The sequence below is a fragment of the Bradyrhizobium sp. i1.15.2 genome, assembly GCF_040548425.1.
Classification (GTDB): domain Bacteria; phylum Pseudomonadota; class Alphaproteobacteria; order Rhizobiales; family Xanthobacteraceae; genus Bradyrhizobium; species Bradyrhizobium canariense.
Genome location: NZ_JBEPRQ010000012.1, coordinates 1 through 114533, shown reverse-complemented (window position 1 = coordinate 114533; position 114533 = coordinate 1). Strand labels below are relative to the sequence as shown.

Below are 114533 nucleotides of genomic sequence, written 5' to 3'. Positions count from 1 at the left end.
ACAAGGGGTTAATAAATATCAAGACTCCTTTTGATCTGTCTCTGTATACAAGGCTTATTTGGGAGCTTCAGCCGAAGACAATTCTAGAACTCGGTTCGTTTCAAGGTGGCAGCGGACTCTGGTTCGCTGATCAGATGTCGGCGCTTTGTGACGGTCCCGGTGAAGTCCACTCCTTTGATTTGCACACCAAATGCATCCACGAAAATGCAAAACATCCACTTCTTACCTTTCATCAGGTTGACCTTTCGGACGTTGAGACCTTCGATAAAGAGCTTCTGATGGGGCTACCTCATCCTTGGCTTGTGATCGACGATGCGCACGTGCAAGTATTTTCGATATTTTCTTACCTAAGCCAACTTCTAGTGCCGGGTGACTATTATGTAATTGAAGATGTTCCTATAAAAGCAAATAAACAGATCATCGATGGCTTGCACTTGGTCGAGCAATCCGGATTTTTAGTCGATACTTATTACACTGACGCGTTTGGGATGAACCTTACTTCTGCTCCAAATGCTTGGCTTCGGAAATCCTAAGTGTGAGTCGGCTTCTTCTAGAACGAAGGAGCAACGATAACGACTGTGGAGAGACGCTGAATGCCATGAGGCTACAGACGAGGGATATCCGGCAGGGATTTCGGTTCGGCGGGGCGGAGACATCTGTCCGGCAAAGTGCAGCCCGAGTACAGAGTCGAACCTCAATAAAAAACTTCTGCCAAGGCCAAAGCTTGGCGGAATCGGAGGATCGAAGGCGAGCATCCGTCTCTGCCTCGACGGCGTCGTCATGAAGCGCGGCTGGGCCGGCGAAGTCCGCAATGTATCGCTCCTTGTGGCTTCGGCGATCAATGCAGAGGAGTTCTGGAAAATCGACCGCATCTGTGAAGGCGCCGCGAAGGACAAATCCGGCTCGTCATCGTTTCTGCGCCAGCGGCCTCAAATGCGTGCAGCTAGTGATTTCCGGCGCCTGGCGAGGTCTTGCCGAGCGTCGCGGATTGTCTACGGGAGGCGCGCTATCACCGCAGCATTGGTGCACTCGCAATGTCCTCGGCCACGTGCCGTCGACTAGGCGTTCGCGAGCTGAGCCACATTCTCAAGGCTATTCATGCGCAAGAGAGGGCGTGCCGCGGCCGACGAGAAGGCCGGGACCGTCATCGCAGATCTGCGGGAAACCGTAACGCCAAAGCTGCCGATCTCGTCGACAGGCGGTCCACGAGACGCTCAGCTACTACGCCTTTTCGGGACGATGATTCGAAAGGAACAATCCCGCTCGCCCGCTCGAGCCCATCGTGAAGGACGTCCGGGGACGAACCCAAGTCATCGGTTCCTTTCCTGATGGCCAATCCTGTCTCAAGTTGGCGGCGGCACGGCTGCCGCACATTCCCGGAGCGCGTGGTCGACCAAATGCTGCGTGAACACGCGACCCGCTATATCAGCAGCAACTCTCTCAAACCGAAGTCGTCACCTGATAAAACGTGCGAAAGATTCTGGACAATGCCCGACTCATGCCCGCTCCTTACGCCCCAGAATCTCGTTTGTTCTGCCGATCGCGAATCGCCGACGAGAATGGAATCAGCCAATTGCGCCTTTTCGACGCGCCCAGGTGGCAGCGCTGCCAGCTCGCATTCAGCGCGTTGGTGACTGCGCCTTGATCCCCTCGCGGGCATGGGCGATCACCAGCTTGACACCGCGCAGGCGCGCCGCGCGAGCTTGCACGGGAACGAGTTCCAGAACGTCTCGGCCCCGGACGGCCTGATATCCATCCCGAGCGCGACGCGTCGGCCGTCGCTGTCAACACTCTCCGGGCTCGTACGCTTGAGCCGGCTTGGGCACGACGTGTAGTGGGTCGAGGCGTGACGTTTTTTTCGAGAGCCGGATGCGGGAAATCTGCCTGTCCGCTTCTGATTTGTGCCTCTGACCCGTCGCAAGGCTTTTGATGCGGCGACGACTAGCTTGAACACCATCAGCCTGGCGGTCGTTGACGACAATGATCCATTCGTCCGCACGGTTCGGTGCTGCATGGCCGCGAACACGCTTTCGATAGGGTTGGCAAAACGCCATCGGTCCACACATACACATAGCGTCGCGCCGACAGATCGCGCATTTGCCAGCGCTCATACTCGCCCCTGCCACGCGGCCGTTCAGCCGGGAGATGACCGGCGCCATCGGTTCGGCGCGTCCTTGCGCAGCAAGGCCGTCAGCGCCTCCAGGAAATCGCCGCTCGAGATGCCGCGCAGGTCCAGCACCGGCAAGAGCGCATCCAGGCTCCTGGTGCGCCGCGCCCACAGTGGCAGGATCGCCGAGCTGAAGCGGATCCGCTCGCCGTCACCGGCCACCCCGCGGTCCCGAATTCTCGTCCGCGCGACCTCGATGGGCCTGATGTCGGTCGCAATCGTTCGGGCCGGACCGTAACCATGCTGCACGACACGGGCCCGCCCCTCGGCAAGCTTCAAATCCTTCACCGTGGCAACAAACGACTCGACTTCGATCTCTACGGTCTGCGCCAGACGCTGCCGCGCACTGGCTCGCAGAATATTGGCCAGTGATGGTCGAAATATCCTCGGGCTGACGAAGCGCCACTCTTGCTAGTCTCGTTCATGGCGGATCGCTCTCCCGGAGAGGTTCTGGCGGGCGCGACACCCGCCTCGATGCGCCGCCTATCTCATCCCGTGATCACCCACTTTCCCGCATAGCTTGCTATCGCGGTTTCCACGTCTTTGGCGGCCCCAATCAAATGTCACATAGGGAGATCGTCAATCGCGAGCCCCCGAGCCAATGCTCGCTGCGTCGAGCCTCAAAACCAGCAGACGCCGCGCTGGAAGAACGCATCCGTGTAACTCATCATAAGAACATCCGTGCACTGTACTTTTCCACGAATCCGGCGGGCCGCCAGCTGAGCTTCGCTTGGCGTAAGCCCGGAATACCAAGATCCTGCGCTCGATTGATGTACCTCAACTCGGCTGCAACCTCCCCCGCGAATGCATGAAGAACGTACTGGTAGGCGCCCTTGAACTCTCGTGCGGCCTTCTCGTAGTGTTCAACAAACATTTCAGAGTTGAGCCGTTCACCCATGGCAAAACCGACGAGCTTCTGATCTATCTCCACCACCACGCCCTTTATAGGCAGGGATTCAAAGTGATGAAAAGCGATCTTAACGGCAGCGGTCTCTTCTGCTGCTGAACTTCGATCTGCATCTTGTTCGCTAAGCCATCTCTCTTGAAGCTCAATGCAAGCAGTCGCATCGTGTGCCTGCATCAACCGCACCGTCGGATTCAAATCGGCAAACCTCCTGATGAGGTTTCGGTTCCCTTCGAACTTCTTACCCTTCAACGTTATCAACTCCTCGACGTCGTAGTAGTAGTCGCTATTGTCTCGATCGAACACGATGGACATGCTTCCTGAAAGGTCATCTGAAAGGGTCCTAGGAATCCGCACCCATCGGTACGTCTGGAGCCCCGGAAGCGGCTCCAGCATGAGGTCCTCCGGATGTTCTCCTATCGGAGGAAAGAACTGCGGCTCACTGTCGGATTTGCGTTGATAAGATACGAGCAGGTGATCACGATACACACAGAATTGGTGGTTTTTGACGTCGGCCCAGCAGAGAATGTTTGTAAAGGTCATTTCGGAGCATTTGGGCGGATACTCCGCAAAGTAACGGTCGAAGGTGGTCTTGTGGACCATTGATATCGCTTGCATGGCGTCAAAGATGCTTTTCATGGTGATCCCGGCTCTCAACATGGCGCATTGTGGCGATGCGACCTCATTCACATTACCTCTCTACGATCACGGACATTGACTCGGTTTGAGGTTCGCGCGTTGGCTGGGTTAGAGGATTGACGAAAGGCCGGTCAGCTTCTGAACTACCTTTCACATGATGCCTAGCGCAAACCGAATTACGTGACGCAACCTGGGAACTTGGTTTGTCGCCAAGTATCTGGATGCTGGAAGCTGGATTGGCATTTGGCAGCATTGAGAGATGAAGGTATCGGCTCGCAGACACTTCTCGCAGCTGTAGTCCATCGCTGTTTCTTTGCGGCCGCTACATCTTATGGACCGCGTCCATGAGGATGCTGAACCCCAATTTCGGCCGCACGCGTTGGCACGACAACCGCGACTAATGAAGTCGACGCAGTCAACTCGAACGACGACCGATCTATATCGCTCTCTGATTCGCATGGGTAGAATAACGCCACAGGCTTTCGTACGACATCGCTGTTCGATGTTGTTTTCCTCGACCATAAAACAAGGTAGATCTTGGATCGTCCAACGAAAGGCATACTACTTGCCTCATAAGCGTAGTCGTCCTGATTCATGATCGAGGTCTCCCCTCATCCCGATGGACTGCGAGATGATGATCGCCTGTCCAATCGAATTCTTTATCGCCTTCGCACTGCTTCCGCATCACGATCCCGAAGCAATGAAGCTATTTAAACGGCGACGCCATAGCCAGCAACCTACCAACTCTGGCACTCAATACCGTTGGTGAGCCACTCTACTCGCTTCACGGGCCAGCAACTGTTGGTCCAGCTCTACGAGTTCATCGGCGCAGCGCGAATGACAGCCCCCGATCGCGCACGCGATGCCGCCCGGATGCCGTCCGCCGCTGGATGGCTCGCAGTGTCGTGGCAAGGACGCCGACCAGATCGCTGTCGTCGCGCGGCTGGACAGCCCGCGCCACGACAGGATGAACAGCACTCGCGCCACGAGAAGAACAATGAGTAAGAACTCACAGAGATTGGCGTTTATCTTAACTCTCCATCCGGGTGAGCTCTTGCACATGGGCAGCACATCTGCTGAGTGACAAGCATGCCGCCAGAAACGTCCACTCAGGCAAGACGAGTAGGATGATGCCGACGGCGCGATGCAATCCCGATCGACATGTTGGTGACGCCGACCGTTACCAGCGCTACTCACCGGCGTGTGGGGCGCGGGCGTACCCGACGACGCGACGAGATATCCAATGCACACTGCCGGCACGAAAACCGAAGCCGCCAAGACGGCGATATCGACATAACAAGGCCGCTCTCCCTCTTCGACTTAAGCCTTGGCCAGAAGTTGGGTGGATGGACTGGCCCCGTCCTTGGTCAGCACGCGGTCTTCACTAATCTCTCGTCTCAAGCGCGCTTCGGTAACTTTGATCGCAGGCTCCTTGACCGTGGGATCAGAGCTGGTCCCGGTTGTCTGAACAGACGCGTCGATAACTGGAGCCTCTGCCGGGGTTAGGCTGTCAGGCGGAGCGGCAGCGGGGTGAAGTAGGCTTGATCCGGCGTGGTGCCGTCAAGACTCGAACGGGGGCGCTCTGCTGTTATAAAAGTCGAGATATCGGCCGATCGAGCTGCGCGCCTCGCTGACGCTGTCATAGGCCCGCAGATACACCTCTTCATATTTGATGCTGCGCCAGAGCCGTTCGACAAACACGTTGTCCCGCCATGCGCCCTGGCCGTCCATGCTGATCGCGATGCCGTTGTCGGCGAGCACGCCGGGAAAAGTGCGGCGCGGCAATCAAGATGGAAGTGCGTCTCATCCAGATTGTCGCGCTATAGATAAACGCCTGTCCGGTGAACTGCGAGCCCTGGTCCGCGTTGAAGATGTCCGGCTTACCGTGACGAGCCACGGCATCTTCCAGCGTCTCGACGCAAAAGGCTGCTTCCATCGTGATCGACGACGCCACGACAGAACAGGACGGGTTGCCCAGCCCAGCACCGCGGCTAGATAGACGAAGCCGCGCGCCATCGGGATGTAGGTGATGTCCATCGCCCAGACCTGGTTCGGCCGCGTGATCTCCATGCCGCGCAGCAGGTATGGATGGATCTTGTGGCCGGGCTCCGGCCTGTTGGTGCGCGGACGGCGATCGAGCGCCTCTATCCCCATCCGCCGCATCAGCGTCTTCACATGCCGACGGCCCGTCGGCAGCCAGTAGGCCTCTCAGCATGCGCGAACCGGCGGGGGGAAACTCCAGATGCAGCCGGTCGAGACCGCCGCATGATCGCGAGATCGGCGTCCAGCACCGGGCGCGGCAGGTAATAAAATGTTGCCGCGGCTGATCTGCGAACTTCCGCCTGCCCGGTGATCGACAGATCGTGCTCACGGTCGATCATCGCTTTGCGCTCACCAATCCCGCCTTGGTGAGCGCTCCTTCCAAGAAACTATGCGCGGAGCTGCGCTCCCCCTTGGGGGATAGAAACAGAGCCGGGGTTAGATTGCCGACCGGAAGGGAGCGGCCGATACGATTTTGGTGGCACGTGACCCAGTTAAAAACCTGGTCCATGGCTTGTTGCGCACTTGAGAGTGGTGACGCCATCCGGCGATCCCGTTTAGGAATCTGACCAATAGCGCAGCCCAGCCCTTCCGCCGCCGTCAGCAGGAGGATTGGAGATGAACCCGAAAAGATCGAAGTCGAGGAACGGTGATAAGATGCCGATGGTGCACCCGAACGGGGCTGCCATCGACGTCGGAGCGACTATGCACATGGCTGCCGTGGGGGCAGATCACGCACCGGAGCCAGTCCGCAGCTTCGGTATCTTCACGGTCGATCTGCATCGGCTGGTCGACTGGTTTACGGAATGCGGCATCGAGACCGTCGTCATGGAATCGACCAGCGTCTACTGGATTCCGATTTTCGAGCTTCTCGATGCCCGGGGATTTGCCGTGTTTCTTGTCAACGCGCGCGATGCCAAGCACGTGCCAGGGCGCAAGACCGATGTCAGCGATGCGCAACGGCTGCAGCGGCTCCATTCGTTCGGGTTGCTGCGGGCCAGCTTTCGGGCCAAAGGGCAGATTGCTGAGCTGCGAGCCTACGTGCGTCAGCGCGAGCGTCGGCTGGAGTACGCGGCCTCACACATCCAGCATATGCAGAAGGCCTTGACGGAGATGAACCTTCAGCTGCACCACGTCGTCGCCGACATCACCGGCGCGACCGGCCTGCGTATCATACGCACGATCCTTGCCGGCGAGCGCGATCCTGAGGCGCTGGCGTGCTTGCGCCATTACAGTTGCCACTCCAGCGCCGAGACGATCGCGAAGACGCTCACCGGAAGCTACCGCGCCGAGCATCTGTTTGCGCTTGAGCAGGCACTTGCGCTTTACGACGCCTACCACGAGAAGACATCTGCCTGCGACGCCCGGATCGAAGCCGTGTTGAAGGAACTGATCGTCCATCGCGGTCATGGCCATGGACCAGCGCCGCGGGCCTCGCGGCGTCGGAATCGAACCGATCAGGCGAACGCTCTAGGTTTCGACGTCCGCGAGGCGCTGCTCGCGTTGCTCGGAACGGACATAACCACGCTCGACGGCCTCGGTCCTTTCCTCTCGCTGAAGCTGATCGCTGAATGCGAAGACGACCTCTCCTCGTGGCCAAGTGCAAAGCATTTTACCTCCTGGCTGGGACTGGCGCCTAGCAACAAGGTCTCCGGCGGCAAAATGCTCTCGCCCGAACGCGCCGATCCGGCGGCCGGGCGGCGGCACTTCTGCGCCTTGCTGCCGTGACCGTGGGTCGTACAGACACCGCGCTCGGCGCCTTTTATAGACGGCTCTCAGCGCGCATCCGCAAGGCCAAGGCCGTGACCCCCCACGGCCCGCAAGATCGCAGTTCTGTTCTACAATGCTGTGCGATACGGAATGGACTATGTCCATCCCGGGGCCTCGTCCTACGAGACGCGTTACCAGACGCGAGTCGTCAACAATTTGCGTCGGCGTGCCAAGGCATTCGGCTTTGTTCTCCAGCCCTTGGAGCCGAAACTCGGTGCTGCCGTTTCTTGGCAATCGTTCTCCAGCGTCAGCTCCCCGATCTTGGCATGCAGCGACTTCACATCGATCGCAGGCGTGGCCGGCGCAGCGCCGCCAGGTCCAAAAACTCCGGAAGCGCCACCCTCCAGCTGCGCCTTCCACGCCGTAATCTGATTGGGGTGGACGTCGAACTGCTCGGCAAGCTGAGCTATCGTTCGGTCGCCCTTGACGGCGGCAAGCGCCACCTTCGCCTTGAAGGCCGGTGTGTGGTGCCGGCGCGCTCGTCTGCTCATCGTCGCTCCTGATTCGCAGGCACCAGCGTGCCCGCTGTCAGGCAGAAACTCCACTTATCGACCTGTTCAAATTTGCGGAGCCGGCTCTATCGGCTCGCGCTTGCGGTCACGGCAAGTCTCCTGGGCTGACCTTGGCCGACCTTTTTTGCCCTCTCGCTGCTTTGGGACTTGCCCGGGTTACCAAGCTCGCCATAATATCGTCGCGTCACGCCCACGGAGGCGTCCCCTCGCTAAGCCCAAGCCGGCGCGAAGTCGGGATTCACAAAGCGGATGTCTTTCGGCACGGCCGCTATCACTCTGCGACCGTCGCCATCGAGATCGAGCTTCAGCGCATCCGGATTGGCCTTGGCTTTCGGTGCGCGAGGCCCACGGGATTGCGGCGACGCCGTGCTGGTCGAGCAGCCATTTCAGGGCTACCCGCACCGCGCTTGGATTGTACTTCTTACCAATCTTTCATCAGCTTCTCGTTGTTTTCCTCGCGGCCATCGGCCAACTGCCAATAGGCCACCAGCGGAATGGCTTTGGAGTCGAGATAAGTTTTCACCTCGACTGCTCGGGCATCACACGATACTCGAGCTGATTGCAGGCCATCCGGGCCTTGATGTCCTCGAGCGTAGTCTTCAGCAGCGCCATGTTAAAATTGGCGGCTCCGATGGCGCGGCTTCGCCCCTCCTCCTTTCAATCAGTCTCGCATGCTGCCGGGAAATTCAAGCTGCGCGACGGCCAAGCACCAAATAGAGATCCAGGAGGTCCAGCCTGAGCTTCTTCAGGCTCCGATCCCCGGCGCGCGGTGGATTGCGTCGGTCCCGATTCTCATACCAGCCTTTTGTCGTGGGTTTAGAAATGATCCATCGAGACTCCTGATGCGATATTGGCTCGACCAGGACTCCGCGACGAGTCCTCGTCCACTCAGGCCGGTGGCATGCGGGCGCAGCGGGCCCATCTATTCACCGAGATCGCGGAAGCGCTAAGCGGGCGCCGCACTGCGGAACCCGCCCTAGTAACTGGAGGTCGGAACACGAATATCTCCAGCACGCAACCTAATTGCAGTACTCAAATCCAAGACGGGCCCAATATCTCCCTGATCAGAGAAACCCACCATTGCCGCTAGCATTTAACTACATTCGTGTGGTGCGGCTGGAACAAATACTCCTCGCGGGTGATTTCGTAATATTGCCAGACTTTCCCGTTCCACCAGCGGTCGTCGATATAGTGCAGCCCCATCTTCTTGGTTGCCCGCTCCGATCGCGTATTCCCATGCTTAATGAGGGCAACAATCTTTTCCTTGGTCGAGTTTTGCAAGGCGTGCGTGACGGCAAAGCGTGCGGCCTCGAGACTTAGACCTCGCCCTCTTCCGTATTCGGAAAGTGAAGTCGCGATTTCGAGATTGTTGGTATCCCCAAAGTCGCGCAGGCCACAGCGACCGATAAAAATCTGACCACTTTTGGCCTTTTCGTAGAGCATCCAGACGCCGAAGCCGTTCTTGCGCCACTGGTCCAAAGCCACATCGATCCAGTTGCGCACATCTTCAGTGGTTTGGGGCTTGTTGTTAAAGATCACATGCTGGACCAGCGGATCGTTGTGGAGCTTGAACAATTCCGGCTCGTGTTCCTGTCGTACGGGGGTGAGGATCAAACGTTCGGTCTGATATGCGATCATCAAGTTCTCCCAATCGGAGCGCCTGTCTGGGATCACAGGCAAAGCTGCTTCTCATTGAAACAAGGGACCGCCCATGGATGTCTCGAGCGGGCATGTGTCAGGTGGCGATACACTGAGGGCATGACGCCACCCATAGGACGGGATTCATCTCGACCGGAACGGAGCCTTGCTATGTCGGCATCAAAGATGCCCAACTCGAAGCCAGCTCGCGGACGCTTGACTCCGCAATCTTGGAAGCAAGGCACGATCTGGTCCGATATCAATTAGCGGACCTAGACCCGCCCAACTCGATCTGCTGGCTCATGACATCTCCCCTACCGGCAATGAATGCAGCGCTTCACGCAACGCGTTTGCAATTGATCTATCGGGTCTGAGACCGACACATTATCAGGCGCACAGATGCAGGCACCTACCAAGGTTGAGAGTGCGCTCAATCAGCCGAGTTACGTGATCGAGCCACACCCGACTCGTGGGGTAGTGTCGAGGATGGGCGCGGTAGCTTGGCGCCCTTTGGCCAAACGCCCCGTCTCCCATCCCCGCTCATCAGTAAGGTCGAGGACTGGCGCGCCGGCAGGCCTTTCGACCGCGCCACGTTTCCAGCCCCTCCACGTCGCATGGCGCCTGACCTTCTTCTCTACCCAGTCTTTGATGAAGCTGAAGCACTCGCTGGAATGAGCGCCCGCACCAGCGCCGTCCGATTTTTGAGCTTGGGCGTGTAATGCGGCCGCATCGCTCCGCTTAGACCGCGGAGATAGCGGAACTCAAAACCTAGGAACCCGAAGCACTCACCGCGCTCAAGGTCCACTGTGCGGCTCTTTTCATCATTGATTTCAACCTGCAGCTTGCCGAACTCCTCCCGAAGCCGCTTGTCCACAGCCCTGATCAGCCAGTCATGACGTTTGTAGGCGTCGATCAAGATCACCAGATCGTCAGCGAACCTCGCATATTCGATGTAGGTGTACTTGCCATTTCGCGTGACCTCCCGCGCCTGCTCCAGCATCTTGTCCACCTCATTGAGGTACAGGTTGCTGAGTGGAACGCCCTTCTTGCCAGAAGCCTTCAACATAACCTTCAGAAGGTGCATGACGTCCGCGTCGTCGATCCGTCGCGCCACTTTCGCCAACAACCGGTCGTGCCGAACATTGCCAAAGTACTTGGAGAAATCTGCATCAACCACATCGGCATAGCCCCGGCATAAATGCCGGTGCACTTCCTTGACCGCGTCCACCGCCCCGCGAGCGGGCCGGTAGCCGTAGGCATTGTCCTCGAAGTCAGCCTCGAAGATGGGTTCGATCACGATCTTGGCGGCAGTCTGACACACGATCACGAATGGTTGGAATGCCGAATGGACGCTCGACACCATTCGCTTTCGGGATCATCACCCGCCGCACCGGATCAGGTCGGTACGTCTTCGAGACCAGTTCCGCGCGCAAGCCCGCCAACCATGCCTCCACGCCCTGCTCCTCGATGCGAGCAAACGTCATCCCATCCACACCCGGTGCACCCGCATTGATGCGCGCGTGGTCTAGGATGTCCTCGGACAGATCTTGTCGTAGAGCAGATAGAAGCGGAAGGTGGGCTCCGCCTTCGCTTTGCAGTAGAGCTTTCTCTGAAGGCTCCGGATCTTATCAGGCGTTGTCAGGATCATCACCAATCACCTTCACCTCACCATCTTCAAAAGCGCACCAGAAGTCGGGGCCCGTTGCTCCACCGGCATTACCCGGCATCAACGCTCCTACTGCCCCGTCCGACTCCCACCGTGACCACCGCCTGATGCGATGTTGAGGCCGCTACCCTCGTCCGCGACGGGTCTCCCCCTGTAACTACGAACCACCCTTCCGACGTGCCGTGCCCACTACCCCGGCGGATCGCATGGGTGCGCATGTCGATTGCTTCCCCACGCGTGCGGCCTTCCCCAAATGACCGGAGGGTCGGCATCCGCATTAGAACTTTCGAGGCCCTCGGGCTTCACTTTGTTACGGCCCATCGGATCGCTCAGCAGCCCAAGGCCGCCTTTGTCGCAGAGCTCCGACCCAACCAGTTACCCGGTCGTGCCGCCTGCCAGCTTCCGGACCAATCGACAATTATCCGGGTGAGACCCTCCCTCACTGATAGTTCGTGCCCTCGGGGCGCACGGTCATTCGCGTCGGTAGCAGCGGCAAAGTCGCTGGCTTGTTCTTAAGAGGCTTGAGATGAGCGCCTATCTTTCTGCATTTTTTGCTGACAAGGGCGTTGTTCGTCCTAGCGCTGCACCGGTATCGGGCTCGGTGATATCGCGTCAGGACAATCCGCTGGGCGTAGCGATTCGCGGTCGCCAGCCAAGTATATGCACACAGTCACAGCGCCTCATGAGCGTTATGGCTGCCCCGACCGATCACGGCTTGCGCTTGCGCGGTGTCTCCAGGACATAAGTAGCGAGCGCCGCGAGATCTGCTTCATTCGCGGCTAACGCTTCAAGTGCGCGGCTGCCGCGCTTAGTCGCGATCAGTTTGATGAGACACTCCGTCGCCGCGAAAGCGGGCGTCATGGCGTGAACGAACGAAGGTGTTTCGGTCCCAACGGTGATCACAATTTTGGAGAGCTTCGCGATCGGAGATAGCTCGCTGTCTGTTAACGCGACTAACTTCGCACCCCGCGCAACTGCGAACTCGGCGGCCTGCATTGTGTAGCGCGTGTACGGACTAACTGTTACCGCCAGTAAAACATCTGCTGGACCGACAGACCGGAGCGCGTCATTTGCCGTGCCCCCCATTCCATCGATCAATATTGTGGGCGAGCCCAGCAATGAGCCGGAATAGTGCATCAGATAGGCTGCAGGAAAACTTGAGCGGAGGCCGAGACAAAAAATGTGTCGCGCCTCCACGAGGAGATCGGCAGCTGCTGCCAGCGCCGCAATAGCAGGGGGCCGCACTAGGTCCCCTAGACGGGCACGCAAGGCATGGATCGTATCGTAGATGAGGGCGGCATCGCCCTGGTCGTTTCGTCGTGCCAGTGATTCCTCTGCATGCCCCGCGAACCCTTTCGGCCGTTCCCTGATAGTCTCCGCGAATATCTCCTTCAATCTGTCGAAACCATCGAAACCGAGCCGCTGTGCAAGCCGCGTTAGTGTTGCCGAAGACACTCCTGCGCGGCGCGCCTGCTCCCTCATCGACAGGAGTGCGACATCGGTCGGATGTTCTAGCAACCAACGTGCGGCGACCTTCATTTGCCGCGGCAACAGCTCGTACCTGTACTTGATGGCTCTTGCGACGGATACATCCATTGCAATGGCTCCTGTGGTCAGCCGATAAGCGGCAAACAAAAAAAGGCCGAATCCATGTGACCTGCAGAGTGGCAGCGCAGGGCTCAGCTACGGAACGGTCAGGTCGCGATTGGAGATGCCGAAATACCGCGTGTGCGCAACATCGAGGATGCGATTGACCAAGCTCGAGAAGCTGAGCCCGCCGGTGGTCGCCGCCTGGACGTAAGCGCTGCGCATACCGAGTGCCGCCATGGAGTTGATCTCCAGCACAAAAGGCTGGCCGGAGCGGTCGATGCGGAGGTCAACGCGGGCATAATCCCGGCACAGGCACGCACGGAATGTCGAAACCGAAATAGCCCGCAGCACCCTCGCGAGCTTGCTCTCGATTCGCGCCGGGCAAATCCTCCGCGGCGCGGCGACGGCCAAATGCGCCTTGTCTTCCCAAGTCATAAGGCGTGTTTCGCGGTCGCCGAAGTCGAGCTCCACGAAAGGCAACACCTCGGGCTCTCCATTTCCCAGCAGCGCGACCCAGATTTCCCGCCCCTCGATGTATTCTTCCACAAGCGCATCCTGCCCATAATTCGCGACAATCTCTTCTACGGCGTGCCTCAATCGAGCGGGCTCATGTATGAGCTGCAATCCGAAGCTGGTGGATTCGTGACGGGGCTTCACTACTACTGGGAATCGGAGATCCCCGGGACTCTGGGTACCGCGACCCATCACTCGAAAGTTCGGCGTTGGTACGCCGCGATCGCGGATAAGCCTCTTGCTGATAGCCTTGTCAAGCGCCAGCCCATGCCCTAGCGGGCTCGATCCCGTGTACGGGACGCCGGCCATCTCGAGCATGGCCGGAATGTGGGTGTAACGGCACTCGCCCTGAATTCCATACGCCATGTTGAAGACGATTCCGGAGGGGCGGGCTTCCGGATCCGGCGGCATGAACCGCTCGAGCATTGCAAGTAGTCCTTTATCGCCCTCGCACAGCAGCGTGTCATGGCCGCCCTCTTCCAGTGCCGCCACCACGCTTTCGACCGCCTCGCGGTCGTATATCTCTGGACAAGACTGACCAAATCGGTTGATCACGCCAGTACGATTATGATTCCACACGACGGCTACCCGCATGAGCTACTCCTTGGGTCTTTGCCCGGACTTTCGGATTGGTCGACTAAGGCGAACGGCTCCTGACCAGCGCCTCGCCGGTGCCACCGGCCCAGCACCGACTTTGCTCCCTCGAATAGGCGGCAACCGAGATACTTGTGCCCAGACCGGCCCAAAAACGTCCAGCACCTTCGCGCCAAGGCGGAGCCGAAAGAACACGATCACCAGCGCAACGCCGCGCGGCGGGGCAAAGAGCAACACGTTCAACCAATCCCTCTTAAGCACTGTCTCCGCTGAGACAATGTTATCTCTGCACATCTCGCTCAACGGAGCACCGCCAGGCCATGCTGAAGATCGGCTCGCTTCAATTCAGGGGCTGCGTTCGATGGTCCGCGAACGGACGAGCAACACAATTTTTCCATGGACTTTGCACACACATGCATAGGCTCGGCACACAAATGCAGAGTGTCCGGGGCGCGTCCCTCCCCCGCGTCGATCGTCCCACGGACACGCAGGATTTCCGGCCCCACTCTGTGCCGAGCGGGAAACCCGTCGCGACTGCGTGGCGCCTCTCGCACGGAAGCGGTGAGGCCATTGTGCTCCGCGCGGTATGAATCGGTCATCAAGGTTGGGCCCTTCGATCTCATTCTTCCGGCAATTCGTCTAACCAGCAAGCGCCCTCGACGTGAGGCCGGGAAAAGATCTTGCCGATCCTTTCGGGAGTCTTGTTTTGATGATATCGCATATACACACGGCCATCGGCTCCAAGGTCGAGGATCTCGATTTTCCCTGTGTAATGGGACATGATGTATTTGAATGTCTTTTGGATGCCACTGAGACGTTGATTGATGCCGCGCGTAATCTCTAGTCCGCGGCACAGTGAAACCTGAAAATGCGATGCCCCTTTCACGGGCCTGCCCTGAAAGAGATAATAAGGGCGGACCCCTACTTGGTGACACTTGGCGAAGGTTGCCGCCAAGATCTCTGGATCATCGTTGACTTTCGCGAGAAGTACGGACTGATTGAGGAACTGCACGCCCTGTGCGCGCAAAAAGCGAATGTTGCGCTCCGCATTGACCGAGATTTCCGCGACGTGATCAAAGTGTGTGACAATCACAGCGGTCTTACCCGCTTCATGGATCCGCTGGAATAAGGCCCGTAGAGAGGGATCCTCAAACCGGTTGGGCTTAAAGGCGAGCATTTTTGTACCGAATCGAATTGACTCCAAATGTTGGATCGGCAGCAGGTGATCAAGAACTTCGTTAAGCTTGACGGTGCTGAGCACGAAGGGGTCGCCTCCCGATAGCAGCACGTTCGTCATCTCAGGATGGCCGCTAATATATTGCGCAAGCCGAGCTAAATCGGGTCCGATTTCACCGGAGTCCTTGCCGACAATACGTTTGCGAAAACAGTAACGGCAATATGAAGCGCAACGGTCGGTTAGCAGCACCAACCCAGTTTGCGGATACTTGTGCTGAAGTCCGCGCAGGACCGTGTTGTCGTGTTCGCCGCTCGTATCCAAGGTGCCAGGACTCTGGAACTCCTCGAGTGAGGGCTCCACAACGTGCTTCAGCTGATCGTAGTGACCACTGTTGGTGATCTGTTCGCGATAAAATTTTGTGACATGATAACGCGTGATGTTGTTGGCTTGCAGCTCAGCCTTGGTAATGACACGCGCACCCTCGATGAATTTCATGACCACGGTTTTGGGTCTCGAGTTCGATTTGCTCGGCGTTGATTGACGCGGCCGAACGCGAGGTGCCCCCGAAATCGCCAGCGCATTCGCGGCGTTGCTCAAGCTCTGGTCGTCGTAGCCGCCCGCGATCACCTCTTGATCCCGCTCTGCCTGCGTATCGAACAACTCGTGAATGCAGCGGTCCTGCAGATAGGCCACTTCCATGGCGTTCCCCTCCACCAGGAGACGGCGGCGATCCCGCGGCGACAAAAGCGGCGCCGACCAGACCTGCTGCTCAGCGGCGCTCGCCGTAGTGCTCAGCACATACTGCAAATAACTCGCCAACCGCTCGACCGTGCTCCTCTCGAACAGCGACGTCGCGGAGATCAGCTTTCCGCGAATCGCCCCGCCGATATCAGCAAGGTCTCCCGCGAGATCATGTTGCGCGATACAGTCGCCAAGGCCGACGGAGCATGCGCTGTTATCGCTGGGCGTGCCGATCACCAGATCTTTTTGACGCGGCAATCGGTCCAACACCGAGGCCGAGCCCGCCAGGAGCACCGCAAACAACGTCGTCCTATAATGTCGGCTCAGCGCCTTTAGCTGGGCGGTCATCGCCTCGTCCAGCGCCAACTCGACGAAGCTACCTCTGTAGTCCTGCTGGCCCGGACGCGGCCGGTCCATCGGGGGCGCCAGCACCTTTGGCGCTCCCGCCAAGGTCCAGAGCCAGTATTCCGACTGACGGTCTTTTTGCATGGTGGTCGGCAGCATATGCTCGTCCGCCGCTAGACTCACCAGCCGTCCGCGGATCACCGGTCCAGCTTCCAGCTCGAACATGACCCGCGTTTCATGGCGCAACAGCTCTGAAAGCGTCGCATCCGCATTCACTGCCGGTGTCAGATTGTCCCGTTTCAGCGGCAGGCTGACATGCCCCGCTCCGATCTGCTGGAACGGCTTGCCGTCATCCACATCAAAGGTGGTGCGCAGCACCGCATGACGCGCCACTCGCTGTTCCGAGCCCAGCTGCAGGGCAGCCTCTTGCAATGCGCGGCGAAGCCGCCGCCGGATCTGGATGTGACAGGGCTGGCTGCCGCCCTCCAAACGCGACAGGAAAAGCTGCTGGGCGAATGACTGCGACACCAAGCACGGACGCGCCGAAGCCTGAATCGGCGGCGCCCTACTCAACAGTGTAGCGTCTGTGGCATTGATTTGGATCAATCGAGCAAGTTTCATCTGAACTCTTCGGCCGGCGAGCGCTAGGATCAGAACGGACGGTTCAATGTGTCCCAGCAATCGGCGTGCCACAAAGGAAGTGGGACGAGCCTTTGCTAAAGGAGCGCAAAACTCATGTCCCTTCGCACCGCAACGGCTGAATACTTGCGCTCAGCGTGTCGTATCCCGAACGTAGCCGTCCTAAACCTGACACGATCCGCTCGGCGATCTCCTCGCCGCACGATGCTACGGTACTGGAGTTTGGATAGCGTGTAAAAACCCGACCGACCTGATTCGCGGTAGTGTCCTGAGTCACAACTTCGAGGCATTTGATTCTTGTTAAGGTTGCACGCTGTGCCATAGCTTCGGGACAAGAGCGATGGAGCATTCGATGCCACGGCAACTTGCATCTCTGGTCCTAAGCGATGAGGAACGGGCTGAGCTGAAAGGCCATGGCGGCCCGCCGCAAGACGTGCCCGTCAACACTCAACCCGGACCATCGTAGGTCGTGAACTGGCAAGCGGCCAAGCTCTGCCACATGGTCTGATGATGGAGAACTGCAAGGGCCGATCATAGATGCGCGCTTCACCGAGGCCAACGGTACGGCGGAGCGAACGACAGCGCTCGACAAGATCGAGGGCACAGTGCCAGGCCGGGCGGCAGCGTGGCCGCCGACAAGAACCATGACATCGCCGACTTTCTCGCGGCTTGCCGCAAACGCGGCTGCACGCCGCATCTCTCGCAGAACGACACCAACCGAGGCTCCGCGATCGACGCGCGCACGGGGCCGAACTCTGCGACAACACAGACTTGATTGCAGGCAAGTTTCTCCTGGTGATGTGCCGAATTTCGGCTCTACGCATCCTACATTAGGGGGAACTCTGGTTCTCAAATCGTATCATGCATAACCCCAGAAATCCCACGCTCTCTCAGAGTTCTCAAAACCGAGCGCCCTCAAGGGCCCAATTCGATGCATCCGGCTGCCTTGAACTTCGTGATCATCTCGCGGGACCTTGGCCAGGGAACGCCTCCGGGCGATCGAGCGCTTAAGCCGGCCCTTATCGCAGCTGCCCCGAGTCTGCTCAGGCCGATTCTCGCTCGGAAAAGTGCATCACGCACCTGAGCCGAAGGCCGTGCTCCCGGAACGCATCGAAGCCATTTCTTGCAACAGTCGCTCGCCGTCTGCCATTCGCGGTCTCGGCGCCATTAAGAACGAAATTCAGTGTCTGAACATACAGCGCAGGCGCTTGCGCGTGAGGATCGTCGCTTCCCAGCTCGAATCGATCACCTTTGTGCCGAACGTCCTACGTTGGCAGATTCCAAGCCGTCGAGCTCTCGGGCCGGAAATCTTGGACCAGCAGTTCTCGAAGAACAGGACCGGCTGCTGAAAGAGGACATCCTTGGCCAAGTTCCGGGCGGGGCCGAATCTCGTCGGAGCTAATGAACACGGTCGCTGGTCGGCTAGCGCCTTTTTTTTTAATAGCCTGCTGCAACTATTGCGACATCGAGATCAACGGTCTCTGATGCCGATCGTCGGATTCGCGACATGCTGTCGGGCCTACAACGCGTCTGCTTGCGCAAATCGTTTTTATGAATCAACCCGTCGCACTTGGCACGAGCCTTGAAGAGGAATGTCATCCAGCATCGTATGCTTAAACAGTCTTAGGAATGGCCATCGATCCTCTCGGTTCACATATGTGTCGGGTGAACGCCGCTATCCGCCTCACGCGCTCACACGATTCCGCTATGGTAGTTCATACTTCGGGACCAGGCTCCCGCCGGCACCCACTGCCCCGATCGATCGGTTCGGCGGCCGGCTGCCTGCCTCTCCTTGCGCTTAACCCGCGCGAAAGCGGAAGTGCTGGCGACGGAGCTGTTCTCATCGGTCGGCGAGGCTTAGATCCGGGCTCAACAACAGGTCCAAGCGGAAGCGCGCTGCGCGTGAGTCCGCATCCGAAGGCGATCGCGATTCAGGGCGGTAAGAGAACCGTCTCGGTGAAACAAAACCTTATTGCTCTGCCGAGGCAAGCCGGACAAGCTTGATTTCCATGGACACAGTAGACGAAAGAAGACCGCGGCAGAGATTTACGAGATGGGCGGCTGGTCATCACCTCGCTTTCGAGCTCAGGGAAACCGCGAAACTCGCGTTGCCGATTGTACTGACGCAGCTTGGGCAGATGGCGATGATGACGACTAATCTTGCGTTCATCGGGCGCATGGGCCCTGAGGCGGTCGCCGCGGTAGCGTTGGCCAGCAGGGTCTATCTCGTTAGCTTCACGTTCGGCGCGGGCCTGCTGGCAGCGATCGCACCATTAGCTGCGCAGGCGTTCGGGGCGGATGATCTACCGGTGGCACGACGCTCGCTGCGCATGGGGCTATGGGCCGCACTGTTGCTATCGGTCCCGATTGTGGCGTTTGCGGTGCGCGGAGAGCAAATCCTGCTCACCATTGGCCAGTCGCCAAAGGCGGCGCGGCTCGCCCAGCAATATCTGTTCGGATTGGCTTGCGGCATCGCGCCGGCGTTGTTGTTTCAGGCCCTCCGTAATTTTTTGGGCGCGGTCAACCGGCCGGAGCCGATCTTGTGGATCACGCTGGCGGCCGCCCCCATCAACGCCCTGCTGGTTTATCTGCTGATTTACGGGAAGCTCGGCTTGCCGCGGCTGGAGCTGTTCGGGGCGGGTCTTGCGACCACCCTGGTGAACTGCGGGACGTTTTTGGCCGGTTTGTGGTTCGCCACAATGCGTCGCCCTTTGGGTGAGTACCACGTGCTTGCACATCTCTGGCGTTTCGATTGGCCCCTAATGCGGCAGCTGATCGTGATCGGGATGCCGATCTCTATCGCCTACTTGATCGGCTACGGAGTATTCTCTGCCGCAGCGCTCCTGGCCGGCCTGATCGGCACCAGGGCACTTGCCGCTCATCAGATCGCGCTTCAAGTCGCCGCGACGTTGGCCATGATCCCGTTCGGCATCAGCATGGCCGCGGCCGTTCGCGTTGGCCACGCAGTCGGCCGCAACGACGGTCCCGGCATCAAGCGGGCGGGTCTGGTCGCGATACTGCTCGGTGTCCTGATTGCTACGATGCTGACACTTGCGGTGATTCCCGCGCGTTTTCAAATCGCCAAGTTGTTTCTGAGCGAACCCGCTGGCGATGGCGACACGACGATCAGACTAGCTGCAAAACTCCTTTTGGTCGTCGCGAGCCTGTCCATCAGTGATGCCGTACAGAACGTTGCGGCGGGCGGGCTGCGCGGACTGAACGACACGCGGATGCCGCTTCTGTTCGCCTGCATTTCCTATTGGGTGATCGGATTTTCTCTCAGCTACGTGCTTGGCTTGAAGATCGGACTTGGCGCCACTGGTATCTGGATTGGCTTATCAATTGGGACGACGGTCTACGCCGGGTTCCTCGTCCTGCGTTTCCAGCTGCTCGCAGACAGGCTTGCCCTCCAGAGCCGACACCTGATCGCGTAACGCACGAGTTTGGAAGTCACGCTCGGCATTGCGCCCCTGACTGCTGCCCGATCGCTTGCCAGATGGTGGATCGTCGCCATCCTTCGACACGAAGTTCATCATGCTGGCGCATGCCTCGATCAGCGAGCCATCGACCGACAAGATGCTCAGTCGACAAGAGCCCAAGCAGCTGTGGCAGGGTTGCGCACGGCGACTAAGAACTTGGCGGCGAAGTCGCCGATCCCGATTCTTGCAGGACGTGGTGGCATCCCACACCGGATCGTCGTTCGACAGACAGACGAACCAGAACAGATTTTAGTCGGTAACCGCCAATCTGAGGCCGTTCGGGTGAGAGCCTCGATCCGAGATCGGCCCGCCATGCGCTATCCGCTCGAGAGTTCGTGTGTGCCGGGCGTCCGGATCAACGTCGTTCACCTTCGTCTGTAGAAACGTAGCAATGGTGGCCCAGTCCGGCCGCCGCCGTGGCTGCCCGCGAAGAGCGCATTTTTCTCCTAATGGTTCGTGGCCGGATCGCCCCGTCGACGGTGTGGGAGCCGATCTCGATCCGAGCCGTCGCTCAGGGAGCGCTCGAAAGCGATGTTCCCGACAAGCCGAACGATGAGCAGATCGAATTCGCCTTTCCCGAATGACCCGATGTCCATATCGTCATGAAGAACTACGCCACCCACAAAAAACCTAAAAGCGTGACTCGCCCGTCGGCCACATCATCACATCATGTCCACTTCACGACGACTTTCGCGTAATGGATCAATCAGGTCGAGGTTCGCTGAACTCACCAAAAAATAGATCCAGCGAGCTGTTCACACCTCGGTCAGGCAGCTCGAGGCCGACGTCCGCACCTTCATCGACCTGCACAGAAACTCCGAAGGCCTTCAAATGGACCAAAGCCGCAGACCAGATTTTGGCTTCCGTCAATCGCTTCTGCCACAAAGCCCAGGAGACTTGGTGTGGCGAACTTTAGATTCACGAGACTAGTCTTAGTGACTCAGAAGCCGCAGGGGTTGTGGCGACTCACCTTTTTGAGAAGATTTCGACTTTCAGCAAGCGAGGGCTGGGATGAGTCTTCGGGTGATGGACAGGCGCTGCTGCATTTCATCGGCGAAGGGTGTTTGGTCGGACGAGCGGGTTTGGCCAAGGTAAGCGAAATGGTTTGCCGACCAAGCTCGGTTCGATCATTGACCATACGAACTTCCCCATGCAAGCGTCGCAGTTAATTGGTCTCTCGCACCAATATTGCGGTCAGGTCGGTAAGCGGGCCAACTGCCAAGTTGCTGTATCGCTGTCGGTTGCAATCAGCATGCGAATCTGCCGGTGGCCCACCGGCTGTATCTTCCAAAAGGATTTGGGCGAATAATCAGACAGGTCGGCGCAAGGCCGCTGTTCCCAAGGAGGTTGGCTTCAAGACCAAACCAGCGATCGCGCTTGAGCCACAGCCTTCGGCCCGTGAGGCTGGCCTACCGGGCGGTGCCGTGTTGCTGGATGCTAGCTGTGGCAAGAATAGCGAGCTGCGCAGCAAAATTACCAAGCTGGGGCTGACGCTACGCAGCCCAGAATTCTGTCGATGACCACGGTGTGGGCGCCCGGCAACGGCCCGCTGGCGGCGAAGAACTGGACCGGTGGCGGCCGGCCGCCGAAGCTGATGCGGCGCGACGGTATGCATCGGCCGCTCTCGGTCAAAGAACTCGGCCTCGGCCTACCTACGCCGGCATGGAGAACTCACATGGCGCGGATCACCTGTCTCTCATTTTGTTCTCTTGTGCGTTCGTGTCGCGCATCGTGATTACTGGCTTTACAACCGCCGACCCCAACAAAACCTCCTGATCGGCTGACCCGACAACGAGCAGGAGCCGACCAAATATTGGCTCTCGAAACTCGCGCAAGAACCCGTTTTTGTTCTGAGCTCGTGGCGAGGCTTTCATAGCGATGCCACGATGTGCATCGCAGCTTACGGATTCATGATCTCCGAAGGGGAGGTTTCTCCGCGCTGTTCACGCAACTTGCCCTACCGCCCTGAGAATCGGCTCTTGCGGCCTGAGCGGCACTTTCCAAATTCGATTGCAACGGTGCGCAGACGGTTGATCGCTGCTCTCATCCAAACACTGCCACGATCGTCGTGCCTTGGCCCGACAATCGTATCCGAGGCATTTGTGATGCAGTGAAACTACTAGAACGGGTCGGTGCGCACTGCGTGGTAGTGCGCTAGGGATCAGTATGCGTGAATGAACAAGATTCATCGAGTTTACTCGGGTTGAGCCGATGAGCGGCCATAAAGGTCGTCACGTGTTCGCGGGGTGCGGTGCCACCGAGCCCCGCACTTGCGCGATAGTTACCCAAGGCAAGGAGTCAAAGCATGTGTGGGATCTGCGGATGGATTGACTTCCATCGTGACCTAGGAGGTCCCGACGCCCGGCGGGAGCTTGCCGATATGACAGCCACCATGGCCTACCGCGGTCCGGACGACGAGGGGACCTGGATCGACGGGCCCGCGGCGCTGGGACACCGCCGCCTAGCGATCATCGACATTCAGGGCGGTCGTCAGCCGATGACGCTCCTGGAGGACGGCCGGCCCGCGTTGGTGCTCGTGTACAGCGGCGAGGTTTACAACTACCGCGAGCTGCGTCGACGTCTCGCCAACCTGGGACATCGGTTCGATACGAGCAGTGACACCGAGGTGGTGCTGCACGCCCACCGCGAGTGGGGCCACCATGATCCCAGCAGCGCCGTGAGCGAACTCAACGGGATGTTCGCCTACGCACTCTGGGACACCGTAAAGCGCGAATTGCTTCTCATACGCGACCGGCTCGGCATCAAGCCGCTTTACTACTACCCCACCGAGCACGGGGTGTTGTTCGGCTCTGAGCCAAAGGCGATCCTCGCGAATGGTCTCGCGGAACGGGCCATGGACGCCGAGGGGCTTCGTCGCACCGTATGCTCCGTCGCCGATCCGGGCAATACCGTGTTCCGCGGCATGCGTGAGGTACGGCCCGGCCACATCGTCCGCGTGACCCGCGACGGCATCCAGCAGATGAGCTACTGGCAGCTCACTGACAGCGGGCACACCGACGACGTGCCTACCACCGTTCGGCGCGTCCGCGAGCTGCTCGAGGACACGATCCAGCGGCAGCTCATCGCCGACGTGCCGCTGTGCACGCTCTTGTCGGGTGGGCTTGACTCCTCGGCCATGACCGCACTGGCCGCGCGCTTCAGCGGCGAACGGATCCGGTCCTTCGCCCTCGACTTCATCGGCTACACCGAAAACTTTACCCCCAGCCCGATGTGCCCCACACCCGACGGGCCGTACGTGCAGGAGGTCGCGAAGTTCGCTGATACCGACCACACGGACATCACATTATCCGCGGACGAGCTCATGGACCCTGGTGTGCGGTCCGGCATCCTCCACGCTCGTGACCTGCCGTTCACCCTCGGCAACGTCGACAGCTCGCTCTATCTGCTGTTCCGGGCGATCCGGCAACACTCGACGGTGGCCCTGTCCGGGGAGTCAGCCGACGAGCTTTTCGGCGGCTACTCGGGGTTCCACGACCCCGCGTACGTTCAGGCCGACACATTTCCCTGGTTCTGCAGCATCGATATCGCCCGGCAGTCTCTAGACCCCGGCCTTGTGGAGAAGCTCGATTTCCCTGGCTACCTCGACGAGCAGTACCGCAGGGCACTTTCGGAAGTACCCGCCCTGACCGGGCCGGCCTCGGCCGATCCGCACGAGCGTCGCATGCGCGAGGTCAGTTACCTCTTTCTCACGCGCTACCTGCCGAGGCTGCTCGACCGCAAAGACCGGCTGAGCATGGCTTTGGGTCTCGAGGTGCGGGTCCCCTACTGCGACCACCGCCTCGTTGAGTACGTGTTCGGCACTCCATGGGCCCACAAGACTTTCGACAGGCGCGAGAAGAGCCTGCTGCGGGCCGCGACCGCGGACCTGCTGCCGGCGTCGGTGGTGCAGCGAGTTAAGAGCGTGTACCCGCCTATCCAAGATCCCACCTACGACAGAATGCTGCGCACCCATTTCACTGCGCTGCTGAATGACCGCAATGCCGCAGTGGCACCACTGCTGTCCGTCGACGGCTCCCGCGCCTTGCTCAACGCGACCGACAACATTAGGTGGGTGGAGCATATCCTGACCATCCAGGATTTTCTGACAGACTACAACGTGAGCCTCACGGTCTGAGGCGGCGGAACACGCACATTCCCCTCGGATGTCTCCCACGGTTCCGGAATGATCTCGCCCTATGGAGCGACAAACTGGATGAGAGGCGCATTGCGTCGCCAGAAATGTTCGTGAATGCTGAGTTGTTGCCTCACGTAAATTGCTCCCCAATGGCAAGGGAGCGCAGGGACAACGATGAGGCGATTGAGTTTGGCGACGCGCAAGGAACTGAAGTCTGCTTTGGCGCGGCGCTACAGGATGTCGAGCCGTATTGCCTCGTGGAGGAATGTTGCCGAAGACGCGATCGTTGCCTCTTTATTTTGCTTCCAAGAAGTCGGACGGTCGGTACAGGGGAGGCTGGCCGGGGTTGCGCGGGTGCGCCGAACCGAGGATTGCCCGATATCGCCTCAGAGCAGGCGCATCGCACGCTTTGGATGGAAGCCCGTCACAACCACAAACTCGTCGAGAATTCGCGCCTTCTCCGCATGGCTTGCCTCTCTGTAGCGATTCCCCACAGCCGCCGTCAGTTCTCTTCGAGACGCCATGCTCGGTTGCCTCATTATCATCGCCCCCGCAGTAACCATCCCACTGGGGAGCAAATTACGTGAAACGCGGCCCAGCATTCAGGAACATTTCAGGCGGCGCAATGCGGCACGGAGTTTGTCGGGTTGATTGTCGCGGCGCGTCAATCAGCAGCGATATTGGCGGCTCTGGCGTATGAGGCCGGCCGCCCCGGACCTCGTTTTCGTCCGATAGCCTCGCGCCGGCGGTAGCTCTCGACATTCGTCTCGAAGATGCTGGCGTGATGGACCAAGCGATCGACAGCGGCAAGACGTGCCCGCCGGCGCCAGCGATCGAAGTGCAACCCAGGGTTGCAAACGCTGCGGAAGGCAGTCCGTTCAGAACCAAGAGATTTGACGTTTCTGATTAAGCGGAGGCTGCTCAGCAGCGAAAGGCGACGGTGCGGACCGCTGCGACGAGGCCTTTTTCCGTAACAGAGGAGCACGCCGGTAGGAACAGCCTGTGAAGGCCTCGCGAAAACTAGCGAGCCATCGATCTTCTGCCTCCAAACGATCAAGGAAACTACCCGCCACCGATCACCGCGTCATCTTCATTGGCCCGTGCGTTTCGTATTGTCGAGCAGCTCGAAAAGCCCTCTCTGGATCGCCGCCCGATCTTCGATTTCGAAGGCAAGTCAAACCACGCTTAGTAGATTGATATATTCCAAAAAAAGGGCCACTCCGAAGAGTGGCCCACCAAGTCAGGGAGGAAACGCCCTCAACGGGCCTCTGGGATCAGGCCGCAGCCTGTTCGATCGGTGAGAATGGCAGGCCGAGACTCTCGGCCACGGCCCTATAAGTTAGCCGCCCGCGGTGGACATTGAGGCCTGCGCGCAAATGCGGATTTTCGAGCACGGCGGAAAATCCCTTGTTGGCGAGAGCCAAACCAAATGGCAGCGTGGCGTTATTCAGGGCCTGACTCGAGGTCAGCGGCACAGCTCCCGGCATATTGGCCACACAGTAATGAATGATGCCATCTACCTCGTAAGTTGGATCAGCGTGGGTCGTCGGACGAGATGTCTCGAAGCATCCGCCCTGATCGATCGCTACGTCGACCATCGCGGAGCCTTTGTGCATAGACCTCAGCATGCCGCGGCTGACAAGTTTCGGCGCGCTTGCGCCGGGCACGAGAACGGCGCCGATGACGACGTCTGCCGCGAATACCTCCTCTTCAACCGAGTCTATCGTCGAGAATCTGGTACGAACTCGCCCTTCGAACAGTTCGTCCAGCTCGCGAAGCCGGGGAATGGAACGGTCGAGGATAGTGACCTCGGCCCCCAAGCCCGCCGCCATCCTTGCAGCGTGACTTCCGACAACGCCCCCTCCGATCACCACGATGCGAGCCGGTTGCACGCCGGGCACCCCCCCAATCAGCAGTCCCCGTCCACCAGCGTAGCGCTTCAGCGCCGCACCTGCTGCTTCGATCGCAAGTCTCCCCGCAACCTCGCTCATTGGCGCAAGCAGAGGAAGTCCACCGCGCCCGTCAGTCACGGTTTCATAGGCAATTGCGGTGCAACCAGACTTGATAAGGCCTTTAGCCTGCTCAGGATCCGGAGCCAGATGAAGATAGGTGAAGAGGATTTGGCCTTCTCGCAGCTGTGTCCATTCGGACGGCTGCGGTTCCTTCACCTTGACGATCATTTCACTCGACGCGAACACCTCGCGAGCAGAGGCCGCAATCGCCGCGCCAGCCTTTCGGTAATTATCATCTGTCGCGCCAATCCCGGCACCGGCGTTCGTCTCGACCAAAACGCTGTGGCCAGTGGCCACGTATTCGCGGACGGCCCCAGGCGTCAGCCCAACGCGGTACTCGTGCGTCTTGATTTCCTTGGGAACACCGACCTTCATTTGCAATCTCCTTGGTGAGTGGCTCTTTGTAATCGGAAGAGCGGTACAAACCTGCAACTCGGAAGTCTAAATAGCGCAGTAATCCGGCGATCTTTGGACCAACTTGCAGGATTTCGAACCAACGCCGGACATAATGCTCGACCCGATTTTTGCGAATACCGCTGATGAGAGTTCATCAACGATGGATCGTGTTTTTCAGAAGTTCGCTGAGCGATTGACCGAAAGCTCACACCCAAATGAAGCTCAACAGAGCATGGCCGATGTCGCCGCTGCGCTGAAATTGTCGTGCTTCGCCTATCTTACGCTTCCGCGTGGGCCAGACCGTGTCCCCAACCTGATCTCGACATATCCATCCTCCTGGACGGCGCTTTACTTGCAGCGCGGTTACGAGTCCGTCGATCCGGTGGTACGTCGGGCGATCCAGACGTCTAAGCCCTTCCGATGGGGACTTGCATTCCAACCACGAAATCAGTCCGATTCAGAACGCACGCTGTTCGAAGAAGCCGCCAAATTTGGGATTCGCTGCGGATTTACATTCCCAATCCACGATGACCATGGCGCGATCGCCGCGTTGAGCTTTGCTACCGACGAGCATCGAACGAGTTTTGAGCGCTCGTTACTCGAGCACGCCCAGAGCTTGCGGCTCATCGCAAGCTTTTTCCATGCACATGCAAAGCGCTTTTGGACGATTGATCGAATGGTCGCTGGGGTGTTGCTGTCTCCTCGCGAGCATGAATGTCTCGAATGGTCCGCGCGCGGCAAATCAGCCGGGGAGATCGGGATCATTCTCGGCATCGCTGAACGAACGGCCGGATTTCACCTGGACAACGCACGTGCGAAGCTCGGTGTTAGCTCGCTTCGCCAAGCCATCGTGCTGCTAACCGAATCAAAATCTCGAAAATAAAGCGGCCTGCCCGCCATGAACACCTGTGCAACTGCACAGGTACGCTTGCCTACGGCTCTCTGCTTAGTTGCCGAAACAAAGCAGGGAGACAAGGATGATGCAGCTTATCACGCCGGAGCACTACGGCGACTTCGTTCACGATCTCGCCGAGATGCACCGGCTGCTCTGTCGCGTATTCAAACAACGGCTGGACTGGAGCGTCGAGATCAGCGGCGACATGGAGATCGACGAGTTTGATGTCCTTCGACCGGTGCATCTACTAAACCGCTCTCCTGCCGGGCGTATTCAGGGTTGCGTTCGGCTTCTGCCATCGACCGGCTCAACCATGCTGAGAGACGCCTTCTCCGTCCTTCTCGACGGGCAACCGGCGCCACGAAGCCTCAGGTCTGGGAGAGCAGCCGATTTGGGCTCGATATTTCTCGCGACGCGCCGAAAGCGAGTGGCGGACTTGCTGCCGCCACCTACGAACTCTTTGCGGGCATGATTGAGTTCGGCCTTTCCATTGAATTGACCGAAATCGTCACCGTCACCGACGCGCGGATGGAGCGCATTCTTCGGCGCGCAGGATGGCCACTTCGCCCCATTGGAAAAGCTCGTCCTCTCGGAAACACCATAGCGATAGCCGATTCTTAGAGGTATCGATCGATGCCTTGGAGCGTATCCGCAAGATAGGGCGCATCGCGGGGCCGGTGCTATGGGCTCCGGTCATCCGAGCGGTCGCGTAGGCCTTTCGAAGAATCGCTCCCGATCGGGATCTCCGCTTGAGCGTGAAAAATGCACAATCTCTTTCGATCAAGACCTTCCCTTCAGGCCAGCAAAGCGCTTGAACTGAAGCATCTGAGATCGGCCGTTGCCGCGGCCGATTGCGGCAGCTTTCGTGGAGCCGCGGAGCTACTGAGCTCGCAACAGTCGAGCATCAGCCGGAGAATTGGCGAGATAGAACACCCCTTGGGTATTAACCTTTTTGAGCGGTATAGTGGAGGTGCGCCCAACCCGAGCCGGCTGCGACGTTCTTCGGATGGCGCGGACTATACTGGAAGAATTCGACGCGCTCATCGCAACCGCGAGATCCGTTCAAAACAACGAAACCGGCCGGCTGAGTGTCGGCTTCGGCACTGCGCTTTCGCCAGGCAGTCTGCAAGCCTCACTGCTCGAGTTCAAACAGGCCGTCCCGCAGATCGAAGTGGTGACAGTCGAACGATCACGGACTCGCCTGGCAGCGGCACTTCGCAACGGCGTTCTCGACGTCCTGATCGCCACAGGGAACTTGCCGTTGCTCGACAACAAAGCAAGATCGTTATGGAGCGAGCGTGTTCTTGTCGCCTTACCTCATGATCATAACCTCGCCGCGCGCGACATTGTCTACTGGACCGACCTACGCGGAGAGACGGTGCTGCTGAGCCATGACGATGCCGGAAACGAGTTGGAAGACCTGTTGATTTCCAAGCTCGCGTCACGCGGGGATCGTCCCAGAATCGAGCGGCATGACGTCAGTCGCGGAATGATCAAGGGTCTGATCAGCACGAACACAGGAATCAGCCTCGTGCTAGAATCCGACACGGTCATCAACGATGCAGACCTCGTCTACCGCGAGCTGCGCGACGACGCCGGTCCGAGCCGCTTCGAGTTTTTGGTATGCTGGCGAGCCGACAATGAAAATCCTGCCCTGGCCGCTTTCCTGAAGTTCCTCTCCAAACCCTATCCCTCACCTCCGCTCGGACGCTGACGCGCCCGCCGAGCCTTCCGGAAGCTCCTGTCGGCGGCCATGAACCGCTCCAACATGGGTGCGATAAGCTTGGCAGGATCCCCGACCGGTTGTCCTGTCTCTTTTGCGAGGATATCGGCGTAGGCCACGAGATCCCGGTGGATGCTCGCCGGCAGTTCGTGCGTGACCTTAACCGGCTTGTCGTCTTCGATGGCTCCGAGCTTCAATTTCGGCATGGCCCTCATCCTCTGTATGGCTCGAGCACCAAGTCGCGGTTTACAATCACGCGCACCGGAAATCCCGGGCGGATCGTCAGGGTCGGTTGGATGTTGAGATTGCGACGGACCTCCTGCTGGCCCGTCTGATTGATCGAATCGCCTGCCCCCCGACGGAGCGCGGCGACGAGGTCGCTGTTGGCGTTACCGGTATCCGCGCTGGAATTCACCTCGGTGCCCACAGCAACCAGGGTCGAAAGCGCAGCCGCTCCCAACAGCTCCCTCCAATGAGTGTCGACCTGGTCCTCAAGGCCGGAGTAGCCCGCCGCATCGGCACCGGGCTGGCGCTCCAGCACGATCGATCGTCCATTCGGCATGATGAGCCGCGTCCAGACCAGGAGCACGCGCGACTGTCCGAACGCGACCTGGCTGTCGTAAGTACCGATGAGCCTTGCTCCCCGCGGGATAAGGCGAGCCCGCCCCGTGGGACTATCATACACCGATTCCGTCACCTGCGCCGTGATCTGGCCTGGCAGATCGGAGCGGATTCCCGTGATGAGGGCAGCTGGAATAACGGTGCCAGCTTGAACCACAAAAGGCGAGGCCGGATTTGCCAAACGGTCGAAGCTCGTTGTGCGCTTATCGACAGGTGTATTGACGAAAGCGAGTTTTCGTTCCTGCGCGTTCTGGGCGAAGGCCTCATCGGAGGAGCTCGACGCCGTTGAAGGCGCCTCTCCGGGCGATGTCACGACTGCCGGGGGCCGGACATTGGTGCTGGCAAAGACCTTACTGATGCGCGCCGCCTCCGATTCCTGATTGACCCGCTGCTGTTCGGCATCAATCCCAAGGGCGCTCGATGAGGACGAGCCTTGGGCCGCAACGATTGGCCGGCCAAGATCGCCCGGCAAAGGCGGTCCAAGCCGTGACCGTGGCACGTCCTTGGGGAGCGCGGCATAGTCTTTGGGTAACGTCGTGACCTCATCGTCGACGTTGTGGTGGTCGGTCGAGTAAAGCTCTTCCGGAGTAAGGCGCTTGCGATCTCTTGCCCTGCAGGGCCCAGAACGCGGCACCGCAGATCATAACGAGCGCCAAAGCGCTGCCTCCTGCAAGCACTTTGCGGGACAGGCGCGCAACCTGCGGCGGCGCCGCGCGGAGCCGCAAGCGTTCCCCCACCTCTTCCGACGTTGCGGGCCGAGGAGCATCTTCGCCTCTTGCATTCCCCTGATCGGTATCGGTCACGAGGACCTCCCGTCGGTTCGCACGATCCGGACCTTCTGCTGGTGTTCCCCGCCCAATCTCAGTTCGGCGGCTGAGAACAGACGGTCGACGATCAGCACGTTTCCAAAAGCGCGATAATTCACGAGTTCGGTGTCGCCCTCGGGCCCGATGACGAAGAGTGGCGGCATTTCGCCCTGACCGACACCGGCCGAGAATTCGATATAAACCTTCCGGCCGTCATCATAGACATTGACGGGACGCCACGGCGGAGTGTCGCCTTCGATGCTGTAACGATAGCGGCGCTGTGTCAGATCCGGAATGATGGGAATGGGCGGCAGACTTTTGCTACGCGAAGCTCTCTCCTCGGGATAAAACCACGCCACCGATGGCATATAGGGCTTCTCGCGGGAGCGAAGCACGATCAGGTAGGTGCGTTGTCGGTGTTGATGACGAGATTGGTCTGGATCGCAGGGCGGGTCGGCTTCACCATGATGTGGACACGGCGGGTATCGCCATTGCCACTTTCGGTGTCACCAACGACCCAGCGAACCGTATCTCCGGCGGCGATCGGCCCGGGGCCGATCAGCTGCTCGCCAGGCTGCAGCGCAATATCAGTGATCTGCCCGGGCGCGGCGTAGATCTGGTAAAGCGCGCCCGGACTGAAGGAGAATACCTGCACAGCATTGAAGTAGCCGGCCTTTCGGGGCTGCACCCGTGCCGCATCGTTTGCCGTTTTTCGATCCGCTCGATGGGCTCTTTGGCTTCCGCATTTTTCCCGCCTCGCGCTGGCCGCCAGGCGGGCGGAACTTGCAGCGGGCGTGGACGATCCTCGGCAAGCGGCGGCAGGTCTGGCAGCGACGGGACGTCGCTATCATAGCTGATCTGCAAAGGCTTGAAGACGGTGCAGCCGCCGAGGACAGACACAGAGATCAGAAGAGCGAGCCCCAGGCTTGGCCGGGCTCTCTTTAGAACGAATACAAGACCTGACACCATGGCTAGCCGAGCTCCTTCGACCAATTGATTGCGTTGACATAGATGCCCAAGGGGTTCTTCCGCAGGCGATCGAGATCGCGCGGCACGTCCACAATGATGGTGAGGATCGCGCTCGACCGCTCGGTCGTGGCAAGCTGACCGTTGTCATAGCGGCGCTCGATCCAGGCTAAGCGAAAACTCTCGGGCGAGGCCCTGATGACGCTCGAGACCTCGATGGCAACTTGTGTTTTTCCGAGCTTGTCGAAGGGATTGTTGGTGCGGGCATAGTCATTGAGCGCGGCAGCGCCGCGATCGGTGACAAAATCGTAGGCGCGCAGCCAGTTCTGGCGCAGCACAATGGCGTCCAGCGTCAGGCCGCGTACATGTTCGATGAACCGGGCCAGGTGAAACGCGATTTGCGGATCGGTCGGTTGATAAGTGGCATTCGCGGGCGCAACAGTTTTCGCTTCGCCCAGCTGGTCAACTTCCACGACCCATGGCGTGACGGTCCCTTGGGCGGACTGCCAGACCAGGGCGCCGGCAAAGCCGGCAGATAGAAACAGACAGGCAAAGGCCATGAGGCGCCAGTTCCTGGCCTGGACGCGCGCTGAGCCAATGCGGTCATCCCAGACTTGCGCGGCGCGCTGATAGGGCGTGACCGGTTCCGGCGTACGCCCATAGTGGACAGCCGATCGTTTGAACATGGTTTGAACCTCAAGATGTAACTGAGATTGGTATTTCAGAAAGACGCGTCAGCGGTCCTCTTGCGAGAGATCGACCGACCCACCACTGCCACCGTGCTCGCCTGAGCGAACTGCCTGCGTCGCAGCTGATGCTCCATGACTGATCGTCTGGGCGCGCTTCATGCGGCGAACTCATGAAGGTGGACTTTCAGACGAGGAAGAACTATTGCCAGCACCACCACTGGTACCACCATCTCCGGCAAAACGAGCGGCGAGGGAGCGCAATGGGCTTGCCGCAGTCGAGGCACCCGCCTCCGTCGCACCCGACAGTCCACCTCCGCCAAAGGCGCCGCTCGTAAAAACTCTCGCCCCGTTGGCGGCACCAGCCGCCGCAGTGCCGGCCAACGCAGCGCCGGCTGAGGCAAGTCCGGCTCCGGCCGCCACGACACCACCGGCCGCAAGGCCAGCACCAATGGCTGAGCCCGCACCGAGCTGGGGCCCGCCGGAGACGATGCCGTTGGCGATACCAGGGCCGAAGATGCCGAGGCCCAACAAGGACAGAGCGCCCAACACGAAAGCCATCGCATTCTCGATTGTGGGCTGGCTGCCGCCAAAGCCGGCTGTGAACTGCGAGAACAAGGTCGAGCCAATGCCGACGATCACGGCAAGAACCAAGACCTTTACGCCTGAAGAGATGACGTTTCCCAGGACCCACTCCGCCGCAAAGGCTGTCTTTCCGAACAGGCCAAAGGGGATCAGCACAAACCCTGCAAGTGTCAGCTTGAACTCGATCAGAGTGACGAAGAGCTGGATTGCCAGAATGAAGAAGGCGAGCAGCACGATAATCCAGGCGAACAGCAGAACCGCGATCTGGACAAAGTTTTCGAAGAAGCTGACGTAACCCATCAGGGAGGAGATCGAGTCCAGGATCGGTCGCCCGGCATCCAGCCCAACTTGCGCAATGCGATCTGGCCTTAAATAATCTGCTGATGAAAGACTCGTGCCTGAGGCCCTAAGGCCTAAAGACGCAAAGCTTTCGAAGACGATGCGCGCGAGGCTGTTCCAATTGCCGATCAAACAGGGTTTTCTTGACCAGACGGGCAATAATGTCCTCTTCAGTCCCCAACGACCAGAACAGGCTCGCAAGCGTCAGGTCGATCGCCGCAAGCGTGGTCGCGAGATATCCGACTTCGCCGCCCAAGAGACCAAATCCGGAGTCGATATATCGGGTAAAAGTTTCCAGGAATTGGTCGATGACACCGGTGCTGCCCATCGGTTACTCACTTTGCGTAGGAACGGTGGGGTAGCGCGAAGGCAAGCGGCTATTATCCTTTGGCGGCACGGGTGATGACGGCCTAGCGCTTGGCGGCTCTCTGTCCGAACGTTGTGAAAAACTGTCCTTTTGGTTGAGGAATTGCCGGCGCTGCTTGGCCCAGATCTTCTGGCATTCAAGAACAGCGTCCCGCTGCTCGTAGGTGACGGCGCGGCAACGCTCGAGCTTGGCCGCCACGGGATTTTCCACGTGATCTAGCTCGGCACGCGACTGGTCTGTTTCGGTTTCGTTGCCACGGAGCTGGATGGCGCAGGCGGCAACGACAAGGACAGCGAGCGCCAAGGCGATCGCGGCAGGCAGCCGTTCAAATCTAGTGGTCATTAATGGAACATCTGCACGGTTGTGGGTTGATAGGCTTGGCCTTGCTGAAGGAAGCGCCGGAGCTGCTCCCTGCCCTGATCTTGGGCCGCGGCACGTTGGATTGACTCAAGGGATTGCGAGCGCCCTTGGGCTGCGACGGCGGCCGTCAGATCGGCAAGCTGCTGCGCCTGAAGTGCGATCAGCTGATTGCCGGCCTGGCTTGCCTGCAACGCGCCTGTTGCCCCCTGGCTGGCGGTCAGAAGCGCCGACAATTGCGTGCGGTTGGTGTCGAGATTGCCGACAACGGTAGCCTGGACCCGCATGGCATCTTGGAAACCGGCCACCGAATTTTGCCAGCGCGCTTGGGCGTTACCGATCAGCATCTGGCCGGACATGCTCGCCGATGAGGGGGCGTACGTGGTTGCGAATGCGCTGTCGATTTGCTGGACCTGGTAGCCAATTCTCTGCGCCTGAGCGAGAAGCTGCTGGGTGCGCTGGATCGATTGCTCGAGCTGTTGCAAGGACGAGTACGGCAGATTTGCGAGATTCTTGGCCTGATTGACCAGCATCTGCGCCTGGTTCTGGAGCGAAGTGATCTGGTTGTTGATATGCTGCAATTCGCGCGCAGCCGTCAGCAAATTCTGCGCATAATTGTTCGGATCGAACACGACCAACTGCGCAGCGGCTTGCCGAGCCGCCCCGGAAACAGCAATGGCGATCAAGCTCGCCGCGAGGGAAACGGAGCCGCCTCATGAGGAGCCTCCGTTCCTGGCAAGCCGCGGAATGAGATCGCAGGCCCAACCAAGGTCGCGCGCCTGCAGCCAACCCGTGACGAATTCCTCCCTTCCCTTCTCGGCCATTGTCCGCTAGATGAGCGCCTGGTCGGCTTTGGAAGAAGCGGCCCTAAAGGCGAGCGCGATCTCGCCAAGACCGAGTTCGAACAGCCGATTACCGCAGCGGGACTGGCAGTAGTAATCACGCTTGGGGGTCGGCGCGGGCGAGGATCTCGATCTGGCGGTCGTTCAGTCCAAAGCGCCGATAGATGGCGGTGATTTGTGGCTCGATGGCGCGGTCGTTCGGCAGCAGAATTCGGGTTAGACAGCTCTCGATGACGGCGGGCGCGATTTCCGACCCGCCGATGTCGGCAAGCGACTGGGTCGCGAAAATGACGGAGGCGTTCTTCTTGCGCAGAGTCTTGAGCCATTCGCGAAGCTTGCCGGCAAACCCGGCATCATCGAGCGCGAGCCAGCCCTCGTCGATAATAAGCAGCGTCGGACGGCCATCGAAACGATCCTCAAGGCTGTGGGATAGGTAGGCGAGCACTGCCGACGCGACGGGCGTCCCGATCAATCCGTCGGTCTCGAAGACCTGCACGGATGAATCCCCAAGCCGCTCACCTTCGCCATCCAGGAGCCGCTGATATGGCCCACCTAAGCAATAAGGGTGTAGCGCGCGCTTTAAGGCATTGGATTGGAGAAGAACGGAAAGTCCCGTGAGCGTACGCTCTTCAAGGGGAGCCGAGGCGAGTGACGTCAGGGCCGACCAAACGTGATCCTTGGTTTCGGGGCTGACATCGATCCGTTCACGGGCGAGAAGCGAGGCAATCTATTCCGAGGCCCAGGCGCGCTCTGCGATATCATCGATGCGCGCAAGAGGCTGGAGAGCGACAAACTCACTGGTTTCGCTCCCAATCGCGCCGCCGAGATCATGCCAGTCTCCTCCCATGGCGATGCTGGCTGCTCGGATCGACCCGCCGAAATCGAAGGCAAAGATCTGCGCATCGTCATAGCGGCGGAACTGCAGCGCCATGAGCGCGAGCAGGACCGATTTTCCGGCTCCCGTCGGCCCGACAACCAGCGTGTGCCCTACATCTCCAACATGCAGTGAAAACCGGAACGGTGTCGATCCCTCGGTCTTGCCAAAGAAAAGCGGCGGCGCTTTGAAGTGGTGGTCCCTCACCTCACCGGCCCATACGGCCGAAAGCGGGATCATATGGCGAGGTTCAAGGTGGAAAGCGGCGGCTGACGGACGTTGGCGTAAGTTTGTCCCGGCAGGCTGCCGAGCCAGGCTTCCACTGCATTGACTGTCTCCACCATGCAGGTGAAGTCCCGCCCCTGGATCGCTTTCTCGACGAGCCGCAGTTTTTCGTCGACGGCGCCGCCATCCCTGTCCCAGACCGTGACTGTCGCTGTGACAAAGGCCTTACCGATCTGATCCGAGCCCAGTTCCTGAAGCGCGCTATCTGCATCAATCGCCTTGTTGTGAGCATCACTATCGAGAAGACTTGAAGCCTCGTTCGTCATCACCTCTTTCAGGATCGCGGCGATCGACTTCCGCTTGGCGAACCATTGCCGTCGGATCCGGGTCAGGACCCTTAAAGCATCCGCCTTGTCGAGCATGATGGCCCGGGTCGACCAGCGATATGGAAACGGCAACCGATTGAGGTCGTCGAGAATCCCGGGGGTGGTCGCGGTCGGAAAGCCCACGACCGTCAGAACGCGCAAATGCGCCTCCCCCAAGATCGGCTCGAGCCCACCCGTGAGTGGCTGATCGGCAAGTAGCGCGTCGAGATACATGGGGATCTCAGGGACACGCACCCGATGCCGCCTGGTCGAGATCGTCGAGTGCAGGTAGGTCAGTGTTGCCTCATCATCGAGCCAGCTGCATTCCGGCATAAAGCCTTCCACAAGCTGCAAGACGCGGTTGGTCCGGTCGATGAAGCCGCCCAACACCTCTCGTGCATCTACCACGCCCGTGCGATGACTGCCCTCGTACAGGAGCCGCTCAGCCATGGCGGCCCCCTCCGCTGGCGGCAAATAAAGGAGAGTCAGGTAATACTTGATTCAAAATGAGCGCCTGTCTCTTCAAATTGCGCTTTCCGCTCCGCGTCGACCAGGCTTGACGCCGCATCCGGAAAAGTACTCGCAGGGTAAGCCCCGGCCGAATGACGCTGAGCCTCGACGAAAATCGCCCAGCCAGAACCTAGCCGTCGGAGCGCATTGTTCAGCCGCCCAGCAATGGCGACGAGTTCAGCCGGAACGGCACTATCGAGATCTGGTCCACGGAACCTTGCCTTCCGCTGAAACGAGCCATCCTTGTTGAGAATGATGCCCTCATCCACCAGAGCCGCCCAAGGCAGTAGCGGCAAGGCGCGTGTTTGAACGGCGATATTCCGCAAGATTCATCATATGCAACTCTAGGAGCTGAGGTGGCTTGGAATGCGCACGTGCCGGCTTACGACTTCCACGAAATCGGGATCGCGTTTTGCGGCCCGGACGGCGGCCATGTGGCGGACGAACCAGAAAAGAAGGCCGGCAACCCACAGGCGCAGCCCAAGATCGAGTGCAGCCGCTAACGTGCCGTTGGCGATCGCCACGGCGCGCGGCGCACCGCCCATCAGGATCGGCTCGGTGAGCGCACGATGCACGGGCGCAATAAAGCCTGCGACAGGCGCCTCCATCAGATCACCACGCCACCGCCGAAGGAGAAGAAAGGCAGAAAGAAGCTTGATGCCGCAAAGGCAATGGACAGACCGAACACGATCTGAACCAGCCGACGAAAGCCACCAGACGTGTCGCCAAATGCGTGCGATAGCCCGGTCACGATGATAATGATGACGGCGATAATCTTGGCGACGGGACCCTCGACCGATTGCAAAATCTGATTGAGCGGCTGCTCCCACAGCATGTTTGAGCCAGCGGCCCAAGCCGGGACACTGCTCAGCCAAAGGGTCACAATGGCCGTGGCCGGAATGCTGGCGCGGCGGCGGAGAGATGAAGGCATCGTCATGACTGGTCTCCAATTGCAGATAGGATGTAATCACCTGATGCTCCTAAGCCGGTGACGCGGGCGAGCTCGCTCAAGCGGCGTTCGGCGCCGCGGCCGCTGAGCACCGCGATCAGGTTGTTTCGGCGACAAGCGGCCGCGGGACTGTGACGACAGCTTCCTGGACCCGTTGCTCGAGCCGGCGTAGCGCCCCGAGCGCCGTTCCGGCATGGATCGTGCCGATTCCGCCCGGATGTCCTGTGCCCAAGCCTTGAGCAAATCGAGCGCTTCGGCTCCGCGCACCTCACCAATGGGAATACGATCGGGCGCAGACGGAGCGACGAACGGACCAGGTTGGAGAGCGAGATCAAGCCGTCCTTCGTGCGGAGCGCCACGAGGTTTGGCGCCAAGCACTGAAGCTCGCGCGTATCTTCGATGAGAACGACCCGATCAGTCGTTTTAGCGACCTCGGCGAGAAGGGCATTGGTCAGTGTCGTCTTGCCGGTCGAGGTGCCGCCGGCGACCAGAATGTTCTTGCGCGCGCGAACTGCATCCCTCAATGCACCGGCCTGATCCGGCGTCATGATGCCGACAGCGACGTAATCCGCGAGGCTAAACACGGCAACCGTCGACTTTCGGATCGCGAATGTTGGCGCGGCAACGACCGGCGGCAGCAGCCCCTCGAACAGCTCCCCGTCTCGGGCAGCTCGGCAGAAATCCTTGGGCTCACCGGATGAACTCGGCACCAACGTAGTGAGCCACCAGGCGGATAATTCGCTCTCCATCAGAGGAGGATATATTCTCGCCAGTATCCGTAAGGCCGCTCGACAGTCGGTCGATACACAATCGCCTATGGGGATTGAGCATCACCTCGATGATTGCCGGATCTTCCAAATATCCTGCGATGGCGGGCCTCAGCGCGGTACGCAGCATACGCGCTCCGTGCAAGTTCGCTTCTGAATCAAAAGGAATGGATCGCCACGATTGCCGCACGCTGCTGAGGCCGCTTCGGCGCCTCATCTAGAGGCAACTAAAAGGCAGGTCCTATATTACCGCAACAAAAGGAATATGCCGTTCGTAGCCTAGCGTAGAAGAAGAAGTATTTGAAAAGAGCTGGCTTGACGCGCCGACGCCGAGGCGAGAAATCAGCAATGACCAATGATCCAGCATTTACTATTTTTACGCCTCTCGCGATAGCGATGTTTTGCTCAGGCTCCGTCGCTTCTCCTGAAGCACTGTCGTTCGCCCACGTGGGCACGATTGAGATCCCGCATTTTTTGAGGAATCTCAACTCGGGGATAATGAACCCGCCAGCCCAGCCGGCGGGCTGCCGCAAACACCAATCCGAAAGGCTGGTCTGGTACACCACCCCGAGTGGCGCGCCCCCTGCAGGATCATTTCTTCCAAATCAGGACGGCCGACTACTGCGCGACAATTGCCAACGCAAAATGCAGGAGAAGAGTGATTTGTAGTCCGCAATTGCAGCGGGTTCTGGAAATCTCAACACCTTTAGCTGGCGCTCCCGAACAGGATTGAACGGCGACTTTTGCTGACCCGCAGCATTACGTTGGCGACGGTATTGGCCGTCGCCGGCCTAGCTGAGCTCGCACATCTACTTGAGCTGCGCGTGTAGTAAGTCATGATCGAGTTCCCCTTCCCACCAGGATACAAACACCGCGGCAATGCCGTTCCCGATGATGTTCGTAAGCGCGCGCACCTCGCTCATGAACTTATCGATCGAGAATACGATCGCAATGCCCGGCACAAGCTCGGGACTGACCACCGTCAACGTTGCGGCGAGGGTGACGAAACCAGCACCAGTAACACCGCTTGCGCCCTTCGAGGTGAGCATCGCCACAACCAGTATGGTGAGCTGCTGGCCGAAGTTGAGATCGACCCCGAGCGCCTGTGCGATGAACAAGGTCGCCAACGTCATGTAAATGTTGGTCCCATCCAAATTGAAAGAGTATCCGGTCGGCACCACTAGGCCCACCACCGGCTTGGAACAGCCCAGCCGTTCGAGTTTTTCCATCAACTGCGGCAGCGCGCTTTCGGACGACGACGTTCCGAGTACGATCAGCAGCTCATCCTTAATGTAGACGATGAACTTTAGGATCGAAAAGCCGACCAAGCGCGCGATCAGGCCAAGCACAATAATCACGAAGAGCCCGGCCGTCACATAGAACAGCGCAACTAGTTCGATGAGTTTACCGAGCGCGGAGGGGCCGAATTCGCCGATGGTGTAGGCCATCGCGCCGAACGCTCCGATCGGCGCGGCCTTCATCACGATCCTAATGACGCCAAACACCGCGTGCGCAGCATCGTCAACCAAACCGCGCATCCGCTCACCCCGCTCGCCAAGCGCCATCAGCGAGAATCCGAATAGGATGGCAAACAGCAGCACCTGTAGCACGTCGCCTCGCGCCAGGGCGCCAACCACGCTATCAGGAATGATATTGAGGAGGAAATCGACCGCCTTCTGCCCTTCCGCCCTTTTGACGTAATTGGCTACCGCCGCGGCATCAGCCCTGGGAGCGAGCCCATGACCGGCCTGAACTAGATTGCCCATTACGAGACCCAAGACGAGCGCGAAAGTTGACACGATCTCGAAGTAAAGCAGCGCCTTGATGCCGACTCGGCCGACCTTTCGTGCATCCTGAACATGCGCAATTCCGGACACAACAGTGCAGAAGATGATCGGCGCAATCACCATTTTGATCAGCTTGATGAAACCGTCACCGAGGGCTTTGACCCAGCTGCTCGTGCCCACAGCAGGCCACAACCAGCCAACGAGAATGCCAATCAGGATCGCTATGAGTACCTGGACGTAAAGAACTTTGTACCAGGGGCCCGATGGCTGGGACAGGGCGGCGGCTTTGACAGAGCGGCGCTGGCGGCGATGGTACATCACGCTCGCCCCAGCGCCGTGGTAGCAAAGAGTGGTGTCAATGAAGGTACAGCTTCGCTCAGTGTTCCTTCGGTGCGGGGCGCAGGGGACTCTGACTGCTCCAGATGGACCCGTTCATTGCCGCGGATTGGCGCCTCTCCCGAATCAGCTTGCCGTCTAAGAGGAACGAGGTTCTGAATCGCTTCTGAGAGCAGCGATAGAATCTTGAGAAAGCTTCCTTGAGAGCTGGAAAGCATCGGCGTCACCACCCATTTCTATCTTTTTTGGTTGTTCGAAGATGCCATCCAGCAGCTTCTAAGACGCCAACCTTAGCAGCGGCGACCATTCTTCACTTCGACAGGCACTCTCGCCGCTATCGCGCCGGAGCGCGACGAATCTTGAGAAAACATTCGCCATAAAGAACTCGTGGTGGTGCGGCCTCGCCTGCGTTCACCGGCTCGCTCCTCCTGCCCTCAATTCATCGAATGCCGCGACATTCCCAATAGGCATCGATTTCGATCGCAAAACCACGAGGCCGAAAAGAAATGCCAAGCAAAACTGATCATGCTGCCTCCGTTCGCGATCTCGGTTCCGGTCTTTCGGGAGCCGTGTTTTCCGCCGCTGAACAGCACTCCTCGTATGAGAGCTTCTCACTCCTGTAGCTCGCCAAGGCCTGGAGAGAGCCCTTCACGACGTCCCGTTTCGCACGATCCGAGGCAGGCGCTGCATCCAGCCACTTCAGCGCCAACTCGACCAGTTCGATCGCGCGATCCCTTTTACCGGTCTCGTAATAGTACCGAGCGACCGCCCCGTAAGACAGGAACTTCGCGCCCTCGCTACCTTGGGGCGGATTCGCCGCCAGGATGTGTTCGGAGAGGTCCTTGCCCATGGCAAAGCGCTCGGCATCTGGGAAACCGGAGTAGTCTTTCGCGGGGTCGAACAGTTGGCGGATGGCCACGCTCATCCAAACCACCGATTTCTTGTCGATCGCTTCGCGAACCAACTGGCGCAATACCGGCAGGCCGGCCCCCATGTCACGAATGTTGTGAAGCAACAATTCCGCATAAAGCCCACGGAAGATGACCTCGTCCGGCATCAAAGCGAGTGCCTCCTCAACCGCTGAAAGGGCTGCCGCCCAATTCTTACTCTTCATGGCGGACTCAAGTCTGGCAAAGATCGGCTCCACCAGCGCTCGCTTCTGCGATAGTTCGCGCTTTCTGCGTCGACCCGTATTTATCCTCTCCGCATCGAGGGCTTTTGCTTCGTCGCTCACTGCCCAGGAGCCGTTCAGAACTTTGGGCAACACGTTATCGAGTTGCGTCGGATGGCCGACAAAGGCCAAGCGGCCGTCACGGTCGACCACGTATGACGTGGGAATCCCGACAGAAAAGCTGGGATCCATCCAAAGCTTGCTCATGTCGCCCGCGTAGTCGAATGCGATCGCGTAGTTCAGATTCGGCACGCTCTTCGTCAACCAAGCGTCCAGGCTGGCTCGCGCCTCATCTGCCGTCGAAGCTTGTTCGTGAGCCGCGATGCCCACCACCTCAACTCCATTGTTCCTGTATTTGTCTTGCAGGATCACAAAATTCGTCATCGAGGCGATACATGTTCCGGACCACGTCGCCCAAAACTCGACGATGTATACTTTCCCAGGCTCGAACTTTGTAACCGGCTGGCCACGTAGCCAGTCCTCAACTTTGATCAAGGGCGCTCGCGAACCGACGCTTAGCACATTTCTCGCACCGACTTGACTTGCGCTCTCGGTCATACTGGTCATTGCTCGAACTCGCTTTACCTGGCTCTGCCGAGAAAAATAGCAAGTCGCATGCCACCCAGCGCTCATTGATATTACGCATTTTTCGTATCGTTCCTGTCGACCTCGCGACGCATGTCGCATATCCGACCAGCTGTCTGGAGCATCTCGGCCAATCAGTCGGCCGGACGTTCTTGACGCACCTATAGACCGACGGAGCGGGAAGCCAGGCAGCGCAAGGCCGAGTTCACCACTCCACATCCTGATCGGTTTCCAGGATGACCATTCCGGTGCTCGGGAACACGACGTGAACTGACCTGCTTTGGTCCGTCGACTTGCGCTCGAGGGCGATCTGAGATTTCCAGTTCAACTCTTTGAGCCAAGGGGCGATGAACCAGACCAGGGCGGCCAGCAGCAGCACACATTGATACTAAACGCCGTCTGATACGCGATTGAGGGGTAGTGTCCGTCCTTTTCCGGCCATTGCTCGAGAATTAACCCCGTCCCATACTGGACCAGGAAAGCCCACCCGAAATGCAGAACGTTGAGCAGGCTGTTTGCGCGAGCGATCAATTCGGCCGGAAGCTAATCTCCGGTGATCGCGTAGCTGAGGGCGATTGCTGATCCCACCACCGCCACAATGATCCATGACGGTAGCGACACGAAAGATGGATGCAAGATCAGCGCGAGTTCGGCTGCAATGAAGACAGCAGCTATGATCGCGAGCAACGTTTCAATGTTCTTGCCATGCCGGCGCACCGAATCGGCGACCGCACCGAGCAGCAATGCGCCAATGCTTAGGGCTACCGCCATGACGAGCAATTGTGTGACAAGGCTTGTTCGATCTAACTTTTCCACATCGCTCAGCCAAGACGCTGCCCACAAGGACTGCAGAGCCCATGCGGATCCGATGCATGTTGAAGAAATCGGCGTAATTCTCCAGAACCCCATCCGTTCGGACGGTCTTCAGGCTGACTATCTCTCGAGGGCTCTTCGTAGCTGCGTGCTGCTCTCGAAAAATAGATCACAGCGGCTGTGGTGGCACTGGATGCGGCAAGCACCTCAAATAGACCGCGCCAGCCTTCCAGTTACCAATGCCGCGGCTGGTGCGGTTGCCGTCACCGCGCCCTGTGCACCCAGAAACAGTGACCGATGCGTATGGCGGACTTCCACTACTTGCGCCCATGAGCCATACATTCAATGGTCTGCGCGCTTCCACTTTGTGTCGCCCCGGCACGAACTGAGTTCGACCGGCCGGTCTCCTTGGCATCGGTTCTCGGCCGGTCGAGATGCGCGTGACTAGAGCTCTAGGCTGCCCTCAGCCGATCTCGACGGGCTCGCCGCCCGACCGCTTGGCGACTTCGGCCGAAACTTGCCACATATCCTGGAGATCGCGGGCATGGATGCCTATGTGGCTTTGGCTAAAACCCTGCCGCTCCCCACGATTAAGCGCCCCGTATGGGCTTTGATCGCGCAGTTACTGAGCCAACGCCTGTGTTCGGAGCGCTGCAAGGACCATGCGGGACACGGCCGCGGAACCGCTAGATGAGCCCCCTGGGGTGCGAAGCGGATCAAACGGGTTCGTGGTGGGTCCGGGGTGCGACATGCCGAGCTCGGTGGTCACTGTCTTTCCAAGCACAATAGCGCCGGCGGCCTGAGTGCTTGCCCAATTGATGATGTAGTTTCTTAGATCATTCGTCCTGCCCCCGGTAATGGCACGTCCAACTGAGTTGCGGCGCGACGACCAGATTGGAAGAGCCGTACAAAGCTGCAACTTAGAACGAAGGACGCAGCAATCCGGCGGTCTTCGGTGCCCTCTTGCAGGATTTCAAACAGACGGAGTTCGCGCACTTGGTAGCGATGATATCACAGCGTGAGCGCGAGCAACTCGGCTGACGCTATACGCCTCAGCCCAACGATGCAGGCTCTTGCGATGAATCGATCGAAGACGAAATCGATCGCCTTCTTCGTTGTTTTGCCCCATTCGCAGCGATGCTCGTTCCGGTAATGCAAGGAGCGCCTACCAGGGAGGCCCGTGGGTTCATCCACGATGGATCGAATTTTCCAACGATTTGCCGAGCAATTGACCGAAAGCACGCATCGAGACGCAGCTCAGCAGAGCATGGCCGAGGTCGCCGCTGCGCTCGAACTGTCGTGCTTCGCATATCTCGCTCTTGCCCGTAGGCCAGGCAGTGCTCCCAACCTGATCTCGACATATCCACCCTCCTGGACCGCCATCTATCTGCAGCGCGGCTACGAATCCGTCGATCCGGTGGTACGTCGGGCAGTGCGTCATCCTAAGCCCTTCCGATGGGGACTTGGATTCGAAGCGCGAAGTCGGTCGGAGGCAGAACGAGCTCTATTCGAAGAAGCCGCCAAATTCGGGATTCGCTGCGGATTTACATTCCCTATTCACGATGACCAGGGCGCAATGGCCGCGCTGAGCTTCGCAAGCGACGATCGCCGAACTGGTTTCGAGCGCTCGCTGGTCGAGCACGCCCAGAGCCTGCGGTTAATCGCAACATTTTTCCATGCACATGCAAAACGCTTCTGGACGGTAGATCGCATGGTCGGTGGGGTGGTGCTGTCTCCTCGCGAGTACCAGTGTCTCGAATGGTCCGCGCGTGGCAAATCTGCTTGCGACATCGGGATTATTCTCGGCATCTCCGAGCGAACCGCGGGATTTCACCTGGATAACGCGCGCGCGAAGCTCGGCGTCAGCTCGCTTCGTCAAGCGATCGTGCTGTTGACGGAGTCAAAATCTCGAAAATAGATCGACCGCGAGCTGCAAGCACCTGTGCAACTCCACAGGATGTGCTTTCCTGCCTTCTCTGCTTGCTTGCCTGAAGCAAGGCAGGGAGGCAAGAATGATGCAGCTCATTATGCCGGGGTATTACGGCGAATTCATCGACGATCTCGCCGAGATGCACCGGCTCCGGTATCGCGTTTTCAAACAGCGCCTGGATTGGAACGTCGAGGTCAGTGGCGAGATGGAAGTCGACGAGTTTGATGTCCTTCGACCAGTGCACCTCCTGAATCGCTCGAACGCTGGACGTCTTCAGGGTTGCGTACGACTTCTGCCTTCGACCGGCCCAACGATGCTGAGAGACACCTTCCCGATCCTTCTGGACGGGCAGCCCGCGCCCCGAAGCGACAGGATTTGGGAGAGCAGTCGCTTCGCGCTCGATGTTCCTCCTGATGCGCCGAAGGCAGGTGGTGGACTTGCTGCCGCTACTTACGAACTGTTTGCGGGCATGATTGAATTCGGCCTTTCGCTTCAACTGACTGAAATCGTTACCGTCACTGACGCCCGGATGGAACGCATTCTTCGGCGCGCGGGCTGGCCGCTTCGCAAGATCGGAAAAGCTCGTCCTCTCGGAGACACCAGGGCCATTGCTGGATACCTGGAGGTCGCGCCCGATGCGTTGCATCGCATCCGCAAAGCGGGACACATCTCAGGTCCGGTGCTCTGGGCTCCAGTCGTCCGAGCGGCCGCCTAGAATCTGGAACCAAGGACAATCCGGGGCATCGCTGCGCTTTGGAGCGGAAAGCCCATCTGCTTAAGACTTACGATGCACAAACCACGTAGATCAACATCCTCCCTTCAAGCCAGCAAGGCAATCGAACTGAAGCACCTGCAATCGCTCGTGGCTGCGGCTGATTGTGGCAGCCTCCGTCAAGCGGCGGAATTGCTGAGAACCCAACAATCGAGTCTCAGCCGAAGAATCAGCGAGATCGAATATCACCTGGGAATTGCGGTTTTTGAGCGCTTTAGCGGTGGTGTGCGCCCCACGCAGGCAGGCCGCAGTGTTCTTCGCCTGGCAAGGACAATTCTGGAGGAGTTCGATGCTCTCATCGCGACCGCGAGGGCTGTACGGAACAGCGAGGCTGGCCGGCTGAGTGTGGGGCTCTGCACCTCACTTTCCATTGGCAACCTGCAGACGTCCTTGCTGGATTTCAAGCAAAGATTCCCGCAAATCGAGCTTGTGACGATCGAGAAATCACGAACACGCCTCGCGACTGCACTTCGCAACGGCGTTCTCGATATCCTGATCGTCACAGGGAACCTGCCGTTACTCGACAACCGAGTGATGCCGCTGTGGAGCGAACGTGTTCTGGTCGCCTTACCTCATGATCATCCCCTCACCGCGCGCGACACAGTCTATTGGACTGACCTGCGCGGCGAGACGGTCCTGCTGAGCCATTACGATCCGGGAAAAGAGTTTGAAGATCTTCTGATTTCCAAGCTCGTGTCGCCTGAGGACCGTCCTAAACTCGAGCGCCACGACGTCAGCCGCGGTATCATCAAGAGCCTGATCAGGATGAACACAGGAATCAGCCTGGCGCTGGAATCCGACATGGGCATCAACTATGCAGGCCTCGTCTACCGCGAATTGCGCGATGGAGCCGGTCCGAGCCGATTTGACTTTTCGGCATACTGGCGAGACGACAATGAAAACCCTGCGCTGGCTGCCTTCTTGAACTTGCTTTCCGAGCGCTATCCCTCGCCTCCGCTCGGATGTTGACGGGCCCGCCGAGCCTTCCGAAAACTTCTATCCGCCGCCATGAACCGCGCCAGCATGGGAGCGATAAGTTTGGCCGGCTCCCCGATCGGCTGTCCGCTCTCTTGTGCGAGGATTTCGGCGTACGCTACGAGATCCCTGTGCACGCTCGCCGGGAGTTCATGCGTAATCTTGATCGGCTTATCGTCTTCGAGCGCTCCAAGTTTAAGTTTAGCCATCGTAGTTCACCCTCTATACGGTTCGAGCACCAGATCGCGATTAACGATCACCCGCACCGGAAATCCCGGACGAATCGTCAAGGTCGGCTGGATGTTGAGATTGCGACGGACCACCTGCTGGCCCGTCTGGTTCATCGAGTCCCCCGCCCCGCGGCGGAGCGCAGTGATGAGGTCGCTGTTGGTGCTACCCGTATCCGATCCGGAATTCACCTCGGTGCCGACGGCGAGCAGCGTCGAAAGCGCAGCCGCCCCCAACAGCTCCTTCCAATGGTTGTCGACCTCATCCTCAAGCCCAGAATAGCCCGCGGCATCTGCGCCCGGCTGCCGCTCCAGCACGATCGACCGTCCATTTGGCATGATGAGGCGCGTCCACACCAGGAGCACGCGCGATTGGCCAAATGCGACTTGGCTATCATACGTCCCGATCAACCGGGCTCCTTGCGGGATAAGGCGAGTTCGCCCGGTAGGAGAATCGTATACCGCTTCTGTGATTTGGGCCGTGATCTGCCCAGGCAGGTCGGACCGAATCCCCGTGATAAGAGCAGCCGGAATGACCGTTCCCGCCTGGACCACAAAGGGAGAGACCGGTCTTGCCAGGCGATCGGGACTGGTGGTTCGACGGTCAACGGAAGCACTGACGAACGCAAGTTTTCGATCCTGGCCATTCTGGGCAAATGCTTCGTCGGATGATGGCGCTGCATTTGATGGGGCTTCGCTTGCCGGTGTGACAGGGGCCTGTGCGCGGACGTTCGTGCTGGCAAACACCTTGCTGGTGCGTGCCGCCTCGCTCTCCTGATTGACGCGCTGCTGTTCAGCGTCAACCCCGAGCGGGCTGGACGTCGATGAGCCCTGTGCTGCGACGATCGGCCGGCCAAGATCGCCTGGTAAAGGCGGTCCAAGGCGCGGCACCTCCTTCGGGATCTCAGCATAATCCTTCGGCAAGGTTGCAAGCTGATCGGCGACATTGTGGTGGTCGGTCGCGTAAAGCTCCTCGGCCGCCGGCGTGCGCGATCGCTTCTCCTGCAGAGCCCAGAAGACCGCACCAGAGATGAGCACCAGCACAAGGGCGCTGCCACCCGCAAGCACCTTGCGCGATAGGCGCGTAACTTGCGGCCGATCTGGCCGGAGCCGAAGGGTTTCGGCGATGTTTTCCGGCGGTTTGACCCGCGGAGGGTCCTTGGGTGTGTCATTCGGCTGGCCGGTCTCTGTCACAGCGACCTCCCGTCGGTTCGGACGATCCTGACCTTCTGCTGGTGCTCCTCACCCAGCCTCAGTTCCGCGGCCGCAAACAGCCGGTCGACGATCAGCACATTGCGGTAAGCGCGATAGTTGACGAGCTCGGTCTTGCCGTCAGGCCCGATCACGAACAGCGGCGGCATCTCGCCCTGACCGATGCCGGGTGAAAACTCGATGTAGACCTTGCGCCCATCGTCATAGGCATTGACAGGACGCCAGGGTGGGCTGTCTCCTTCGATGGCGTAGCGGTAACGGCGCTGTGCCTGGTCCGGGATGACGGGTTTGGGCAGCAGAGCTCGACCACGCGCGGTCCGATCCTCGGGATAGAACCATGCGACCTGTGGCATGTAGGGCTTTTCCCGGGAGCGGAGCTCGATGAGGTAAGTGCGCCGATCCGTGTTGACCACGAGATTGGTCTCGATCGCCGGACGTGTCGGCTTGACCATGATGTGGACGCGTCGCGTGTCGCCGCTGCCGCTTTCCGTGTCGCCGACCACCCAGCGCACTGTATCACCCGCGGCAACTGGTCCCGACCCGATCAGCTGCTCACCGGGCTCCAGCGCAATGTCCGTGATCTGTCCCGGCGCAGCATAGATTTGATAGAGAGCGCCCGGACTGTACGAAAACACCTGCACCGCATTGAAGTAGCCTGCCTTGCGCGGCTGCACACGTGCGGCGTCATTTGCGGTCTCAATCCGCTCGACGGGCTCTTTGGCTTCCGCGTTCTTGCCGCCGCGTGCCGCCTTCCAGGCCGGTGGAACATGCAGCGGCCGCGGCCGATCGTCGGCAAGCGCCGGCAGATCTGGAGCCGGCGGGACATCGCTATCGTAACTGATTTGCGGCGGCTTGAACGTGGTGCACCCGCCAAGGGTGGACACACCAATAATAAGAGCCAGAGCCAGGCTCGGGCGGCCCCTCTGTGACGCAATAACGAGACCTGACGGCATGACTAGCCCAGCTCCTTCGACCAGTTGATGGCATTCACGTAGATGCCAAGGGGATTTTTGCGTAGGCGATCGAGATCGCGAGGCATCTCCACGATGATCGTGAGGATCGCGCTCCACCGCTCGGTTGCGGCAAGCTGACCGTTGTCGTAGCGGCGTTCGACCCAAGCGAGGCGAAAGCTCTCAGGGGATGCCCGAATGACGCTCGAGACCTCGATCGCAATTTGCGTCTTGCCGAGCTTGGCGAATGGATCGTTGTTGCGGGCGTAGTCATTCAGTGCGGCCGCACCGCGATCGGTTGTAAAGTCGTAGGCGCGGAGCCAGTTTTCGCGAAGGACGATGGCGTCCATCGGCAGGCCGCGCACATGCTCGATGAAGCGCGCCAGGTGAAAGGCTACTTGCGGATCGGTCGGTTGATAGCTGGCGTTTGCCGGAGCAACCGCTTTTGCTTCCCCCAATTGATCGACCTCGACCACCCAGGGCGTGATCGTCCCATGCGCCGATTGCCAGACCAGGGTGCCGGCGAAACCAGCGGATAAGAAGAGGCAGCCAAAGGCCATCAGGCGCCAGTTCTTGGCCTGCACGCGCGCAGACCCAATGCGATCATCCCAGATTTGAGCTGCGCGTTGATAGGGGGTGACGGCTTCTGGCGTGCGGCCATAGTGAACGGCCGATCGTTTGAACATTGCTGGACCTCAAGTGACGGGTGAGAAAGCGGAATTTTCGATCAGAAGAGTCAGTGGTCACGTTGGGAGAGGTCGACAGATCCGCCGCCGCCGCCGTGATCAGCCGAACGAATCGCGTGGGTTGCCGCTGATGCGCCATGGCTGATCGTCTGCGCTCTCTTCATGCGCCGAACCCAAGCCGGCGCACTGTCGGGAGGTCTCGAGGCGTCCCCTTCTCCCTTACCCGCGTCGCTCGCCGCTCCACCAAGCCCAGCTGCGACCGAGCGCAAGGGACTAGCAGCCTTGGACGCGCTCGCCTCGGAGCCGGACTGACTCCCCGCCCGAAACACGCCCATGGTGCCGCTTGCAATCGCACTTCCACCTCGTAGCGAGCCTCCAATCGCGCCGCCGGCGAGACCGGCAGCGCCGGCCGCAAGGCCAGCGCCAGCCGCGACGACTCCACCGGCGGCAAGTCCCGTCCCAACGGCGCTGCCTGCGCCGAGCTGCGGACCTCCGGAGACGATGCCGTTGGCAATCCCGGGTCCGAAAATGCCAAGGCCCAACAAGGCGAGCGCGCCGAGCACCAGCGCCATCGCGTTCTCGATACTCGGCTGGTTGCCACCGAAACCTACCGTGAACTGCGAGAATAAGGTCGATCCAATGCCGACGATGACGGCGAGGACCAAAACCTTGAAGCCGGAGGAGATGACGTTGCCCAGCACCCGTTCGGCCGCAAAGGCGGTCTTGCCGAACAGACCGAACGGGATCAGGACAAAACCTGCAAGCGTCGTCAGCTTGAACTCGATCAGCGTGACGAAGAGCTGGATGGCGAGAATAAAGAAGGCCAGCAGCACCACGATCCAGGCGAACAGCAGGACCGCGATCTGGACGAAATTCTCAAAAAAGCTGACATAGCCCATCAGCCCCGAGATCGAGTCCAGGATCGGGCGGCCGGCATCGAGCCCCACCTGCGCGATGCGGCCTGGCCGCAAAAAATCGGCCGATGACAGACTCGTGCCCGAGGCTTTGAGGCCGAGACCAGCAAAGCTCTCGAAGACGATGCGGGCGAGGCTGCTCCAGCTGCCGATCAGATAGGCAAAGACACCGACAAACAAGGTTTTCTTGACGAGCCGGGCAACAATATCTTCATCAGTCCCCCAGGACCAGAACAGCCCCGCGAGCGTGAGGTCGATGGCAGCCAAGGTGGTGGCGAGATAGCCGACTTCGCCCCCGACCAGACCGAATCCGGAATCAATATAGCGGGTGAAGGTTTCCAGGAACTGGTCGATGACGGAGGTGCCGCCCATTGCTCACTCGCTTTGGCTTGGAATGGAGGGTGAGAGAGAGGGGACGCGGCTTTCGTCCTTGCGCGGCGGCGCGGAGGAAAATGGCGCCGTTCCCCGGCCACTATCCAAAGGGTCTACCGATCCGCTTTTCCCCAAGAACTGGCTGCGCCGTTCCGCCCAGATCCTCTGGCATTCGAGCAGAGCCTCTCTCTGCTCGTAGGTGACGGTGCGGCATTGCTCGAGCTTTGCCGCCGTCGGATCGGGCTTCGCGGCGGGCGAGGCGGAAGATTGGGTCCCGCTTTCGTCGCCGCGCAGGCGAACGGCGCAGGCGGCGACGACCAGGACCGTGAGGCTAACTGCCACCGCCATCGGCAGCCGTTCAAATCTGTTCTTTATCATCAGTGGAACATCTGCACGGTTGTCGGTTGATAGCCCTGACCTTGGGTCAGAAAGCGCCGCAGCTGCTCCCTCCCCTGATCCTGGGCACTTGCTCTTTGCGCGGCTTCGAGCGTTTGCGCGCGACCTTGCGCGGCCATGGTCGCGGTGAGATCAGCAAGCTGCTGCGCTTGCAGCGCAAGGAGCTGGTTGCCGGCTTGGCTTGCCTGCAGCGCGCCCGACGCGCCCTGGCTCGCCGTGACCAGGGCCGACATCTGGGTCCGGTTGGTGTCGAGATTGCCGACGACGGTTGCCTGCACCCGCATGGCGTCCTGCAGGCCGGCAACCGCATTCTGCCAGCGTGTTTGGGCGTTGGCGACGAGGAGCCCATTGGACATGCTTGCGGATGCCGGCGCATAAGTCGTTGAGAACGCGCGATCGATCTGCTGGACTTCGTAGGTAATGCGCTGCGCTTGGCTGAGCAGCTGCTGCGTGCGCTGAATCGACTGTTCGAGCTGCTGCAAGGACGAGTACGGCAGGCTCGCCAGGTTCTTCGCCTGATTGATCAACATCTGCGCTTGGTTTTGCAGCGAGGTGATCTGGTTGTTGATCTGCTGCAGCTCGCGCGCCGCCGTGAGCACATTCTGCACATAGTTGTTGGGATCGAACACGATCCACTGTGCCTTCCCTTCGCGGGGCGCTTGGGCCAGGCTAATTGCGATGATACTTGCTGCCAAAAGCGGACGAAGACGGCTCATGACAAGCCTCCTTCCTTTGCGAGCTGCGGAATGAGATTGCAGGCCCAGCCGAGGTCGCGCGCCTTGAGCCAGCCGGTGACGAACTCGTCTCGTCCGTGCTCGGCTAGCACCCGCTCGATGAGGGCCTGATCGGTTGTGGACGACGCGGCCACAAAGGCCAGCGCGATTTCGCCAAGACCAAGCTCGAACAGCCGGTTGCCGCGGCGCGACTGGCAGTAGTAGTCGCGCTTTGGCGTCGCGCGGGCCAGGATCTCGATCTGCCGGTCATTCAGTCCAAAGCGCCGGTAGACGCCTAAGATTTGCGGCTCGATAGCGCGGTCATTGGGAAGCAGGATCCGGGTCGGACAGCTCTCGATGATGGCCGGCGCAATTGCGGAGCCGTCGATATCGGCCAGCGACTGGGTTGCAAACACGACGGAGGCGTTCTTCTTGCGCAGCGTCTTCAGCCATTCGCGGAGCTTGCCGGCAAAATCGGCATCGTCGAGCGCAAGCCAGCCCTCATCGATGATGAGCAGGGTCGGACGGCCGTCGAAGCGATCCTCAATCCGGTGGAACAAATAGGAGAGAACCGCCGGCGCGACACCGGTCCCGATCAACCCGTCGGTCTCAAACACCTGGAGGGAGCCCTCTCCCAGCCGCTCGCCTTCCGCATCGAGCAACCGCTCAAACGGACCGCCGAGGCAATAGGGTTGCAGCGCGCGCTTCAAGGCATTGGACTGGAGAAGAACGGAGAGGCCTGTCAGCGTCCGTTCCCCAACTGGCGCCGAGCCGAGCGAGGTCAAGGCCGACCAGACATGATCCTTGGTCTCGGGCGTGACCTCGATGCGCTCGCGCGCGAGGATCGATGCGATCCAATCGGCAGCCCAGCCCCGCTCCGCGACATCGTCGATGCGCGCAAGCGGCTGGAGCGCCACGAATTCTGCCGAGTCTCCACCGACCGCGCCGCCGAGATCATGCCAGTCGCCACCCATGGCGATCGCCGCCGCACGGATCGACCCACCGAAATCAAAGGCAAAGATCTGCGCTTTCGGATATCGCCGGAACTGCAGCGCCATGAGCGCGAGCAGCACCGACTTCCCGGCGCCGGTCGGTCCAACGATCAGAGTGTGTCCGACATCGCCGACATGGAGCGAGAAGCGGAAAGGCGTCGATCCTTCCGTCTTGCCGAAGAACAATGGAGGCGCCTTCAAATGATGGTCCCTCACCTCTCCCGCCCAGACCGCCGAGAGCGGGATCATGTGGGCGAGATTTAGCGTCGACACCGGCGGCTGGCGCACGTTTGCATAGACCTGTCCCGGCAGGCTGCCGAGCCAGGCCTCAACGGCATTCACTGTCTCGGTCATGGAGGTAAAGTCCCGGCCCTGGATCACCTTTTCAACGAGGCGTAGCTTTTCGTCGGCCGCGTGCGGATCCCTGTCCCAGACCGTGACGGTTGCCGTCACAAAGGCCTCTCCAATTTGATCCGAGCCGAGCTCCTGGAGCGCGTGATCTGCATCCAAAGCCTTGTTGTGGGCATCGGTGTCCAGAAGCGTGGACGCCTCGTTGGTCATCACCTCCTTCAGGATCGCGGCAATCGACTTGCGCTTGGCAAACCATTGCCGCCTGATCCTGGTCAGGAGTTTTGTTGCATCCGCCTTGTCGAGCATGATCGCTCGCGTGGACCAGCGGTACGGGAATGCGAGGCGGTTCAGATCATCGAGGATCCCAGGCGTCGTCGCCGTGGGAAACCCGACAACCGTCAGGACACGCACATGCGCGTCACCCAGCATCGGCTCAAGCCCGCCCGTCAGCGGCTGATCGGCAAGCAGCGCATCGAGATACATCGGGATTTCCGGCACCCGAACACGATGCCGCTTGGTCGACACCGTCGAGTGCAGGTAGGTGAGCGTTGCCTCGTCATCGAGCCAGCCGCATTCCGGCATAAAGCCCTCGACGAGCTGCAGCACGCGGTTGGTCCTGTCGAAGAAGCCACTCAGCACCTCGCGCGCATCCGCTCCCGCGCTGCGATGGCTGCCCTCGTACAGGAGACGCTCTGCCACAGCTGTACTCTCTGCAGGCGGCAGATAAAGGAAGGTCAGGTAGTAGCTCGATTCATAATGGCTGCCGGCCTCCTCGAATTGCGCTTTGCGCTCCGCATCCACCAAGGCGGATGCGACATCCGGGAAGGTGTCGGGCGGATAGCGCCCTGCCGAATGCCGTTGCGCCTCTACGAAAACCGCCCAGCCCGATCCGAGACGCCGGAGCGCATTGTTCAGGCGGCTTGCGACGGCAACAAGCTCAGCCGGCACGGAACTGTCGAGATCCGGCCCCCTGAACCGCGCCGTCCGCTGAAGCGAGCCGTCCTTGTTCAATACAATTCCCTCGTCGACCAGAGCAGCCCAGGGCAGGAAATCAGCAAGGCGCGTGTTTGAATGGCGGTATTCGGCAAGATTCATCATGGGACTACTCTCAAGCGCTGAGGTGACCGGGAACACGAACGTGCCGGCGCACGACTTCGACGAATTCCGGATCGCGTTTTGCGGCCCAGACCGCGGCCATGTGGCCGATGAAGGCCAGCAGAAGGCCGGCCAGCCACAAGCGCAGACCGAGGCCGAGTGCTGCGGCCAATGTGCCGTTGACAATGGCAACCGATCGCGGTGCCCCGCCCATCAAGATCGGCTCGGTCAGCGCACGGTGCACAGGGGCGACAAAGCCCGGGACTGCCTCATCCATCAGATCACCACCCCGCCGCCGAACGAGAAGAACGACAGGAAGAAGCTCGAGGCGGCAAATGCGATCGACAGACCGAACACGATCTGGATCAGCCGCCGGAAGCCGCCCGACGTGTCGCCGAATGCGAGCGAGAGACCTGTCACGATGATGATGATGACCGCGATGATCTTGGCCACGGGTCCTTCGACCGATTGCAGGATCTGATTGAGCGGCTGCTCCCAGGGCATGTTCGAGCCGGCGGCCCAGGCCGGCACGCTGGCCAGGTACAGACAAGCGAATGCCGCAACCGATGTGAGACTTCGCCCGAGAGAGGATGGTGCGTTCATGATTGATCTCCGATTTTCGACAGGCTGTAGTCGCCTGATGGTCCAAGCCCGGTGACAGAAGCGAGTTCGCTCAAACGCCGTTCGGCACCACGGCCAGAGAGCACGGCGATGACGTTGATGGTCTCGGCAATCAGCGCGCGCGGGACCGTGACGACGGCCTCCTGGATCAGCTGCTCGAGCCGGCGGAGCGCGCCAAGCGCGGTGCCGGCGTGGATCGTGCCGATTCCGCCCGGATGTCCCGTCCCCCAGGCCTTGAGCAGGTCGAGCGCCTCGGCCCCGCGCACCTCGCCGACCGGGATACGATCGGGGCGCAGGCGAAGTGACGAGCGCACAAGTTCGGACAGCGAGACGACGCCATCCTTGGTCCGCAGCGCCACGAGGTTCGGCGCCGTGCACTGAAGCTCCCGGGTATCTTCAATGAGAACGACGCGATCCGAACCTTTGGCCACCTCCGCCAGAAGCGCGTTCGTCAGCGTCGTCTTGCCGGTTGAGGTGCCGCCGGCGACCAGGATGTTCTTTCGCGCGGCAACCGCATCACGAAGCGCGTTCGCCTGCGCCGAGTCCATGATGCCGGCAGCGACATAGTCGTCCAGGCCGAAGACAGCGACCGCGGGTTTGCGGATCGCGAAGGCGGGCGCTGCCACCACCGGCGGCAGCAGGCCTTCGAAGCGTTCCCCGGTTTCCGGCAGCTCAGCCGAGATTCGGGGCGAGCCGGCGTGAACCTCAGCGCCCACATAGTGCGCGACGAGCCGGACAATTCGCTCGCCGTCGGCAGCCGACAGACTCTCGCCGGTATCGGTAAGGCCGCTCGACAGCCGGTCGATCCACAGCCGGCCATCAGGGTTCAGCATCACCTCAACGATCGACGGATCTTCCAGAAAGCCCGCGATGGCAGGCCCCAGCGCGGTGCGGAGCATGCGCGCTCCGCGCAACTCGGCTTCCGAATCAAATGAATGGATCGCCACGACGCCCCCCAGTTGAGTGAGGCAGCTAGCGTCTAGCCACCTCACATGAGGACAACTAGAAAAAGCAGAACCAGCGCGAAAGCAACAATGAGACCATGTCAATCGTAGTCTGGCGTAGAAGAAGAAAGATTAGGGACGATCGCTTTTGACGCACCGAACATCATCACCCGGGACATCTGCCCAGCGACAGGCCGGCTTCACCACTCCGCATGATCGTCCGCCTCCAGGATGGCGAGCTCGGCTGGTCGAATAACGGCCTCAACCGAATTCCAGCCTCCCGCCGGTTGACGTGTGACCGAAGTGCCAACCGTCCGTTTCCGGCGCTCGAGCCACGGGACGGCGGCGAACCAGACCAGCGCTGCCACCTGTAGCAAAACGTTCACACCGAACGCGGTCTGATAGGCCGTTAAAGGATAGTGCCCCGCCACCAGAGGCCATTGCTCCAGAATCAGGCCCGTCCCGTACTGCACGACGAAAGCCCAGCCAAACTGCAGGAGATTCAGACCGCCATTGGCGCGCGCAACCAGTTCGGCCGGGAAATAATCCGCTATCATGGCGTAGGTGAGAGCAGTCGCTGATCCGGCCACCGACACTACGCACCACGGCAAGAGTGATGGCCAGGGCGGATGCAGGACCAGCACAAGCTCCGCCACAATCAACATCGCCGCGACCAAACCAAACAGGGCCTCGATCTTCTTAGCCCGGCGGCGCACCCAGTTGGCAAGGACGCCCAAGACCACAGCGCCGAGACTCAGAGCGACCGCCATCACGAACAATTCGTTGACGAGTGTCGTTCGATCCAGCCGCTCCACATCGGAAAGCCAGGGCGCCGCCCATAAGGATTGCAGTGCCCAAGCGGACCCGATGCAGGTCGCCGATAAGGGCGCCATTCTCCAGAACCGCGCATCCGAATAGACGGTTTTCAGAGTGGCGGGCGTCCTGGAGCGCTGTGGCCCAGTGGTTCGTTCGGGAACCACGAGATAGATCAAGATGGCAGCAAGCGCGCTTGCGGCGGCCAGCACGCCGAATAGACCCCGCCATCCGATCCAGTCCAGGAGCGCCTCCGCAGGTGCTGTTGCAGTGACGGCGCCCAATGAGCCCAGCATGATCATGTAGCCATTGATGAGCGCCATGCGTTCTCTTGGAAACCAGAGGACAATGATTTTCAGCCCGGACATCAGGGCTGCTGCGCTCCCAAGTCCGACAATCGCGCGAGCAAAAAGAAGCGACAGGAATCCCGTCGATAGCCCAAAGAGCGCGGCCCCCCCTGCAGCAACAGCCAAGAGCACACTCTGGACCCGGCGCGGCCCAAAGCGATCAAGCAGCATGCCGACCGGAATCTGGGCCGCCATAACCACCAGGAAATAGATTGACGTGAGCAGCCCGACATCGGCAGCGCCAAGCCCGAGATCAGAGGCGAGGCGCCCAGCAATGAGCGTATTGATGGTCCGGAACAGGTAGGAAAGGTAGTACCCGGCCGCGAAGGGAAGAAACACGCACGCGATGAGCCGCCAGAAGGGACAAGACTCAGCGCGCTTTGCGGGCGATGTTTTCGCGCTCATTCGCTTCGGCGCGTTTCTGCCGGCCCGCTTAGTCCCCTCAACAAAAGGAGTTCGGCAGGTTTCGAAAGTTCGGATTGCTGCCGCCCTCCTCGGCGGCAGCACTCGGCCCGGAGTTTCCATCCGCCGCGACTGCGGACAGACCTTCCTTTCTCGGCTGTTCTTCTGCCGGGCGTTGTGATGCACCTCCATGAGCTTCACTGGCAGGTCGACTGCGCCTGCCCAGCTGATCGATCGTCTCCTGGATCAATGGCTGACCGAGCCGTACCCGCCGTTCGACCTGCTCCGCCAATACCTTGAAACGCTGCTGCCCGAGCAGGTACGCCTCCCGCTGCCCGGGTGGCAGCATGGGCGGCGTCACGGTGAGGTGATAGCGCGCATGCAGGGCTACCGTCTCGCCGATGATCGCGATCTCGCGCTCGAGCCTGGCCATCTGGCCACTTATCCGGACCAGAGCCTCATGAACGAGCCCCTCGATGGGTGGTGCAGGATTCAGGAATCGTTCAAGCGCCGCCTCGACGACCATGCTCTTGCCGAGTCCCGGGCGTTCGGTCGCAACTTCAAGCCGCTGAAACATGCTCTCGGAGAGCTGAACGGTGACCTTCTTGGTTCGCTCTCCTTCGTTCGGGCTCGGCTGCGCATCGCTGTCGGATTGATTCACGATCGAGCTGGGCTGGCCTCCAGGCTCTCCATCGATTTGCATTTCTGTCACTCCCCGATTGGCGACCGCGACCTGCCGCGCACCCCGGTACGCGCGGCGTCGATTTCGGAATCGAAACGGCTGAATCGCCCCCAGCGATGATTGGACTTGACACAAGGGCCAATCGGAACGTCACTTCAACCGCACCGACATCTGTGTCGTAGTCTGGCGTAGCCAAAGAAAGACAAGGCGGTCTCAAGAAGAGCTGGATCTGTCAGTCTGTGTCATTCGCGGGCAGCTAACGGCCTGTTGGGGGGCCCCGGAGCTTTGAGTGGCGCGCCCATCGCTTGCGGGCTTCATGGCGTGCTGCCGATTTGCGGGTCGGCTTATCTGACCCAGCGCCGCATACTGCCACAAGCTGCCAGCGCGCATTTGAGGCGCGCGTACTGATTACTCGGGCGTCTCAGAGGCGTGCATGTCGATGCTCACCTCTTTCAGGACCGTGGATCCGCTTGCGAGCCGCCGTCCGAGCGCCTCAACAAAGCGATCGTAACGTTCCGCGCCCTTGGCGCGCGCGGCGGGCGTCGAATGCTCGGGGAGCGCGGGCGTTGAGGTCAGCCAGAAGCGGATGAAGAGCGCGATGGTCTCAAGCGTGATGCCATCATTGCGCTCCAGGCGTTCGAGCACGCGCGCGATGCGGTCCAGACGCTTGGCGATCGTCGCCTCGCGCCGATCGGAATCATCCGGAGAAAGAAAGGCGGAGATCGCGGCCTCGGCGACCAGGGACTTGGGCTGCCCCCGGCGTTGTGCGAAGGTCTCAAGGGTTTTGAAGGTTTCCGGATCGAGATAGATACTGAGCTGAATCTTTTTCACGCTGCCCCGATCATAGGTCCATCCCATCGTCTGCGTCGAGGCTCACGGTCCGCGCGACGCCCTGCATGGAGCGGCTCAGAGCTTGTGCCTGGACGGCATCGGCATCGCCTTCATCGAGGTCGGCGTCGAACTCATGTTCGCCGAGCGGCGCCTTGATCTCGATCTCCTCATGTTCCGGCAATTCCGGCTCGCGACGCAAACCACCGTTGGCCTGGTCGCTCCTGCGCTTGCGTCTGGTCAGTAGCTCGACTGATGGCGGAATTGGAGCGCCGGCCGACCAGTCATCCGGTCTTGCGGGCAAGGTACGCGGTTCGAAGCGCGGCGGCTTCAACACACGTCGCTGGAACTGCGGATCCTCATAGTAGCGGACTTTGGTGGCGCGCACCGGGTGCACCCCGGAAATCATCACGATCGCGTCTTTAGGCGAGAGTTGCATGACCTCGCCTGGCGTCAGCAGCGGCCGCGAGGTCTCCTGACGGCTGACCATGAGGTGTCCAAGCCACGGGCTCAATCGGTGCCCGGCATAGTTCTTCATGGCGCGCAATTCGGTCGCGGTTCCGAGCGCGTCGGAGACGCGCTTGGCGGTACGCTCATCATTGGTCGAGAAGGCGATCCGGACGTGGCAATTGTCGAGGATGGCATGGTTCGGCCCATAAGCGCGTTCGAGCTGATTGAGGCTCTGGGTGATCAGAAAGCTGCGGATGCCGTAGCCTGCCATGAAGGCGAGCTGGCTCTCGAAGAAGTCGAGCCGGCCGAGTGCTGCAAACTCATCCAGCATGAGAAGGAGTTTCCGCCGGCGCCGGTCTGGATCCAGGCTTTCGGTCAACCGCCGCCCGATCTGGTTGAGGATGAGCCGCATCAAGGGTTTGGTACGAACGATGTCGGATGGAGGCACGACGAGATAGAGTGAGACGGGCTCGGCGCCGTCGACGAGATCGCAGATCCGCCAATCGCTTCGCGCGGTGATCTTGGCAACCACCGGATCGCGATAGAGTCCCAGGAAGCTCATCGCGGTCGAGAGCACGCCGGAGCGCTCGTTCTCGCTCTTGTTGAGAAGCTCGCGCGCGGCCGAGGCGACAACGGGATGAGCGCTACCTCCAAGATGCGGGGTTGCGAGCATTGCGTTGAGCGTAGCGTCGATCGGGCGGGAGGGATCGGACAGGAAATTGGCGACGCCTGCGAGGGTCTTGTCGCCCTCGGCGTACAGGACATGCAGGATTGCGCCGACCAGGAGAGAGTGGCTGGTCTTTTCCCAGTGGTTGCGGCGTTCGAGTGCCCCTTCCGGGTCAACAAGGATATCGGCGATATTTTGGGCATCTCGCACCTCGCAATCACCACGACGGATCTCGAGAAGTGGGTTGTAGGCAGCGCTGGCCGGATTGGTCGGGTCGAATAGGAGCACTGGCCCAAATCGCGCGCGCCAGCCGGAAGTCAACTGGAAGTTCTCGCCCTTGATGTCATGAACGATGGTGGACGCCGGCCAGGTCAGAAGGGTCGGTATGACGAGGCCCACGCCCTTGCCCGAGCGCGTCGGAGCAAAGCAGAGCACATGCTCCGGTCCGTCATGCCGTAGATAACGCCCCTCAAAACGTCCGAGCACGACGCCATCAGGCCCCAAGAGTCCCGCGCGCCTGACCTCGCGCGAATCGGCCCAGCGCGCTGAGCCGTAGGTGGTGACGTCCCTCGCCTCATGGGCCCGGAACACCGAGAGCATCATTGCCAGCGCGATTGCCGCAATTCCTCCGCTTGCGGCGATGGCGCCGCCCTCAAGGAAGATCACGGGCGCGTAAGCATCGAATTTGAACCACCAGGCGAAGAAGGCAGCCGGCTGATAGATCGGCCAACCCCCGAGACTGAACCAGGCGGGTCCAAGCTGCGGCTGGAAGGCGAGCCGCCAAGCCGTCCATTCGGTCGCCGCCCACAGAAAGGCGAGCACGACCAGACAGACCAGGATAACCTGATGCCAAATGATCTTTGTCGCGGACATTGTGGAGATCTGGACGGCATCCATGAGCCGAGCGCAACCACAGCGCCGGGATGTCGCAGTCCCGCGCACAAAACTGTAGCGTTCGGCGGGTCGGGGTGAAACGTGTTCGGAGCTGCCCTCTGGCGAGCGACTGGGAGGACACAAGTCCAGACCAGGAGCCAAGATGCGTGATCGAGCGGTTAGAGTCTGCAAGAACGTCATTCTGTTTGCACGATGTCGATCTTGGTGTCCTCGCTGGATGCGACGACGGCTCTCACTCTGGCGGAGGAGAAGAAGCGGCTCCAGCCGACGTTCCTGGTGCGTGCTTTGTGCTCCAGCAGGAGTTCCAAAAATGGCCTGCATCTTGCTTCGACGATCGCAGATGAAACCGGACTTGTGAAGGCGACCACCCAACCCAAAGCGCATGACTTGCAGCACGGAGACAAATGGAATGAACGATGCAATGGCCAACCTGTTTTTTTGGCCGGGGCGAGCGAAGGCGAGGTGGCGAACCCGGTTCGGGATAAAAATCTGAATCGTCTTGCTGCCAAGGAGCGCGCGTTGAGGAAAGGCTGGATCGTGCTCAAGCGGAAGGTGAGAGATCCGGCTTGTGGTGGGCAGGTCGAGGTCTTCCGCGTGACCGACGCCGGCAGAGCGCGCCTGGAGGAGCTTGGTGCTCGCGATGGTGCCGTCGAGCGCTTCAAAGCGATGTTAAACTGAGCGATTGGCCGCCAGATCACGGATCCCCGCAGAGATCGACGGATCAAAGCGAAAGTCCGCGCTTCCGACCAAAGCTCCAGTCCACCCCTCCGGGACCAGCAATACCGTTCACCTGGCGACCCAGTTCGTGCTCTAGCTTGGGTACCCAGGGCACGAGCTGAAAGCCGAGGCCGTTGTCGATCATGGCAAAGCGGCCCGACGCAAGTGACAACCTTCGGCGATAGATTCCCGAAACGGGTTCGCCTGCCTCCGCAGGCAAGTGCGCCAGCCCCGTCTCGGAGGCCAAACGCCGGCCTACCCCCTCGAGTTCGCGGCGGCGGAGTGTCTCGATCAAGTTGCGGCCGAGCATCACCTTGTCTCCCGCCCGGCGTGCCAGCCCCTGTCCTGCCAGCACGTCGATGCGCCGATCAAGCGCATGGCGCACCTCGGCACCAAAACCGGCGCGCGAGAAATCGGCAGATTGGCGCGCCACAAGCTGCCGGTCGAGCCACGTCGCGCCATCCGCTGCGACCTGCTGGTCAATGGCAAGTTCGGAGCGTACGGCGAGCGCGATCCGTGTTCGGCCACGCGCGTCCTCGAACCGCCGGAGCTCCACAATCCCACCGATCGGGCCATCGCCGGCCGCCTCGATCTCCGAAAGCTTCAGGTGATGCACGCGACCGTCGACACCGTCGACGATGGCAAACGCTGAGCCCTTCAGCTCGTCATCGTGGCCGCGTGCGAGGAGACGACCGACAATGAGCTCGCCGTGGCGTTCGGCTTCAAGCGCCCAGGATGATGGTGGGCGCGCGGCGCCGTCTTTCGCGAGGCTCTTGTGAAACCGCTTGATGATATCGCCGCGCTCGCCCAGGTTACGCAAACGGGGTTCCAGGTCCCCGGGGAGTACCCAGCGTGCAGGCCCCGCAGGCTCCGTCAAGCCGAGCCGCTCGAGCGTCCGCATCCGCCCGATTCGTATCTCCCGTAACGGATCGCGCCCTCCATCCCGGTCTGGCCTCAAATCAATCACTCCGTCCGCCGCGCCAGCTTCCCGAGCCAGCGCCCGGTCAAGCCTGGTCCAGCGTTCGGCCGTCACCTCCGCTTCAAGGATTTGGCGGATCTCGAGCTCCGACCGCGGGCCAAGCTCGCGCGTGACGAGATCGCCAGCGCGGGCGCGCAAGCCGGTTGCGATATAGTCGCGGCTGATGACGAGGTCTTCTCCATTATCGGCGCGGCCGCGTACGAGAATATGGATGTGCGAATGCTCGGTGTTCCAATGATCGACCGCAACCCAATCAAGGCCAGTACCGAGGTCGCGAGAGGCCTGATCCATGAGCTCACGCGTGAAGCTACGCAAACTGGCGAGTTCGCCCGCATCGTCGGGCGAGACGATGAACCGAAAATGATGCCGGTCGCTTTCACACCGCTCGGCGAAGGCACGTCCGTCTGCAGCATCTCCCCCCGCATCAAAGAGTTGGCCGGGCGCCCCATCGCGGGTGACCCCATCCCGCTGGAGGTAGCCGATGTGAGCCCGCAGCGCGCCCGGCGAACGCATCCGGCGCACGACCCGCGCCTTGACCATGGCGGTTCGCGCGCGGTTGTTGAGGAGCCGCGTCGCTGCAAGGCTCGCTGCGCGACCGCGCCCAAACCTGCTGCCACCGCTGCGGCTGCCCCGCGAGAGACCGCCGGCCTTCTGAGCAGCCTTGAGCGCCTGCGCCAAGAACGGCTTTGTCCGGGGCGCGCGCGTCGAACGGATGCGGCCTGGGCGGATGCGGAAATCGTCGTGACCGGTCATCGTGCCCGCTGCAACCTGTCGAAAACCGAGCAACAACGTGGTGTTACCGCAAATCGCAAGTTGCGTCGCCCATTCGCAATGTTTTCCGGGTCATTGAAATCGATGCGGTTTCGCCCACAACCGACCGGCCGCACCTTGCGGCTTTTATCCTGCCATCCGCGGTCGCTCACTCCCGGCTCTCTGCCGACCCCTCTCGACGTTGCGACCAGCTTCGACATCATGCGAGATCATCGGGACCGCACCTCGTCTGATCGCCGCACAAACAGCCCCGTCGCATGAGGGACGAGTGCAGTCTTACCCGCCTTAGGCGCTGCTTTCGACGACTTCATTGTGCGGACGCTAGATGCCGAGTTGCCGTCAGGGGATAAGCTCTCGGACCACTCAACAAGGACTGGCGCTTGCTGCCACGCGGTGAAGCGTCTGGCACCCGAACCGCTGCTGTTGCGCCGCTCAATGCCGATCAATGGTGCGAGTCTAGCGATGTAGATTTGTGTTTCATCCGGAAGCGGTCGACCAGTGGCCAGGTGCTCCTCGTACCGTTTTGGTCCCGCATTGTAGGCCGCGAGAAACCCTCCCGATCCGAAACGATCGAGCATCTCGCGAAGGTACGCTGCCCCAGCCATAATGTTGTCGTGAGGATCAAACGGATCGATACCGAGTTCGTAACGAACGCTCAGCTCGACCCAGGTCGCGGGCATGATTTGCATCAACCCGAGCGCTCCCCGAGGCGATATGGCCTGCGCATTCCCGCCGCTTTCGCCCTGCATGACAGCACGAATCCAACGCTCCGGGATCGCGAACCGATGCGAGGCTTCGGTCGCGAACGCGGCGTATGCAAGGCTAGGAAGCAGGTTTGAGGAGCGCGCAGCTTGTGCGCGCGATCCAGCCTCCGCTCTGCTGGCCGATGGCGCCGCGAACGTCATGAGAATTCCCAGAGAGCAAGCAGCGGCTCCCGATAGCAATGTGCGGGCAGCCGCCAAGGACAAAGCCCTTCCCGGCCGGCCCTGAGGCAGCGCGAGACTGCCGCGAGGCGCGCCGATTGCCGGCAATTTGGCCGGGATGAAGCAATGATGTTCCGATCGGCCGATTAGAGAAACCGCAAGCCAGTGGAGCAAATCCGGCATATGTCAGTCCTCCCTGGTCCACACCGGTACCGCTTGCCCGATGACGGCCGATGTCGGGAGCGGTCCGAAATATCGGCCGTCAAAGGACTCCGCCGACTGCCAGTTCATGAGAAAGACCTCGTCCTCAGCGACGACCCGGCAACCCTGCCAGGCCGGCAACGGCCTGCCACGGCGGTCGCGCTCGCGTGCCTGGCCCATTTCGATCCCGTCGACGACGATTGTGAGTCCCGTTCTGCAGACGGTTTGTCCGGGCAACGCCAGCACGCGCTTGAGCATCGGAAGGCCGCTCGGCAAATAGCCATTGAAGTCGAGGAAGCTCGCAAGCGGCTCTGGTGGCCGGACAGCCACGAGCTCGGTGATGCGCAAACGTGCGGTCCCTTGCAAACGGTAGAGGCCGATCGGCACACTTTCGGAAGCGTTCCAGATGTACGACAGTGAGGTGTCGGTGACCGGCCAAAGCGCGAGCGTTGTGGCCCCACACATTGCAAGGACGATCCTTAGCAGCCGCATCAGAACACCATCCTGCGCCGGCGGAGCCACGCCTGGTGGCGCGCACGCGTATAAGGTCGTGGCGTTTCGTTGACGGAAAGCCGGTTGTGGACGTGATGCCAATACTCGGGGGCTGCATCGGCAGGATCGATGCCGAGTGACTCCACGGCGTCGATCAACTGAAGAACGCGCTCGACCTTTCGCCAGCCAGCTAGCCGCAGCAGGCTTTCGCCGCCGGGGCTGACCCAAGGCACGGTCGAATACCGCTGCCCCGGCGTGATCACGCGCAGAATGTCGATGCGAGACAGGATGGTTCCGAAGTCATTGGACGTCCAGCGCACGAACGCAAAGATGCTGCCCGGGACAAAGGAGAGAATGCGCCTGTGATGGTCAATGACCTTTTCCGATACAGGCTTGCCGAACCGGATTCGGTTCTCGATCCGCTTCTCGAGCCACAAGAGTTCAACAGTTGTGAGGTCGCTCACCTGGCAACTCCATAGTCATGAGAGGAATCTTGGACATGCCAACGGGTGCGCCGTCGCCAGCGCATCGACATCAGAGCCTTTGTTTCGGCAGAATGGTCGTGATGAAGCGTCGATGATCGGCGTTGTCGAAGCGATGCAGCGCTCCTGCTGCCGCCAAGGATCGCCGCCGAGTGGCTCCAATTCGTTACAAGGAATCCAAAGGATTCCAGGTTAACCGGGGTAGTGGCCGATGCCCCCTCGCCGGCCGTGCTGCTGCGAAGATGCTCCGCAACGACCCGCGAACGGAACGCGCGGTGCGTTCCGGCTGTGGACGTTGGAGGCGAATGATGGAATTCTATGCTGGTCTTGATGTGTCGCTGGAGGCGACCAACATTTGTGCGGTGGATGGCGATAGCAACGTCGGCAGGGAGGCGAAGCTCGAGACCGATCCGGATGCGATCGAGCTGCTCCTGGCCGAATGGGGCATTCACTTGAAACGTGTCGATCTCGGGGCCTTCTCCTCCAGCGCCTGGCTGTTCACGGCGCTTGCCGACAAGGGCCTGCCCGTGATCTGCATCGAGACCCGGCACGCCAAGGCGGCGCTGAACGCGATACTGAACAAGACCCACCGCAACGACGCCGAAGGCGTTACGCAGATGATGCGGGCCGGCTGGTTCCGCGCGGTTCTTGTCAAGTCGGAGAGCGCACAGACGTTGCGGGCGCTGCTGGTCGGGCGCAAGACGATGCGCGGCAAAATGCTGGATATGGAGAACATGATCCGCGGCCTGTTGTGCCCGCTCGGCCTCAAAGTCGGCGAGATCTCGGTCGGCCGTTTTGACGCGCGGGTGCGCGATCTCGTGGCCGGGAAGAAGGAATTGGAAGCGATCGTCGCGCCGCTGTTGGACGCCCGCAATGCGATGCGGCTGCAGTTGGCAAAACTGTACCGCATGGTCCTGACGGCGGCGCGCAGCGACAGCGCCGGGCGACGGATGATGATCGGGCCCGGTGTCGGCGCGCTCGTGGCGCTGACGTTTCGCGCGACCATTGATAATCCGGCGCGATTCAAGAAGTCGACCAATGTCGGCGCCCATTTCGGGCTGACGCCACGGCGCTATCAGTCGGGCCAGGCCGACCGGATCGGCAGCATCTCCAAATGCAGCGATGAGCTGACGCGGGCGATGCCGCACGAGGCTGCGATTGCGATCCTCACGCGCATTCCAAAGAATTTTAAGCTGCGGCTGTGGGGCCTGCGGCTGGCCAGGAAGAAGGGTCTGAAGCGCGCGGCGACGGCAGTGGCCGTGCTGCTGCACAAGATCGGGATCGGTGGCTCGACCTCCCAGTTTGGCGCCAGCGGCAAGCGCGGCCGGGTCGCTGCGGCGGCTTAAGGGCCTCCTCGACCCGGCCGCTTCCACGCGCGCCTTCGCGTTCCGCCACGTCGGAGCGGCGTCTCCCGAGGGGACGGGGATGTCGGCTAGATCGCGACCTTTCTGAGCGGCGGCTTCATGCACACCTTTGAATCTATCAAGCACGGCGCTGGTTGGCCTGACCGCCCATTCTCCAAATTCCGGCATGTGGTGGTCTTGCCAACCACGGACGTTAGCGAGTCCTCCTCGACGAGCGAGCTGCCGCAAGGGAATGCAACGAGCGTAATGCAGTAATAACGATGCTAGCAATCGCGTGGCGCTGCGGGCGATCGCGTCCGAGCGGGTGCTTTGCCGGCAACAATCGCATTGCAGGAAAATTTTGCGCATGACAGAGTAAGCGCATGAGGCATCCTCGCTGCACGCGCCGCCGACTTGTTCACAAGGTACTGATTCACAACAGGAAGTTAGTGTCAGTATGTTAGTAAAGTTACGGGAGCAGGAAGTCTTGGCGCCGCAAAACCTTAGCTCCGATTCCGGTCCTCGATAGCACGAGCATCGCGTCCCCGATGGCACGAGGGTTCTGGTCCCTGATAGCACGAGCGAATTCACAGCTTATCCCCAGCAGGAACGACGAGGCCACGCTTGCGCAGTCGCTTGCTCGACGGGCCAATTGGGACTGGTGCGAAATTCAATCGCTCTTCGCCATTCGGATGATGCGTGATGATGAGCCGATAGCCCGGCAATGTCTGACGACGGACGATCTGACGCAGGTCGTAGGCAAAGTGTTTAAGCGGCGATAGGCTCCCGGACTTCGCATGCAAGTGCACGAGATCGAAGCTCCAACCGCCATTCTGACGGCCGCCGTGCTTGCGGACGAGCCGATAGAGCCAGCGCTCCAATCCACCGGTCAGATCGAAATAGGCGCGGTCAATCGTCAGCACGAGCGCTTCATCGAGAACGCCCGTGTAGAACCAATCGGGCAGGATCAGCTCAATTCCACGGGCATGCCCGTGCAGATCGGCTGTCTCTTTCCATTCGTTGATCCAGGAGAAGCGATGCCGCCGCCGTTCGCTCGGCTGCCGGATCGATGTCATCACAGTGGTCGATTGCAGCCGGTCGAGCGCAGCCTTCAGGCGGTCATAGTCGCGCACGCTGGTGCCGCGGCCGACGAAGGTCAGGATCTCGTAAGGGGTCGCTGCCATCAGTCGGGACGTTTTCAGGCCGGCATCACGGGCTTCGACAATCTGCGAGGCAGCCCAGATCAGAACGTCCGCATCCCAGATCGTCGCCATGCCATGTTCCGGCACGGCTTCGACACGAATGGTGACGGCGCCTGCGCGGAAGCCGATGGGAACATGGCGCTTCGATTTTGCTAGCGAAAAGAAGGGATAGGCCATCAGGTCTTGCGCGTCCCGTGGCGCCAGATCGCCCGGGAGGGCGCGAAACAGATCGAGTTGGCCGCGCTCTGATCGCCGCCTCCTGCTTGCAGTGGAGTTGCTGTCCGGCATGGGTCAGCGCCGCTCCTTGCCTGCATACGGAATCGGTGTGTGCCGTTTCGCGGGCAGGACAGTGCCTGTGCCGGGATCGCTGGTGGACGTTTTGGCGCCGCGGTCAGCCCACGCCTTCAGGTCCTCGAGCGCATACACAACGCGACCGCCGAGCTTGCGGTAGGTCGGGCCTGTCCCATAGGTGCGGTGCTTTTCGAGGGTTCGGCCGGAGAGTCCAAGAAAGCGCGCCGCTTCGGGCGTGCGCAGGTATCGCGGCGGCAGGCCGGCGTTCGGATCGGGCATTTGCAAGGCTCCGTGGTCGTCTGGAGCGCGGCCGGCTCGGGCCGCGCGTCGACGGTCACGATGGCGCAGTAGGAGTGCTTATGGGGATGCCGAAGATCGAGATATGATTTTCGGCACCCCTGGTCTACTTCTTGCGAGATGAGGGACGTAGCAACGCGCGATAGCCGCCGCGCATTAGAGCCAAGCCAGCTTGCACCAGGCGAATGGTGCGGCTACGCAATTCGTGGGTTTTCCAGGCGCGTTCAGGGATTCGTTTTCGGCCGAACAGCACCTCGGCGATGACGCGATATGAAGCACCATCCATGCGTCCATCGAGCGCTCGCAACACCAAGACGAGTCGTTCGCGCCGCTGCGCCGAAAGCTGATGAAAGGGAGGTCCTGGCGGACGGCCGTTGATTGCGCGCCACAACCGCTGTGAGGCGTGGGCGCGGATCTCAAAGTCCGCATCGAGCGGCAGTTCGGCCGCATATGAGACGCCAAACTGCGGCGCCTCTTTCAGCCAGAGATGATGTTGTGCTCCTTGAATGCGCAACACAGCATGCCAGCCGTCAGATGCCTGTCTGATGGTGCCCGACGAAAGCTCGGCAAGTGGTAGACCCGCGCCGACCGCTTTTGAGCTGGCCGCGCTCTGAACGACCGGCACCACCGTCGGCAACGCCTCAGGTGCCCAGAAGATTGTCTGTTGGTAAAAGGACCCCTGCGGGTCATGAGCGAAAGCAGACGCCCCATCTCCTTCTGAATTCGGAAGTCATCTGCGATCGATTTTCACGATAGGAAGCTCGATAGTTGGGGCTGCGCCGCAGTGACTCCCAGGCGAAATCCGCCATCTCGCCCGACTTGATAGCTTGTTGATACGCCCGGGGTGAGCGCCAGTCGAACTCAGACATTGCTATGATTCCCTGCCGTAGGTGGATTGCGGCGCAATGTCTATGAAGCTTGGGGTTGTCGGGCAAGTCACCAATTGTGCATCGCGTGATGCATGCAGGCGATCACGCGTCAGCGGAGAACACTGTTCTCGAGTGCGAACTCACTATGACAGATTTTGCTATTTAGTGGCGCCGCCGCGAAGCAAGTCACGGTAGCCGTGGTCTGCCATCCATTTTGCGCGGGCCAGATGACTATCAAATGCATTGCGGGCGCGCGCCGCTTCGCGATCCGGGTCGATATGCAATACGATCCGGGTTACCTCTTTCCAATCCGCGCCATCGGCTTCGGCGTCAAGAAGTCGCCAATACGTCACCAGATGCTGCTCGTCATAGGTCGTCAGCACCGGCTGATCCGGCGCGACATCCGCGACATCGGGATCTAACGGTGGCTTCGCCATGTAGGTTTATGCGCGCACTTCGCTGATCTGCATTGTAGCCAACTTAGCGGAATAGTTTGGTTATAGCCAGTGGTTTGATTGTCTGCCTAATGGCTGTTTGGGCGCATGAAAGCTCGTGCGCTCGTGGCATGGAATGTGCGCCGGATCCGCGTGGATCGCGGCATTCCGCAAGAGCAACTGGCCTACGATGCCGGGATTGACCGCTCATATATGAGCGGCCTTGAGCGGCAATCTGAGAATCCGACAATTGATCTTCTCGACCGACTCGCCGAGACGCTGGGTGTTCATTTATCTGAATTCTTTATTCAGCCACCCAGGGGAGCGGCGACACCCCAGACATTACCTAAAGGCCGCCGGTCAGCGCGTCTACGTTCCCAAAAACAATAGCTTGAGTGAGTTCAACCCATGTGGACACGCGCCACGGAAGGGCGCGTCTTAAACAAGTGAAAATCAACTCGACAAAGCCGATGCAGCTGCAACTTTGGTCAATCGGCGTTTCTCCAAGAGTGAACCCCGCCCGAGGCTGTCGGGCGGGGCGATGACGACCCTCACTCTCCGTTCTTGCGGGGCCGCGACCAGAGCAACGTGTAGCCTTCGCCGCCTTCGTCATCGAACAGGTTCGCGTAGATCGGTGAGTTGAAGGAGGGATCGTCGAGCTTGAGCGAGAGATAGTCGCGGCCCTCCTCGGAGCGCTTCGACCAGGCTGCCCCGATCTCCGCGCGGCCCACGTAGATGCGGTGGCTGGGCGCGTTGTCGCTGGAGCGGTTGGTTTCGGCGACGATGCGGACCCCCTTGGTCTGAAGGCTCAGGGTGACGATCTCGCCGTGAAACTCGTTACCGACCTTCTTGAACGAACCGATATTAGCCATGTTACTTCTCCTATTTGTGTTTCGAGCCCGCGACCACCGCGGCCTCGATGGCGATCTGGAAGCCGAAGACGATCGGCGACGCACCCGCTCGCGGGCCGGAGCGCAGCGGAGGACGCCGTTGTGGCGACTTTCTTGTCTCGCGAGGAATGGGCGAAGCCCAGGGGAAGAAAGTCGCATCAACGGCGTTGCGGCTCAGACGATCGAGGCGCAGCCGGTCTTCGGCTAGATCAAGCCATCAAAGAGGCCACGTGGTCCGCGTGCTGAACCGCAAGCTTAAGGAGAAGATTGGCAAACCTCGGTTGGGCTGAACAAGAGGTTGGTACGGTTCGGCGCAGGAAGAGAAACAATCTGCCGCAAAGGGCGGTATCGTCCCGGAAGGAATGACCAAGCGTGGCGTGCCGTTCCACCGCAGTCATGTGGGCCGCGCGGAGATCGGGGCAGTCTGGTCGAAGCGCTCCGAGGAGGGTCGCGACTATCTCTCGCTCAAGCTCGACTACCCTCCTTCAACGTGCCGCCCTGTGCGACCTTGCTCGACCGGTGATGCCGACGACGCGTCATTGCTCATGCGTGGCGGCTGTAAGAACTGGGTCGAGGCATATTCTCCACCACCCCGCCCGACTCCAACGGGCGGAGCTCCGCAAACAAGGTCAAGCGCGTCCATGCCGTGCCGCCGATGCAAACCGCACCTCCGCAAGCGAAGGCCTCGCGCCAAGTCAGCGAAGGCACCCCGATCTGCGACAGGGCAAACACCACATGATAGCCAGCGATTGCCGCAGGGACGGCGAATGCGGTTGCGATCGCGACGCGGAAGGTCAAGGACCGACTCACGGCGACGGCGACCTGACCAGCGGCAAGCGTCAGCGTGCCAGAAGCAATTCCGATAAGCGGTGCGCCGAAGACGCCCGCGCCATCACGAAACGCCAACATCCCGACACCGAGTGCGACGAAAAACGGCAACGCATACACAGCGAGCGCGAAGATCGCCCAGCAGAACAAGCCGATGCCGAGTGTGTTGAGAACAAGCCCAAGGGCGAGCATGGTGGTAGCTCCATGTGCATAGATCTAGCAGTCGCGCCTTCCACCACCACCACAGCGCAGTTTCGGAGGTAAAATCGAAACGAGGCGGAGTTGCGGCGTGCAACTCCGCCTCGTTGTCTCGATATCGAGAACGACGGCGCTCATGCACCGCCGAACTTCCAGACGGGGATGCCGAGCCGCTTTGCCTTGTCAGCGAGATTGTCCTGAATTCCCGTGCCCGGGAAATGCATAACGCCGATCGGCAGAAGCTCGAGCAAGGCATCGTTGCGCTTGAACGGCGCCGCCTTGGCGTGTTTCGTCCAATCGGGCTTGAAGGCGATCTGTGGCACCTTGCGATTGGTCGCCCATTTGGAGGCGATCAGTTCAGCGCCTTTCGGGGAGCCGCCATGGAGGAGGACCATGTCGGGGTGCTTGGCATGAACCTTGTCGAGGCGATCCCAGATGAGGTGGTGGTCATTAAAGTCGAGCCCACCGGTGAGTGCAATTTTCGGTCCTGGCGGCAACATGACCTCCGTCTCGGAACGACGCTTGGCGGCGATAAAGTCGCGGGAGTCGATCATTGCCGCGGTGAGCGTTCGGTGATTGACCAGTGAACCCGACCGCGGGCGCCAGGACGAGCCGGTATGGACCTCAAATCGCTCGATGGCCTGGTCACGGAAGAGCTCCAGGCAGTTGCGCCGCTCGATCAGGGTGATGCCCTCGGCCGTCAGGCGCTCGAGTTCGACCGATCGCACTTCCGAGCCGTTCTGCTCGCGTTGGCTCTTATGCTGTGCTTGTTCGTTGTGATCGAGCTGCCGTTCGATGCGATCGAGGGCCCGGTGGAATAGGTTGACGGTCGACCAGAGCAGATCGTCAAGGTCCGGCTCAATTCGCGTGTCGTTTAAGGTCGCAACCAGGGCGTCAAACATATCGACCACGGCGCCCGCGATCATCTTGCCCTCCGGAAGCGGCCGTGGATCGGGCTGGTCGTCGAAGGGACGATAGCCGAAGAGCTGTAGTTCGGTGAGGACGTGGTCGGTCGGAGAAGAGGCGTGCGGCCATTCGATGTCGTCATGGTCGGTCATGGGAAGAGATCCTTTGCCGGATCGGCCGCGACCATCGCGGCCTTCGTGGCGATCCTCTGACGGCAGGCGGAACGGGACAGAACCCGAAAGGGCCGAAGCGGCAGCGGAGGATGGCGGAGGCCGGCTATTTTGCTTCGCGATGCAAAGCGCGCGGCCAACCGTATGATGTGTCTGCACATCGCTGGCGCGCGGCGGAAAATAGCCGGACGCAGCCATTGCCGGCCCGGGCCGCTTGCCGTCCGATCGCCCTCTGGAAGGCCGTGGTCGCGTCCTCTTCCGCACGGGCCTCGCCTATGACCGGCCTATCAAAGTCGATCGAAGCCCGGGAGCTATTCCGCGGCTAACGTCGAGAAATGCAGGAACCTCACGACATCCTCTGGTGCGAGCTGAAGCCGCAACGCTGCTCGGAGCGCCTCCAGCCCAAAGATGTGCAGATCTTCGTTGAAGTCGCCCAGCCGGGGCGATAGCGGAATCGCTTCAATGCCGGCGTCTGCTGCGCGCTGGCTGAGAGTCGCCTGCACCGCATCGCCGGCTGCATCGACATCGCGGGCGATGTACAGGCGGCGCAGGCTCGACGGGAGCATCATGGCTGAGAGGTGATTGGCCGAGAGTGCAGCGGCCATAGGCATGCTCGGCAGCAGGCAGCGCAACGACAGCATGGTTTCGATACCCTCGCCGGCAGCGAGCACGTCATCCACCACGCCGAAGCGAACGGCATTGCCGAGAAGGTCGCCCATGGCGCGTCGTGGGGTATCGATCGGAGCCTTGCCGAGACGCACACGGTCAAAGCCATCCGGGTCGAGCCAAGTCCGGTGCACGCCGGTGATCCGACCATCGAGATCCGTGACGCCGGCGATCATCGCCGGCCAGGGTTCGGTCGGCAAATGTTCATCCGGCCGATAATAGCAGCGTGGGTGGAAGCGCAGGCTGCCACCATGGTGGATGCGGGCTATTCCGCGACGCTGCAAGTACGTCTCGGCCACCGTCCCTCCAATCGGGCTGGACATCGCAAAGAGCCGACGAGCCGCCTCTTGTGATCCGGTCGGCGCCGGCGAACGAACGGGTTTTGCGCTCAGTTGCTGCTCAGAACGAGGAAGCTTGAGAAAGCGCCTTGCCTCCTTGGCGACGTCACGAAAGTCTCGCAAGGCCAGACTTTCGCGAACGATGTCGAGGAGATCGCCGTGTTCTCCGGTTGCGGCATCCGTCCACTTGCCCGCCGGCCCCTTCGGCGATTCCTGGAGCCGCACGAACAGTGAGCGGCCCGGGGTGTTGTGCACATCGCCGACCACCCAGTACCGCCCCGCCCGCTTGCCATTGGAGAGATAATGTCGGCACACCGCCTCCGCTTCGCGCGCGAGGCGGCCTGCCAGTTCGGAAGCATCGCGGGACATCAAGCCGCCTCCCGCTCACCGATGCGCGCAACCGGATAGGCGTCGAGCACCTTCGACAAGATCTCGACGCCGCTCGCGTCCGTGGGCACGAACATGCGCAGCTTCCAGGAAATGATCTCGCCGAAGAGGCCGTAAGCCCGCAAGCGATCGCGCATCGTGTCGTTGAAGCCCGAGCGTTCGATGCGGTGTGCGCCCATCATCCGGACACGGCGAAGCTGGAGCCCCTCCGCAAGCTCAAGAACGGTCCGCCCCTCCATGAGCGCGGCAAAGGCAGCTTCCGGCGTCAACGCCAGCGCGCCAGCCGCAAGGACATTCGCGACCCAGGTAGCGGAGACCTTGCGGCCGACGATCCGCTCGCCCGCATCGGTCTGGAGCCGATAGACCGGGGTCGATTCGTTCGGCAGCCGCTTCCAGATCGAGAGCAACAGGCCCGCCACGACATGGATCGTGCGGTCCGTGAACTCGGGTACCTCGGTAAGCTCTGCCGCCCAGGCGACTGAAAAGCGTTCATGATCAATTTCCACCCAACGGCTCTCTGCCATGGCGGTCAAGGCGACGCTGTGCTGCCCCATCGGCCGGATCAAGCGGACGCGCCGCTCGATCTCGCCATCGTCGAGCATCGCGCTCGCTGCCGGAACCTGCACGGCGGCCCGTCCCGAGCGCTCATTGATCAGCAGGACGGCACGAAAATCGGAAAGACGACCAAGAGCGTCATCCAGGCTCACAGGATGATTGCGCTGGCGCTGGGTGATCGTAAGAAGCCGGGTTTCGGCACCAGTGCCGGGATGAATGTAAATCGTACGCGGTTCCAGCCCGACGTCATAGCTGCCCGACGCGACCGCGCCTTCGATCCGAGCCGTCAGCAGCTGCTCGAAGACGGTGAACAGGATGTTCTGAAGATCGATCGTGAGCGCCAGCAACCTGTTCAGGAAAGTCGTGATCGGCGGCAGGTCATTCCTGAGCCCATTAGCATCCGAGAGCTTCAGGCCGGTCGCATCCTCGAACCTCTCGAGCGAGCAGCCCGCGACCTTGCCTCGCGCGAGCGACGTATAGAGCTGACGCAACGCATCGCGGCCGTACTGGCTTTCGAGATTGTCCTCGGGCCGGAACAGGCCCTGTCCTCCGGTCTGGCGCTGGGGGATCGCGGCGTCCGCCTTCCAGCCGGGCTCGAGCAAATAGTGGACCCGCAGCCGGAGATTCCGGGCAGAGAGTTCCGCATGGTAGCTCCTCCCCGTCCCGCCCGTGTCGGAGAACACGAGGATGCGCTTGCCTTCGTCCATGAAGGCGGACGTCTCAGCGAGATTGGCCGAAGCTGCTCGGTTTTCGACCACCAGCCGCCCGCCCTTGCGAACGATGCGACGCGAGCGGCCGCTCACCTCGGCGACCATAGCGGTCCCGAAGCGCTGGACGACCTGGTCCAGAGCCTCAGGCAGAGGCGGCAGCGAGGCGCGCTTCTCGATCAGCCGGTCGCGGCGAGCGACGGCCTCCCGGCTCTTGATCGGTTGGCCTTCGCGATAGACGGGCCCGGAGCAGAGATTCCCCTCCTGGTCAGTGAAAGGCTCGTAGAGGTGGACCGGAAAGGAATGGGCGAGATAGTTGAGGACATACTCGCGTGGAGTAATGTCGACCTGGACGTCGCCCCAGTCCCCCGTCGAAATCTCGGCGAGCCGACGCTCCATCAATGTCTCGCCGGTCGAGACGATCTGGATGACGGCGGCATGGCCGGCGTCGAGATCGCGCTCGATCGAGCGGATCAGTGACGGCGTCTTCATTGAGGTCAGGAGGTGGCCAAAGAAGCGCTGCTTGGCGCTCTCGAAAGCCGATCGCGCGGCCGATTTAGCCTGGCCATTCAGCGTACCGCTCTCGCCCGTGATGTTTGCGGCCCGCATCGCGGCGTCGAGATTGTTATGGATAACGCTGAACGCGCCGGCGTAGGCGTCATAGATGTGAACCTGTTCGGGCGTGAGCTTGTGCTCAATGAGCTCGTAGGCGACGCCCTCGTAAGATAGAGCCCTCGCCGCGTAGAGACCGAGCACCTTGAGGTCACGAGCCAGCACCTCCATGGCCGCGACGTCGCCCTCCTCGAGAGCCTCGACGAACTCGGCGCGGATGGCGAACGGAAAATCGTCGCCGCCCGATAGGCCCGGCCGCTGGGCGTAGGCGAGATTGTGGACCGGCGTGGCACCGGTTGCGGAAACGTATACGACGCGGGCATGCGGCAACGCGTGCTGGAGCCTGAGCCCCGCACGCCCGTGCTGGGAGGCCGCCCCCGGACGATTGCAAGCAATCGCGTTGAGGTCACCGCGCTCACCCTTCTGGCCTGCCGCGTTCTGCATCGCGTGGCTCTCGTCGAAGACGATCACTCCGTCGAAGTCGAAGCCCGACCAATCGACGATCTGCCGCACGCGCGAAAGCTTCTCGCCGCGCTTATCGGTGCGCAGCGTAGCGTAGGTGGTAAATAGGACGCCTTCCGAAAGCCGGATCGGTGTGCCCCGCCGGAAACGTGACAGCGGCGTCACGACCAGCCGCTCCATGCCGAGCGCGGACCAGTCGCGCTGTGCGTCTTCGATCAGCTTGTCGGATTTGCTGATCCAGAGGGCGCGGCGGCGGCGCTTGAGCCAATTGTCGACAGGGATGCCTGCGACCCGCCGTCCCTTGCCTGCACTGGTGCCGTCGCCCAAAAACCAGCCGCGGCGAAGACGCACGGCATTTTCTGCATCGTCACGCGCGGCCGCCACAACATCAAAGGTCGCATCCACCGTCCAGGAGCCCGCAAGAAATTCGGTGTGCGCCTCGCCCGCATAGATGACGCTCTCGAGCTGAGCGTCTGACAGCCAGCGCGCGATCTTCGCGAGCATCGGCAGCATCGCGGCCGTTGACCCAGCCTTGGTCCGGATGGCCGGGCCAAACTCGCGCAGGAACAGAACGGTTGCCGCCTCGCAGACATCATAGGCGGTCTTCCAGTTCCAGACGCCAGTGGCGTCGGAAGCGCCGAACGCAGCTTCCATGGCGCTACGCAGGACGGCGGCATCGATGCGACGACCGTGCTCGAGATCAATCACGAGCTGTCGCGCGGCCCTGACGGCGGCGGACGCGATAGTTGCAGCGGCACGCATCGAGAGCGGCGCGGCGGCAGCACCGCCGGCGAGAGATTCGGTCATGACAGGATTTCTTTCGGAGAGCAGGAAGGGTCGAACCATCAGGCGCTCTCCTTAAGACCCGACGGCTCAAAACCTTCCCGGCCCGACTCTCCCTCTCAGTCCTGCCCCATAAATGGGGACCGGCGCAGCACACCGGTCCCCAAGCAATTGCCGGACGGCCGGAGCCATCCCGCTCTACATGTCACTCGGCCCCGTCGAGCTGTTGCCGATCATCGTCGCCCGCGTTCTCCTGATCCTCGTCATCGGCGAGGAATTCGGGCAGCGGGCCCGCTTCACTCTCTTGCCCGTCGCGAAAAACCGCCGCTCCCCTCTCACTCTCTTGTTCGAGGCAACAGGTGAGAAACTCACGCCGCCTCCTGCTCCGCTCTCTCGGTCGTCATGTCGACAGTCACTTCCGGCAGGAAGCCCAGGAGATAGTCCGCAACCTTGCTGGCCTGCGAAGCAGCTCGCACGATCGCGCGATTATCCTCTCGCAGCACCTCCAACCAAGAGCCGATATAGTCGGCGTGCCGCACCGTGGGCACGATACCGAGAGAGGCGCAACTGAACGCAGACGAGATCTCCGCGACCAACTCCTCAAAGGCATACTTTCTGGTACAGTAACTGCCTGACAGGTCACGGTTGAGACGTGATGGATGGCCGCTGGCATGTGCCAATTCATGCAGGGCCGTTCGATGCCAATTGATCGGTTCGAAATAGGCTTGGGGTGGGGGCACCTGTACATAGTCTTCCGTCGGCGCATAAAAGGCGCGGTTGCCGCCGATGCGGAAGTCGATCCCGGTCGCCTTGATCAGGTATTCGACCCGCGGCTCGATCAGGCCTGGCGGCGGAGGCGGCGCCGTAGTTGCGATCTCTGGAGGCAAGCCGTCGCATTGACCGCTGTTGAAGACCGTGAAGCGCTTGAGGAACGGAACAGCTTGTGCCTCCTCGCCGGTCTCATGTGCGCGGCGCTTTTCGTCGACGGGCACGAAGCGGTCGGCGTAGACGACGGTCGTGCCGCGCTCGCCCTTGCGGACGTGACCACCGAGTGATAGCGCTTGGCGGAAGGTAAGCCAGCTCTGCCCCGTAAATCCATGTTCGGTCGCGGCACCCCATAGAATTAAAATGTTTATGCCGCTGTATTGGCGGCCGGACGCCGCGCTCTTCGGCAAGGCCAAAGGCGACTTCGCCGCCATGGTGCCCCAAGGCTGAACCCACGGCACGCGGCCAGCCTCCAGCTCGGCGATGATCTTGTTGGTGATGTCGTCATAAAGGTTTGCCCGGTCCTCACCGGTGCGCGCCCGAGGATAATGTCTGGACATCGCGGGTCTCCGCGACGGGCGCCGCGAGCCTCTCTCGCAGCCTGTAACCCGTCACGGCAAAACCGCGCGACACTCTGACTCTCGCCTCTACCTGAGAGAATGCGAAATCTGTGCCGCCCTTCCATCGGATGTTCATGGGAATTGCGTTGAGCTACCTGGGGCCGCAGGCCCGACCAGGCGTGCGCCAGGGGCGCATCGCCTCAACGGAAAATGGCACCCGGAGAGCGTGAGCATAGCGACCCGAAGGGGCACGCGGGTCCGAGTGCAGCGACGAGACCGGTTCAATAGCGGCACCCGGGAACGGGGCAGTGATAGCGATCGCCGCAGGCGAGCCCCTTTCCCGAGTGCCCCCGGCGAGGAGCTCCGCATCCCTTGGCGCGAAGGATCGACGCCGCACGGCCGAGACGCAAAGCGGCTCGGTTCGAGAACCCGGTGCGGCGGCAGCCGCACGCGCGCAAGTGGAAGAACTCCGCTAAGGCTTGAGTGAGAGGATCTAGACTTCCTCGCGCGCATGCGTCTGCGCGTCATAGATCCTGATCTGAAGCATGGGAAAACGCTTCTTTAGTTCTTCGCCACCTGCCCTGGCGCCGTCTCTGGTTGCAAATTCGGCTTTGAGCAGGCCGTCCACTTCAAGCGCGTAACCAGAGGCCGGCAATTCACGGGTGGCAGCAACCATTTCATTCCCATTGTGCAGTGATGTGATTGAGAATGATGGGTAGCATGAGTCGCCCAAACCGCGCGAGATTCGATTGCCAAAGGCCGTGATTGGCTATCACATTTGTGGATTGATTAGATAGGGCTGGCCGCTTTCGCCCAAGGCCTGATGCCTTCCACGATGTCGTGATCGAGAAACGTCTTGTCACGTCTCTCCAGGGTCTTGTCCATCGCTCGCTTTAGTTCCGCTCGGTTGAGCCGCACATGTGCGAATTTAAGGGCAAAGAAGCCGTCACTGTTGGCTTGTCCTTGCAGATCATCGCGCATCCAGGTCCAGGCGCGCGCGGAGTTTGGGGCGGTCTACACCGATGATCCGGGCCGCCCACCTCGTTGCTTAGAGTGAGTCTCCCAGTGGGAGCCCCCCTCCGCGTCTTGTCTTGCGGAAGCCAAGTAGCCGTCCCTGTCATCTTCGAAGTGGACGCCTTCCCTGACGAGTTCCTTTGCCCAATGGTCGTGTAGTCGTCATGAGCATCGCCCTGATCATGAGCGCGCCCCGGAAATTCGATGTCGTACGGGATCGTGCCCGCGACCTCGATCAAAACAAGCGTCCGAATATATTTCTTCTTTCGCTCGGACCCATCGAAATGGCGAAAACCGCCCGGAGGGGCATCCTGCTCAAATTCCGTCTTGCCCACGGCGCCCTTGACGTCCGCCACGATCGATACCGAAATCGGAAGACGTTCAAGCAAGCAGCCCATAACCGCATGTCCCGCTTCGTGATAGGCCGTCTCTATCTTGTTTTCTTCCATTTCATGCGACACGGTCGCGTTTCTGCCAGTTGGCCTGCGAGACCATTGTAACCTGCGTCCATCCTTGAAAACAGCCGGCTCACGAGCCTGAGCGGCTGTGTTTTGCTGCGCGTCCAGATCCACCCGCCTCCGCTTCAGATCGTTTGTTGCGGCGTGGTGACTCAGGCCAAAATCTACGCGATCGCCTGCCGTGGCAGCGTGAGCACCGTGAGGATCTCCTCGTCCGGCAGAAGGAACGACTGCTCTTCTACCTCGTACCGATCGCATCCCTTGAAATCGAACCAGGCATCGGCCGGATTCTTTCGGGGGAAGTTTTGTTCGTCGGCGCCTCGGAGCAGCATGTCGGCGGCGAACGTCTGATCGTCCAGTGCCCTGACGGGCCGCCACCATTCCGCGATCATCGGTGACGTTTTGTACCAGACGCGATCCCGCCTGTTGTGGCAAACAATGACCATGGGGAAATGGTTCAACGCGATCATCTTCACGAGCGTGGCCGTGAGACTGACGTCGAACTCATCGGCCAACTCCCTGGACGCCGCCAAAGTGAGGCGCTTCATCTTCCGAAGTCGCGGAAGAACCATAAAATTAGGAAGAATCAGATCGGAGGCGAAGTCGTCGGCACGCCGCTCCGGACTGAGCGCGTCATGCCTGAAATTGCAGACGTCGTTCTTGCCGCAGAAGAGAACCTTTCCGCGATCGTAGTGCCAATGCCCAAGCTCGTGTCCAAGAGAGAAGCGGCGACGCTGTCGCATGCTGAGGCTATTGACTGAGATGACGGCGCGCTTCTTCGATCCCAAGATCGTGGCTTCGCAGTTGTCGATCGGCCTGTAATGGACCGCTGCGCCCTGCGTCCATGCGATGGCATCGAGGTCGATATCCTTGGGCTCCGCGATCCCGAGCCCGACAAGCAGGCGCTCTGCCGGGGTCATTCTTCCCATTCTTCCTTGTCCTCGTTTTCAAGCGCCTCGAGCTGCGCCAGATCCTTCAACAGGTTTTCCTCATCGCGCTCAGAAAGTTTGCCACCCTTGCGCGCGGCCATTATTGAATCAGCGACCTCACCGGATCGCATCCCATCGAAACGACGACGCGCTTTCGCAAGGTCGAAGCTCTTGACGTTCTCCTGCTCACGGTATGCCTTCGATTCATCCTGAGCCCGCTCGAAACGCATCCGAGCGGCACGCGCCTTCGCCTGCTCCAAAGCGCGGCCGGCGCGGGCCACCGCCTTCTCGAAATCGTCACCCGCTTCCTTGAAGTCTTCGCGCAGATCGGCTTCCGAGGCTTCCAGTATGCTGTCGTCGATGGCCCGGTCGAGCTTCGACAATTTCTCGCGGTCTGTCGGATCTCTGCTCATCGCCGCCATCCCTTCGGATACTCCCGACGGGCGATGCGCCGGATTTTCTTGATCACGTGGTCCAGGCGCGCCTGGTCGACGCCAAGAAAATCCCGCAGCGTCTCGCCCCTCATGTCATTGTCCCAGCCGAGTAGCACCATGCTCATCTCCTCGTCGGCGCCGTAGTGCACGTTCAGTGCCGCACAGACCTCCGATGCCCCCCGATCCTGTTCCGCCCGGATCGCCGCGTCCTCCGGGCTCGGTCCCGACGCTTTCAATTCGAACTTCGGCTTGCGCTCGCCGGTCGTCACGTCCTCTATCGGAACCTGCTGCTGCAGACGATCACGCCGGTGGCCGGCGATGTTCCGCATCGACTGGACCAGGAAGGCTATGAACCTGGTGATCCGCGGGCAGCGCTTCTCCTCGAAGAGCGCGGAACACATCGCCTCCTGCAATAGGTCGCCCTCGGCGAAGTCGGTCCCACCAAGGTAACGGCGTTCGACGGCGTCCAGACGAGCGAGGTCGAGCGGTGTCAGCCCGTCCAGCGCCGACGCCACCTTATCGTATGTGAGGTGCTCGGTCGCGGAGGCCGATACTTCGGGAGGCGGCATGCTGATGTCGTCCATAGCTTCACGCATCCTATGCCGGCCAAAAATCTCTTTCGGACAAAAAAACTCGAGTCCGAAACGCGCAGCTGGCCGGCATGCAGGTGTAGAGGCGACCGGTTTCGATGGGAACCGGGGGGCAACCATTCGAACCGGTGATGAAACAATGAATTACATAACAGAACGGGCGCAGCTGCGCCAATCGCAGCTGGCAGACCTCATCGAGGAGGCCTGCCAGCATCTCGAGCCGTCGTCCTATCAGCGCGAGGTCGCGCAGCAGCGCTATGAAGGCGTCGGCGACTGGCTCTCCCAGTACGACGACCGCTGCCGGCCGAAATCGCCATCCGGCTTCAGGGCTCCGTGGCGATCGGCACGACGGTCAAGCCGATTGGCATCGCCGAGTACGACGTCGATCTGGTGGCGCACGTGCCGGATATCGACACCGCCATCTCGCCCGCGATGCTTAAGGCGCGCATTGGGGACCGTCTTCGGGCGAACGGCCACTACGCCCCCCTGCTGCTGGAGATGCCCCGCTGCTGGCGGCTCAACTATGCCAACGAATTCCACCTGGACATCACCCCCAGCATCCCCAACCCCGTCTGTACGCTCGGTGGCGAACTCGTCCCCGACAAGACATTGAAGTCCTGGAAGGCATCCAATCCCATGGGGTGCCGCGCGAAGTTCGAGCGTCGCGCCAAGCTGCGTGCCCGCATCCGCTCCGCCTTCGGATGGACCCTCGCCAGCACCATCGCGAAGGACTCGGTAGAGCCCTATCCCGAGCAAATGAAGCTGAAGGGCCTCTTGCGCCGGACCGTGCAGATCGCAAAGCGCCATCGTGATCTCGAATTTATCGACGACACCGACGGCCTGGCGCCGCTGTCGATCATTGTCTGCGCTCCAACACGATCCCACCGAGCAAGTCGGCGTTGCCGCCCAGTTTGCGGTCTATGTCGCGGATGATGCGGCCGAGATAGGTCTTGAGTTTCTTCGAGGCCCGGTTGGCGCGCTTGAACTGTTTGGCGTGGGCGTAGCGCTGGTGCTTGGCCGATGTTGCAAGCTTCTGGGCAGTCAAAGCCCGAAAGCTTGCAATCTCAAAGCCAATCTGACCCGGAAAATCGATTCTTGATCAACCGCTTGGATGGTTCTTCACGAACGACTAACTAGACACCCAGCAAAGACGGGCCGCAGGGCGTCGCATCGCTCGTTGTGGGCTAGGCCTTCCTTGTGACTTGCGTGTTGCAATCGCCCTGAATGATTCTGCTGGTCGCGAGCACTTCGAAGGCACTTACATAACCCCGATCGTGCATTTCCGACTAACATCTCTCTTCATGTCTCCTCCTGCGGCTGCACTTTGGGAGCTCCAGGAGACTTTTCCTGCGAAATCGAATAAGACCCGCTGCAACAAACCTACTCGCCCCTGTAGGTGGCCAAGGTTTGGAGCAGCCGCGGCATATAATACTGTTTTGTATCTTCCGGCACGATTTCCGGATCGTCTAGCCATGTCATTGCCCGCTCGATCAGCTCGATTGCGCGTTGCTTGTCACCACTCTCGTAGTAATACTGAGCGACCACTCTATAAGAAGTAAGGGTGGGGCCGCCGCTGTCTTGCACTGAATTGAGGATATGTTCCGACACCTCCCTGCCGATCGCAAAGCGCTCGGCACGCGGAAGGTGGGCCTTATCGTTCTCCGGATCAAAGAGTTGCTTCATCACGGCAATCAGCCCACGCACAGCGTCTGACCGTTTCTCAATCGCATCTCGAACCAGTTGGCGCAAGACCTGGAACCCGGTCGCCGTGTCGCGCATTTGAAGCAACAGACCCGCCTGAATCTCGCGGAAGTGTCGATCGTCCGGCATCATGGCAATGCCCTCTTCGGCCGCTGAGAGCGCTGCCGGCCAATCCTTTGCTTCCATCGCCGATCGAATTGTCCGTTGGATTGAGGATACGCGCACTAGGCGTTGGTCTTCCGCAATCCGTTTCGCATCAGCGGCTTTAGCGTCATCGCTGCTGCGCCAAGTGCCGTTGATAATTTTCGGCAAGACGTGGTCGATGTCGATCGGATCACCGATAAAGGCAATGTGGCCGTCGCGGTCGACGACGAACGATCTCGGAATCGCAAGAGAAGAGCTGGCATCCATCCAAAGCTTGTTCATTGCGCCGGTACTGTCGAACCCGATTCGATAGTTCAGATTTGAGAACTTTTCGGTCAACCATGCGTCCAACTTGGCGCGAGCCTCATCCGCCGTTGGTGCTTTTTCATAAGCTGCGACTCCGACGACCTCAAGCCCCTCGTCTTTGTATTTTGCTTGCAGCTCTATCAGATGGGGCATCGCCTCCACACATGCGTCGCACCAAGTTGCCCAAAATTCGACGATGTACACTTTCCCTGGCTCGAAGTTCGTGAGGCGCTCGCCACGCAGCCAGTTCTCGACTTTGAGCGAAGGAGCCGCGGACTCGATGCATAGCGCCATGATTGTCTCCAAAGTGACCTGTTGCGCGACCTTGTCGCGTCACCCGAATAGCAATCACCTGCCACGCTGTCCACGCGCGCTAAGCTACATGACAAAGATTTGAAAAACATCACACGCCCAGTAGGTCCTTGTATGAAACCTGACATGCTTTGCGTCGGCGTCAGATTTCGGGCACGCATCGCGACCTTCGTGCCGTCAGAAGATCGTCTTGCGAATGCGCATTGCGAGCCGCGCTGCGCCAGTAGGAGGTACGCGAGTTCATGATCTCGTCAAAGGGCTCGACGTAACCTCCTCCCCGCGCAGAGGGGCTTGAGCAGTTCGATGCCACTGAGGGCGGAATGCGCCTGCTTGGCGCGATCGGCCAGCACCTCCTCACGCGCTGCGCTATGCCGAAGGCTCCGCGCCAGCTCCCGTCGCTCCCACCGTCCAGCAGAGCAAATCCACGGCAAGGACGAACTCAGAACTGGATAAACCCTGGGGGCAAGGTCACCCCCGACGTCGTAGTAGTTCAATCGTCGCGTCGAACTTCTCCCTTGAGGCTGTGGATTCGGTCGGAGACCTCGTTAGCGGCTCGATGCACACGCCCTCTTCGCAGAGAGGAACGCCCCCTTGATTTGCGTTTGCCATCTCGACTTCTTCTTTGAAAGTCACGTACGAGACGACCTGGCGGAGCAACTCGGTCGCGGCCGGAGTTAACTTGCGGTTCTGACCGAAAGCAGAGAGAGCCTGCCCACGGGCCACTTCCTCCCACAATTATTTTATCGCCGGCAGCTTGTCGTCATCGTCAGCGGCCTTACGCAGCTGAGCAACGGCCTTCTCGAGTTGAAGCACTCAATCATGTCCGGTCGGTCGAGGCCCCCCGTAGTGCCTTCGATCACCATCGTACTCTCCTTGTGAGGGCTCAAATCCCGCTTGCAAGTGAACATCGATTGGACCATCGCTGAAGTATGCAGCGCGACTTCTGCGAAAGCCGAAAGCGCTGCACGGCTCACGCAGTCCTTTAAAACAAGATAGCGATGGTCTCTCTAGCTAAGAGGTAACCGCCTTGGCATCCCTCAGCTTTTGTCGCGCATCGTCGGTGGCCTCCCGCACTGCGAGAAACACTCTGCCTCCGAAATCGAGTATCGACTTGGCCTGCTCGTGGTAGATCTCTGGATTGCCTTCCGTGACCTGCCGAACCCGTTCGGCACTGACGACAATCTTTACCTTGACGTCTGGAGCTGCGAACTCGGCCAAACGCACTTTCGCGGCCTGAAATTTGTCGACTAAGTCACTGACTTTCTCAGCCGAGTAGATGCGATCCCCTACTAAGCGGAGCATGGTTGCCCCTTTCCACTCGCTATCAAATGCTTTCCTAAGCCAAAGCAGTTCGGTCTCACCAACCTCCTGCACGCCACCTCCAGGCAAATTGACGATCACCATTTCGCTTCCTCCAACCACAACATCAAATCAGTCAGTGCTGACTGCAATACGCAACCGGTCATCCCACCTTCGCCGATCCATCGAAGATAAAGACTTCCGCCACCCCATTTGCCTTTGCCCGTCCCTCGAACGAGTTCCACGAGCCAAGAAAGACGCACCTCCATCTATATCTGATTAGTTGCATAATTGCATCAATGCTATTAAGGTTTTGGCGAGGCATTTGTAATTACTGAAAGTGCGGCGACCTCGGTTAGCTTCCCCACGTCGTCGACGATGCGTTCGTAATTCTTGTCGATGCTGGCCGTGCTGTTCAAACTTCAGATCGGGGCCGTCTGCGATGACAGCCGCCGCGGCTGGGCTTGTCACGGCTCTATTGCGCAGGACCGCGGTGCCAGCAGCCTGTCAGGAATGGAGTTCGCCATGTTCACCTGCAGGCAGCAGATCCAGATTGTAGTCGGCGGGGCCCATGCTCGCCAAGACAAGACCGAGTGCCTGCGACGAAGACATCGTGCCCTCGCACGGTCCTCCCCAGAAGGCAGCTCCTCCGAGGTAATGCGCGCAATGTTCTACAACGTCCGTCGCAATCGAAAGAGTGGCCGAGCTCACTCTGCTGAACTAATCGCGCGGCCCGGGTGACAAACCTCAAATTCACTTTCAGTATACGGCACTGTCGATCGTTGGTGTATTCGAGGTTGAGGAGAAGCAGCGATGATAAAAGGGGCAGCAATTGCTACCTTACTAGCTTCGGCTCTGATGTCGGGCATGCAAGCAGAGCCCGCCCTGGCGGGGGCCAGCGTCCAGGAGTACGGCGCGGCGTTAGTCCAATACTTCAATAGTCTGAACGCAGGCTACGAGCCTTTCATCACGGCCGAGGGACAGCAGGTCGGAGACGTGATCGACGTGAGGGACAGGTCAGTCCTGAAACGGCGATCAGTCTGCTTTCCCAGCCTGGTCCCACCGCAACCCGATAAATTCGATCTTCCCAGATACGTAGGAATCTCTGAGAGCGCCGCCTCCTTCTTCTTCGAGTTGAAGAAGCTCTTTGGCTTGGCGGCGAGCGGTAAGCTGGTCGACAACATCTCGTTGGTTTTCACAGACGCCACCATCGAGGACATCACGCTCGACGATTTGCAATCCAATTTGTCTAAGGAATGCGAATTCCTCAAACCACTGATCGCCGATGCACAACCGATCAAGCTCTACGGCCGGACCGCGACATTAATCCGGACTGTCATAAGGGCAAAAGCGACTACGGTCATGTCTTTCGGGACCGACCTGAGCGCGAACGCAAAGGTGGAAACGCTGAAAGGTTTACTGCCGGGCGGTGCTGCCAGCGTCCTTCCGGTGGATGCTTCGATCGAAGCCAAAATAGGCTTGAAAGGGCAGAAAGCCGTTACGCTGCAGACCGAAGGTTCGGCCGCGGTAGCGTTTCGTCCCACTCATATTCCCAAGCGGCTTCTTGGTGCGGAGCCGGCCGAAGGGCTGATTCCATTCGACCCGACCAACAAAGTCCAAATCCAAATCCAGGAAAAGGCAGCAGATGCGTGGGCCAGAAGTCTGCAGTGACGAAAGTGGAACGAAAATCGAGTTGGGCCGGTGCCTGCTGCAGGCGACGCTATTTGTGGCTCTCGCCACCGCCTTTCCGATCCAGGTCCGGGCCCAAGCAGCGCCGTCAACGGCTTGTCCGCGAATAGCACCAATTGGCTCCCCGTCACCGTCCGCTATAGGGCTGGCCAGCCGCGTAGCCTCCGTCAAGGAGTCCAGGTCGGCTGACACGACGCTCATGAACGACATCGTGAAACTTCGGAACGATCTGTCGACGAAATCGAATTCCGGTGACGCGAACACGGCCGCTCAGACGGCCAAAGATCTTACGTCTCTCGACGAATCTCTCTCGCAGCTTCGCGATCCCGCTTGGAAGGCTTTCGTAGCGAGCCAGAGGGTACACATTCGACTTGCTTTGTCGAAGCTCTATTTCAATTTCGGCTGTAGGCAGGAGGCAACCGCTCTCCTGGAAGATTCTATTGCTCTCACTTCCGAAAACACTGTCTTACGAGCCGAATTGCTCACCAACCTGGGCGTCTTCTACACCGAATTGGATCGGCTTCCGGATGCAGCCTCAAGATTAGGGCAAGCCCTTCGCAGTGTACCGACCTCCGTGGACTACGAGACCGCTAAAACGAGGTTGGGAATCTTGGGCGCGTCCTCCAGACTTGCTCGTAAGCGCGGCAATCGACAAGACGCGCTCGAATTTCAACGGCTTGCGACTGTTGAAATGGAAGACTCCACGGTCAAAGCATTTTTCATCGCCAGGAACGCGCTAAGCGAATACGAGCAAATCCTGGCGGTCCTCCTGACCAACCGAGCAATCCTTTTGAACTATGAACAGAGACCCGAAGATGCCGCGCCGCTCTTCGATAAAGCTTACCGCCTTCTGGCGGGTCAGCCCGACGCGGTAACGCTCGGGCTGCCCGATTTGTTGATTGCTTGGTCGGACAATCGTCGCGACATGCACGATCCGGCGGGAGCGAAGCAACATTTGGACGATGCTATATCATTAATCAAATCAAAGGGAGGACGCCCGGAACTGCTGGCGCGCGCCTTTCAGAAACGGGCTGAGATCGCTATCGCTGGCGGAGATTTGAACAACGCCATCGAGTCGATCGACGAAATTGAACGTCTGCCCGGCCTGCAATCGACGCCCCTCGAACGAGCTGGCTTTGCCGAGACGAAAGGGGCCTTGCTCAGCAAGGTCGGCCGACCGAAAGACGCCGTAGGCCCCTATGAGCATGCACTGGCGGAGACCCGCAAAGGAGCTCCCGAAGGAACACTGGATGTGGCACTGGCGCATATCAATCTTTCGTACGCTAAGAGGACAATTGATGACCTCGATGGAGCATTGGAGGAAGCGAGAGCTGCGGATCTGGCATTGACCTCTTGGTTGAACGAGGAAGCCGCGGGCTGTCGCGCCGGCATGGCCGTGAACAAGGAAATCGTTGCAAAAATTCGAGAAAGTCGGGGGCTCTTCGCGATACAGAAGCGCAAACAACTTCGAGAGAACGAGCCTGCAGACCGACAGCAGCTTAACAAGATTGATCGGGATGTTTTCGATCTCGTCCAAGAGCGGGAGCTTGACAGGGTCGGTGTGGCCGCCGAACGCGGCGTTTTGAGGCGAGCGGGTTCTGGAGCCCTCTCGCGCTACCAGCAATCGTTAAACGAGCTTTGCGCAGCGCGATCTGCGTTTGACGAGGCGGTCAAGTCCAACCGACCTGACTTGGCCGCTGTGGCCACCCGACTGCAGCGTGCACGTGAGGTCATGGCGGCTGATGAGAAGTCGCTACGTCCGGATGTCCGATTAAAATTTGCAACTGGCACTCTTCGCCTTGGCTTGGAGGACCTGCCGAACGTCCTGCGCGATCGGGAGGCTATCATCGCGTTCAGAGTGGGCTCCGAATTTTCGCTCTTTTTCATAGCCGCTCGTCATGGGGTTAACACGGTGACCGTCTCCGCCCTGACGAGTACCGCACGCCAGGACGCTGTGGAGCATGCCGTCACCTCGGTGATCGCTGCCAGGGATCGGGGCGACTTTTCCGGTGCGATCGAGCGGCTGGGCGGCATATTACGCTTGGGAGAGCTGAAGCCGGTGTTCGAAGGCCTCGACCATGTTTTCGTCGTGGCAGATGGGGGCTTGCAACGACTGCCTGCCCACCTCCTTCCCATAGGCAGCATCACCTTAGGAGATCTGGCCCCGACCTCGGCACTTTCGTCCGTTTCCATGCTTGCTGCTCTTCGCGATCCTTCAGACAAGGGAGCGATGTTGCGTTCTTTCGCCGGGTTCGGCGCTCCGCTGTTGGACAATACGGGATGCCCAAAGAATACGAACGATCCACGTCAACTGGTACAGTGTCTCGGTGTGGCCTTCGGGGCGACGGATCTGCTGCAGGCTGCGGCAGACATGTTTGGTGGTTCTGCTCCTGTAACCGGAATGAGTGCCACCACAGAAGCCCTTCGCAAAGCTGATTTCAGCAAAACGGGTATTCTGGTTCTTGCGACCCATGGCCTTGTCGGTGGAGACAAGATTTCGCAACTTCCGGCCGTTGTGCTTACTCCGGATCCCGCAAATCCAGCAGACGCTGGCGTCTTCACGACTACGGACATTGCAAACATGAACTTGGATAGCGTGTGGCTAGCGGTAATTGCGGGATGCGACACCGCGAAAGCGGCGCCGGACGCTTTGGAGGAGGGCCTCTCCGGCCTCGGGCTTGCCTTCGCGACCGCCGGTGCCAAGGCATTAATTCTTTCGTATTGGAAAGCGGAGCCTAGCGCTACCGAGAGGCTATTGGAACGCACGCTCCACTTGATAAACGATGGTGCGGCTCAGGGTAAGAAGATGTCGCTGTCGGCGGCGCTGGCGGTCGCTATGGAGGAACTGCGCCGGAACAAGTACACCCCGGAGCAATGGGCTCCCTTCGTGGTGATTGGAGATGGATCGATCGTCCTTCAATGAATCACGGCTAAAGGGTCCAATCGCCTGGCGATGAGCTTGGTCGAAATCCACAGATTGGAACATGAATCCCTAATCCTAGGCAGCAGTGCGCCGGCCCGCGGCGAAGCAACCTGTCGCTGAGCAGATTCAGATGCGACTTAGCCGGTCTGATGATCAGGCGGACAAGAGCGTTAGCCCCGCAACGGTGATGGCTACGTGGAATTCGCGTAGGAGGGCACCGGGTGTTGCGCCTGAAACTCTCCGCGCGCTTTCCATGGCGGGGGTGGCCGCGTCAACCCTGGTCAGAATGCGACTTCTTTGAAGGAGCGTAGTAGCCCAGCAGCGTATCTCGGGCCGCATTTATCTTGGCGGCCATTTTTTCGTCTCCTGTCTTCATATCGGGATGATAGATCTGTATCATGTAAGCGTGCCGTGTTCTCATTTCGGTTTCTGTCGCCCACACCGGAAGTTGCAACGTGCCAAAGGCGGCTACAACATCCTCATCGATATTTAGTTTTCTGGCGGCCGTGCGACTGAAGCCATCTACGGCATGGGTCGCCATCAACCTAAGACGTTCCTCGTCTTCCGGATCGACTGGAAATTCTACCTCACTCCAAAGCTTCTGCCACGTGCGCTTGAGCCAAGCCGGCGTTGCTGCCTTGTCCTGCATGCCTTTGATGCCGCGCACGACATTCTTCGCCTCTTTTCTCACCTTGGCTCGCCTCTTTACAGAAAGCGGTCAAGTCGATCGCCTTCAAGCCCGGGCCTCGGCTGAGTGCGAACTGCCGCCCGAAGCGCTTCCAACCGCGTGATGACCTTCTGGTGCTCGGAAATTACCAAGCCCAATTCCGTCATCGCCTTGTCGAACGAGCGGATTACTTCCTCGAGTTCCTCTTCCGCCCTTGCTGCATTGTCGGAGTCCCAAATAGCGTCTTGAATATAGTCTTTGTAACTCGTACCCATCCGTTCAAAAGCTCTTTGATTTTGAAGTAAGTGACCTTTCGATCCAGCGCTACGAGATCGATTGTGTGAGGAGACCGGATTGCAGGCAGGTTACTGCCCGACTGCAGAACCAGCGTAGACAGGTCACGGGTTACGACCTCAGTCATGGCGCGCTTCCGAGGAACCTGGCTGTAAGACCTGAATAGGTAATTCGCTTACTCCGGCCAAACTTCGCAGTTTATCCGTATCGGCGAGGCTCGCCGGAATCGAGGCAACGACCGCACCTTCGCGGAATCGGTCCAGGACCCATCTCAACGCGGCCTCCGCCTTCGCCGAGTCCGGATCTGTCATGGCAAGGTTCGACCGGCTACCGCTCAGCCCCCACCATCGGCTCGCAATACCAATGAGCAACTCTGTCTTTGCGGCGGGAGACGTCTCGAATTGTTGAATTGCCTCAATCACCACTCGTTCTAGGGCCAGGAGACGACTTTGCTTGAGCAAGATCAGCCCGACCCAGATCAGAGATGCTGTGGCAATCGCAGCAACACCGGTTTTGACTACAACGTCCCACGGGATTCCCTGTGAGAGCGCAATGGACCCAGGCCCGAGGACCACGTCTTCAATAACACGCCAGAGAATGACGAGAGCAGCGACAAAGCTGAGGAACGCCATCACCAGGTGCATTCCCTCGACTGCCGAGAACGTCGAGGATTTGCCCTTCCGCGGCTCTCGCGTTTGCGCCGAGGGCATCTCTGCGGCAGGAATCGCGTTCGCCATGGATCCACTACCGGTTCACCAACGCACCTCGTGGAGGACAGTTACTCACGCTCATAGACCCCAGGCATCAAGCTCTTGCCCCGAAGGCACCCCGCTTTAGGGGGCTGTCCCGGCCGGAAGTGCGACTGGGTTTTTCTCCCAAGATCCATAAAGTGGATTCGGCAGCAGGAAATACTCCTTGCCCATCATCGACACGAGCGACGTAGTGCGCGCTTCACTTTGGGTTGCGCAAGGAAAGTCGAGCACGTTGTCCCCGACCGAGAAAGCAATTGAATGGGGGTGATCCCAAGACGTTTTTGCTGTGCTGTCCGCGGCCCAGCAGCTTTCAGCAATCCCATTCGTCAGCAGCTCGCGGCGGCGATCCTTGTCATTCTTGTAACCGGCGCCTCCACATGCGGACGTAGACACAGCCGTTCTGTCAGCGGATGTCCGAGGGAGAATGCACAGCTTGCGCCGGTCGGCGGTGAGAGCGCCGGTTCCGCCAATCTGGCGCTCAAGATTGCTGAGGTTTGTTCGAACGCTTTGCTCGACCTCGGCTTCACGATCGAGCTCTCGATTGGTGATGACGACGATCTTACCGTTGTTCGCGAGAACGTGGCGAATGAATTCCAATGCTCCGGGTACCGCACCCGCAGCGCTCCGTCGAATCCATTCACGCCAGCGCTCATCGACATATCCAAGTCCCAGATATTCGTTCTCTAGCTGGCCAAATGAATTGTCGAAGATGGTTTCGTCGGCATCCATGACGATTGCCCAGTTGCCGGCGGGCGACCTCGTCTGGATTTCATCAAACCGCTCGGTGGCCCGCGCGTACACAAAGCGCGTCAGCAATGCCAATTCTGCGGACCGCCGGTACCATTTTAAACCTGTGGTCATCTCGCCCTTTACAGGATGGACCTGTGGCGCATCGGGAATCGCCAGCTCAACAAGGACCGGGCAGTGATCGGAAGGGGCCTCGTTTGCCCCTTCCCGGTAGCGAAACTCGCGGAAGCTATCAGCGACAAACAAGGGGGCGCTGCGTCCGTTGAGCACGATGAAATCGATGAACAGATCGTCCCGGCCCCGACACCGCGCCGGAGTGCCTCGAGCTGCCGTGCGCACCAAGTCCCGCGCTCCTCCGCCGGGTTCGTCTAGCACCGACCAAAGCCCTGGCTCGTTCTGCAAACGGCGATTGAAATCGCCCATGATTGCGAAAGGAATGCCCTCGTCCGCGCGTTTGTTGATCCATTGCAACTTGAGGACCCGCGCCTGCTCAAAGAGAACCCTGCAGTCTTCCCTTGCCGAGGCTTCCGGCTCCGAATGACAGCCGGACTTGAGATGGACGGAAAGCAGCCGAAGCGGCACACCCGTATCGAGTGAGATATCCACGCCATAGCGGTGTCGGCCAGTGGCGCCGATATCAAGCTCGGTAACATCCGGATTGCGGAGATAGGCCACCGATTTGCGGATCGCAAAGCCGGTCAGCTGTTTGGTAATGAACTGACCGGCAAGACCGGCACATTCGCGCTTTTCGCCTTCCGGCGGCACGGAGGATATTTCGATGAACCAGGCCTTTGGATCGAATACCCGCGCCAACGCTGCACCGCTCTCGACTTCCTGTACGGCGACGATATCTGCCTTGAGCTGCTCCGCGTAGCTCCTGAGCAAGCGATAGTCCGCCTCAGTGCGAGGACGACACCCCGCTCCGTCCTTCTCCGCCAGATGCTCGAGGTTCCAGGTTGCCATCGTAAGTGCGCTGGCTTTGCCGACCACCGTGGCGGAGAGCATCACACAAATAAGCAGCGTCAATTCGACGCGAGCACGCATGACTACCCTCCAGCGAGCTTGGCGAGATCGATCATCATTGACGCGACAATTCCTGTCGACGCTCCGCACTCAGAGGCTGTGTGCGGGCTCGTTCGATAAAGGCCGAGGCGGCGGTGTTGCCGTGCTTCTCGAATCGGATTTGAAGTGGCTTTTCGTTTCGCAGTATGCCGAGCACGCCATCCAGCATTCCGATAGGAAATCCATTACGATATACTTCTTGTCGGCACTCAAATACGGCTCGCGAGGTGGCCTGCCGGTGACATACAGGTATCCTGCAATATCGTTGCCCTGCAGAAGCTCGATCCAGCCAAAGACTTCGTTGTTTGAGCCGTTCGTCAACGTCAGTTCATGACGATCAAACGTGTTTGTCTTCACGTCGTCTGCAAGCACAGACGAAACGAGAGCGGCCAAGCACAAGAGTAATGCAATCGCCAGTCTTCGCGGCATTGTCTTCCCCGCCTTTTCCGATAGACCGTCATTCTAGATTGAGTTGCATGTCAGTATCGCTACAAGAACGGTATGGGTTGTTACGGCTCCGGTATGTCGACGACAACGGGCTTGCCTTCCTTCGCGCCGTCGAACAGCACGAGCAATCTTATTCCCGACGCCCCCTGGTCGAGAGGTAGGATGGCCTCGGGCTTGTACTCAACATCGCTGATGATGGACGAAATCTCCTTGAGCTGGCGCACAATGGAACTTCCACCAATACACCGCATATGAGCCGGGTCCATCGGCGGAGGGTCCGGAGAGGATAAGTATCCCGTTTTGATAGACCGCAAGATCGCGCACGCCTTGTCCATCGCCCAGCCGTAGCGTAGCTGATAGAGCTTGGCATCAAGATCACCGTTGCTGAACAGCGCGGCCAGCGAGACAGAGAGTATCGCGGCGCATCCATCATCCAACGTCGGCCCGCGGAATCCGGCTAGCAGCCGGCCTTCGCGTATTGCTATGCCTTCGATGGTGACGCCGTTATTCTCGAGCCGCCTATCGAGATACCGGCGGAGTATCGGCTCCGCCGAGATGGCCTCGCGCAATCTCGCAGTCGGCGTAGCCGCGTCGACTGCACCGTCGCGGCCAACACGAAAGCGGATGATCCGGCTGCTCGCAGCGATCTTTGCATTGATTTCGGCATCGTCGCGGCCGGCTTTTAGCTTCCTCTTCCGATCGCGAGGATGTCCGTGTGAGCCGGTCACATAAGAGAGGCCGTCTGCAAAGGCGACCCCTTCGCCGTCGAACTCAATCGGTTTGTCTGCAAACCTATCGGTGATCAGTGGGATCGATTCACCGGCCCTCAGCTCATCCTCAATCGTGACGAACTGGGCTTCCTGCCGCTCATCGTCGATGACAACGCAAGTGCGAGGAAAGACTTGACCGATCCGGCAGGCGATGCCGCTAACATTCTCGGATTTGTCGCCGTCCTTGCCGACCAATTTGCCTTTGACTGGCCATGAGTCATCATCTTGGGCCCGAGCGGCGGGGACAATGGCGGGCGAGATAAGCACGGCGAGCAAAGAAACAGTGAAAAAAACTATAGCAAGGTAACCACGCATGGAGGCTTCTCCTCGGTGGCGATGTCGATGCTTCCAGACTGTCCTCGAACTCACCAATCACGCATTGAGCCTTTAGCCGGTTCCTGCGCGCGAGGTGACGCGACAATCCAGAGGCGAAGGGAAGAGAGCACTGGTTCTCAGCCCCAAAATATTATCGATCCAAATACGTCTTGATCTTGGTAGTACCTGATCTATGCTACAACCTCTTTCAAGCACGTTCAAGGCTTATATCGGATTCCATTTCAGCGGGGGTGTCATGAAGTTATATCTCTTCGACATGGGATCGAAGATCTACGGCGATTGCATCCTTGCAGTTCATAACAATCGCACAATCCTGATTGATGGAGCCCACCCCGGTGACTGGCAGAGTACGGGCGATACGCCGTCAATCCCCGAGCAACTCGCAAAGGTTTTGCGCAGACCACCGTTCGAAATCGATCTGCTCGTCGTAACCCATTGCCATTCCGATCACATCGGATGCCTCCCGAAGATGGTCGCGGATGGCACGGTCACGTTCAAGCGGGCACTAGTGGCAGATGAAAACCTAGGATTTCCAACCGATGGTGAGGACGCTGCGGTCGACGCCGTCGCGGCCAAGGTAATCGCGGGCATCGTCGAGGAGCCTCAGCCCGATTTGCAGGGTCCTGCGCTTGATCAGTTTCTTACGGATGCGGCCAGGCTGGCCGACAATTACGCGGCGATGCTATCCAAGCTCGAAGAGGACGGAACGAAGATCCTTCGGTATACGGGTCCGAGTGTCAAAATCAGGCAGCTCGAGAGGGAATTTTCGGACTTCGGTCTGAAGGTTCTGGGTCCGACCAAAGAACATCTGGAAACCTGTCGGGACGAGTTGGCGAGGCTAAAAAGGAGCGCGCGACGTGCGACTGATAGTCTCAGGCAAAGGGACGCCACGCTCGACGCTAGCGGCATCTACCAGATGCTTCTCACCAGCGCAGCAAGGGGGGCCGACGCAGCGACGGACGAACTCGCGGAATTCCTCGACAGGGTAGGACCGGGAGCGGCGTTGAACGATCAGAGCATCGTGTTGTCCCTTGGCTCGGAGCAACAACGATGCCTCCTTACGGGCGACATGCAACTGGCCGTCCCGGAGGTCTCCGGTTTGGACGAATCGATGTCTCAGCTTCTCGAGACTATCAAGCAAGGGGGCCCCTACCGCTTCGTGAAGTTGCCGCACCACGCATCGTACAATGGGTTCGACGAGACCGTCCTCGACGCCGTAAAGGAGGCCCCTGCTTTCGGAATCTCAACGGGGAGAGGTGATCCGAAACATCCCGATTCCGGAGTTCTGAGGCTGTTGAAGAGAGTCTCTGATGATCACTCCTGGGCCAGAACAGACCTGAACGGCCGGCTTGCGATCTCATTCAGAGGCTCTGCCGTTGAGATCGGAGTGAATGATGGCGAGTTGAACGACGCTTCGCCCAATGCGAGGGATGTCCTTCCCGAACAGCCTTCCGAGACTGAAACCGAACCGCCTATGCCTCGCGTGCTTTCCGAAGGCGGCGCTCCCCCGCGAACCGGAGCGGAAGTCATCCGACGGACCATTTCGGATCTGGTCGAGGTGACAGCCAAAATTCCGCACACGAAAACGAAAGTCACTATCACGATCGAGGTAGAGCCGGGAGAGAGCGAGATCGCGGAAATCCGTCCGCAGCCCGGCGACAAAAGGTCGGTTGCTCCGCCACGAGACCTTCCGCCCCTGTTGGTCGTGACAAACTCGAAACGGTTGGCGGATAACATCGGTCGAGCTGAGGCCGCCGGTGTCCTGGCGACGTTCGACGGGCGTCAGCCGGTAGTGGATTTGGCGCGAGAGAACTCGCCATTCGATGCAATTCGTCGCGAGGCACGCAATTTGTCGGTGAAGGGCGTGGTCATCGTCGGGGGCTATGATGTCGTCCCCTCCGAAAGGTACGACACGCTTCCACCAAGCCTACGAGCGAGTATCGGACCGAGTGTGCGCAACGATCCGGACAATTTCGTCGTGTGGAGCGATCAGATCTATGGCGACCTTGACGGGGACGGCCTAGCCGACGTTCCGGTCTCACGCATTCCCGACGGGCGCACGGCCCGCCTCGTGCAAACCGCGCTCGCCGACAGTCCAGCGGCGACCGCCACCCGCTTCGGGCTTCGGAATTACGCCCGACCGTTCGCGGATCACGTCTATACAGGGGTAGCCGGAAGGGAAACCATGTTGACTTCCCAGGCGGTAAGCTCGGACGCGGTGACCTCAAACAGTCTTTCCGCCAAGCTCATCTACCTGATGCTGCATGGTTCCGACACGGACAGTTCGCGTTTTTGGGGCGAGACTGCGGGAAGCATGCTCGAGGCGCTGACCGTTAAGAACATTCCAGACCGCTGCGGAGCGGTCGTGTTCTCGGGGTGCTGTTGGGGGGCCCTAACGGTGCGCACCCGAGCCGATGTTTACCGGTCTGGCGATCCGATCCAGGTGGTCACGCCAGCACAGTCCATCGCCCTTTCATTCCTGATGGCCGGGGTATCCGCCTTCGTCGGCTGCACAGGCGCTCACTACTCGCCGATCGACGGCAATTTGGATTATTTTGGCGCGCCGCTGCACTCCTTATTTTGGCAGCACATGGCCTCCGGAAAGAAACCCGCAGAAGCGTTGTTCCAAGCCAAGATCGACTACATCCGCGGAATGCCCCATGGCAGGACCAAAATCGAGGAAATTGCGATTGAAAACAAGATTTTGAGACAATTCACCTGTCTTGGATTAGGCTGGTGAGGGACTATATTGGGATTAAATGATCCATCGGATCGGAGGTCGATATGGCCGGAAAATCGGACTATTTCAGTGGCGCCCTAGAGGGGTGGGAACCAATTGATTCACCCACTCGAGGCCAGGACGCGGCGGCCCGCCCACCGGAAAAACCAGATCGGGTGGCTCAGGAATTCGTTAAGGTCGCAAGGAAATATGCATCCGACGCCGTGGTCAAAGATGAACGGACGTCCGAACATTCGACCCTCGTGCGCGCCAAGAAGAAGGGCTCGGTCGATAATGACGTAAGCGCCAAGACCTTCGTCGTCTCTGGAAACAAGATAGTGGGGTCTCAGGGTTGAAGTCAGGGGTGGCGATACCTGCGCCTCCCAACGATTGCCATTCCTCCGTAAGGAAAGCCCCAAAAAGGGATGCTCGGTCGGCTGATCACGCTCACCAACTCTTCGACGCTAGCGAGCCCGCCGAATGGGGCGCCCGCATTGCCTGAACGTCCCGCATTGGCGAACTTCGTGTCGTGCGTAATTACGGCGGTGCATTAGTCGCCCACGGCCCAGCTCAAAGCACCGTTCTCCCTTCGCCAGTTCAGAATGAGTGCGCTCGACGCCTGGCCGCCGCAAGGCTGCTTGATCAACGTGTCACAAGCAACCCGCTTGGGCAGATTGCCACCTCAGCCCGACATTATTCCCGCCAGTGTGAACGCTTAATTTCACACGGAAAGCCATGTGCGATGATCCCTCGTGCCGGATCGCCGGAATGAATGCCTGTGGCGTCAGGGCCAGACCTTGTTGAGGATATGCGCAAGCCGCGCGCCTGCCTTCGCCAGCTGCTGGCGTTTGAGGTCATCCTGCTTCTGGACATAGGTGGGGTCGGCAAAGGTGACGTCCCAGCCGTCGGCCGTCTTGGCGAAGGTCGCTGTGGCAAAGGCCTGCGGCGCGAGACGAAGCGTGTCAGAGGCCCAGGTCGTGGCCCACTCTTCCAGGGCGACGTTGTCGATCGCGACCGCAGTTGCGAGCGGAAGCAAGTCGAGCGCCTGTTCAACCTTGAAACCGGTCGGCGGGGCATCCCACTCGGTGTGAAGGTTTTTGCCGGAATCCTTGATGACGTTGCCCCCGACGGTTTCGGTGGCCGGATCGATCGTGTGCGTGACGTCGGGATCGACCAGCTTGCCATCCTTGTCGAGATAGACCGCTCCGACGTGCAACGGCTGGTGCAGGTCGCCCACGAGGTGCGCGAGCAGAAACAGCGCTTCACGCCTGTCGGCAATCTTGAACGGTGGCGGCGATGGGCCTTCGAGCAGGACCGCGATCGCGGCGTTGATCGCCGCAACGATGTCGTGGTCGTTGGTACCTTGGAAATTGCGATCGAAATGGCCGCGCTGGATCGCCACATCGTCGAAATGGTAGGTGTTGTGGCAGCCCATTTCTTCCTGATAGGCGTTGCCGTCGTCGTCCTTGCGCTTGGTCAGATAGCTGCACTGGAAGAAGTTGCGCTTGACGTATTGCTGCATGACGGGATGGGCCGAGGCGAAGGGCTTGCACGGGGCTTCGAAAGGCTCCTCGACCACATAGTGAAACGTGCCGTCGGCAAAGCGATGAACGCTCTTGACGCAGTCCAGCCAGGGGCCGGCGGTGCGCAGGTTCACCGCGAGGATCGTGGCAACCTGGCTCTTGGCATTGACGGTGAGCATCTCGTCGGCGATGGCGCCGACGATCTGGTGCCCGTTGGCGTTCCAGGCCTGGGCCCGGTGAGACAATGTCAGGAGCGTGGCGCAGATCAGCGCGGCAATTCTCGGTCGCATGGCGATACCTTTGGTTGGCAATCACGCTTGTTCGAAATGTATTCGATCAAGAAGACACGCCGCGGTTGCAGCTGTCAATATCGCCTCGCATCGATGCCCGGTAAAATTGCCAGCTTCGATGGCGCCGCAATGACGCCGCTGTGCTGGCAGCGACGGCGCTACAGCGAACGTGTCGTTTTAGGCGTCGTTGAAGAGCTCGGTCTCGCTCTTTGGCGCGCGGAGCACCGGCATGCGCTTGAGCTCGGCGCCAAGCTTGCGACGGGCCGCGTAGAGATCGACTTGACGCTGCAGGTCGAGCCAGAACTCCGGCGTGGTGCTGGTGACATGGGACAGGCGCAACGCCATCTCGGGCGTGACGGCGCGCTTGCCGTTGATGATCTGGCTGACGGAGAAGCGCGACACGTCCATCGCCTTGGCCAGCGTGTCCTGGGTGACGTCGGCGACGAGGATGCGTTTTCTGAGCACGTCCCCCGGGGTCACCGGGGGCGCGGGAACATACTTCGTCGCCGTCATGACAGGCCTATCGCCGTTCGAGCCGGATCTGGTAGGCGCCAAAGTCCTTCGACCATCGGAAGGTGACGAACCACTTGCCCTCGACCTTGAGGCCGTAGAGCCCGTCGGTCTTGGCAAAGCGGGTGATGGTCCCGATGACGCCGATGTCCTGAAGGGAGTGGCAGGCGACGAGAAGCTGCATGATCTCGTGCGCCGCCACCGTGATGTGCTGGCGGATGCCGCCGCCGAAGCGGGTCGTGGCGATGAGTTCGGTGGTCTTGGTGGCAAATCGTTGCATGGTTCACCTGCAAGGCTGCAATCGGGGATGTTGCCTTGCACGCGGCAAGGCTGATGGCAGCCGTTGCCGGGGGTGAACTTCCGGTGTGGATCTCGAGGCGGAGGACGCGGTCGCGCAGCGACCTGGCGGCAGCCGGCGCGCGGCGCAACTGAACGACTTTGAACGCGGCGAGGCGCGCGATCTCCTTGAGCAGGAGGGCACGAAGGGCGGTGGTGAGCGCCAGGTCGTCCTGCTCGCTCTCGCCGAGGCCGGCGAGCATGTGGCGCAGGATGTGGGCGATCTGGCGCGACGACAGCTCGAGTGCGGGACCGGTCGGTCCCGGCGCTGGACCCAGCAGCGGACCTGCGGTCCGACCGAATGCGCCGCGGCCGGTGAAGCCGTGGGCGGTGTTGTCGATGTCGCGGTAGAGGCGCCAGAACCGTTTTTGTGAGAACAGCGCCCCGGCGAAGATATGGGCCTGCTCGTGGGCACTGGCGAAGACCGCATCGATGCCGCGATCGAGCGCGGCGAGCTCGCGGCGCAGGGCGTCGGCTGCCCGCGCCTGTTTGGTGCCCAAGATGGCAAGCCCGACCGAGTGGAACAGGTCCGGCTGCGCGACGAGCACGCCCGGATCCAGCACCGCGCACATGCCGGCGTGGTTGGGATCCCAATCGATCTCGATGTTGGCGTTTGCAAGCATGTGACTTGATGTAATGCACAGCATTACATTTGTCAAGCTTCGGTGGTTTCCGGCGCTTCCGGGCAGCAGCGGCCCCGACGCCGATCTTCCGCCAGCCGGTCAAGCTCGCGCACGTGCCGATCGATCGCTGCGCGCTCATCGTCCGGCAACGGTTGGGCGGCCAACCACGTCCGGCCGCGGCCGTTGAAAAGATCGGCATGCGGGCACTTCGGGATCAGGTGCGCGTGCAGGATCGAATGGACCTCGTTTTTGAGCCGCGTGCGATGCCGCACGACCTGGTAGCGCCGCGCCACCAGCCGACGCTTGCGTTCCGTCTCCGCGTCAGGCGTCCAGATCTGCGGCGGGTACCCGGCCGCCTGCAGACTGGCGAGCGTGCCGGCATCAATCTTGTCGGTCTTGACGTGAGCCTGGGCGATCGCCTTCACCTGCAGCGGATTGGCGATAATCACCCGTGCCACGAACGGGGCCAGAACCCGGGATACCGCCATGCTGTTGCCGGTCGCTTCGACCACCACCTCATCACTGGCCAGCAGGGTCTTGCCAAATCCTTCCAATGCAGTCCGCGTCATATCAATGCGGCCCGGATGTCGGAGCCTGCCATCCTCCCAAACCACCACCTCCCCGAAAGTTCGGTGGACGTCGATGCCAATCACCCGTCGCATTCGCACCTCCTGCCAATCAGACCACAGAACGGGAGCTACGGGCGACACGACAACTACGGATTCGCGCTCTCAGCGCAACCGGGCGAGTCGCAGAGGCGGCCAGCTACTAACTCGAGCTCGCGGCTCTTCGAATGCATCGGCCTGCCCGCACCTTTCGTGCTCCCGGTGCCTCTGTCCCGATGGTCGCACCATACGCTACGATCCTGAATATCGCAGCGGAACATCGGCACCGAGAAACTCTCATACCCGTTACCAACCCGATCGAACGTCTCAACGGCGAGATCAAGCGGCGGACCGAGGTGGTCGGCATCTTTCCCAATGAAGACGCCATCGTCCGCCTCATCGGCGCGATCCTGCTGGAGCAGAACGACGAGTGGGCGGTCCAGCGGGCCCGCTACATGACGCTGGAAACCATCGCGCCGTTGAGCGATGATCCAACCGTTAGCCTTTCGGCGATCGCCAGCTGACCTGCCCGGCTCTTGCCGGCGAACGCGGTGTCCCCCGCCAGCTACACCACGCCAGGGGACACGATCCGCTTTTTCCCTAACAATAACCAATCCAAGGTAAGGCCAGGAATCTTTTGCACCAGCAAAATGCCGACGCTCTTTGACAAAGGCATGCCCGTTCGAAATTGTTCCAGCGCGGCACTTCAATCCCGATCCGCTTACAAAACGCCGTCTGCGTCCCGGCAACGGCTTTTCGCACGACCTTGAGCCTTTCGGCGACGTTTTCTTACTCAATGGATTTCGGGCATCGACTACCTTGGACGCGGGGAGGAGAGTCTGAAACTGTCTCAGGGCGGGTGCCGATTTCCTTCAAGAGATGAAGGATATCCACTGCAGCGCCAGCCTCAGATACGAGAAAAAGTAGCGGTCAACGAATAGACCGAGGGGCGGCCATGCGATGATGCCGATGCCGAGTAGGATTATGATGCCTGAACCGATCAGCATCTCTTTGATTTCGCGGTGCATCGCGTCAGTTTAGGCAATTCTCCGCTATCTCGTCCATTCCATCAGGGACAACGCAAGCGCAGTCCTTCAAGGGTACGTCGCCTCGGGTCACTCAGTTGCCCATGAACCCTTCGTAGAAGTAGCCCCACGCTACGCTCGCCGCGATCACGGTAATCCAGAAGGCGATGCGCTTGGTTCAGTAGATCAGCGTTTTTGTGTTTTTTCATTGCCACGCCACGAAACATGAGCGGCGCGGCAATGCAAGCGAGGATCGTCGTCCTGTTGTTCTTCGACTGTAAGTTATCGCCTAGTGCACTGCCTCACGGGTGATTTCGCTCGCTTCAAGGGAGCGCAGTGCAGCAAAGCTTCTAGGGCTTTAGTTGTGTATTGCTTCCCCTCGGCTCTGCCGGCCGGTCGGGCATCCCTGGTCAATGGCGCTGTTCGACGAACCCCTGTCGTTTTTGACAGGTGCGGGCCGTCCCGACATGTGGGCATGATCGCGGGTTAAAGGACGAGAGCCGCGGCTATGCGACGTTACTACTTCCCGATTTTCCACAACGGCGAGACACAGGCGGACGATGTAGGGATCTATTTCGCTCTGCTGAAGTAGCTATCCAATACGGCGCTCGTGTCGCTCGGGATATCGCCAGCGATCGCGATTATGACCGTGATGCGGGCACGGTCGTAATCGTGGTTGATGCCTCCGGTGCTGAGATCGCGCGGCATAGAGTCGGGGCGGCAGAATCCTGAACAGCCGGTGGTGTTGTGATGCGGTTCCTCACTTCCTAGCTGTTGTTGGCCAGCGTCGCCATCATGCTCTTCGCCTCCCTAGTAGGTAACTCGGTGAAATGCTGTTTGGTGACTCCTCGGATCGCAGCCATTGCATTGAACAGGTTTAGGGCGATATCCGTCAGCTCGCGCAACTCGGCGGGAGACACCTTTGCTAGATCGAAAACATCATTGTAAGAAACAGCGCTGGTTCGATGGGCGAACGCGTTGTTGCGTAGAATGGCCACTTTCCCGGCTGCAGATTTGGCGGTCAGCATGAGCGCCGCGACCTCCTCTTCTTGCAAGCCCTGCAGATGACCCGCGCTGGTCATGGCTCGGATCAAAGCTCCAAAGTTTGTCGTGTCGCGCCTCTTTTCGAAGGCTCCTGCGATGTAGATGCAGTAGGTGAGAAGATATGCGTGCGGAGTGAACCGGAAAAACTCATTGTCCCGCATGGTGTCAATGATGTGCTTTCTGGTGTCATTCAGTTCGAAGTAGGACCAGAGATCCAGAAACAGCCGCGCTCTCACGACATGCTGGCCAAGGCGATCGAGCCGCTGTTCAATCGATAGTTGATGCTGCGCTGTGCCTGTTTTCATGGCCTATTTCACAAGTGATCGATCAAAGCAGGCGTTGATGGACAGATTCTTGCGATGGTCGGCCCAACTCAATTCGATCAGGTTACGAATGCCTCCTGTGGTTACTCCGATGCGTCCTGGTCTGTATAGCCATTCACCTAGAATCGGGCTCTTGGAAACGTCTGGAGCGGCTATCATGAGCACGAATTCTAATCCCAGAAAGCTCGTCCATAGACCGACGATTTCCTGATCGGAGTCGCCATACCAGGGGTCACGGTCAATGTCGCAACGGCGGGCGGCTTCCTATCCGCCACGGCCGGTTGCCTTCAGAAGGATTCGCACGAAAGCAAACATTCGCGCGAAGAGATAGTCGATCTGGTCGGACGATGTGAGAGCTTCCTGGGTCGTTTCCGAATGGCGGATGCGAAAGCTGTTGCCGACCATCGTCAGTTCGGCCGCCTCGCGAGCCAACGCCTGCCGGAATCCCGATCCGGGCAGGGCGACGCGGTCCAGCAGTGCGTCGGCCTGAACCCGCTTGTTGGCGCCCGGCTCAAGCGTCTTCAGCCGCTCGAATGCGTCCCAGAGCTTTTCCAGCGCGTCCTGGCGATCCTCCAGCTTGGGCGACAAAATGCGCCGGCGGGCGCCTTCGAGCAGGCGATCGGTCTCGCCATCGCCGGTCTGAAACAGCGCCCAGCCGATTGCCTCGGCGAGCGGGGCGGGGAGGAGGCGGCGCAGCTCGCCCGCGCGCGTGAGCTCGAATGCGAGCGCGTTGCGGCGGAACAACATGTTCACGTCATCCACGAAGCGCACCAAACCCGGTTCGCGGTCCCAGCTCAGATGGTAGTGCCGGAAAAACGAGTGATAGGCGCCTTGAACCGGTTCGCCGACGGACCTGGCGCAGAATTCGAGCAGATCGAGAATGACGGGCGTGTCCGGCACTTCGGTCGCCGAGAACGGCCATTCGATCCATGGTACCTCGGCCAACAGGACGCGACGGAACGACTGCTCGTCGCAACCGCAAGGGCCGTTCCCGTCGGGACACTGCTCCGGGAAGCGGAATCCAAACGAGCCATCTCCGATCCGGGTCTGGATCAGGCTGAACAGGCCCGCCCAGAGCCGCTCGTTGATCGTGTCAATGGCGGGAGCGCGCGCGCCGTATTCACGGTCTGTATAATAGGTCGACATTCTGGCCGGCCATTCCCAAGGCTTCAGGTCCGTTCGGTCATTCGGGCGGAACGGCGTCATCGAACTGGACAGAGGTGGAAATCGATCGCTGACTGCGGCCGTTGTGGCCCCCTCTCAATGCCGGATCAACGGCAAAAAAGATACGTCTGTTTCGGTCTCGTCCTGCTGCCTCCTATCACGGAAGAGCATCAAAGGGTGGATCGGCGAGAGCCGCCGGGACGGTCCTGGTCCTCGACGGTCACGCCTCGGGTCATGGTCGCTGGGGCGACGGCCGGCTCTGGCGCATTTGTTGGACCGGAGCGTCTGTTTGGCGGCGGCATGCTCCAGGCTTCCGGGGAGCATCAACCTCGCGTCGCGGAAAAACACCACAATGTGACTGCTCTCGGCTCCGAGGCGTGCGCCGGAAATAATCAAATCCATGGAAGACATCTCTCCTGCGCCGAAGAAGGCTATCAAGCGCAGGAGACCAGAGCTTGTTCGCACGTGAAGGTCTTCGTACGCTTGAGGCCCGCGAAGCGATTGGCACAGGTTCAGCGATCTTAAGGCTGATTCGCAGGTGGTGTGAACGTGTAGACGGTCTTGCCGCCCATCTGCGGGTTCTCGTCAAGTTCGCTCGTGTCGTGCAGCGAGATCCGCGACAAACGGCGCTTAATCCTGCGCCTGACTTCCGTCTCCGGAAAAGTCAGCCTGTGAAAGAAGCTCAATGTCCTGCCGCTCTTGTCGGCGAGAGCCTGGGCGGCCTTCACCCACTCGCCCGCGATTCGCCTGCGTTCCATCTTGATGGCGACGTCGAGGTCGCCGAGATCATCGCTGTGGGTGAGATAGGACCCGAACACGCGCACCTCTGTAACATAGTGGAGGAGCTCGCCGTCGCGGTTGATCCGTTCAACGCGCGCCAGGACCTCTTCGAGCAGAGCCTCAGCGGCAGCGCGGTTCATGCGGGGAACCAGGGACTTCATCCCGGTCGCGTGGCCCTCGTCGGTGACCCGATAGACCATGCGGCCGTCGCTTTGCCGGCCTTCTTCGCAGATCAGCTCGTGCACAAGCAACGCTTCGATCAGGCCGTGCGCCTGAACAGTAAAATCCGGCATTTTGGGCAGGCGCACTCCGAAGATCTTGTCGCGCTTGCGTGCGGTCGTCCAAAGGCGCAGGGCGTGGCCGCGATTCGATCCGTCGAGCTTGCCGGTTTCGATCAGCTCATCCATGGTTGCGCGCCACCATGTTCTGAAGAGGTGCTCGTCGACCAGATCGGTACAGAAGCCCTCGGAGTTCGTGGCATCGGCCAGCAGGTCGCGGACGAGCTTGGCCGGCTGCCCTCCGATCCGGGTGTTGCGGTCGAGTTTCGCGCTTCCTTGCCTCGCGATGTCGGCCACCTCTTTCGGAAACAACCTTGCTGCCTCGATCTGGGTGTGTTTCGCACCTGTCCATCGGGCGATGGTCGAGGCCCAGCATTGGTTCAAGCCGGTGAACTCGGCATAGACGACTGCGTCGCCGTGCCGGTGCACAATCAGGCGCAGCCAGCCCGGCGTACCAGTCTTCGTATAATAGAATCCTTGCTCGACCTGCGAGGCCTTGACGGGATAGGTCATGACTTCGCCGCGTCACCGAAGCTTTCGATGGCCTCCTGGAGCCTGTTTCGGAATTTGCCCGGGATATCGAGCGCGTAGCTGTCGAGCATGTAGAAGGCATTGGCGCGCCAATGCCGTGGCTTTTTCTTCGGTTTGCTGAGGCTCGTCACCTCGAATTCGATCTTGTTGGTGACGCGCGGATCGGCAAGCACGAGCCGGTCATCCTGGACGAATCTGTAGGTCCGAACATTGCCCTCGACCATGATCTCGAAGCCGAGATCGCGCAGCCGCTGCTCAGCCTCACCCATCGTTGCCTCGCGCCGGGCCGCGCCACTCGGTCTGGTACAGAAAGGCCGGAGGCGCCTGCGCCGCATGTCTCACCATCGGCTCCGACTGCCGCCGCTCCTCGTCCCGCTCCTTCTCGGTGCGGTCGGTGGCGAGCCCTGCTCGACCGCGAGATCGCGCAGGACGCCATAGACGATTCCGCGGTCAACAGATTGATGACGATCACCGGCGTCAACTTGGCGGTCGCTGCCGGCATCATGGCGGCGATCGGCGACATCAGCCGGTTCAACAGCCCGCAGAAGCTGGTGAGCTATTTTGGGCTGAACCCGCGGGTGCGGCAATCCGGACTGGGCGCCGCTCATCACGGCCGCATCAGCAAGATCGGCCGCAGTCACGCGCGCGCCATGCTGGTCGAGGCGGCCTGGGCAGCGGCCAAGGCGCCCGGTCCGCTGCATGCGTTTTTCGTGCGCATCCGAGCCCGGCGCGGCCATCAGATCGCCGCGGTGGCCGTGGCCCGGAAGCTCACCGTGCTTTGCTGGCATTTGTTGACGAAGCGCGAGGATTACCTGTGGGCGCGCCCGGCACTGGTCGCCATCAAGACCCGCGCGATGCAGCTTCAAGCCGGACATCCGCAACAGAAAGGCAGCCGACGTGGGCCAGCGTATGCCTACAACATCAAGGCATTGCGCGACCGCGAGATGTTGATTGCCGCACAGGCGGAGCAAAGCTACGAGCGCTTGGTGACGCAATGGAAACCACGGCCAAAAACCGGCGCGCGGGCGCCTCAGCTCGGCAAGACAAAATAGGGCAGCCTGGTGGCGCTTGCAGCCGATGCGCCACGCTTCGCCACGAGGTCGCCCGCGCCCGCCCAGGATAATCCCGTCTGACGGCAAGTGCCAGCCAGGAATGCAGTCCCGTTCCACGCCAGCATGCCGCCGTGCTCGGGCCGGTCAAGGCCAAGCCTTGCGGTGGCCGCAAACGCGGCCAGCCTTGACCGCCCCTGCGCGCGGCGGCTGCGAGATCGATGGCCGGGACGGAAGAATGGCCCGCGGCGCAGCCGAACAAAAGAATGGACGTACGCGATTTCTGCAATCGTCATCTCGGTCATAAACAAATCGCTTGTCCATCTCATCCGTGGAGTGCAGCTTGGTGCGATGCTGCGGCGGGAACGTCATGTAGGCCAGCACGTCGGTCTCGGCCTCGTCGAGGAAGCCGGCAAGCTTCGGCAGCTTGGGCCGGAGCTGGTCGGCGACCTTGCGCCACTGGGTTCGTGCGGCCTCGGCATCGTCCTGTGCGAATGCTGTGGCAATGAAGGCAGAGACGACGCGCCGGCCGCTCTTGCCGGCATGCGCCAGCGCGTTGCGCATGAAGTGGACGCGGCAGCGCTGCCAGCTGGCGTTGAGCACCTTGGCCACCGTGGCCTTGATGCCCTCGTGGGCGTCGGAGACGACCAGCTTGACGCCGCGCAGGCCGCGGCGGGCGAGCTTGCGCAAGAACGCGGTCCAAAACGTCTCGGCCTCGGACGGCCCGATGTCCATGCCGAGAACCTCGCGCCGGCCGTCGCTGTTGACGCCGACCGCGACAATCACCGCGACTGAGACGATGCGGCCATTCTGGCGCACCTTAACGTACGTGGCGTCGATCCACAGATACGGCCAGTGGCCCTCGATCGGACGGGCGAGGAAGGCATTCACCTTCTCATCGATCTCGCCGCACAGCCGGCTCACCTGGCTCTTGGAGATACCGGTCATGCCCATGGCCTGCACCAGATCGTCCACCGAGCGGGTCGAGACGCCCTGCACGTAGGCTTCCTGCACCACGGCGGTGAGCGCCTTCTCGGCCATCCGGCGCGGCTCCAAAAAGCCCGGGAAGTAGGAGCCCTTGCGCAGCTTGGGAATGCGCAGCTCGACCGCGCCGGCGCGGGTCTCCCAGATCCGGTCGCGGTAACCGTTGCGCTGGGCCAGACGCTCGGGGTTCTTCTCGCCATAGGCCGCCCCGGTCTGGCTTTCGACTTCCAGCTCCATCAGCCTTTGGGCGGCCAAGCCGATCATCTCGCGCAGCAGATCGGCGTCGGGGGTCTTCTCTACCAGCGTGCGCAGGTTCATCATGTCGTCGGTCATCGGTGGTTCCTCGGTTGCGTTGGCGTGTCGCAACCCGATCCTACCGGAGAACTGCCGGTGACCACCGCAAAGCCGCCCGCCCGCTACGGCGCAATTTGAAGGCGCGCGTCCGGGCGGCTTTGCTCTACCGAGCTACACCACCACCGGGGACACGACCCTGCCCACTATGTTGTTAGACCGCGCCCTCAAAATTGAAGGAGCGCCGCTTGCCTAAGAAGAAACAAGTAGTTCGTCGCGAGTGGACCAGGTCCGACGTCAAGGAACTCAAGGCGCACTCAAAGGCACGAACGCCTGTCGTGAAAATAGCCAAGCCAAGATGACCAAGCGAACCGAGGGCTCGCTACGTCAGAAGGCGCTGTACTTGAGAATTGGTCTGGGCCATCAGCGGTGATTGAAAGCTCGCCGGCTCACACCTAACCGACCTGCCGAATTTCGATACTGGTTTGACATCAATCTGACACGCTCGGGTGCAGATTATCGTCAGCCCCGGCGGGCCCTCCCTCAGTCAGCAAGACTGACGTTTAAGTTTTCCATAAGTGTGACATCGACGACATTGCGCCCCCGCACTGTCGCTGTAGGCTTGTCTTGCCGGGGCTGGAATAATATTTCACGTCTTCATTTTACCCGGCTGGCCGCAGTGGTTCGCCGCTGCGGCCTTTTCGTGTGGCGCCTATCTTCACGGCGCGTTGGAGGGCTCACCCCATCCGTAGATTTTCAGCCGAGTCTTTTCCGCGGTTGTTCACGACATCGAAGCTAACCTTAGCTCCCTCTGCCAAGGAGGTGTAACCAGCCTTCTCAACCGCTGAGATATGGACGAAGACGTCCTTGCCGCCGTTGTCAGATTGAATGAACCCGTAACCCTTCGTCGGGTTGAACCACTTCACCGTCCCCATAGCCACTTAACTTCTCCATTTTTCAAAACGAAAACTAGTATCGGAATTTCGACAAAAGCAAGGCTCGTGCGGACGCGCTTTCGCGCGATGGGTTGGATAGCCGATGGTCCTCCCCCCTTCACAACACCCGCCATCTTCGCGCCCTTGACTGCAGCCGCAACCCGCGGTGACGCACTCCTGCTGGGGGACACAGTGGTAACACTGCCATCCGGCGTGCGCCTGTACGACTGCCCAACCTGTAAGCGTTATTTCGAGATGCCCGTTTGTCCTAAGGCAACAAGACTGACGTATTGAAATCCGCTATTTACCGGTGGTAGTTTTTTACTTTTACTGCTCGCGCTATTTGCTCTGACGCTATCCTGATAGTGCTTTTTTTGTGCTGGGGAGGACATTTCATGCGAGGCTCTCGCGCAATCCTTTACGCCGAACGACTTCGCGAACTCACTTTTCAGCTCTCAGAGTTGGAAGATCTTGGTTGAAGAAGCAGAGCGCCGCGCCCGCGGTGGGCCCCCACTACGCTTGACACGTCTTGGTTCCGAGGGATGGTGGGCTTCATCTTAAAGCCCGTCCAGCCGCTGACTTGACGAAGAGATCGATCCGGCCGCAGCCCATCCAACTGAAGGGCCTTTCCCCAATGGACGAATTCGCGGTGCTTCTCGCCGAGCTGGACCCGGTGCAAGGCAGAATTCCAGCACCTGTAGAACGAACTGAATCTCGCGACTGGCGCCGGGCCGACCGATATAGCAGCGGTTCGAGATGCGGCACGCCGGATGAGCGGCATCGCAGCCCGTATTGAGGCTGTGACGCGCGCGTCTCGAAAGGTACGGCCAGCGGAGTACATTGAGCACTCCGCTCGTTTCTCCTGAGGGAGTGAACTACTGGCTCTGAGATTTCGGTTGTCGCCGGGTCTGGCGGTCGATGCGCCTCAGCTCTGCCTTAAGCCGCTCGATCTTGAGCCTCGCTCGGCGGGTGGATGTGCGCTTCGTTTCGATCAGGCCGGCAAGGCGCTCGATCATGTTGAGCTGCTCCAGCAGCATGCGGTTGGCGTCTGTCATGCGAGCTCACATTGTCGGACGCGTGGGCGCGCTCAGGCCGCCTGCATTTCCCTGGATGGAGCGGCCCCTGCCTAGAAGAGAGCGGCCGATATTTCCGAGGGGAACGCCCTACAAAAAGGGCCGAAATCGAACCCAGCGGAAAATGTAAGCAATTTCACAAAAGTGCACAGAAAGTTGGGCTAGCATCCGATACGCTCCTTCGTTTCACCGCCTAGTGCGGATGCGTATGCCGTTTTTTGCTAGGCGTTTTCTGTGGCTTTGTGTTGGAGGCATTGATGAAGAGCTCTCCCGTGCTTTTTGCCCAACGGTTGAACGAACTCAATTCTCAGCTCTCAGAATTGGAAGAACTTCGAGCTCGGATCAAAGAAGCGGAACGGCGCGCCTGCGGTGCACCGACACTACGTTCGACGTCAAACAATCCGAAGTCTCGCGAAAATCGATATCTGTCCTGACATTCGTAACCAGGCGCGAGCCACTTCTATGCGACGGACTTCCTGAAGGGCGCGACCGGCGCCCTGATGGAGTAGACGGATTCACCTATGCAGTTGCTCACCGTGGGAGGTAAGCTCACTGACTGGGACGTTGCCAAGCAAGCCCGCGAGATCAATCCAGAGATGCCGCTGGTCTATATGACCGGCGCCGGAGCCGATCGGTGGCCCTCTCACAGCGTACCCAATAGCGTTCTGGTGAGCAAAGCGTTCGCGCCTGCGCAGGTGGTGACGGCTGTGTCGCAGCTGCTCACGCGCCGAACCCATATTTACCCCCTCGGTAAGTACGCGCGGCACGCTCGATGACACCCCGCATGCGCAGCACGGTCCTATAGGCCACCCCGAGTTCAGTCTTGATCTCCAAGAGCGTTGGCTTGCCATCGGAGCTGAAGGCTCTAGCCGCTCGCACCCAGGTGCTCAGGGGTATCCGCAGGCGCTCAAACGAGGTGCCTACGGTGACACTGAAACCCTTACGACACCGCTTGCACTGATAGAGGCCTTCGCGGTGGCTGTGCTTCTCACCGCCAATCAGGAACACCTCGGGCTCCTGGGCGCAGCAGCGGGGGCATTGGGCACCGTGGGGCCACCTTAAGAGTTCCAAGAGATCCCAGGCTGCGGTGTCGTTTTCGAACGGAGAAGGCATGAGCGGAGAGCGGGTCCGGCGTCGCCGGCGGGGGCTCTATACGATGTTTCGTCAGCTACACACAATATGCCCCGCCGTTTGTAGTGTTTGGGCGAGGGATCAGGCGGTTAGTGGTGCCAAGCCCGGCGTTAGAAAGAGAAGGCGGCTTCTTTCGATTCTACGGCGTTTCGTTAGCTGAACACAAAAGCCCCCTTTTTTAGTGTCTTTCGCTACAGTGCCAAGCACTTAGCGGAAAGGCGCCCCCACCTTCACCAGGAAGCGGTTCTAACCACGAGGAGCACGCAGAGCCCTCGATCAGCGACAGCCCTCCCTGTCTATCAGCACAGCCAAGTCGCAACTCACCACCCGGCGAGCTGATGCTCGTCATGACCTCTACTATCGAAAGGAAAATCGTATGCAAACTTATTTGGTAATGAAAGAGTACACCCTTGATGACCTCTTCAACGATACGTTGGCAGAACTGCATTCGTTTAGGTGCGCCGAGCCTCAAGATCCTTGTTACGACCGAGGATACGGCTTTGGACAACACTCAAACAGATTCAGTGGCGCTTGGTTCTCAATCGCGCTCCGAGGAACGAGCAATGTCCGCCTACCTCACGAGCGGCTGGTGACCTACATGGCGCACCGCAATCCTGGCCGCACCTCCATGAACGTGATCGGCCGAGAGTTCAGCTTGAAGCCGCAGCAGCGCAAGGACCTGCAAAAGTTGCTTCGTGACGAGAAACACGGGACCACGCTGGCCCTGCGATCAATTGGGGTGACGTATGGCTCGGAAGGTAAAGGTGCGGAATCCGAGGCAAAGCGGCCACCGATTCCGACGGAAGGCGGCCAGCGATTCCGATCGAAAGCGGCCACCCAATCCGAACGAAGGCGGCC

The 114533-nt window shown here is 60.2% G+C and carries 93 protein-coding genes and 22 pseudogenes (1 of these 115 running past the window's edge); 32 read left to right on the top strand and 83 right to left on the bottom strand.

The window, feature by feature from the left end; translation table 11 throughout:
- Window positions 1–533, top strand: the 3' portion of a protein-coding gene (locus ABIB80_RS22100) for a CmcI family methyltransferase (protein WP_354128326.1). It extends 238 nt beyond the left edge of the window; the window shows 533 of its 771 coding nt (coding positions 239–771); its start codon lies beyond the left edge, outside the window; the stop codon is at window positions 531–533.
- Between the two features lie 1042 nt (window positions 534–1575).
- On the opposite strand, the pseudogene ABIB80_RS22095 reads toward ABIB80_RS22100, so the two are convergent.
- The 5 genes and pseudogenes from ABIB80_RS22095 to ABIB80_RS39380 form a co-directional block, all read right to left on the bottom strand.
- A pseudogene (locus tag ABIB80_RS22095) lies at window positions 1576–1789 on the bottom strand (transposase); the annotation flags it as partial.
- A 257-nt stretch (window positions 1790–2046) separates the two neighbouring features.
- A pseudogene (locus ABIB80_RS22090) lies at window positions 2047–2573 on the bottom strand (transposase); the annotation flags it as partial.
- 261 nt (window positions 2574–2834) lie between these two features.
- Window positions 2835–3761, bottom strand: a complete 927-nt coding sequence (locus ABIB80_RS22085) for a DUF2156 domain-containing protein (RefSeq protein ID WP_354128325.1) — start codon at window positions 3759–3761, stop codon at window positions 2835–2837.
- Between the two features lie 1451 nt (window positions 3762–5212).
- Window positions 5213–5474, bottom strand: a pseudogene (locus ABIB80_RS39385) (integrase core domain-containing protein); the annotation flags it as partial.
- Window positions 5475–5550: 76 nt separating this feature from the next.
- Window positions 5551–6139 (bottom strand): annotated as a pseudogene (locus ABIB80_RS39380) (DDE-type integrase/transposase/recombinase); the annotation flags it as partial.
- Window positions 6140–6368: 229 nt separating this feature from the next.
- Between ABIB80_RS39380 and ABIB80_RS22075 the strand changes: the two are divergent.
- Window positions 6369–7721, top strand: a pseudogene (locus ABIB80_RS22075) (IS110 family RNA-guided transposase); the annotation flags it as partial.
- Window positions 7722–7753: 32 nt separating this feature from the next.
- Here the strand turns inward: ABIB80_RS22075 and ABIB80_RS22070 are convergent.
- The 6 genes and pseudogenes from ABIB80_RS22070 to ABIB80_RS22040 all read right to left on the bottom strand — a co-directional run.
- Window positions 7754–8011: pseudogene (locus ABIB80_RS22070) on the bottom strand (transposase); the annotation flags it as partial.
- Between the two features lie 1107 nt (window positions 8012–9118).
- Entirely contained in the window at window positions 9119–9670 is a 552-nt protein-coding gene (locus ABIB80_RS22060; RefSeq protein ID WP_354128324.1) for a GNAT family N-acetyltransferase, read from the bottom strand.
- 634 nt (window positions 9671–10304) lie between these two features.
- Window positions 10305–11033: a reverse transcriptase domain-containing protein gene (locus ABIB80_RS22055; protein WP_354128323.1), complete on the bottom strand. Its 729-nt coding sequence runs from the start codon at window positions 11031–11033 to the stop codon at window positions 10305–10307.
- A gap of 1011 nt (window positions 11034–12044) precedes the next feature.
- Complete coding sequence (locus tag ABIB80_RS22050; protein ID WP_354128322.1) at window positions 12045–12932, bottom strand: MurR/RpiR family transcriptional regulator; 888 nt, start codon at window positions 12930–12932, stop codon at window positions 12045–12047.
- An 87-nt stretch (window positions 12933–13019) separates the two neighbouring features.
- Window positions 13020–14033: a D-alanine--D-alanine ligase family protein gene (locus tag ABIB80_RS22045; protein ID WP_354128321.1), complete on the bottom strand. Its 1014-nt coding sequence runs from the start codon at window positions 14031–14033 to the stop codon at window positions 13020–13022.
- Window positions 14034–14652: 619 nt separating this feature from the next.
- Window positions 14653–16917: a condensation domain-containing protein gene (locus ABIB80_RS22040; protein WP_354128320.1), complete on the bottom strand. Its 2265-nt coding sequence runs from the start codon at window positions 16915–16917 to the stop codon at window positions 14653–14655.
- A gap of 2027 nt (window positions 16918–18944) precedes the next feature.
- Here ABIB80_RS22040 and ABIB80_RS22030 point away from each other — a divergent pair.
- Window positions 18945–20369 (top strand): MATE family efflux transporter, encoded by a 1425-nt coding sequence (locus ABIB80_RS22030; protein ID WP_354128319.1) that lies wholly within the window; start codon window positions 18945–18947, stop codon window positions 20367–20369.
- A 294-nt stretch (window positions 20370–20663) separates the two neighbouring features.
- Here ABIB80_RS22030 and ABIB80_RS22025 read toward each other — a convergent pair.
- Window positions 20664–20941 (bottom strand): annotated as a pseudogene (locus ABIB80_RS22025) (hypothetical protein); the annotation flags it as partial.
- Window positions 20942–21004: 63 nt separating this feature from the next.
- Here ABIB80_RS22025 and ABIB80_RS22020 point away from each other — a divergent pair.
- The 4 genes and pseudogenes from ABIB80_RS22020 to asnB form a co-directional block, all read left to right on the top strand.
- A pseudogene (locus tag ABIB80_RS22020) lies at window positions 21005–21330 on the top strand (IS630 family transposase); the annotation flags it as partial.
- Between the two features lie 144 nt (window positions 21331–21474).
- Entirely contained in the window at window positions 21475–21723 is a 249-nt protein-coding gene (locus ABIB80_RS22015) for a transposase (protein WP_354128318.1), read from the top strand.
- Window positions 21638–21934: a transposase gene (locus ABIB80_RS22010; protein ID WP_354128317.1), complete on the top strand. Its 297-nt coding sequence runs from the start codon at window positions 21638–21640 to the stop codon at window positions 21932–21934. The genes ABIB80_RS22015 and ABIB80_RS22010 overlap by 86 nt, the downstream gene beginning before the upstream one ends.
- Before the next feature lie 785 nt (window positions 21935–22719).
- On the top strand, window positions 22720–24549 hold the full coding sequence (gene asnB, locus ABIB80_RS22005; protein ID WP_354128316.1) for an asparagine synthase (glutamine-hydrolyzing): 1830 nt from the start codon (window positions 22720–22722) through the stop codon (window positions 24547–24549).
- A gap of 1274 nt (window positions 24550–25823) precedes the next feature.
- Here asnB and ald read toward each other — a convergent pair.
- On the bottom strand, window positions 25824–26936 hold the full coding sequence (ald, locus tag ABIB80_RS22000; protein ID WP_354128315.1) for an alanine dehydrogenase: 1113 nt from the start codon (window positions 26934–26936) through the stop codon (window positions 25824–25826).
- Between the two features lie 181 nt (window positions 26937–27117).
- On the opposite strand from ald, the gene ABIB80_RS21995 reads away from it, so the two are divergent.
- The 4 genes and pseudogenes from ABIB80_RS21995 to ABIB80_RS21980 all read left to right on the top strand — a co-directional run bounded on the left by ABIB80_RS21995 (window position 27118) and on the right by ABIB80_RS21980 (window position 29566).
- Complete coding sequence (locus ABIB80_RS21995; RefSeq protein WP_502918745.1) at window positions 27118–27840, top strand: LuxR family transcriptional regulator; 723 nt, start codon at window positions 27118–27120, stop codon at window positions 27838–27840.
- A gap of 94 nt (window positions 27841–27934) precedes the next feature.
- Window positions 27935–28565 (top strand): annotated as a pseudogene (locus ABIB80_RS21990) (acyl-homoserine-lactone synthase).
- Between the two features lie 49 nt (window positions 28566–28614).
- A pseudogene (locus tag ABIB80_RS21985) lies at window positions 28615–28761 on the top strand (LysR family transcriptional regulator); the annotation flags it as partial.
- Between the two features lie 97 nt (window positions 28762–28858).
- Window positions 28859–29566 (top strand): LysR family substrate-binding domain-containing protein, encoded by a 708-nt coding sequence (locus tag ABIB80_RS21980; protein ID WP_354128313.1) that lies wholly within the window; start codon window positions 28859–28861, stop codon window positions 29564–29566.
- Here ABIB80_RS21980 and ABIB80_RS21975 read toward each other — a convergent pair.
- From ABIB80_RS21975 to trbB (ABIB80_RS21925), 11 genes and pseudogenes are all read right to left on the bottom strand, one after another.
- Window positions 29539–29781, bottom strand: coding sequence for a DUF2274 domain-containing protein (locus ABIB80_RS21975; protein WP_354128312.1), 243 nt, complete (start codon window positions 29779–29781; stop codon window positions 29539–29541). The two genes, ABIB80_RS21980 and ABIB80_RS21975, sit on opposite strands and share 28 nt — an antisense overlap.
- A gap of 5 nt (window positions 29782–29786) precedes the next feature.
- Window positions 29787–30999 (bottom strand): annotated as a pseudogene (locus ABIB80_RS21970) (TraB/TrbI/VirB10 family type IV secretion system protein).
- Window positions 30996–31971, bottom strand: a pseudogene (gene trbG, locus ABIB80_RS21965) (P-type conjugative transfer protein TrbG). Before trbG (ABIB80_RS21965) ends, ABIB80_RS21970 begins: the two co-directional pseudogenes overlap by 4 nt.
- 2 nt (window positions 31972–31973) lie before the next feature.
- Window positions 31974–32654 carry a conjugal transfer protein TrbF gene (gene trbF, locus ABIB80_RS21960; RefSeq protein ID WP_354128311.1) on the bottom strand — a complete coding sequence of 227 codons (681 nt, stop codon included), beginning with the start codon at window positions 32652–32654 and terminating at the stop codon, window positions 31974–31976.
- 48 nt (window positions 32655–32702) lie between these two features.
- Window positions 32703–33906: pseudogene (gene trbL, locus ABIB80_RS21955) on the bottom strand (P-type conjugative transfer protein TrbL).
- A gap of 3 nt (window positions 33907–33909) precedes the next feature.
- Complete coding sequence (trbK-alt, locus tag ABIB80_RS21950) at window positions 33910–34287, bottom strand: putative entry exclusion protein TrbK-alt (protein ID WP_354128310.1); 378 nt, start codon at window positions 34285–34287, stop codon at window positions 33910–33912.
- Entirely contained in the window at window positions 34287–34988 is a 702-nt protein-coding gene (trbJ, locus tag ABIB80_RS21945; protein WP_354128309.1) for a P-type conjugative transfer protein TrbJ, read from the bottom strand. Before trbJ (ABIB80_RS21945) ends, trbK-alt (ABIB80_RS21950) begins: the two co-directional genes overlap by 1 nt.
- A gap of 27 nt (window positions 34989–35015) precedes the next feature.
- Window positions 35016–37454: pseudogene (gene trbE, locus ABIB80_RS21940) on the bottom strand (conjugal transfer protein TrbE).
- 8 nt (window positions 37455–37462) lie between these two features.
- Entirely contained in the window at window positions 37463–37726 is a 264-nt protein-coding gene (locus tag ABIB80_RS21935) for a VirB3 family type IV secretion system protein (RefSeq protein ID WP_354128308.1), read from the bottom strand.
- Window positions 37726–38055: a TrbC/VirB2 family type IV secretion system protein gene (locus ABIB80_RS21930; protein WP_354128307.1), complete on the bottom strand. Its 330-nt coding sequence runs from the start codon at window positions 38053–38055 to the stop codon at window positions 37726–37728. The genes ABIB80_RS21935 and ABIB80_RS21930 overlap by 1 nt, the downstream gene beginning before the upstream one ends.
- A pseudogene (gene trbB, locus ABIB80_RS21925) lies at window positions 38052–38964 on the bottom strand (P-type conjugative transfer ATPase TrbB). Before trbB (ABIB80_RS21925) ends, ABIB80_RS21930 begins: the two are co-directional and overlap by 4 nt.
- Window positions 38965–39182: 218 nt before the next feature.
- On the opposite strand from trbB (ABIB80_RS21925), the gene ABIB80_RS21920 reads away from it, so the two are divergent.
- Window positions 39183–39503 carry a hypothetical protein gene (locus tag ABIB80_RS21920; RefSeq protein WP_354128306.1) on the top strand — a complete coding sequence of 107 codons (321 nt, stop codon included), beginning with the start codon at window positions 39183–39185 and terminating at the stop codon, window positions 39501–39503.
- 140 nt (window positions 39504–39643) lie between these two features.
- On the opposite strand, the gene dctA is transcribed toward ABIB80_RS21920, so the two are convergent.
- The 5 genes from dctA to ABIB80_RS39375 form a co-directional block, all read right to left on the bottom strand.
- Entirely contained in the window at window positions 39644–40939 is a 1296-nt protein-coding gene (dctA, locus tag ABIB80_RS21915) for a C4-dicarboxylate transporter DctA (RefSeq protein ID WP_354128305.1), read from the bottom strand.
- A gap of 541 nt (window positions 40940–41480) precedes the next feature.
- Window positions 41481–42695, bottom strand: coding sequence for a TlpA disulfide reductase family protein (locus ABIB80_RS21910; protein WP_502918738.1), 1215 nt, complete (start codon window positions 42693–42695; stop codon window positions 41481–41483).
- Window positions 42696–42918: 223 nt separating this feature from the next.
- The gene (locus tag ABIB80_RS21905; protein ID WP_354128303.1) at window positions 42919–43092 is read right to left on the bottom strand and encodes a hypothetical protein; all 174 of its coding nucleotides are present in this window, start codon (window positions 43090–43092) and stop codon (window positions 42919–42921) included.
- Window positions 43093–43256: 164 nt separating this feature from the next.
- On the bottom strand, window positions 43257–43529 hold the full coding sequence (locus ABIB80_RS21900; RefSeq protein ID WP_354128302.1) for a hypothetical protein: 273 nt from the start codon (window positions 43527–43529) through the stop codon (window positions 43257–43259).
- Between the two features lie 619 nt (window positions 43530–44148).
- A complete protein-coding gene (locus ABIB80_RS39375) occupies window positions 44149–44445 on the bottom strand; it encodes an amidase family protein (RefSeq protein WP_502918737.1) in 297 nt (98 codons plus the stop codon).
- Between the two features lie 276 nt (window positions 44446–44721).
- Here ABIB80_RS39375 and ABIB80_RS21890 point away from each other — a divergent pair, with 276 nt between their 5' ends.
- The 3 genes from ABIB80_RS21890 to ABIB80_RS21880 all read left to right on the top strand — a co-directional run bounded on the left by ABIB80_RS21890 (window position 44722) and on the right by ABIB80_RS21880 (window position 47197).
- On the top strand, window positions 44722–45444 hold the full coding sequence (locus tag ABIB80_RS21890; protein WP_502918744.1) for a LuxR family transcriptional regulator: 723 nt from the start codon (window positions 44722–44724) through the stop codon (window positions 45442–45444).
- Window positions 45445–45538: 94 nt separating this feature from the next.
- Complete coding sequence (locus tag ABIB80_RS21885; protein ID WP_354128300.1) at window positions 45539–46171, top strand: acyl-homoserine-lactone synthase; 633 nt, start codon at window positions 45539–45541, stop codon at window positions 46169–46171.
- A 72-nt stretch (window positions 46172–46243) separates the two neighbouring features.
- Window positions 46244–47197, top strand: coding sequence for a LysR family transcriptional regulator (locus tag ABIB80_RS21880; protein ID WP_354128299.1), 954 nt, complete (start codon window positions 46244–46246; stop codon window positions 47195–47197).
- On the opposite strand, the gene ABIB80_RS21875 is transcribed toward ABIB80_RS21880, so the two are convergent.
- From ABIB80_RS21875 to ABIB80_RS21805, 15 genes are all read right to left on the bottom strand, one after another.
- Entirely contained in the window at window positions 47170–47412 is a 243-nt protein-coding gene (locus tag ABIB80_RS21875) for a DUF2274 domain-containing protein (RefSeq protein WP_354128298.1), read from the bottom strand. The genes ABIB80_RS21880 and ABIB80_RS21875 overlap by 28 nt on opposite strands.
- A gap of 6 nt (window positions 47413–47418) precedes the next feature.
- Window positions 47419–48624: a TraB/TrbI/VirB10 family type IV secretion system protein gene (locus ABIB80_RS21870; protein ID WP_354128297.1), complete on the bottom strand. Its 1206-nt coding sequence runs from the start codon at window positions 48622–48624 to the stop codon at window positions 47419–47421.
- Complete coding sequence (trbG, locus tag ABIB80_RS21865) at window positions 48621–49595, bottom strand: P-type conjugative transfer protein TrbG (protein ID WP_354128296.1); 975 nt, start codon at window positions 49593–49595, stop codon at window positions 48621–48623. Before trbG (ABIB80_RS21865) ends, ABIB80_RS21870 begins: the two co-directional genes overlap by 4 nt.
- Window positions 49596–49597: 2 nt before the next feature.
- Entirely contained in the window at window positions 49598–50278 is a 681-nt protein-coding gene (trbF, locus tag ABIB80_RS21860) for a conjugal transfer protein TrbF (RefSeq protein ID WP_354128295.1), read from the bottom strand.
- Window positions 50279–50328: 50 nt separating this feature from the next.
- On the bottom strand, window positions 50329–51564 hold the full coding sequence (gene trbL / locus ABIB80_RS21855; RefSeq protein ID WP_354128294.1) for a P-type conjugative transfer protein TrbL: 1236 nt from the start codon (window positions 51562–51564) through the stop codon (window positions 50329–50331).
- 3 nt (window positions 51565–51567) lie between these two features.
- Window positions 51568–51912, bottom strand: a complete 345-nt coding sequence (trbK-alt, locus tag ABIB80_RS21850; RefSeq protein ID WP_354128293.1) for a putative entry exclusion protein TrbK-alt — start codon at window positions 51910–51912, stop codon at window positions 51568–51570.
- 29 nt (window positions 51913–51941) lie between these two features.
- Window positions 51942–52676: a P-type conjugative transfer protein TrbJ gene (gene trbJ, locus ABIB80_RS21845; protein ID WP_354128292.1), complete on the bottom strand. Its 735-nt coding sequence runs from the start codon at window positions 52674–52676 to the stop codon at window positions 51942–51944.
- Window positions 52673–55114 (bottom strand): conjugal transfer protein TrbE, encoded by a 2442-nt coding sequence (trbE, locus tag ABIB80_RS21840; RefSeq protein ID WP_354128291.1) that lies wholly within the window; start codon window positions 55112–55114, stop codon window positions 52673–52675. Before trbE (ABIB80_RS21840) ends, trbJ (ABIB80_RS21845) begins: the two co-directional genes overlap by 4 nt.
- Window positions 55115–55124: 10 nt before the next feature.
- A complete protein-coding gene (locus ABIB80_RS21835) occupies window positions 55125–55388 on the bottom strand; it encodes a VirB3 family type IV secretion system protein (RefSeq protein WP_354128290.1) in 264 nt (87 codons plus the stop codon).
- Window positions 55388–55714 (bottom strand): TrbC/VirB2 family type IV secretion system protein, encoded by a 327-nt coding sequence (locus ABIB80_RS21830; protein WP_354128289.1) that lies wholly within the window; start codon window positions 55712–55714, stop codon window positions 55388–55390. The genes ABIB80_RS21835 and ABIB80_RS21830 overlap by 1 nt, the downstream gene beginning before the upstream one ends.
- Complete coding sequence (trbB, locus tag ABIB80_RS21825) at window positions 55711–56631, bottom strand: P-type conjugative transfer ATPase TrbB (RefSeq protein ID WP_354128288.1); 921 nt, start codon at window positions 56629–56631, stop codon at window positions 55711–55713. Before trbB (ABIB80_RS21825) ends, ABIB80_RS21830 begins: the two co-directional genes overlap by 4 nt.
- Window positions 56632–56876: 245 nt before the next feature.
- Window positions 56877–58241 carry an MFS transporter gene (locus ABIB80_RS21820; protein ID WP_354128287.1) on the bottom strand — a complete coding sequence of 455 codons (1365 nt, stop codon included), beginning with the start codon at window positions 58239–58241 and terminating at the stop codon, window positions 56877–56879.
- A gap of 37 nt (window positions 58242–58278) precedes the next feature.
- Window positions 58279–58941 carry a ribbon-helix-helix domain-containing protein gene (locus tag ABIB80_RS21815; protein WP_354128286.1) on the bottom strand — a complete coding sequence of 221 codons (663 nt, stop codon included), beginning with the start codon at window positions 58939–58941 and terminating at the stop codon, window positions 58279–58281.
- A gap of 387 nt (window positions 58942–59328) precedes the next feature.
- A complete protein-coding gene (locus ABIB80_RS21810; protein WP_280095887.1) occupies window positions 59329–59751 on the bottom strand; it encodes a CopG family transcriptional regulator in 423 nt (140 codons plus the stop codon).
- A gap of 10 nt (window positions 59752–59761) precedes the next feature.
- Complete coding sequence (locus ABIB80_RS21805) at window positions 59762–61738, bottom strand: conjugal transfer protein TraG (protein ID WP_354128285.1); 1977 nt, start codon at window positions 61736–61738, stop codon at window positions 59762–59764.
- A 222-nt stretch (window positions 61739–61960) separates the two neighbouring features.
- Between ABIB80_RS21805 and ABIB80_RS21800 the strand changes: the two genes are divergently transcribed.
- Window positions 61961–62437, top strand: a complete 477-nt coding sequence (locus ABIB80_RS21800; protein ID WP_354128284.1) for a hypothetical protein — start codon at window positions 61961–61963, stop codon at window positions 62435–62437.
- A gap of 43 nt (window positions 62438–62480) precedes the next feature.
- Here the strand turns inward: ABIB80_RS21800 and ABIB80_RS21795 are convergent, their stop codons facing one another.
- The 4 genes from ABIB80_RS21795 to ABIB80_RS21780 all read right to left on the bottom strand — a co-directional run bounded on the left by ABIB80_RS21795 (window position 62481) and on the right by ABIB80_RS21780 (window position 66306).
- On the bottom strand, window positions 62481–64208 hold the full coding sequence (locus ABIB80_RS21795) for a relaxase/mobilization nuclease domain-containing protein (RefSeq protein WP_354128283.1): 1728 nt from the start codon (window positions 64206–64208) through the stop codon (window positions 62481–62483).
- Between the two features lie 227 nt (window positions 64209–64435).
- Complete coding sequence (locus ABIB80_RS21790) at window positions 64436–65131, bottom strand: lytic transglycosylase domain-containing protein (RefSeq protein WP_502918736.1); 696 nt, start codon at window positions 65129–65131, stop codon at window positions 64436–64438.
- A gap of 204 nt (window positions 65132–65335) precedes the next feature.
- Window positions 65336–65842, bottom strand: coding sequence for a S26 family signal peptidase (locus ABIB80_RS21785; RefSeq protein ID WP_354128394.1), 507 nt, complete (start codon window positions 65840–65842; stop codon window positions 65336–65338).
- Window positions 65842–66306 carry a DUF2840 domain-containing protein gene (locus tag ABIB80_RS21780; RefSeq protein WP_354128281.1) on the bottom strand — a complete coding sequence of 155 codons (465 nt, stop codon included), beginning with the start codon at window positions 66304–66306 and terminating at the stop codon, window positions 65842–65844. Before ABIB80_RS21780 ends, ABIB80_RS21785 begins: the two co-directional genes overlap by 1 nt.
- 323 nt (window positions 66307–66629) lie before the next feature.
- Between ABIB80_RS21780 and ABIB80_RS21775 the strand changes: the two genes are divergently transcribed.
- Window positions 66630–67670, top strand: coding sequence for an IS110 family RNA-guided transposase (locus tag ABIB80_RS21775; protein ID WP_354128280.1), 1041 nt, complete (start codon window positions 66630–66632; stop codon window positions 67668–67670).
- A gap of 584 nt (window positions 67671–68254) precedes the next feature.
- On the opposite strand, the gene ABIB80_RS21770 is transcribed toward ABIB80_RS21775, so the two are convergent.
- The 5 genes from ABIB80_RS21770 to ABIB80_RS21750 form a co-directional block, all read right to left on the bottom strand.
- Entirely contained in the window at window positions 68255–69157 is a 903-nt protein-coding gene (locus tag ABIB80_RS21770) for a replication initiator protein A (protein ID WP_354128279.1), read from the bottom strand.
- A gap of 3 nt (window positions 69158–69160) precedes the next feature.
- Window positions 69161–69439, bottom strand: a complete 279-nt coding sequence (locus tag ABIB80_RS21765) for a helix-turn-helix transcriptional regulator (protein WP_280095895.1) — start codon at window positions 69437–69439, stop codon at window positions 69161–69163.
- Between the two features lie 124 nt (window positions 69440–69563).
- On the bottom strand, window positions 69564–70085 hold the full coding sequence (locus ABIB80_RS21760) for a DUF2285 domain-containing protein (RefSeq protein WP_354128278.1): 522 nt from the start codon (window positions 70083–70085) through the stop codon (window positions 69564–69566).
- Between the two features lie 58 nt (window positions 70086–70143).
- Complete coding sequence (locus tag ABIB80_RS21755) at window positions 70144–70266, bottom strand: transcriptional regulator domain-containing protein (protein ID WP_246649538.1); 123 nt, start codon at window positions 70264–70266, stop codon at window positions 70144–70146.
- A gap of 218 nt (window positions 70267–70484) precedes the next feature.
- Entirely contained in the window at window positions 70485–70763 is a 279-nt protein-coding gene (locus tag ABIB80_RS21750) for a DNA -binding domain-containing protein (RefSeq protein ID WP_354128277.1), read from the bottom strand.
- A 105-nt stretch (window positions 70764–70868) separates the two neighbouring features.
- Here ABIB80_RS21750 and ABIB80_RS21745 point away from each other — a divergent pair, with 105 nt between their 5' ends.
- Window positions 70869–71150, top strand: coding sequence for a helix-turn-helix domain-containing protein (locus ABIB80_RS21745; RefSeq protein WP_354128276.1), 282 nt, complete (start codon window positions 70869–70871; stop codon window positions 71148–71150).
- A gap of 161 nt (window positions 71151–71311) precedes the next feature.
- Here the strand turns inward: ABIB80_RS21745 and ABIB80_RS21740 are convergent, their stop codons facing one another.
- Window positions 71312–71632 (bottom strand): DUF736 domain-containing protein, encoded by a 321-nt coding sequence (locus ABIB80_RS21740; protein WP_275173028.1) that lies wholly within the window; start codon window positions 71630–71632, stop codon window positions 71312–71314.
- A 398-nt stretch (window positions 71633–72030) separates the two neighbouring features.
- On the opposite strand from ABIB80_RS21740, the pseudogene ABIB80_RS21735 reads away from it, so the two are divergent.
- Window positions 72031–72173: pseudogene (locus ABIB80_RS21735) on the top strand (DUF736 family protein); the annotation flags it as partial.
- A 20-nt stretch (window positions 72174–72193) separates the two neighbouring features.
- On the opposite strand, the gene ABIB80_RS21730 reads toward ABIB80_RS21735, so the two are convergent.
- The 7 genes from ABIB80_RS21730 to ABIB80_RS21700 all read right to left on the bottom strand — a co-directional run bounded on the left by ABIB80_RS21730 (window position 72194) and on the right by ABIB80_RS21700 (window position 80568).
- Window positions 72194–72670 (bottom strand): hypothetical protein, encoded by a 477-nt coding sequence (locus tag ABIB80_RS21730; RefSeq protein WP_354128275.1) that lies wholly within the window; start codon window positions 72668–72670, stop codon window positions 72194–72196.
- Between the two features lie 140 nt (window positions 72671–72810).
- On the bottom strand, window positions 72811–73734 hold the full coding sequence (locus ABIB80_RS21725) for a DUF2493 domain-containing protein (RefSeq protein ID WP_354128274.1): 924 nt from the start codon (window positions 73732–73734) through the stop codon (window positions 72811–72813).
- Between the two features lie 329 nt (window positions 73735–74063).
- Window positions 74064–75125, bottom strand: coding sequence for a DUF7146 domain-containing protein (locus ABIB80_RS21720; RefSeq protein ID WP_354128273.1), 1062 nt, complete (start codon window positions 75123–75125; stop codon window positions 74064–74066).
- A complete protein-coding gene (locus ABIB80_RS21715) occupies window positions 75125–78286 on the bottom strand; it encodes a strawberry notch-like NTP hydrolase domain-containing protein (RefSeq protein ID WP_354128272.1) in 3162 nt (1053 codons plus the stop codon). Before ABIB80_RS21715 ends, ABIB80_RS21720 begins: the two co-directional genes overlap by 1 nt.
- Before the next feature lie 344 nt (window positions 78287–78630).
- A complete protein-coding gene (locus ABIB80_RS21710; RefSeq protein ID WP_354128271.1) occupies window positions 78631–79587 on the bottom strand; it encodes an ArdC family protein in 957 nt (318 codons plus the stop codon).
- A 493-nt stretch (window positions 79588–80080) separates the two neighbouring features.
- Entirely contained in the window at window positions 80081–80263 is a 183-nt protein-coding gene (locus tag ABIB80_RS21705) for a hypothetical protein (RefSeq protein WP_354128270.1), read from the bottom strand.
- Window positions 80264–80376: 113 nt separating this feature from the next.
- Window positions 80377–80568 carry a hypothetical protein gene (locus tag ABIB80_RS21700; RefSeq protein WP_354128269.1) on the bottom strand — a complete coding sequence of 64 codons (192 nt, stop codon included), beginning with the start codon at window positions 80566–80568 and terminating at the stop codon, window positions 80377–80379.
- 197 nt (window positions 80569–80765) lie between these two features.
- Here ABIB80_RS21700 and ABIB80_RS21695 point away from each other — a divergent pair, with 197 nt between their 5' ends.
- Window positions 80766–81101, top strand: coding sequence for a hypothetical protein (locus ABIB80_RS21695; RefSeq protein ID WP_354128268.1), 336 nt, complete (start codon window positions 80766–80768; stop codon window positions 81099–81101).
- Between the two features lie 122 nt (window positions 81102–81223).
- Here the strand turns inward: ABIB80_RS21695 and ABIB80_RS21690 are convergent, their stop codons facing one another.
- From ABIB80_RS21690 to ABIB80_RS21680, 3 genes are read right to left on the bottom strand one after another with little or no spacing between them, the layout of a single operon-like run.
- Entirely contained in the window at window positions 81224–81979 is a 756-nt protein-coding gene (locus tag ABIB80_RS21690) for an ImmA/IrrE family metallo-endopeptidase (RefSeq protein WP_354128267.1), read from the bottom strand.
- The gene (locus ABIB80_RS21685) at window positions 81976–82401 is read right to left on the bottom strand and encodes a hypothetical protein (protein ID WP_275200381.1); all 426 of its coding nucleotides are present in this window, start codon (window positions 82399–82401) and stop codon (window positions 81976–81978) included. The genes ABIB80_RS21690 and ABIB80_RS21685 overlap by 4 nt, the downstream gene beginning before the upstream one ends.
- The gene (locus ABIB80_RS21680) at window positions 82398–83006 is read right to left on the bottom strand and encodes a hypothetical protein (protein ID WP_354128266.1); all 609 of its coding nucleotides are present in this window, start codon (window positions 83004–83006) and stop codon (window positions 82398–82400) included. Before ABIB80_RS21680 ends, ABIB80_RS21685 begins: the two co-directional genes overlap by 4 nt.
- Before the next feature lie 279 nt (window positions 83007–83285).
- Between ABIB80_RS21680 and ABIB80_RS21675 the strand changes: the two genes are divergently transcribed.
- On the top strand, window positions 83286–83945 hold the full coding sequence (locus ABIB80_RS21675) for a nucleotidyltransferase domain-containing protein (protein WP_502918743.1): 660 nt from the start codon (window positions 83286–83288) through the stop codon (window positions 83943–83945).
- A 447-nt stretch (window positions 83946–84392) separates the two neighbouring features.
- Here ABIB80_RS21675 and ABIB80_RS21670 read toward each other — a convergent pair whose 3' ends face one another.
- Window positions 84393–85457, bottom strand: coding sequence for a redoxin family protein (locus ABIB80_RS21670; protein ID WP_354128264.1), 1065 nt, complete (start codon window positions 85455–85457; stop codon window positions 84393–84395).
- A 1029-nt stretch (window positions 85458–86486) separates the two neighbouring features.
- Window positions 86487–86879, bottom strand: coding sequence for a hypothetical protein (locus ABIB80_RS21665; protein WP_354128263.1), 393 nt, complete (start codon window positions 86877–86879; stop codon window positions 86487–86489).
- A gap of 708 nt (window positions 86880–87587) precedes the next feature.
- Here ABIB80_RS21665 and ABIB80_RS21660 point away from each other — a divergent pair.
- Both ABIB80_RS21660 and ABIB80_RS21655 read left to right on the top strand, forming a co-directional pair.
- Window positions 87588–88445: a hypothetical protein gene (locus tag ABIB80_RS21660; protein WP_354128262.1), complete on the top strand. Its 858-nt coding sequence runs from the start codon at window positions 87588–87590 to the stop codon at window positions 88443–88445.
- Between the two features lie 217 nt (window positions 88446–88662).
- A complete protein-coding gene (locus tag ABIB80_RS21655; protein WP_354128261.1) occupies window positions 88663–91386 on the top strand; it encodes a CHAT domain-containing protein in 2724 nt (907 codons plus the stop codon).
- A 271-nt stretch (window positions 91387–91657) separates the two neighbouring features.
- On the opposite strand, the gene ABIB80_RS21650 is transcribed toward ABIB80_RS21655, so the two are convergent.
- From ABIB80_RS21650 to ABIB80_RS21625, 5 genes are all read right to left on the bottom strand, one after another.
- A complete protein-coding gene (locus ABIB80_RS21650) occupies window positions 91658–92077 on the bottom strand; it encodes a hypothetical protein (RefSeq protein WP_354128260.1) in 420 nt (139 codons plus the stop codon).
- A 14-nt stretch (window positions 92078–92091) separates the two neighbouring features.
- Window positions 92092–92328, bottom strand: coding sequence for a hypothetical protein (locus ABIB80_RS21645; RefSeq protein WP_354128259.1), 237 nt, complete (start codon window positions 92326–92328; stop codon window positions 92092–92094).
- A 138-nt stretch (window positions 92329–92466) separates the two neighbouring features.
- The gene (locus ABIB80_RS21640) at window positions 92467–93084 is read right to left on the bottom strand and encodes a hypothetical protein (RefSeq protein ID WP_354128258.1); all 618 of its coding nucleotides are present in this window, start codon (window positions 93082–93084) and stop codon (window positions 92467–92469) included.
- 96 nt (window positions 93085–93180) lie between these two features.
- Window positions 93181–94890: an HAD family acid phosphatase gene (locus ABIB80_RS21635; RefSeq protein ID WP_354128257.1), complete on the bottom strand. Its 1710-nt coding sequence runs from the start codon at window positions 94888–94890 to the stop codon at window positions 93181–93183.
- A 527-nt stretch (window positions 94891–95417) separates the two neighbouring features.
- Complete coding sequence (locus ABIB80_RS21625) at window positions 95418–96440, bottom strand: DUF3616 domain-containing protein (RefSeq protein WP_502918735.1); 1023 nt, start codon at window positions 96438–96440, stop codon at window positions 95418–95420.
- Window positions 96441–96696: 256 nt separating this feature from the next.
- Between ABIB80_RS21625 and ABIB80_RS21620 the strand changes: the two genes are divergently transcribed.
- Both ABIB80_RS21620 and ABIB80_RS21615 read left to right on the top strand, forming a co-directional pair.
- Window positions 96697–99201 (top strand): MBL fold metallo-hydrolase, encoded by a 2505-nt coding sequence (locus ABIB80_RS21620; RefSeq protein ID WP_354128256.1) that lies wholly within the window; start codon window positions 96697–96699, stop codon window positions 99199–99201.
- A gap of 44 nt (window positions 99202–99245) precedes the next feature.
- Window positions 99246–99536, top strand: coding sequence for a hypothetical protein (locus tag ABIB80_RS21615; RefSeq protein ID WP_354128255.1), 291 nt, complete (start codon window positions 99246–99248; stop codon window positions 99534–99536).
- 428 nt (window positions 99537–99964) lie between these two features.
- Here the strand turns inward: ABIB80_RS21615 and ABIB80_RS21610 are convergent, their stop codons facing one another.
- The 3 genes from ABIB80_RS21610 to ABIB80_RS21600 all read right to left on the bottom strand — a co-directional run bounded on the left by ABIB80_RS21610 (window position 99965) and on the right by ABIB80_RS21600 (window position 101783).
- Window positions 99965–100993 carry a S1/P1 nuclease gene (locus ABIB80_RS21610; protein WP_354128254.1) on the bottom strand — a complete coding sequence of 343 codons (1029 nt, stop codon included), beginning with the start codon at window positions 100991–100993 and terminating at the stop codon, window positions 99965–99967.
- A 177-nt stretch (window positions 100994–101170) separates the two neighbouring features.
- Window positions 101171–101506, bottom strand: a complete 336-nt coding sequence (locus tag ABIB80_RS21605; protein ID WP_280096686.1) for a HigA family addiction module antitoxin — start codon at window positions 101504–101506, stop codon at window positions 101171–101173.
- Window positions 101507–101513: 7 nt separating this feature from the next.
- Window positions 101514–101783 (bottom strand): hypothetical protein, encoded by a 270-nt coding sequence (locus ABIB80_RS21600; protein ID WP_280096685.1) that lies wholly within the window; start codon window positions 101781–101783, stop codon window positions 101514–101516.
- Between the two features lie 85 nt (window positions 101784–101868).
- Here ABIB80_RS21600 and ABIB80_RS21595 point away from each other — a divergent pair, with 85 nt between their 5' ends.
- Together ABIB80_RS21595 and ABIB80_RS21590 are read left to right on the top strand one after the other, a co-directional pair.
- Window positions 101869–102213 (top strand): hypothetical protein, encoded by a 345-nt coding sequence (locus ABIB80_RS21595; RefSeq protein ID WP_280096684.1) that lies wholly within the window; start codon window positions 101869–101871, stop codon window positions 102211–102213.
- A 21-nt stretch (window positions 102214–102234) separates the two neighbouring features.
- Window positions 102235–102471, top strand: a complete 237-nt coding sequence (locus ABIB80_RS21590; RefSeq protein WP_280096683.1) for a hypothetical protein — start codon at window positions 102235–102237, stop codon at window positions 102469–102471.
- Between the two features lie 74 nt (window positions 102472–102545).
- On the opposite strand, the pseudogene ABIB80_RS21585 reads toward ABIB80_RS21590, so the two are convergent.
- Window positions 102546–103124, bottom strand: a pseudogene (locus ABIB80_RS21585) (IS110 family transposase); the annotation flags it as partial.
- Window positions 103125–103366: 242 nt separating this feature from the next.
- Here ABIB80_RS21585 and ABIB80_RS21580 point away from each other — a divergent pair.
- Window positions 103367–103591: pseudogene (locus ABIB80_RS21580) on the top strand (transposase); the annotation flags it as partial.
- Window positions 103592–104859: 1268 nt separating this feature from the next.
- On the opposite strand, the gene ABIB80_RS21575 reads toward ABIB80_RS21580, so the two are convergent.
- The 4 genes from ABIB80_RS21575 to ABIB80_RS21560 form a co-directional block, all read right to left on the bottom strand.
- A complete protein-coding gene (locus ABIB80_RS21575; RefSeq protein ID WP_354128253.1) occupies window positions 104860–105441 on the bottom strand; it encodes an AbiU2 domain-containing protein in 582 nt (193 codons plus the stop codon).
- Between the two features lie 282 nt (window positions 105442–105723).
- Window positions 105724–106605, bottom strand: coding sequence for a hypothetical protein (locus tag ABIB80_RS21570; RefSeq protein ID WP_280096677.1), 882 nt, complete (start codon window positions 106603–106605; stop codon window positions 105724–105726).
- Window positions 106606–107144: 539 nt separating this feature from the next.
- Window positions 107145–108194 (bottom strand): hypothetical protein, encoded by a 1050-nt coding sequence (locus ABIB80_RS21565; protein WP_354128252.1) that lies wholly within the window; start codon window positions 108192–108194, stop codon window positions 107145–107147.
- Entirely contained in the window at window positions 108191–108481 is a 291-nt protein-coding gene (locus ABIB80_RS21560; RefSeq protein ID WP_354128399.1) for a hypothetical protein, read from the bottom strand. The genes ABIB80_RS21565 and ABIB80_RS21560 overlap by 4 nt, the downstream gene beginning before the upstream one ends.
- A gap of 132 nt (window positions 108482–108613) precedes the next feature.
- On the opposite strand from ABIB80_RS21560, the pseudogene ABIB80_RS21555 reads away from it, so the two are divergent.
- Window positions 108614–109262 (top strand): annotated as a pseudogene (locus tag ABIB80_RS21555) (transposase); the annotation flags it as partial.
- A 314-nt stretch (window positions 109263–109576) separates the two neighbouring features.
- On the opposite strand, the pseudogene ABIB80_RS21550 reads toward ABIB80_RS21555, so the two are convergent.
- Window positions 109577–110578: pseudogene (locus ABIB80_RS21550) on the bottom strand (IS256 family transposase); the annotation flags it as partial.
- A gap of 206 nt (window positions 110579–110784) precedes the next feature.
- On the opposite strand from ABIB80_RS21550, the pseudogene ABIB80_RS21545 reads away from it, so the two are divergent.
- Window positions 110785–110969, top strand: a pseudogene (locus tag ABIB80_RS21545) (hypothetical protein).
- Window positions 110970–111273: 304 nt separating this feature from the next.
- On the opposite strand, the gene ABIB80_RS21540 reads toward ABIB80_RS21545, so the two are convergent.
- Window positions 111274–111477 carry a cold-shock protein gene (locus tag ABIB80_RS21540; protein ID WP_280096675.1) on the bottom strand — a complete coding sequence of 68 codons (204 nt, stop codon included), beginning with the start codon at window positions 111475–111477 and terminating at the stop codon, window positions 111274–111276.
- Between the two features lie 869 nt (window positions 111478–112346).
- Window positions 112347–112526, bottom strand: coding sequence for a hypothetical protein (locus ABIB80_RS21535; protein WP_354128251.1), 180 nt, complete (start codon window positions 112524–112526; stop codon window positions 112347–112349).
- 539 nt (window positions 112527–113065) lie between these two features.
- Between ABIB80_RS21535 and ABIB80_RS21530 the strand changes: the two genes are divergently transcribed.
- On the top strand, window positions 113066–113320 hold the full coding sequence (locus ABIB80_RS21530) for a response regulator (RefSeq protein WP_354128250.1): 255 nt from the start codon (window positions 113066–113068) through the stop codon (window positions 113318–113320).
- Here ABIB80_RS21530 and ABIB80_RS21525 read toward each other — a convergent pair.
- Window positions 113265–113657, bottom strand: coding sequence for a transposase (locus ABIB80_RS21525; RefSeq protein WP_354128249.1), 393 nt, complete (start codon window positions 113655–113657; stop codon window positions 113265–113267). The two genes, ABIB80_RS21530 and ABIB80_RS21525, sit on opposite strands and share 56 nt — an antisense overlap.
- Before the next feature lie 394 nt (window positions 113658–114051).
- On the opposite strand from ABIB80_RS21525, the pseudogene ABIB80_RS21520 reads away from it, so the two are divergent.
- Window positions 114052–114533: pseudogene (locus ABIB80_RS21520) on the top strand (hypothetical protein); the annotation flags it as partial.

What these genes read in the sequence shown, in the direction of transcription:
- ABIB80_RS21720 (WP_354128273.1), bottom strand. Translation starts at nt 75,125, where the DNA reads ATGTCCCGCGATGCTTCCGAACTGGCAGGCCGCCTCGCGCGCGAAGCG.
- ABIB80_RS21745 (WP_354128276.1), top strand. Translation starts at nt 70,869, where the DNA reads ATGAAAGCTCGTGCGCTCGTGGCATGGAATGTGCGCCGGATCCGCGTG.
- ABIB80_RS21670 (WP_354128264.1), bottom strand. Translation starts at nt 85,457, where the DNA reads ATGGCGCTATGCATCGAGTCCGCGGCTCCTTCGCTCAAAGTCGAGAAC.
- ABIB80_RS21790 (WP_502918736.1), bottom strand. Translation starts at nt 65,131, where the DNA reads ATGACGTTCGCGGCGCCATCGGCCAGCAGAGCGGAGGCTGGATCGCGC.
- ABIB80_RS22040 (WP_354128320.1), bottom strand. Translation starts at nt 16,917, where the DNA reads ATGAAACTTGCTCGATTGATCCAAATCAATGCCACAGACGCTACACTG.
- ABIB80_RS21795 (WP_354128283.1), bottom strand. Translation starts at nt 64,208, where the DNA reads ATGACCGGTCACGACGATTTCCGCATCCGCCCAGGCCGCATCCGTTCG.
- trbL (WP_354128294.1), bottom strand. Translation starts at nt 51,564, where the DNA reads ATGGGCGGCACCTCCGTCATCGACCAGTTCCTGGAAACCTTCACCCGC.
- ABIB80_RS21575 (WP_354128253.1), bottom strand. Translation starts at nt 105,441, where the DNA reads ATGAAAACAGGCACAGCGCAGCATCAACTATCGATTGAACAGCGGCTC.
- ABIB80_RS21615 (WP_354128255.1), top strand. Translation starts at nt 99,246, where the DNA reads ATGGCCGGAAAATCGGACTATTTCAGTGGCGCCCTAGAGGGGTGGGAA.
- ABIB80_RS21655 (WP_354128261.1), top strand. Translation starts at nt 88,663, where the DNA reads ATGAACGACATCGTGAAACTTCGGAACGATCTGTCGACGAAATCGAAT.
- ABIB80_RS21980 (WP_354128313.1), top strand. Translation starts at nt 28,859, where the DNA reads ATGGCGCGGACTATACTGGAAGAATTCGACGCGCTCATCGCAACCGCG.
- ABIB80_RS22060 (WP_354128324.1), bottom strand. Translation starts at nt 9,670, where the DNA reads ATGATCGCATATCAGACCGAACGTTTGATCCTCACCCCCGTACGACAG.
- trbF (WP_354128295.1), bottom strand. Translation starts at nt 50,278, where the DNA reads ATGTTCAAACGATCGGCCGTTCACTATGGCCGCACGCCAGAAGCCGTC.
- ABIB80_RS21665 (WP_354128263.1), bottom strand. Translation starts at nt 86,879, where the DNA reads ATGGTGATCGTCAATTTGCCTGGAGGTGGCGTGCAGGAGGTTGGTGAG.
- dctA (WP_354128305.1), bottom strand. Translation starts at nt 40,939, where the DNA reads ATGTACCATCGCCGCCAGCGCCGCTCTGTCAAAGCCGCCGCCCTGTCC.
- ABIB80_RS21740 (WP_275173028.1), bottom strand. Translation starts at nt 71,632, where the DNA reads ATGGCTAATATCGGTTCGTTCAAGAAGGTCGGTAACGAGTTTCACGGC.
- ABIB80_RS21755 (WP_246649538.1), bottom strand. Translation starts at nt 70,266, where the DNA reads ATGGCGGATTTCGCCTGGGAGTCACTGCGGCGCAGCCCCAACTATCGA.
- ABIB80_RS21725 (WP_354128274.1), bottom strand. Translation starts at nt 73,734, where the DNA reads ATGACCGACCATGACGACATCGAATGGCCGCACGCCTCTTCTCCGACC.
- ABIB80_RS21730 (WP_354128275.1), bottom strand. Translation starts at nt 72,670, where the DNA reads ATGCTCGCCCTTGGGCTTGTTCTCAACACACTCGGCATCGGCTTGTTC.
- ABIB80_RS21995 (WP_502918745.1), top strand. Translation starts at nt 27,118, where the DNA reads ATGGATCGTGTTTTTCAGAAGTTCGCTGAGCGATTGACCGAAAGCTCA.
- ABIB80_RS21750 (WP_354128277.1), bottom strand. Translation starts at nt 70,763, where the DNA reads ATGGCGAAGCCACCGTTAGATCCCGATGTCGCGGATGTCGCGCCGGAT.
- ABIB80_RS21710 (WP_354128271.1), bottom strand. Translation starts at nt 79,587, where the DNA reads ATGTCCAGACATTATCCTCGGGCGCGCACCGGTGAGGACCGGGCAAAC.
- ABIB80_RS21880 (WP_354128299.1), top strand. Translation starts at nt 46,244, where the DNA reads ATGCACAAACCACGTAGATCAACATCCTCCCTTCAAGCCAGCAAGGCA.
- asnB (WP_354128316.1), top strand. Translation starts at nt 22,720, where the DNA reads ATGTGTGGGATCTGCGGATGGATTGACTTCCATCGTGACCTAGGAGGT.
- ABIB80_RS21525 (WP_354128249.1), bottom strand. Translation starts at nt 113,657, where the DNA reads ATGCCTTCTCCGTTCGAAAACGACACCGCAGCCTGGGATCTCTTGGAA.
- ABIB80_RS21645 (WP_354128259.1), bottom strand. Translation starts at nt 92,328, where the DNA reads ATGGGTACGAGTTACAAAGACTATATTCAAGACGCTATTTGGGACTCC.
- ABIB80_RS21610 (WP_354128254.1), bottom strand. Translation starts at nt 100,993, where the DNA reads ATGCGACCGAGAATTGCCGCGCTGATCTGCGCCACGCTCCTGACATTG.
- ABIB80_RS21605 (WP_280096686.1), bottom strand. Translation starts at nt 101,506, where the DNA reads ATGACGGCGACGAAGTATGTTCCCGCGCCCCCGGTGACCCCGGGGGAC.
- ABIB80_RS21830 (WP_354128289.1), bottom strand. Translation starts at nt 55,714, where the DNA reads ATGAACGCACCATCCTCTCTCGGGCGAAGTCTCACATCGGTTGCGGCA.
- ABIB80_RS21620 (WP_354128256.1), top strand. Translation starts at nt 96,697, where the DNA reads ATGAAGTTATATCTCTTCGACATGGGATCGAAGATCTACGGCGATTGC.
- ABIB80_RS21705 (WP_354128270.1), bottom strand. Translation starts at nt 80,263, where the DNA reads ATGGTTGCTGCCACCCGTGAATTGCCGGCCTCTGGTTACGCGCTTGAA.
- ABIB80_RS21930 (WP_354128307.1), bottom strand. Translation starts at nt 38,055, where the DNA reads ATGACGATGCCTTCATCTCTCCGCCGCCGCGCCAGCATTCCGGCCACG.
- ABIB80_RS21975 (WP_354128312.1), bottom strand. Translation starts at nt 29,781, where the DNA reads ATGCCGAAATTGAAGCTCGGAGCCATCGAAGACGACAAGCCGGTTAAG.
- ABIB80_RS21690 (WP_354128267.1), bottom strand. Translation starts at nt 81,979, where the DNA reads ATGACCCCGGCAGAGCGCCTGCTTGTCGGGCTCGGGATCGCGGAGCCC.
- ABIB80_RS22030 (WP_354128319.1), top strand. Translation starts at nt 18,945, where the DNA reads ATGGACACAGTAGACGAAAGAAGACCGCGGCAGAGATTTACGAGATGG.
- trbB (WP_354128288.1), bottom strand. Translation starts at nt 56,631, where the DNA reads ATGCTCCGCACCGCGCTGGGGCCTGCCATCGCGGGCTTTCTGGAAGAT.
- ABIB80_RS21775 (WP_354128280.1), top strand. Translation starts at nt 66,630, where the DNA reads ATGATGGAATTCTATGCTGGTCTTGATGTGTCGCTGGAGGCGACCAAC.
- ABIB80_RS21875 (WP_354128298.1), bottom strand. Translation starts at nt 47,412, where the DNA reads ATGGCTAAACTTAAACTTGGAGCGCTCGAAGACGATAAGCCGATCAAG.
- trbK-alt (WP_354128310.1), bottom strand. Translation starts at nt 34,287, where the DNA reads ATGACCACTAGATTTGAACGGCTGCCTGCCGCGATCGCCTTGGCGCTC.
- ABIB80_RS21590 (WP_280096683.1), top strand. Translation starts at nt 102,235, where the DNA reads ATGGGCCTGCTCGTGGGCACTGGCGAAGACCGCATCGATGCCGCGATC.
- ABIB80_RS21700 (WP_354128269.1), bottom strand. Translation starts at nt 80,568, where the DNA reads ATGCGCGATGATCTGCAAGGACAAGCCAACAGTGACGGCTTCTTTGCC.
- trbE (WP_354128291.1), bottom strand. Translation starts at nt 55,114, where the DNA reads ATGATGAATCTTGCCGAATACCGCCATTCAAACACGCGCCTTGCTGAT.
- ABIB80_RS21535 (WP_354128251.1), bottom strand. Translation starts at nt 112,526, where the DNA reads ATGACAGACGCCAACCGCATGCTGCTGGAGCAGCTCAACATGATCGAG.
- ABIB80_RS21910 (WP_502918738.1), bottom strand. Translation starts at nt 42,695, where the DNA reads ATGACCAGTATGACCGAGAGCGCAAGTCAAGTCGGTGCGAGAAATGTG.
- ABIB80_RS21770 (WP_354128279.1), bottom strand. Translation starts at nt 69,157, where the DNA reads ATGCCGGACAGCAACTCCACTGCAAGCAGGAGGCGGCGATCAGAGCGC.
- trbF (WP_354128311.1), bottom strand. Translation starts at nt 32,654, where the DNA reads ATGTTCAAACGATCGGCTGTCCACTATGGGCGTACGCCGGAACCGGTC.
- ABIB80_RS22055 (WP_354128323.1), bottom strand. Translation starts at nt 11,033, where the DNA reads ATGGTGTCGAGCGTCCATTCGGCATTCCAACCATTCGTGATCGTGTGT.
- ABIB80_RS21570 (WP_280096677.1), bottom strand. Translation starts at nt 106,605, where the DNA reads ATGTCGACCTATTATACAGACCGTGAATACGGCGCGCGCGCTCCCGCC.
- ABIB80_RS21565 (WP_354128252.1), bottom strand. Translation starts at nt 108,194, where the DNA reads ATGACCTATCCCGTCAAGGCCTCGCAGGTCGAGCAAGGATTCTATTAT.
- ald (WP_354128315.1), bottom strand. Translation starts at nt 26,936, where the DNA reads ATGAAGGTCGGTGTTCCCAAGGAAATCAAGACGCACGAGTACCGCGTT.
- ABIB80_RS21680 (WP_354128266.1), bottom strand. Translation starts at nt 83,006, where the DNA reads ATGGACGACATCAGCATGCCGCCTCCCGAAGTATCGGCCTCCGCGACC.
- ABIB80_RS21805 (WP_354128285.1), bottom strand. Translation starts at nt 61,738, where the DNA reads ATGTCCGCGACAAAGATCATTTGGCATCAGGTTATCCTGGTCTGTCTG.
- trbG (WP_354128296.1), bottom strand. Translation starts at nt 49,595, where the DNA reads ATGCCGTCAGGTCTCGTTATTGCGTCACAGAGGGGCCGCCCGAGCCTG.
- ABIB80_RS21640 (WP_354128258.1), bottom strand. Translation starts at nt 93,084, where the DNA reads ATGGCGAACGCGATTCCTGCCGCAGAGATGCCCTCGGCGCAAACGCGA.
- ABIB80_RS21835 (WP_354128290.1), bottom strand. Translation starts at nt 55,388, where the DNA reads ATGGATGAGGCAGTCCCGGGCTTTGTCGCCCCTGTGCACCGTGCGCTG.
- ABIB80_RS21530 (WP_354128250.1), top strand. Translation starts at nt 113,066, where the DNA reads ATGCAGTTGCTCACCGTGGGAGGTAAGCTCACTGACTGGGACGTTGCC.
- ABIB80_RS21890 (WP_502918744.1), top strand. Translation starts at nt 44,722, where the DNA reads ATGGATCGAATTTTCCAACGATTTGCCGAGCAATTGACCGAAAGCACG.
- ABIB80_RS21600 (WP_280096685.1), bottom strand. Translation starts at nt 101,783, where the DNA reads ATGCAACGATTTGCCACCAAGACCACCGAACTCATCGCCACGACCCGC.
- ABIB80_RS21625 (WP_502918735.1), bottom strand. Translation starts at nt 96,440, where the DNA reads ATGCGTGGTTACCTTGCTATAGTTTTTTTCACTGTTTCTTTGCTCGCC.
- ABIB80_RS21920 (WP_354128306.1), top strand. Translation starts at nt 39,183, where the DNA reads ATGACCAATGATCCAGCATTTACTATTTTTACGCCTCTCGCGATAGCG.
- ABIB80_RS22045 (WP_354128321.1), bottom strand. Translation starts at nt 14,033, where the DNA reads ATGCGGGTAGCCGTCGTGTGGAATCATAATCGTACTGGCGTGATCAAC.
- ABIB80_RS21785 (WP_354128394.1), bottom strand. Translation starts at nt 65,842, where the DNA reads ATGCGGCTGCTAAGGATCGTCCTTGCAATGTGTGGGGCCACAACGCTC.
- ABIB80_RS21685 (WP_275200381.1), bottom strand. Translation starts at nt 82,401, where the DNA reads ATGAGCAGAGATCCGACAGACCGCGAGAAATTGTCGAAGCTCGACCGG.
- ABIB80_RS21715 (WP_354128272.1), bottom strand. Translation starts at nt 78,286, where the DNA reads ATGACCGAATCTCTCGCCGGCGGTGCTGCCGCCGCGCCGCTCTCGATG.
- ABIB80_RS21820 (WP_354128287.1), bottom strand. Translation starts at nt 58,241, where the DNA reads ATGAGCGCGAAAACATCGCCCGCAAAGCGCGCTGAGTCTTGTCCCTTC.
- ABIB80_RS21815 (WP_354128286.1), bottom strand. Translation starts at nt 58,941, where the DNA reads ATGCAAATCGATGGAGAGCCTGGAGGCCAGCCCAGCTCGATCGTGAAT.
- ABIB80_RS21635 (WP_354128257.1), bottom strand. Translation starts at nt 94,890, where the DNA reads ATGCGTGCTCGCGTCGAATTGACGCTGCTTATTTGTGTGATGCTCTCC.
- ABIB80_RS22050 (WP_354128322.1), bottom strand. Translation starts at nt 12,932, where the DNA reads ATGGATGTATCCGTCGCAAGAGCCATCAAGTACAGGTACGAGCTGTTG.
- ABIB80_RS21695 (WP_354128268.1), top strand. Translation starts at nt 80,766, where the DNA reads ATGAGCATCGCCCTGATCATGAGCGCGCCCCGGAAATTCGATGTCGTA.
- trbJ (WP_354128292.1), bottom strand. Translation starts at nt 52,676, where the DNA reads ATGAGCCGTCTTCGTCCGCTTTTGGCAGCAAGTATCATCGCAATTAGC.
- ABIB80_RS21885 (WP_354128300.1), top strand. Translation starts at nt 45,539, where the DNA reads ATGATGCAGCTCATTATGCCGGGGTATTACGGCGAATTCATCGACGAT.
- ABIB80_RS21935 (WP_354128308.1), bottom strand. Translation starts at nt 37,726, where the DNA reads ATGGAGGCGCCTGTCGCAGGCTTTATTGCGCCCGTGCATCGTGCGCTC.
- ABIB80_RS21765 (WP_280095895.1), bottom strand. Translation starts at nt 69,439, where the DNA reads ATGCCCGATCCGAACGCCGGCCTGCCGCCGCGATACCTGCGCACGCCC.
- ABIB80_RS21660 (WP_354128262.1), top strand. Translation starts at nt 87,588, where the DNA reads ATGATAAAAGGGGCAGCAATTGCTACCTTACTAGCTTCGGCTCTGATG.
- trbK-alt (WP_354128293.1), bottom strand. Translation starts at nt 51,912, where the DNA reads ATGGCGGTGGCAGTTAGCCTCACGGTCCTGGTCGTCGCCGCCTGCGCC.
- ABIB80_RS21560 (WP_354128399.1), bottom strand. Translation starts at nt 108,481, where the DNA reads ATGGGTGAGGCTGAGCAGCGGCTGCGCGATCTCGGCTTCGAGATCATG.